A 112,252-nucleotide genomic window follows, 5' to 3' on the forward strand; every position below is an offset into this window, starting at 1 on the left:
AAGCTGGAGGTCGGCCGAGCTCGCCCCCTCCGACCCTCCGGGCCACCTCCCCCGCGAGGCGGGGGAGGAACTAGCCGCCCTACCCCTTCGCCAGTTTCGCCAGCTGGGTCAGGATCTTCTCGGCCGCGTCCAGGCGCTGCGCCGGGGTTTCCCATTCGCCCTTCACGACGACTTTCTGGTCGGGACGCACCTTCCAGACCAGGCTGTTCTTGGCGACGAACTGGACCAGCGCCAGCGGGTTGGCGAACTCGTCGTTGCGGAAGCTGGCGACCGCGCCCTTGGGGCCGACATCGATCTTGGCGACATTGGCCTCGCGGCACAGACCCTTGATGGCGACGACCTTAAGCAAGCTGTCGGTCTCGGGTGGCAGCGGGCCGAAGCGGTCGATCATCTCTGCGGCCAGGGCTTCGCGATCGTTGGCCTTCTCGGCTTCGGACAGGCGCCGATAGAGCGACAGGCGCACATTGAGGTCCGGCACGTAGTCGTCCGGGATCATCACGGCCGCGCCGGTGTTGATCTGCGGCGACCACCCCCGGTCTTCGATCAGCGCTTCCTGACCCTGCCGCTGCTTCAGCTCGGCCACCGCGTCCTCCAGCATCTGCTGGTAGAGCTCGACGCCGATCTCCTTGATGTGGCCGCTCTGCTCGTCGCCCAGCAGATTGCCGCCGCCGCGCTGGTCCAGGTCGTGACTGGCCAGCTGGAAGCCGGCGCCCAGACTGTCCAGCGACTGCAGCACCTGCAGGCGCTTCTCGGCCGACAGGGTCAGCGACTTTTCGACCGGCGTCGTCAGATAGGCGTAGGCGCGGGCCTTGGAGCGGCCGACGCGCCCCCGGATCTGGTAGAGCTGGGCCAGGCCGAACATGTCGGCGCGGTGAACGATCAGGGTGTTGGCCGAGGGGATATCGAGCCCACTCTCCACGATAGTGGTAGCAAGAAGCACGTCGTACTGGCCCTCGTAGAAGGCCGTCATCACGTCTTCCAGCTGGGTGGCCGACATCTGGCCGTGGCCGACGACGTACTTCACCTCGGGGACCTGGGTGCGGAGGAACTTCTCGATGTCCTCCAGGTCCTTGATGCGCGGCACGACGTAATAGGACTGGCCGCCGCGATACTTCTCGCGCAGCAGGGCCTCGCGCAGGGTCACCGGATCGAACGGGCTGATGTAGGTGCGCACCGCCAGGCGATCGACCGGCGGGGTGGCGATGATCGACATCTCCCGAATGCCGCTGAGCGCCATTTGCAAGGTGCGCGGGATCGGCGTGGCGGTCAGGGTCAGCATGTGCACGTCGGCGCGAAGCTCTTTCAGCTTCTCCTTGTGCTTGACCCCGAAGTGCTGCTCCTCGTCGACGATGACCAGGCCCAGGTCCTTGAACGAGACCTGCTTGGACAGGATGGCGTGGGTGCCGACCACGATCTCGAACTGACCGTTGGCGAGGCCCTCGCGGGTCTCGGCGGCTTCCTTGCCGGTGACCAGGCGCGACAGACGCGTGACCTTGACCGGCCAGCCCTGGAAGCGGTCTTTGAAGGTCTTGTAGTGCTGGCGGGCCAGCAGCGTCGTCGGGCAGACGATCGCCACCTGCTTGCCGCTCATCGCCACCACGAAGGCCGCGCGCAGGGCCACCTCGGTCTTGCCAAAGCCCACGTCGCCGCAGATCAGGCGGTCCATCGGCTTGCCGGAGGACAGGTCCTCCAAGACGTCGTGGATGGCGCTGAGCTGGTCGTCCGTCTCTTCATACGGGAAGCGGGCGCAGAACTCGTCGAACACGCCGTGCGGCGGATCGGTCTCTTCGACGTGCTTGAGCTGGCGGGCGGCGGCGATCTGGATCAGGCCCTCGGCCATGACCCGCAGACGCTCCTTGGCTTTCGCCTTGCGGCCTTGCCACGCCGCGCCGCCCAGCTTGTCCAGCTGGACGTTGTCGGCGTCGGCGGCGCCGTAGCGCGTCAGCAGGTCGATGTTCTCGACCGGCAGATAGAGCTTGGCCTCGCCGCCATAGAGCAGGTCCAGGCAGTCGTGGGGCGCGCCCTGGACGTCGAGGGTCTTGAGGCCCTCGTAGCGGCCGATGCCATGGTCGATGTGGACGACGAGGTCTCCCGGCGTCAGCGCCGAGGCCTCGGCCAGGAAGTTGGCGGCGCGGCGCTTCTTGCGCGGACGCGCCAGGCGATCCCCAAGAATGTCGGTCTCGGAGATGACCGCCAGGGCTTCCGTTTCGAACCCGTGATCCAGCGGCAGCACGACGCGCTGCGGGACTTTGGGGTCATTGGCCTTGGCGGCCTGCCAGTAGCCGGCGAACGGGATCTTCTTCAGGCCATGATCGGCCAGCATGGTCCCCAGGCGCTCGGACGAGCCCTCCGACCATGAGGCGAACAGCACGCGTTTTCCTTTGCCCGCGAGATCGCGGGCGTGGGCTGCAGTGGCCTCGAACAGGTTGACGCTGTCCTGGGCCCGCTCGGCGGCGAAGGTTCGGCCGAGCTTGGCTCCCAGGTCGACGACATCCAGGCCCTGAGGCTGGAACGGCGTGAACTGGCGGTGCGTGCGGTCGGACAGTTCGCGGTCCCATTCGTCGGCGGTCAGGTAGAGCGCCTCGGGCGGCAGCGGACGATAGGCCGACTTGCGGTCGGCGCTGGCGCGGGCCTCATAGGCGTCGTGGATCATCGCCAGCCGCTCGTCGCGAGCCTCGGCGGCCTGGTGGTCGACGCCGATCAGGGCGCCAGCCGGCAGGTAGTCGAACAGCGTCGCCATGCGCTCGTACAGCAGCGGCAGCCAGTGCTCGAGACCGGCGCGGCGGCCGCCCTCGCTGACCGTGGCGTACAGGGGATCATCGCCCGGCGCGCCGAACGCGGCGACATAGCCCTTGCGGAATCGCGAGACGGCGTCGGCGTCCAGCAGCGCCTCGCTGACCGGCAGGAGGTCGATCTCCTTCAGCTGCTTGGTCGAGCGCTGGGTCTCGGGATCGAAGGCGCGGATGCTCTCCAGCGTGTCGCCGAACAGGTCGAGACGCACCGGCTCCTCGGCGGCGGGCGGATAGACGTCGATGACGCCGCCGCGGATCGCGAATTCGCCGCGCTCGGACACGGTCGAGGCGCGCGCATAGCCGTTGACGGCGAAATAGGTCTCGAGGTCCTTGATGTCGACGACGCCGCCGACCTTGGCGCTGTAGCTGGCGCGCAGAAGCACGTCCTTGGTCGGCACGCGCTGCAGCAGGGCGTGGGCGGCGATCACCAGGATGGCCGGCTTGCTCTCGCCCAGACCCCGCGCCAGGCGCGACAGGGTCGACATCCGGGTGGCGGAGACGCTGGCCGACGGGCCGATGCGGTCGTACGGCAGGCAGTCCCACGAGGGCAGGATCACCGCCTCGATCTCGGGGGCGAAGAACTTCAGGCTGTCGACGAAGGCGCCGGCGCGGGCGGTGTCGCGGGCGACGAAGGCGGTCAGGCCGCCGCGCGCCCGGGCGATATCGGCCATCACCAGCGCGTCGAAGCCTTCCGGCGCGCCGGCGAGAGTCAGGCCGCCGGCGGCCTTGGCGATCTGTTTGGCGTCGTAGGCCATCGGGTCTCTTGATCTAGAAAGGGGTCAGGCGCCATCGCCGGCGGGGCGCGACGCATGCGCCTCGAACCTGAACGCGCGGATCATCGCCATGACGTCGGTCTCGAACCTTTCCGGCGTCGGCTCCTGGCCGACGATCCAGGCGTAGATCTCGCGATCGGACTGTTCGAGCAGGGTTTCCAGCGTATCGAACTGCTCGGGAGTCAGGTTCGGGCCATGGATGTCCGCGAACGGCCCCAGAATGAGGTCCGCTTCCCGGAAACCGCGATGCCAGGCGCGGAAACGAAGGCGCCGAAGGCGGGAGTCGTGGTCGATGGTCATGCGCCGCCGGATATAGAGCGGCGGTCGATCGGGCGCCAGCATCATGCCCGCCCGACGGCCTCAAAATACCCCTTCGCGCCTTGTGGCGATTGACTTTGGCGACTTTCGGCCTATTTATCCCCAGCTTCGGAGCAGGTCTGGCGAATCCGCGCCGCCCGCTCGCCCAAGCACGGGCGGCTCCGAGCAGACCAGCGTGTAATGACTGAATTTTCCGACCTAGGGCTCTCGCCCACGACCCTGCAGGCGGTCGCCGACACCGGCTATACCACTGCGACCCCCATCCAGGCCCAGGCCATTCCCGTCGCCCTCGCGGGCCAGGACGTCCTCGGCATCGCCCAGACGGGCACCGGCAAGACCGCCGCCTTCACCCTGCCGCTGATCGACAAGCTGCAGTCGGGCCGAGCCAAGGCCCGCATGCCGCGCGCCCTGGTCATCGCCCCGACCCGCGAGCTGGCCGACCAGGTCGCCTCCAGCTTCGAGAAGTACGCCAAGGGCACCAAGCTCTCTTGGGCGCTGCTGATCGGCGGCGTCTCGTTCGGCGACCAGGAAAAGAAGCTGGATCGCGGCGTCGACGTCCTGATCGCCACGCCGGGTCGCCTGCTCGACCACTTCGAGCGCGGCAAGCTGCTGATGACCGGCGTCCAGTTTCTGGTCGTCGACGAAGCCGACCGCATGCTGGACATGGGCTTCATTCCGGACATCGAGCGCATCTTCAAGATGACGCCGCCCAAGAAGCAGACCCTGTTCTTCTCGGCGACCATGCCGCCGGAAATCACCCGCCTGACCAAGCAGTTCCTGCGCGATCCGGTGCGGATCGAGGTGGCCCGTCCGGCGACGACCAACGCCAACATCACCCAGCTGCTGGTCAAGGTCCCCTCCTCCGATCCCAAGGCCAAGCGCCTGGCGCTGCGCGCTCTGATCGAGAAGGCCCAGATCGAGACCGGCATCGTCTTCTGCAATCGCAAGACCGAGGTCGACATCGTCGCCAAGTCGCTGAAGGTGCACGGCTACGACGCCGCCCCGATCCACGGCGACCTGGACCAGACGCAGCGGATGAAGACCCTGGCGGACTTCCGCTCGGGCGCGCTGAAGATCCTGGTGGCCTCGGACGTCGCCGCCCGCGGCCTCGACATCCCCGCCGTCAGCCACGTCTTCAACTACGACGTCCCGCACCACGCCGACGACTATGTCCACCGCATCGGCCGCACCGGCCGCGCCGGCCGGACGGGCATCACCTACATGCTGGTCACCCCGGCCGACGACAAGGGTTTCGACAAGGTCGTCAAGCTGATCGGCTCGACGCCGGACGAAGAGAAGCTCGACCTCGACTATTCGAACGCCGTCACCGTCAAGCGCGAGGGCGACCGCGACCGCAAGCGCGGCGGCCGTGATCGCGGCGAACGCGGCGACCGTCCGGGTCGCGGCCGCGGCCGCAGCCGCTCGGAGGAAACCGCCGCCGAGGCGCCGGCCGAAGCCGTCGTCACCGACGCGCCGGAAGTCGTCGCCGAGGAGCGTCCCGCTCGCGAACGCAAGCCGCGCCGCGAGCGCGAGCCGCGCGAACCCAAGGCGGCTCCCGCGCCAGTGGTCGAGACCGAACGTCCCGCGCGCGCCGAGCGTCCGGAACGTCCCGAGCGCCCGGTGCGCGGCGTCCAGCCCGTCCGCGACCGCGACGACGACGACCGTCGCGTGGTCGGCTTCGGCAATGACATTCCCGCCTTCCTGGCCAAGCCGCCGCGCGCCAAGTAAGCCAGCCTGAGCAACAGACCTTGAGGGGCGTCGGACGGCATCGTCCGGCGCCCTTCTGCTTTCGGGCTACGGGATCAGGCGCGACTGCAGCCACAGGATCGCCGGATAGACCGACAGCCAGGTCCAGAAGAACCGGTTCAGGCCGAACAGGCAGGCGTTGGCGAGGTGGAAGGTCCCGGCGACGACCAGAGCCGCGATCAGAGTCGGCTTGGTCAGCATGGCCAGCGGGAACGCCAGCTCGAACCCCATGACCGCCCACGACATCACGGTCAGCAGCCTGGGTTGCTCAGCCAAGGCGCGCAGGGACTCCGCGACCGGATAGGCCGAGAACTGGAAGACGTCGCGCAGCGCCCGCCCCGACCGCCACTCGGGGTTCACGACCTTCACCCAGCCCGAGATGAAGTAGGACAGGACGAGCTGCGCGCCCAGATAGCCGAAGAACAGCTCCTTCAGCGGCGTGCTGGGCGCCAGGCTGGCCAGGGTCAGACACCACAGGGACAGAAGGCCCATGCGGTCGCTGCCGCCGTTGTAAGGTCCCTGGAACCGGTGAAGGATCAGCAGCGACAGCGCCGCCATCGCCGTCAGCGGCCAGGGCGAGGCCACGCCCAGCAGCACTAGCACGCACAGGATCGCGCGCGCCAGGAACAGGGCGCGCTCGTCGCGAAAGCCGCGCAGATGCTCCAGGCTCTGCTGCAATAGCGCGAGGGCCAGCAGCATCTGCGTCAGGCGCATGGCGTCCGGCAGCGTCATCGGACGTCGATCTCGGCCAGAGCGCGCGGCGAAGCCTCGAACAGCACCTCGCGCAAGATCGCCTGGTCCTCGCGGGCGACGAACACCAACCGGAAGGCCAGCCAGCCTTCAACCGTCTCGGGCTGCCGCGCCAGATCGGCGGCGATGCGCTTGAAGATCTCGTCCTCGCTGTGCGCGGTCGGATTGTCGATCAGGCGCTCGGCGCAGCTGACCAGGAACAGGCTCTCGTTCCAGCGCGGGTTCCACAGCATCCGGGCGGCCATCGTCCCAGGCGTCAGGCGATGCGGCCTAGGCCGGAATTCGCGCCACGCCTCGGGCGCCGCCTCCGCTGAGGAGGTCACGGCGAACTCCACCCGCGGCGACGGGGCGATGACGTCGAAGAAGTTCCAGGACGGGATCAGGGCCGGCAGCAAAAGCTGCAGCGGGTTGGGCATGGTCCCTGCTCCAGGGCGGCCGAGGAATCGCACGATGCTAAGCTTAACCCGCGCGCCGTTCGATAGCGCGCTTGGCGGAACACAGGTATTCTGGCGGACGTTTTCGACGCACGGCGCTTAACAGCCGCGAACCAGCACAGGGAGGACCGCGCCATGGCCGCCACCCAGCCTGACGCCTTCGAACACGACACCGCCGAACGCGAGGCGATCCTCATCGCCCACGAACGCACTTACCACGCCTTCGCCGTCCTGGTGCGATGGGCGATGCTGCACACGGCGGTGCTGATCAGCGCCCTGACGGTGTGGTTCGCCACGCCGGCCGGCTTCTTCGGCGGCCTCGCCACCGCAGTGGTGGTGTTCGCGGTCGGCTACTACGGCATGGTCCGCCGCGAGGAGAAGCAACCGCTGGATTTGTGGGTCGAAGGCCGCAAGGGCCTGCTATAGCGCCGCGTCGACGAAGCGCAGAAGGTCGTCCAGCGGCGGCTTGAACGCGAACTTGAAGCCGCGCCGAAGCCTGGCGGTCAGCGGCGCCGCGCGGGCGGGACAGGGCGAGGCGCAGACATAGCCGCGCCAGTCCGCGCCCACCTGGCGGCAGGCCGCCCTCACCCACTGGCTGGTGAAGTTCAACGGCTGGATCTCGACGACCCGCGCGCCTCGCGACAGGAAGACGGCGTTGGCCAGGGCCGCGCCACTGGCGCCGACCACGACCTCGGCGTCCCTCATCAGGGCGACCTGCTCGGCCGCATCGAGCGTCTCCGGCCGCACGATCGTGAAGCCTCGCGCCGCGAGCGCCTGCTCGAACGCCGCCTCCCCCACCATGACCCGCATCGACTGGCCCCGACGCGAAAGATAGACGCGACGATGTCCCGCGCCGGCCGGCGCGCGCGCCAGGACCCGCGCCGCCAGGTCCGCGAGCAGCCCGTTGGGGTGGTGCAGGAAGTGATCGATGCTGGTGGCGAAGGTCGCGCGCTTCAACCGGACGACCGGGGCCTCGATCTCGGTCACGACGCGGCCGGGAAAGGCCAAGGCGATCAGGTCGCGCTGCCAGGCGGCTAGCTTGGGCGCCAGGATCGGCATGGTCTCGAGCAGGCCAGCCTGTTCCAGCGCCAGCAGCGATGGCAGGGCGTCGATGACGAAATGACCGTAGTTGAAGGTCGCGCCCCAGGGCAGGAACACCGCTCCGCCCTCCAGGATCGGCGCCGAAACGGGCGGCGTGAAGCGCGAAGCCTTGTCCCGCAAACCCGGGATCGCCGACAGGTCCTGCGAGCCGTGTCGCGCCTCGCCGATCGTGGCGTTGTAGAGCGCGCCGTCCGTTCCGATCAGGGCGCCGAATCGCGGCGCCCACCACGTTTCTCCCACCACGCAGAGGGCCGGAACATTGACCGGCGGCGGAGCGGCGATGGCGAAGGGCCAGGCGGCGGCTTCGGGCCCGCCCAACTGGCCCAGCGGCGCGCCCATGGAGGCGTCATGCTCGGGCGCCCAAGCCACGCCCGGTTCGCCGCGCGCCAGGCAACCTGGCAGGTCGACGCTCTGCAGGCGCGGCATGTCCTGGGCTTCGACGATGGAGCGCACGGGCAGCGACGCGGTCATGCCCGCTTGGAGCATGCCGCGCGCCGCGAGGAAACCCTCCGTCGCCCCCCCTAGCGCTTGATCTGGCCGGCCAGATACTTGCGGATCGCCTCGCCGTACGGCGGGCGCAGGCCCAGCATCGGCGCGATGTCCTTCTTCAACTGCTGGAAGACCGCCTTCTTGTGGCTGAACTCCAGGAAGCCGTCGTGGCCGTGATAGGCGCCCATGCCGGCGGGGCCGACCCCGCCGAACGGCAGTTCTTCCTGGGCGACGTGGAAGATCACGTCATTGACCGTGACGCCGCCGCTGGTGGTGCGGGCCAGCACGCGGTCCTTTTCGGCCTCGTCGGTCCCGAACCAGTAGAGCGCCAGCGGCCGGTCGTGGGCGTTCACATAGTCCACGGCCTCGTCGATCGTCCGATAGCTCTTCACCGGCAGGACCGGACCGAAGATCTCCTCTTGCATCACTTTCATGTCGTCGGTGGGGTCGATGATCAGGGTCGGGGCGATCTTGCGGTGCTCCTGCTGCGACAGGTCCTCGCCGCCGGGATTGATCTCGACCACCCGCGCGCCCTTGGCCCTGGCGTCTTCGACATAGCCCTTCACCCGATCATAGTGCCGCTGGGCGACCAGGGCCGTGTAGTCGGGATTGTCCTTCAGCGTCGGGAAGTAGCGGCCGACCGAGGCCTTGGCCTCGGCGACGAAGGTCTCGAGATCCTCCTGCGGCGCCAGCACGTAGTCGGGCGCCAGGCAGATCTGGCCAGCGTTCAGCGTCTTGCCGTTCATGATCCGTGCGGCCGCGGTGGCGATGTCGGCGCCGCGCGACAGGATCACCGGGCTCTTGCCGCCCAGCTCCAAGGTGACCGGAACCAGGTTCTCGGCGGCGGCGCGCATCACGTGTCGCGCCACCGAGGTCGCGCCCGTGAACACCAGGTGATCGAAGGCCAGGCCCGAGAACGCCTGCCCAACCTCGGGCCCGCCGACGAACACCGCGACTTCTTCTTCGTCGAAGGCCTTGGCGAACATCGTCTTGAGCAGGTCGGAGGTGGCGGGCGTATATTCCGACGGCTTGATCATCGCGCGATTGCCGGCGGCGAAGATCCCGGCCAGCGGCGCGAAGGTCAGGTTGACCGGGAAGTTCCACGGGCTGATCACCCCAACCACGCCCTTGGGCTGATACTGCACCGTCGCCTTGGCGCCGAACAGGCCCAGGATCGCCGGCGTGGTCTTGCGCTTCTGCGGTCGCATCCACTTGGCGACATGCTCGCGGGCGAACTTCAAGGGACCAATGGAGCCGGCCACGTCGGTCAGGGCCGTGGCCTCCGGCGAGCGCGAGCCGAAGTCCGCGTTCACCGCCTTGGCGATCTCGGCCTGGTGGCCGATCAGCAGGTCGATCGAGCGGTTCAGCCAGTCGATCCGCTTCTCGACGCTGGGCGGCCCGTCGCGCAGATGCGCGGCCTTCTGGCGGTTCAGCACATCGTTCATGGTCGCCTTGTGAGCGTCCAGAGAATTCATTGGAGCGTTCATGTCTCGCCTCCCGTGGCTGGCGCGGCGCCCGTGGCCCGTCGCTCATCTTATCATCGTTCACCATGCGCGAGCGTGCGTTCGCGCGCAAGCGAACCTTGTTCGTTCTTAACGGGTCGTAAGAACTCTGCCGTCTAGTCTCCCTGTCCATGCGATCGTCCTTTCCCCAACGGAAAGGACGGACGGGGGATGAGAGATATGTCGGACGTCGAAACCACGCTGCGGGGCCCGGAAGCCTATAAGATCGCGTCTCGCGCGCTGGAGCTGATGGAGCGCCACCAGGTGTGGCCGACCGCGCTGAATTTCGAGCTCTGGACGCATTATGTCGCCGATCCGGACGGCGCCCTCGCGCGCGAACTGACCCGTCTGATTTCGATCGGCGAGCCGATGACCGAGCTGGTCAGCGAGGAGCTGGCCGCGACCTATCTGCCCAAGGCGCGCCTGAACGACCAGATCCGCGACGCCGGCGACATCCTGTCCAAGGAACTGGAAGCCGTCGCCAAGGCCATCCAGAACGCCCAGAAGTCGAACGCCGCCTTCGGCAAGGAACTGGCCGGCGCGACCAAGAACCTCGACAAGTCGACCGATGTCGAGGCCATCAAGGTGGTCGTCTCGAGTCTGGCCGACGCCACCCGCCGAGTGCACCGCGAGAACCAGTCGCTGGAGGCGCGCCTGGCGGAGTCGACTTCGGAGGTCGAGCGCCTGCGCGAGCATCTCGAGCAGGTCCGCCGCGAAGCCACCACGGACGGCCTGACGAATCTCGCCAACCGCAAGGCCTTCGACGAGGAACTGGACCGCGCCTGCGCCGAGGCCGACCATCAGGGCACGCCGCTGTGCCTGGCCGTGATCGACATCGACCATTTCAAGGGCTTCAACGACACCTGGGGCCACCAGACCGGCGACCAGGTCATCCGCTATGTCGCCTCGGTGATCGGCCGCGTCGCCGCCCCGCCGCGCTTCGCCGCTCGCTACGGCGGCGAGGAGTTCGCGATGATCTTCCCGCGCGAAAATTCGGCGGTCATCGCCGCCTCGCTGGAAGAAATCCGAGTCGAGGTGTCGTCGCGCATGCTCAAGCGCCGCTCGACCAACGAGGACCTGGGCGCGATCACCATCTCGTCGGGCTTCGCCGAACGCCGTCCGGGCGAAAGCGGCCACTCGATCATGGAGCGCGCCGACGCGGCGCTCTACGCCTCCAAGCGTGGCGGTCGCAACCGGGTGACAGCGGCCGAAGGCATGCCGGCCTCGGCCAACGCGGCCTGATCCCCTCCAGCCTGATTTCGACAAAACGCCGCCGATCCCGCATCGGCGGCGTTTTTCGTTGAAGATTCCGCTAGCCTTCCCAAGGGGCAAAGGCGCCTAGACTCCGCCCCAAAGAGACCAAGGGAGGTTCAAGGCCGTGGACTATCAGAAGATCCGTGTCTCGACGCAGGACGGCGTCGCCACCGTCACGATCGCCGATCCGGCCACGCTGAACGCCGCCAGCCTGGAAGTCGCCCGCGAGCTGACCCACGCCTTCTCATCGATCGCCGCCGGCAAGGTCGAGGCGCGCGCGGTGATCCTGACCGGCGAAGGCCGCGGTTTCTGCTCGGGCGCCAACCTCTCCGGCGGCGGCGCGGCGGGTCGTGAGCTGGACGTCGACGGCAAGCCGGACGCAGGCTCGGCGCTGGAGACGATCTACAACCCGCTGATGACCCTGCTGAAGGACTTCCCGCTGCCGATCGTGACGGCGGTGAACGGCCCTGCGGCGGGCGTGGGCTGCTCGATCGCCCTGATGGGCGACATCATCGTGGCGGCCGAGAGCGCCTACTTCCTGCAGGCCTTCCGCCGCATCGGCCTGGCGCCCGACGGCGGCTCGACCTACCTGCTGCCGCGCCTGGTCGGCAAGGCGCGGGCCATGGAGATGATGCTGCTGGGCGACAAGGTCTCGGCGGCGACCGCGCTGCAGTGGGGGCTGGTCAATCGCTGCGTGCCGGACGACGAACTGATCGGCGCGGCCACCGCGATCGCTCAGGAGCTGGCGCGCGGTCCGGCGGCCCTGGGGCTGATCCGCAAGCTCGTCTGGGACAGCCTCGACGCCGACTGGACCGGCCAGCTGCACGCCGAACGCAAGGCCCAGAAGCTCGCTGGCAAGACCGAGGACTTCATCGAGGGCGTCAGCGCCTTCCTTCAGAAGCGCGCGGCGGCGTTCAAGGGGCGCTAGCGGCGGCCTGCAGGGCCTTGAGGATTTCGAGCGCCTCCTCGGCGCGATCGGCCGGCACGAAGGCATGGTCGTGGTTCAGCGCCGCGACCATGTTGCAGGCGATCCCGGCCTCGGCCAGCGCGGTCGCCACGGCGGCGGTCAGGCCGACGCCGTCGAGGGCCGAGTAGACGTTCAGCGTGATCAAGGCCATCGGCGCCTCGACCGGAAAGCCGGCGGCGCGCGCCGCCTCGCGTTCCAGGATCAGGCTGACCCCCTCGACCTCGCGGAACATCGCCAGCGGCTCGAGGGCTCGCCAATCGCGATCTCCCGCCGCGCAGAAGACGTAGACGCCGCTCTTCAGCTCCGGCGTCATGCCGGCGATCATTTCGCGAGCGCCGTGAACGGCTTGCATCAGTCTTTGGACGCCTGGAGATAGGGCTTGTAGCTCTTCTCCTCGACGATCTCCGATCCGGCGGCCTCGTTGATCGCCCGCTTGATGGCGGCGCGGCGGTCGTTGTCGATATAGACGCGTCGCGCCAGGGTCACGAAGTCCGGGCCAAAGTCCTGGCGGCGCTCGCAGTCGCGCTTGCCGTCCTCGATGTCCCAGAGCGCGGCGTTGACGGCGGTGAGCTCCTCGGTCAGTCGGGCGATCTCCGCCGTGTCGGGCAGGTGCTCGCGCGCCGTGGCCTCCAGCAGGTCCAGTTCCTTGCGGACATTGGCCTCCTTGGCCGGATCGCCGATGCGCTCGGCCTTCACGCGCAGGATGGTGATCTTGTCGACCAGTTCGCCCGCCGAGATCGGCGCGAGGATGGACATTCAGGAAACTCCGGACACCAGCTTTTCAAGGGCCGCCCAGGCCGCGTCGACCGGCAGGGCGCCCATGCCGCTTCCGTAGTCCTCCGCGACCAGCATCTCAAGCCGCGCGGCGGCGGGGCGGAACTTCACGGCCTTGCGACGGTCCTGTTGCAGCGACAGCAAAGGCGCGCCGCCGGCCGCCAGCATGTGGCCCGGCCCGGCGTCATTGGCGACTCCCGCCGCCAGCCGACCGGCCAGGGCGATGACCAGCAGCGGACCTTTGACCGGCAAGTCGTCGACACGGTTGCGCTCGGGCTGGAGCGCTTGCGGGATTTCGCGGGCCGCGACCGCCGCGTCGTCAGCCTCGTCGGGCCCGAAGAAGAACACCGGCGTCCAGCCCTTCGCGACGATCCGGCGGGCCAGGTCCAGATAGTTCTCCAGCGGCCAGCGCTTGTCCTGGCCGCCCGCGCCGGGCGCGAGGCCGACATAGGTCGGGCCGGACGGCAGCAGGCGCTCGGCGGCCTTGAGTGCGTCGGGATGGGTCAGGGCCAAGGGCTTCGGCGCGCCCAGCCCGTCCGTCGCCAGCGCCAGCAGCCGCGCCAGGCGGTCGGTCACCGCCACCGGCCAATCCTGGCTCCGCGCCTCCCGAGCGGCGGAAACGAAGCGGCCCGCCGCCCCGCGCCGGGCGACGCCGCTGCGCCGCAGGTTCTCCTGGGTGTCGATGACGAGGTCGAACTTGCGACCGCCAAACGGTTTGGACCACGGCAGGCTGTCGAGCGCCTTGGCCCCGTTAGCCCCGTTCAGGATCACCTCGTCGACGTAGCCCGCGACCACGGCCTTCAGCGGCCCGGCGTAGACGGTCTCGCCCTTGGCGGCGCACCAGCTGATCCGGGCGTCCGGGAACGCCGCGCGCAGGCCGGCGATGAAGGGCAGCTTGATCAGCCCGTCGCCGATCACCTCGCCCATCGAATAGATCAGAACCGTCTGGACCATGGCCGGGCTTAGATCGCGCCGCGGTCGGCGGTCAATGCGCGATCAGACCTCGACCGGACACTCCGCCGGGATCGCCACGAAAGTCCCCTCGGCGCGGCGCTTCTCGAAATGCTTCTGGGCGCAGCCGCCCGAGCACAGCAGGCCCGTGTCGGACCAGTAGAGCGGCGCATCGTCCTCATGGCGGAAAGCCGGCGCGCCCCACGGCAGGCCGCATTCGACGCAGGACGGGGTCTTGGCCAGCATTACTCGTGAACCTCGGCGGCGGGCTGGATCGTGACGCTCTCGCCGCAGCCGCAGGCGTCGGTTTCGTTCGGATTGTGGAACACGAACTTCGAGGACAGCTTGCTGACCTCGTAGTCGATTTCCGTGCCGATCAGGAACAGCACCGCCTTGGGCTCGATCAGGATCGTGACACCCTTGTCCTCGACAACCTCGTCGATCGGGCCCTTCGTCTCGGCATATTCGAAGACGTATTCCTGGCCGGCGCAGCCGCCGTTCTTCACGCCGACGCGCAGGCCGACATAGGGCTTGTCGGCCTTGTCCATGATCTCCTTCACGCGCGCGGCCGCGGCGTCGGTCAGGGTGACGACCTTCGGGCGCGGACGGCGGGGACGTATGGCGACTGTCGGTTCCATGGGCTCGAACACTCCCTTTTTCCGACCTCCCCGGCGAATGCCGGGGTCCAGATTCATCCGGAACGGCTCTCGGTTTCATCTGGGTCCCGGCATTCGCCGGGAAGATCGGAAGAAAGATACTAGAACATATTCAACTGCAGCTTGGCCTCGTCGCTCATGCGCGAGGAGTCCCACGGCGGCTCGAAGACGAGGTCGACCGCGCACGATTTCAGGCCCGGAATCTCCATGACCGCGTCCTTGACCCAGCCCGGCATCTCGCCAGCCACCGGGCAGCCCGGGGCGGTCAGGGTCATCTCGATGGCCACGTCCTTGTCGTCCGAGACGTCGACCTTGTAGATCAGGCCCAGCTCATAGATGTCGACCGGGATTTCCGGATCATAGACCGTCTTCAGCTTCTCGATCAGCTGGTCGGTCAGCCGGTTCAGCTCGTCCTGCGAGAGAGCGGAAGCGGGTTCGGGAACGGCGGCGGCGTCGGTCATGAAGCGGCTCAACTGAAGAAACTGCGGGCCTTGGCCAGCGCGTCCACGAACGCGTCGGCCTCGGCCTCGGTGTTATATAGGGCGAAGGAGGCCCGAGCGCTCGACGTGACGCCGAAACGGCGCATCAAGGGCTCGGCGCAATGCGTGCCGGCGCGGACGGCGACGCCGTAACGGTCCAGCACCTGGGCGATATCGTGGGCGTGGGCGCCCTCGACCGTGAAGGACAGCACCGCGCCCTTGCCGGGCGCCTCGCCCAGAATCCGCACGCCATTGACGCCGCGCAGCCGCTCGGCGACCCGCTCATAGAGCGCGTGCTCGTGGGCGAAGACGGCGTCGCGATCCAGGCCGTTCAGCCATTCGATCGCCGCGCCCAGACCCACGGCCTCCAGGATCGCCGGCGTGCCGGCCTCGAAGCGGTGCGGCGGATCGGCGTAGGTGATCCGATCCAGCGCCACCGAGCCGATCATCTCGCCGCCGCCCTGGTATGGCGGCAGGGCCGCCAGGCGCTCGGCCTTGCCGTACAGCACGCCGATCCCGGTCGGGCCGTACAGCTTGTGGCCGGAGAAGACATAGAAGTCGACGTCCAGGGCCTTCATGTCGACCCGCGTGTGAACCGCGCCCTGGCAGCCGTCCAGCAGCACCGGCGCGCCGGCCGCGTGAGCCAGGCGGACGATCTCGGCCACGTCGTTGACCGTGCCCAGCACGTTCGACATGTGGGTGACGGCGACCATCCTGGTCTTTTCGGACAGCAGGCCCTTGTAGGCCTCCATGTCCAGGCGCCCGTCATCCAGCACCGGGATGAACTTCAAAACGACGCCCTTGCGCTCGCGCAGGAAGTGCCACGGCACGATGTTGGCGTGGTGTTCCATCTCCGAGAGCACGATCTCGTCGCCGGCGTTCAACGACAGGCCGAGCGAGCTGGCGACCAGGTTCACCGCCTCGGTCGCGCTCTTGGTCCAGACGATTTCGTCGCGGTCGGCGTTGATGAAGCGCGCCACGGTTTCCCGCGCCTTTTCATAGGCTTCGGTCGTTTCGTTGGCCAGCGTGTGCAGGCCGCGATGGACGTTGGCGTACGAGGTGCGGGCCAGGCCCATCATCGCGTCCAGCACCGCGTCCGGCTTTTGGGCGCTGGCGGCGCTGTCGAGATAAATCAACGGTTTGCCGTGAACTTCTCGCGCCAAGATCGGGAACTGGGCGCGGATCGCGTCGACATCCAAGCCCCTTCCCCCATGCGGGGAAGGGGTTGGGGATGGGGGTGTCAGCACGGCGCTGGTCATGCCTCGCTCCCCAGCTTGCGGGCGACCCAGGCGGCGGCGACCGCGCGCGCGCCCTCGTGCTCGATCCGCTCGATCACCTCGCCGACGAAGGCGACGGTCAGCATGGCCTTGGCGTCCGCCTCGGGGATGCCGCGCTGCTTGGCGTAGAACAGCACCTCGTCATCCAGCGCGCCGATCGTGTTGCCGTGGGCGCAGGAGACGTCGTCGGCGAAGATCAGCAGCTCGGGCTTGGCGTCGATCTCGGCCTTGTCCGACAGGATCAGGGCATGGTGGCCCATCCGCGCGTCGGTCTGGTCGGCGCCCTTCTCGACGACGATCCGGCCCTGGAAGACGCCGCGCGCCTGGTCCGTCACCATGCCCTTGGTCAGCTGGCTGGTGACACCGTCGAGGCCGCCATGGGTGACGACGCTGGTCAGGTCGGCATGGCGCTGGGCGTCCAGCAGATAGGCGCCGTCGAGGCGGACCTCGGCATGAGCGCCGGGGTGGCGGACGCGGGTCTCGATCCGCTGGCGACGCGCGCCAGAGGTCAGGACGGTCTGGGCGAACTTGGCGCCGGGGGCCAGGGCGACCTCGGCGGTGACGACGTTGATCGCTTCAGCCTCGTCGTCGACCAGCACGATCCGCTCCAGCGAAGCGCCCTCGCCCACGGCGATGTCGAGCGCGACGTCGGAGACGTAGGCCCCTGCGCGGCCTTCGTGGCTTTCCAGCAGGACGAGGCTTTCGCCCGGCTTGACGACCAAGGCGTGGCTGGCGCCCTGCGAGGCCTTGTCGGCCAGGGCGACGAACCGCAGGGCCACGACGCCCGAGGCGGCGTCGGAGACGCCTGCGCGGCGGCCGTTGACGAACACGGTCTCGGCGTCCGCCAGGCCCGCGAACGGACCGGCCGGAACATCACCGTCATGCGCCGGCGCGACCGGCGGCAGGACCTTCAGCAAGCCCCGCAGGTCGGTCCAGCGCCAGTCCTCGTCGCGCCGCGAGGGCAGCGCCGAGAGGTCGCCAGTCTTGAGGGCGGTCGAAAGGGTCAAGCCGCGGCCCCCACGATGCGGTCATAGCCCTCGGCTTCCAGCTGCAGGGCCAGCTCCGGACCGCCCGAGGCGACGATGCGGCCGGCGGCCAGCACGTGCACCTTGTCGGGTTTGATGTGGTCCAGCAGGCGCTGGTAGTGGGTGATGACCAGCATGCCGCGCTCGGGCGAGCGCAGGGCGTTGACGCCTTCCGACACGATCTTCAGGGCGTCGATATCGAGGCCGCTGTCGGTCTCGTCGAGGATGAGGAACTTCGGCGAAAGCATGGACATCTGGAAGATTTCCATCCGCTTCTTCTCACCACCCGAGAAGCCGACGTTCAGGCCGCGCTTGAGCATCTCGAAGTCGATCTTCAGCGCCGCGGCCTTCTCCTTGGCCAGCTTCAGGAAAGCCGGGGCGGCGACCTCGTCCTCGCCCCGCGCGCGGCGCTGGGCGTTGAGGGCGGTGCGGATGAAGGTCAGGGCCGGAACGCCCGGAATTTCCAGCGGATATTGGAACGACAGGAACAGGCCCTTGGCCGCCCGCTCGTTCGGCTCCAGCGCCAGCAGGTCCTCGCCATTGAGCGTCGCAGCGCCCTCGGTGACCTCATAGCCGTCGCGGCCGGTCAGCACGTAGGACAGGGTCGACTTGCCGGCCCCGTTCGGACCCATGATCGCATGGACCTCGCCGGCCGGCACGTCCAGCGTGACGCCCTTCAGGATCGGCTTGTCCTCGACGCGGGCGTGAAGGTTCTGGATCTTAAGCATGGGTCTCGTTGAGTTTTCTGTATTCCGCGTCGTGGCCCGCGAAGGTTCCGGCGACGGTGATCTGGCCCTGGATGGCGGCGTTTAACAGCGAAAGATCCTCTGGCGGGATCCAGTATTCCTCGTGCCCCGGCGTCCCGGAGACCTTGTTCTCATAGGCGTCGAGAAAGACCTTCGAGACCTCGAACCGTACGATGTAGCCCCGCCGATAGCTCGTATGGGCGGCGTTCCAGGTCTGGGCCAGCTCGGCCGCGAAGGCCTCGCTCGTGACCGGACGGAAGATCGGCCGCTCGCTGTCGTGAGGCGGAAAGGCTCGCCAGTCGGCCGCCTTGATGTCGTGCAGCTCCTCCATGCCCACCGGCTGGTAGAGCGTGACGGTCATCATCCCACGCTCCCTTCCAGGCTGATCGCCACGAGCTTCTGAGCCTCGACGGCGAATTCCATGGGCAGTTGCTGCAGCACGTCCTTGACGAAGCCGTTGACCAGCAGGGCCACGGCCTCCTCCTGGTTCAGGCCGCGCTGCTGGCAGTAGAACAGCTGGTCGTCCGACAGCCGGGTGGTGGTGGCCTCGTGCTCGAACACCGTCTGGCCATTGCGGGCCTCGATGTAAGGCACGGTGTGGGCCGCGCAGTCCTTGCCGATCAGCAGGCTGTCGCACTGGGTGAAGTTGCGCGCGCCCTTGGCCTTGGGGTGGGCCGAGACGAGGCCGCGATAGGTCGAGGTCGACTTGCCGGCGCTGATGCCCTTGGCGACGATCCGCGAGCGGGTGTTGGCGCCCAGATGGATCATCTTGGTGCCGGTGTCGGCTTGCTGATGGCCGTTGGTGACGGCGATCGAGTAGAACTCGCCCGAGCTCCCCTCGCCGCGCAGCACGCAGGACGGATACTTCCAGGTGATGGCCGAACCGGTCTCGACCTGGGTCCACGAGACCTTGCTGCGATCGCCGCGGCAGTCGGCGCGCTTGGTCACGAAGTTGTAGATGCCGCCCTTGCCGGTCTCGGGATCGCCCGGGTACCAGTTCTGGACGGTCGAGTACTTGATCTCGGCGTCGTCCAGCAAAACGAGCTCTACCACCGCCGCGTGCAGCTGGTTCTCGTCGCGCATCGGGGCCGTGCAGCCTTCCAGGTACGAGACGTACGCGGCCTTGTCGGCGATGATCAGGGTGCGCTCGAACTGGCCGGAGTCCTTGGCGTTGATCCGGAAATAGGTCGACAGCTCCATCGGGCAGCGCACGCCCGGCGGGACGTAGACGAAACTGCCGTCCGAGAAGACCGCGCTGTTGAGGCAGGCGAAGTAGTTGTCCGAGGTCGGCACCACGCTGCCCAGGTACTGGCGGACCAGCTCCGGGTGCTCGCGGATCGCCTCGCTCATCGAGCAGAAGATGACGCCGGCCTGGGCCAGCTCCTTCTTGAAGGTGGTCACGACGCTGACGCTGTCAAACACGGCGTCCACGGCGTAGCGCGGCGCGCCTTCGACGCCGGCCAGAACCGCCTGTTCTTTCAGAGGGATGCCCAGCTTTTCGTAGACGGCCAGCAGCTCCGGATCGACCTCGTCCAGGCTCTTGGGGCCCTCCTTGGTCTTCGGCGCGGCGTAGTAATACGCATCCTGGTAGTCGATCGGCGGATAGCTGACCTTGGCCCAATCGGGCTCGTCCATCGCCAACCAGCGGCGATAGGCGTCAAGCCGCCACTCCAGCATCCACTCCGGCTCGTCCTTCTTGGCCGAGATGAAGCGCACGATGTCCTCGGAGAGGCCCTTGGGGGCGAACTCCTGGTCGATTTCGGTCGTGAAGCCGTGCTCGTACTTCTCGAGCGCGGCGACGGTATCAATAGTCTGCTTGACCGCGGCCACTAAGCCACCTCCCGGCGCCGGGCGCCGATACGCTTCCAGGCGGCGAGCCAGGCGTCGCCGCATTTGATCCAATCGTCTTCCGTGCTCGCCCAGCCGCCACTGATACGCAGGGCGAACGCGGCGAGATCAGCGCGGCCCATGGCTTCCACCACGCGGCTGGCCTTGACCTTGCCCGACGAGCAGGCGCTGCCGGCGCTGACCATGATCCCGGCCAGGTCCATGTTCATGACCTGGACCTCGGAGCCAAAGCCCTCGCCCGCAATACACAACGTCTGGGGAAGGCGATCAGCGCCCTCGCCCAGCACGATCGCGCCATCCGCCTTGAGCCGCTGGGCCAGGGCGTCGCGCCATTGGGCCTGTTCGGCCATCGAGGCAAGGCCTTCCTGGGCCGCCTTGGCCGCCGCGCCGAAGGCGGCGATCCCGGCGACATTCTCGGTGCCCGCCCGGCGGCCGCGCTCCTGACCGCCGCCGTGCAGGCGACGGGTGACGGTCGCGCGGGTCCCGGCCACGAGAGCGCCGACGCCTTGCGGCCCACCCAGCTTGTGGGCCGACAGCGCCATGGTGTCGACGCCGAGGCCGGAGAAGTCGATGGCGATCTTGCCGGCGGCCTGAACGGCGTCGACATGCAGCCAGCCGTCGTGGGCGCGCACCAGGGCGGAGGCCTTATCCACAGGCTGGATGACGCCCGTCTCGTTGTTGGCCAGCATCAGACCGACCAGGGTCTTGCCCGGCTTTTCAAGCGCTTGCGCCAACCAATCGAGATCGGCGACGCCATTGTTATCCACAGGCAGGACTTCGACCGGCAGGCCGGAGGCCTTGGCGGTCTCGGTGACGGCGTCATGCTCGATCGCGGAGATGATGATCCGCTCGACACCCGCGGCCTTGGCGCTTTCAATGGCCAGAGCGTTGGCCTCGGTGCCGCCGCTGACGAAGGTGACCGAGCCGGCGGGGACGCCGACCAGGGCGGCGACCTCGGCCCGGGCGCGCTCGACGACGTCGCGGGCGGCGCGGCCGGCGGCGTGGACCGATGAGGGATTGGCTGGGCTCTCCAGCGCGCGCAGCAGCGCTTCCTTCGCCTCCGGCCGCAGGGGCGCCGTGGCGTTGTAGTCGAGATAGACCGATGTGCGGGAAATGCTCACTCGGCCGCGATCTCCAGCGGGCGAGCCGGACGAAGTTCGCCCTTCAGCACGTCGGCGACCGAGACGCTGGCCAGGTAGCCGTGGATCTGCCGGCCCATCTCTTCCCAGAGATCATGCGTCATGCAGCGTTCGCCGCCGGCCATACAGCCCTTGGCCTGGCCCTTGGTGAAGTTGCAGCGGGTGGCGCGCAGCGGCTCGTCCACCGCCAGCACGATGTCGGCGATGAAGGTCTCGGTCGCGGCCTTGGACAGGCGATAGCCGCCACCAGGGCCGCGCGCGCTGATCACCAGCCCCTTGCGGCGCAGGCGCGCGAAGAGCTGTTCCAGATAAGAGAGCGAGATCTGTTGGCGCGCGGCGATCTCGGCCAGGGCCACGGCGCGGCCCTCGCCTTCGTCCTGACGCTTGGCCAGGTCGGTCATCGCCATGACCGCGTATCGCCCTTTCGTGCTCAGGCGCATCAGCCTTACCCCTTGCAGATTCCGCGCGCATCGGCTTTTGCGTGTGCTACAAGCCGCGACTTCGCGCGCGGACCTCGGTCCGCTTGCTGGCTGCGATTTAGGAAGACCAAGCGCAGTGGTCAAGTATTCTGGCGATCAAATCGTCGGGACTTTGGCCGCTGACCAGCTGAAGGGGACGACATGCCTGATGTGATTTTGACCGGCGCGTCTGGACGGATCGAGGGTCGCTATTCTCCGGGCAAGACCGAGACGGCGCCGATCGCCCTGATCCTGCACCCGCACCCCAAGGCCGGCGGTCACATGAACCATCCGGTTTCGGTGCAGCTGTATCACCTGTTCATGAAGCGCGGTTTCGCGACCCTGCGCTTCAACTTCCGCGGCGTGGGCCGCAGCCAGGGCGAGTTCGACAGCGGCATCGGCGAGCTGGCCGACGCGGCGACGGCGCTGGACTGGCTGCAGACCAGCAATCCGGCCGCCAGCCAGACCTGGGTCGCCGGCTTCGACTTCGGCGCCTATATCGGCATGCAGCTTTTGATGCGCCGGCCCGAGACGGACGGCTTCATCTCGGTCTCGCCGCCGACCAACATGTACGATTTCAGCTTCCTGGCCCCCTGCCCGGCCTCGGGCCTGTTCCTGACGGGCTCGGCCGACACCATCACCCCTCCAGTCGAGGTGGAGCGCGTGGTCACCAAGCTGCGCACCCAGAAGGGCATCACGATCGACTACGAGGTCATCGACAAGGCCAGCCACTTCTGGACCGAGCACCTGCCCAGCGTCGAGAAGAGCGTCAGCGACTATCTCGACAAGCGCCTGGCGGAAAATCCGATCTAGGGCGTCAGAAAGGCCTCCCTCCCGGGAGGCCTTTTTCGTTGGCGATCAATTGCAGGGCGGATACTTGGCGAACGCCGCTTCATATTCAGCGAGCGGCGTAAGAAAGCCCATGGCTTTTCGGCGTTCGTCCACTGCCTCCGGCGCTTCTAGCGTGTCGACTACATACTTGCCGTCCTTGCAGACCATCTGACTGCCATAGCGCTGGGGTCGTCCCTCATTAAGCGCCAGCCGGTCATACATCAGGCCGTAGCTCTGGCCATCGACCTCGCCACTAGCCACGAGCGGCTCGAGCACGGGCACGAATCGCCGCCAGAGCTCGAGGTTCGAATGCTGGACGATATTGAACGCCGCTTTCGCGGCTCTGTCCCCATAGCGGCTCTTTAGAAACCAGCCTTCCGGCGGCACCATGGCCAGCAAGGCCTTCTCATTCTCGGCGTCAGCTTCCTCGATCGGCGCCCACATAGCCTTTTCAGCGGCCTTCAGCTCCTCGGCCGGCAGCACGGACAGGTCGATCTGGATCAGGACGCGCCGTCCGACCTGATCCAACCGTCCCATACGCTCCAGCCTTTCCGAGTCGTTCGCCGGCGGCGGCAGGGCGGCTTGAGCTTTGCGCTCGGTGTCTAAAGCTTGGCGGACGGGCGCGATCAACTCGGCGGCGCGCGGACTAAGGGACGGCGCGTCGCTCGTGACCAGCAACACAGCCAACAGAATCCCGATCATGCTCGCCCTCGACTTCAACGCCGCGCAAGCTCAATCCAAAATTGTGACCAAGTCTGGGCGCATCAGGGCTCGACGATCCGCCCGCCAGTCATCGGCGCCGCCACGCCCGTCGTGCCCGGGAAGCTGATCGGCAGCCCCTTGGCCGTGCGGGCCGCCAGGTAAGCGAAGGCCTCGGCCTCGATGCTGTCGCCGCGCCAGCCATAGGCCTCGGCGGTCTGAACCGGCACGGGAGCGCGCCTGGCCAGGGTCTGCATGATCGCCGGATTGTGTCGGCCGCCGCCGCAGACGATCAGGGCGCTGGGCGTCTCGCCGGTCTGGGCGAAGGCCTTGAACACCGCCTCGGCGGTGAAGGCCACCAGGGTCGCCGCCGCGTCCTCCGCCGAGAGATGCTGGACCGGCGCCAGCGAGAAGTCGTAGCGATCCAGCGACTTGGGCGCCGGCGCGTCGAAATAGGCGCTGTCGAGCAGGCTCGCCAAGGCGGTCTCGTCGATGCGGCCGGCCAAGGCCAGGCGGCCGTCCTCGTCGAAGCGGCCCAGGCCCCGCTCCTGCAGCATCAGGTCGATCATGCCGTTTCCGGGCCCGGTGTCGAAGGCCAGCAGAGCGCCGTCCGCGCCGATCAGGGTGATGTTAGCGACGCCGCCGACGTTGAGCGCCGCCACCGGCGCAGCTAGACCCGAGGCCCGCGCGCGAGCGGCGTGATAGATCGGCGCCAGCGGCGCACCCTCCCCGCCGGCGGCGACATCGGCGGTGCGGAAGTCGAACGCGACTGGACGTCCGGCCAAGCCGGCCAGGCCCTGCGCGTCCAGCAGTTGCACCGTGCGACCGACCCGCTCGGCCGTCGGACGCTCGTGAAGAACGGTCTGGCCGTGCACGCCCAGCAGGTCGAAGTCGCTCCACGAGAGGCCGTGCTCGTCCAGGAAGCTCGTCGCGGCCTGGAAATGCTCGTCAGCCACGGCGCGGCGGGCGTCGTCAAAGATCGCGGGCTCGGGCTCACCGCGCGGCCAGGCCCGGGCGATGTCTGTGGTCTTGAGCAGGAGATCGCGGGTCACTTCCCGCAGCTTGCGCTCCCCCGCCGGCCCGAAGGCTTGGATCTCGACGCCGTCGGTCTCCAGCACCGCCATGTCGACCGCGTCCAGCGAGGTGCCGGTCATGAATCCCAGGATCTTCATGGGAGCGTTGACTGCCACGGCCGCGAAACGGTAGCTAGGCCCATGATCGACGCTTTCGTCCTGGCCCGCCCCTATTACCGCCCGCTGCCATAGCGGGAGGCCGACCAGACACGTCGCTTAGCCCCCGCCTCGCCGGGGTCGCTCTCTCAACAGTCGATCATGCGCTCCGGCCCCTCCCCGGAGTCTGAAATGAAAGCCTCACAATCCAATCCCGCCGTGCTAGACGGCCCGCCAAGTCAAATAGAGAGTCGATCCATGTCCGCCGCCTCGTCCTTCAAGTCAGAGTTCCTGCGAACCCTGGAGGCGCGCGGCTATATCCACCAGATCACCCATCCGGAGGAACTGGACGCGGCCGCCTCGGCCGGGATCGTCACCGCCTACATCGGCTTTGACGCCACCGCGCCGTCCCTGCACGTCGGCAGCCTGATTCAGATCATGCTGCTGCGCCGCCTGCAGCAGGCCGGCCACAAGCCGATCGTCCTGATGGGCGGCGGCACGACCAAGGTCGGCGATCCCACCGGCAAGGACGAGAGCCGCAAGCTGCTGTCGGACGCCGACATCCAGGCCAATATCGCCGGCATCAAGCAGGTCTTCGCCAAGTTCCTGACCTTCGGCGACGGGCCGACCGACGCAATCATGGTCGACAACGACACCTGGCTGTCCAAGTTCGGCTATGTGCAGTTCCTGCGCGAGTACGGCGTGCACTTCACCGTCAACCGGATGCTGGCCTTCGACTCGGTCAAGCTGCGCCTGGAGCGCGAGCAGCCGATGACGTTCCTCGAGTTCAACTACATGCTGATGCAGGCGGTGGACTTCCTGGAGCTGAACCGCGCCCACGGCTGCGTGCTGCAGATGGGCGGCTCGGACCAGTGGGGCAACATCCTGAACGGCGTCGAACTGACCCGCCGCGTCGACCAGAAGAGCGCCTTTGGCCTGACCACGCCGCTGCTGGCCACCGCGTCGGGCGCCAAGATGGGCAAGACGGCCGCCGGCGCCGTGTGGCTGAACGCCGAGCAGCTGAGCCCCTACGACTACTGGCAGTTCTGGCGCAACACCGAGGACGCTGACGTTGGTCGCTTCCTGAAGCTGTTCACCGACCTGCCGCTGGACCGCATCGCCGAGCTGGAAGCCCTCGAAGGCGCCCAGATCAACGAGGCCAAGAAGGTGCTGGCCGACGAGGCCACCCGCATGGCCCACGGCGAGGAAGAGGCCCGCAAGGCGCGCGACGCCGCCGAGAAGGCGTTCGAGCAAGGGACGCTTTCGGCTGACCTGCCGACCTTCGAGGTTCCGTCCGCGGACTTGGAAGCAGGCATCGTGCTGGCGGCCCTGTTCGCCGATGCGGGCTTGGCCGGCTCCCGAGGCGAGGCCCGCCGCCTGGCCCAGGGCGGCGGCCTGAAGGTCAATGACAAGGCCGAGGCCGACGCCAACCGGACGATCACCTCGGCCGATCTCGTCGAAGGCGTGGTCAAGCTCGCCGCCGGCAAGAAGAAGATCGTGTTGGTGAAGCCCGTTTAGTTATCGTATGCCCGGACTGACTTGACCGGCCCGTCCGGGCCCCTCACCTGTTCCGAGTGATCGAGGAAGCGACCGATGCTGCAACCCGGCGACAAGGCCCCTGATTTCGACCTCCCGACCGACACCGGTCGCGTCAGCCTGTCGGCGCTGAAGGGCAAGAACGTCGTCCTCTATTTCTATCCGAAGGACGACACCGCCGGCTGCACCTCCGAAGCGCTGCAGTTCTCGTCGGAAGTCGAGGAGTTCCAGAAGCTGGGCGCGGTGATCATCGGCGTCTCCAAGGACAGCGTCGCCTCGCACGCCAAGTTCCGCGCCAAGCACGACCTGACCATCGAGCTGGCCGCCGACCCGATGGGCGACATCGTCGAGGCCTATGGCGCATGGGTCGAGAAAAGCATGTACGGCCGCAAGTACATGGGCATCGACCGCTCGACCTTCCTGATCGACCGCGAAGGCGTCGTTCGCGAGGTCTGGCGCAAGGTGAAGGTGCCGGGTCACATCAAAGCGGTCATGAACGCGGCCAAGGCTATTAAGTAAGTCCGCCCCAGTCGGGAACGCTTCCGCCGAGCGAGTGTTGTATCTAGGTCGCAACCTGTGGCGTTTCTGAGCCTTACGCGGTTAACGTGTAGTCCTGTTGGTCAGGAAACGTTAAGGATCGAAGCGCAAAATGATTTTTCGCGAGTCACGTCCTTTAGGGGGCGCGAAGAGTCTTGCACGTTAGCGTTTTATCGTTCCATATCCCCCGGACCTGAAACGGGGGGTTTCCTGGGACGATGGCGATCAAGCGCTTTAGGCGGCTGCGGCACTCTCTCGAAGGTCTGTTCCCTGAACGGCATGTCTACGTCCGCTCCGGCGGCGAGATGCGCGGCTATGTTCTGTCCACGAACAAACAACTGATCGGCGCGGGCTGCGTTGCGGTGGGCGCGCTCTGGATGGGCGTCTGCACCGCCGCCATGCTGATCAACGCGTTGTCGGTCAGCTCGACCGACCAGCAGGTCATCAAGCAGAAGGCCTATTACGAGCGCCTGAACGCCGACCGCCAGGCGCGCCTCAACAGCGCCGTGGCCCAGCTGTCGGCCACCAACGGCTCCCTGGACGAGCTAGCCACCTCGGTCGAGAAGCGTCACGCCGCCCTCGCCTTGCTGGTCTCCGACTTCCGCGGCGTGCCCGGCGCCGCCGACGCCCTGAAGGTCGCCAAGCCGCGCCTGCTGGCCGCCAGCCCGGTTGAACGCATCCAGGCCACCCGGATGGATCAGGAACGCCTGATCGACGCCGCCGAGGGCTTCGCCAAGAGCCGCGCCGAGCGCCTGCGCCTGGCGATGCGCATGGCCGGCCTGGACGCCAGCTCGTTCACCGGCCGCGGCGTCTCGCTGGGCGGCCCGCTGATCGAGGCCAAGGACCCGCGCGCCCTGGCCGCCGTCCTCGACGTCGATGAGGAATTCGCCAGCCGTATCCAGCACGCCGCCAACGACATGTCGGACATGCGCAGCCTGGGCGCGGCGGTAAAGAAGCTGCCGCTCTACAAGCCGACCAGCAATCCGGCGCTGTCCTCCAGCTACGGCGTCCGCTTCGATCCGTTCACGCACCGTCCCGCCTTCCACTCGGGGCTCGATTTCCCCGGCGCGATGCGCACGCCGATCATGGCCACCGCGCCGGGCGTCGTGTCGTTCACAGGCGTCCGCGCCGGCTACGGCAACACCGTCGAGATCGATCACGGCGGCGGCTTCAAGACTCGCTACGCGCACCTGTCCTCGATCGGCGTCCGCGTCGGCCAGCGGGTGGCGATCGGCTCGCGCGTCGGCGCGATGGGTTCGACGGGCCGCTCCACCGGTCCGCACCTGCATTACGAAGTCTGGGTCAATGGCAAGGCCCAGAACCCCAACCGCTTCTTGAGGGCTGGTGAGTATGTTCAGCAAACAAGCTAAGTCGGGCCCCAAGGCCGCCGGCCGCGTCGAGGCGCCGGCGGCCCTGCCGTCCAGCAACCCCGCCGACCCCACGCGTCGCGCGACGCCGAAGGTGGCTTCGCTGCTGTCCGCCGATCTGACGATCGAAGGCTCGATCGAGGGCGAAGGCGAGCTGCAACTGGATGGCATCCTGCGCGGCGACATCCGCGTGGCGCGCCTCAGCGTCGGCGAGACCGGCCATGTCGAGGGCGCCGTCCAGGCCGACCTCGTCGAGGTGCGCGGCCGCATCGTCGGCTCGATCACCGCCAAGCAGGTCCGCCTCTATGGCACCGCCTATGTCGATGGCGACATCACCCACGAGCAGCTGTCGATGGAATCGGGCGCCTACTTCCAGGGCCGCAGCCTGAAGTTCCAGCGCCCGCCCGCCCCGATCCAGCCGACGCCCGAGCCGGAAGTCCTGGCCATCACGGCCACTCCGGTCGAGGCCTGACAAGGAAAAACGCCCCGGATCGCTCCGGGGCGTTTGGCTTTTCAGAGGCCTTTAGCCGTAGGTCCTAGGCCTCGGCCGCGTCGCGCGTGGCGCCGACCCGCTGGGCCAGGGCCGCGCCCATGAAGGCGTCGAGGTCGCCGTCCAGCACCCCTTGGGTGTCGGAGGTCTCGACGTTGGTCCGCAGGTCCTTGACCATCTGGTAGGGCTGCAGGACGTAGCTGCGGATCTGGTGGCCCCAGCCGATGTCGGTCTTCTGGTCTTCCAGCGCCTGCTGCGCGGCCTCGCGTTTCTGCAGCTCGGCCTCGTAGAGGCGCGCGCGCAGCATCTTCCAGGCCTCTTCGCGGTTCTGGTGCTGCGAGCGGCCGGCCTGGCAGGCCACGGCGATGCCGGTCGGAATGTGCGTCAGGCGCACGGCCGAGTCGGTCTTGTTGATGTGCTGACCGCCGGCGCCCGAGGCGCGATAGGTGTCGGTCCGCACGTCGGCGGGATTGATCTCGATCTCGATGGTGTCGTCGACCACCGGATAGACCCAGGCCGAGGCGAACGAGGTGTGGCGGCGGGCGCTGCTGTCATAGGGGCTGATGCGCACCAGGCGGTGCACCCCGGCCTCGGTCTTCAGCCAGCCATAGGCGTTCGGACCCTTGACCAGCAGCGTGGCCGACTTGATGCCGGCCTGGTCGCCGTCGGTCTCTTCGATCAGCTCGGTCGTCATGCCGTGGGCGTTGGCCCAGCGGGTGTACATGCGCAGCAGGATGCCGGCCCAGTCGCAGGACTCGGTGCCGCCGGCGCCGGAGTTGATTTCGATATAGGCGTCATTACCGTCGGCCTCGCCCGACAGCAGAGCCTCGAGCTCGGCGCGGCCGGCGCGGCCCTTCAGGGCCTTCAGCTGGGCGCGGGCGTCGTTCAGCGACTCCTCATCGCCTTCCATGTCCGCCAGTTCGGCGTACTCGACGGCGTCCTTGAGGTCGCGCTCGATCGACTGCACGGCCTCGACCTTGGCGGCGAGGTTGGCGCGCTCGCGCGAGACGGCTTGCGCCTCGGACGGACGGTCCCACAGGGTCGGGTCCTCGACCCGAGCGTTCAGCTCATCGAGCTTGCGGAGAGCGACGTCCCAGTCAAAGACGCCTCCTGAGCAGTCCCACGGACTGCTCGATGTCGGCCGCGGCGGCCTCGACATCCGGTCGCATCACGTAACTCCGTGACAGTGTTGAAGGGCGCGGGAGGAGAGCGCGCCAGGGTTAAGTGTGCGCGTTTAACCCGCTCGGGCGCGCTCTAAACTTTTGAATCTAGAGCCCGCTGATCCGGTTCAGATGGAATCTGAACCGGGCAGGCTCTAGCGCGCGTCGCTCCCCCGCGCAATGACATCAATAGAGGCCGCTGAGCGGATCGACCTTTTGCGGCGGCTTGCCGGGCTGGGCCTGGGGCTGCGGAACCGGCGGCAGGCCCGGCGTCAGCTCGTTGTACGGGATTGGCCCCGTGGGCATGACCTCGACCTTGGGCTCGGTGCCCGGCCGGAAAGCCTCGCGGACGCCGCGCACCAGAGCGAACTTGGCGTTCTTGGGCGGCTTGAAGTCGGCCACCGGCTGGCCTTCCAGGGCGACCTTCATGAAGTCCATGAACACCGGCACCGGGCCGGCCGCGCCGGTTTCCCCCTCGCCCAGCGAGCGGTTGTCGTCGAAGCCGAAGAAGACGCCGACGATCAGATTGGGCGAATAGCCGACGAACCAGGCGCTGCGGTACTCGTTGGTGGTGCCGGTCTTGCCGGCCAGCGGACGGCCCAGCGAGCTGACGGCGGCGGCGGTGCCGCGCTGGACCACGCCCTGCAGCATCGAGGTGATCTGGTAGGCGGTGACCGGATCCATGATCTGTTCGCCCGGCGCGGCGAAGCGCGGGCTCTCGTCGCCGTTGAAGCCGGCGTTGCAGCGCTCGCAGTCGCGCTTGTCGGCGCGGAAGATGACCTTGCCCTCCCGATCGTGGACCACCTCGATCAGGTGCGGCTCGACCCGGCGGCCGCCATTGACGAACGGCGCGTAGGCGGCGGTCAGCTTGAACGGCGTGGTCTCTCCCGCCCCCAGCGCCATGGCCAGCACCGGGTCCATGTCCTTCACCACGCCGGCGCGCTTGGCGAAGTCGACGATCTTCTTCATGCCGACGCTTTGGGCCAGGCGCACGGTCATCGCATTGATCGACTGCTCCAGGCCCTTGCGCAACGGCTGAGCCCCGTAGAACTCCTTGTGATAGTTCTCCGGGCTCCAGTCCTGGCCGTTGGCGCCCTTCAGGGTGATCGGGGCGTCGACCACCACACTGGCGGGCGTGTAGCCGTTCTCCAGGGCCGTGGCGTAGACGAACGGCTTGAACGATGAGCCCGGCTGGCGCTTGGCCTGGGTGGCGCGGTTGAAGTTCGACAGCGAGTAGCTGTAGCCGCCCACCAGGGCCACGATCCGGCCGGTATAGGGCTCCATCGCCACCAGGGCGCCGTTGACCGCCGGCACCTGCCGCAGGCGATAGCCGCCGCTCGCGGCCTTCTCGACGAAGACGAGGTCCCCCGCCTTCAGGCCCTTGCCGGCCTTGGCCCACGTCATGTCCTCGCCGACGATCTGCCCCTCGCCCTCGCCCTTCACCAGGCGCACCTGGCCACCGTTGGAGGTCACCAGAGCCGGACGCCAGGCGCCGCGTTCAGACGGGATCGGCTTGGCCAGGGCGGTCTTTTCCCAGTTGAGATCCGTGGACTCCACATGGCCCCACGCGCCTCGCCAGCCGTGGCGGCGGTCGTAGCGCTCCAGGCCGTCCATCAGCGACATGCGCGCGGCCGTCTGCAGGCGCGGATCCAGGGTCGTGCGCATGTAGTAGCCGCCCTCGTTGAGCCGCGGGCCGAGCGTCGCCATACCGCGCTGGCGCACTTCCTCGACGAAGTAGTCGGCGTCGCGATAGGCGGCGCGCTTGGGCGCGGCCTGCACCACGAGGTCTTCGGCCATTGCCTGTTGGGCTTGCGCCTTGGTGATCCAGCCCTGCTCGGCCATCTGGCCCAGCACCCAGTTGCGGCGGGCCATCGCCTTGGCCTTGTTCCGGATTGGGTGGTAGTTGTCCGGCCCCTTCGGCAGCGACGCCAGATAAGCGCACTGGGCCAAGGTCAGGTCGGGCAGCGACTTGCCGAAATAGTTGTAGGCCGCCGCGCCGACGCCGAACGAGCGATAGCCCAGCCAGATTTCATTGAGATAGAGCTCAAGGATCTGCTGCTTGGTCAGCGATTGTTCGAGCCGGCTGGCGAGGATCGCTTCCTTGAACTTGCGGCCGACCGTGGCGTCGCTGGTCAGCAGAACGTTCTTGGCCACCTGCTGGGTGATCGTCGAGCCGCCCTCGAGCCGCTTGCCGCGGATGGCGTTGCCGACATTGTTGATCATCGCGCGCGAGAGGCCGCCGACGTCCACCCCGCCGTGGGTGAAGAAGTTCCGATCCTCGGCCGCCAGGAAGGCCTGGGCCAGTTGAGGCGGAATCTGGTCGTAGGGAATGAAGATCCGGCGCTCCTTGGAGTACTCGCCGATCAGGGTGCCGTCCCAGGCGTAGACGCGCGTGGCCGTGGGCGGCCGATAGTCCTGCAGCTCGCCAGCGTCGGGCATATCGTGGAACAGCCAGGCGGCGTAGATCGCGATCGCGAATCCCGCGACGGCGATGAGCGACAGCACCGCCACGCCCGCGATGGCCATCCATCGTTCGCTGGGTTTCAGATCCACGCGACCTCCGTCGAGGCGGACGCCCTCGCCCGCCGCACACCTTCACCAGATCGTCCGGCGCACGGCGCGAACGATCGCTCCAGTGATTAGAGCGCGGCGCGCGAAAGGGGAAGCGGACCTTTCGGTCAGGACTTGCGGACGTCCGCCGAGAAATAGGCCTCGATGGAGTCGCCGACGGCGTCGACCAGGCGGGCGCGGCTGGCCTTGTTGGTCAGGAACGCCTCGTCCTCGGGATTGGTGATGAAGCCCATCTCGAGCAGAACAGCGGGCACGTCCGGCGCCAGCAGCACGAAGAAACCGGCGTCGCGGTGGCTGCGGCGCAGCAGAGCCGTCTCCTCACCGACATTGGCCAACAGCAGCTGGGCGAAGGTGGCCGAGCGATTCTTGGTCGCGCGCTGCGACAGGTCGAGCAGGATCTGGCTGACCGCGCGATCGCGGCCCGGCAGGTTGGCCTTCATCAGCCAGTCGTTCTTGTCGAGCACCAGGCCCACGCGTTCCGCGCCCTTTTCGGACACGGTGTAGACGGAGGCGCCGCGCGTGGCGGTGTCCGGTCCGGAATCGGCGTGCAGCGAGATGAAGAGGTCGGCGTCCGCGCGGCGGGCGATCTGCACGCGGCCTTCCAGCGGCACGAAGGTGTCGGTCTCGCGGGTCAGGACAACCTGATAGCGGCCCGTCTTCTCCAGCCGCGTCTTCAGGGCCTTGGCCGCGGCCAGGGTGACGTCCTTCTCGAAGGCGTTGGCGCCCACGGCGCCGGAATCCTTGCCGCCGTGGCCGGCGTCGATGACGATGACCTTCTTCAGGCGAAGCGGCGCGGCCTTGACCGGCGCGCTGGCGAACGTGAGACGCGGTGCGGTCTGGGTCGCGGCCGGCATGGCGGCGCCGTCCACGGCCTTGAGGTCGATGACATAGCGATACGCGGTGGCCCCGTCGCCGGGCGGCAGGAGGAAGCGGCGGCGGACCTCGACCTTGCCCGCCAGTTCCAGGCGCAGACGCGCGCCGCCGGCGGCCTCGTCGATCAGCCAATGCTTGACCAGACCTTGGCCGGAGCCCTGCAGGTCGCCGGAAATGGTGACGTTCGGGAGCGCGAACACCAGGCGCTGATCGCTCGCGCCATCGGAAATCAGCTTGCCAGCCGCGGCGCGGTCCAGGTCGATCACGACGCGGGTCTCGGTCCGGTCGCCGCCGAAGCGGACTTTCTGCACGCCCGAGGGCGCGGCGGGACCTTGGGCGGTCGCGACGGCGACGCCGGCGACGGTCATGCCGCCGACGATCAGAGCCGCCCGGAACCAGCCCATGCGAGCCAAACTGATGAGAACCTTACGCATACCCGTCCGCGCTAGCCGGATTTGGTGAACCGTTCGTCAATATCCGCCCGAGGGGGTAGCCAAAGGGTTAAGTCCTGATCGGCGTGGAAAGCTTTTCTTTTCCGCGCCGATGTGGCTACAGTCCCGCCGCGTGCGAAGTTCCGTGATCGTCACGACTGCGTGCGGGCTGTCCTTGGTGACGAAAGAGGTCCTGAACCCCTTCCGACGCCGAGGCGGCAGACTAGATAGTTCGCGATACGACCGACGGAGCGGGCAAGACGCCTACCGAGACGCCGTATCGCGGGGCCCGCGTCGGGCTCAAACGCCGTCCTGGCGACGACGCGCCATCCGATCCGCGCCATCTGGCGCGACATACGAAACATCCAATCCGCGCCTCGCGCGGTAGGGACAAAACGAAACCCCAATGGGCTGCGCCGCACCCGACCGCCTTTGGCACCTGACCCTTCGCAACCGCGCTGGCGGGGCGACGGTCGGCGACGCGCGCGTCCTTCATTCATATCGGCGACCGGGCCTCGCGCCCGCCGCGCGCCGTGGAGACTTCCTTAATGTCGAAGAAGATGCTGATCGACGCAGCACACGCCGAAGAGACGCGTGTGGTCGTCGTGGACGGAACCCGGGTTGAAGAGTTCGATTTCGAGAGCCAGACCCGCAAACAGCTTCGCGGAAATATCTATCTCGCCAAGGTGACCCGCGTCGAACCCAGCCTCCAGGCTGCGTTCATCGAGTACGGCGGCAATCGTCACGGCTTCCTGGCGTTCAACGAAATCCACCCCGACTACTACCAGATCCCGGTCGCCGACCGCGAAGCGCTGATGCGCGACGATTCCGGCGATGACGAGGACGACACCCCGATCTCGCGTCGCGCCACCGGCGGCGACGATGAAGACGACGTCAACGGTGAAGACACCGCGATCGACGACGATGAAGACGACGTCGAGGAAGAGCTGGCGCGCCGCAAGCGCCGGCTGATGCGCAAGTACAAGATCCAGGAAGTGATCCGCCGCCGGCAGATCATGCTGGTTCAGGTCGTCAAGGAAGAGCGCGGCAACAAGGGCGCGGCCCTGACCACCTACCTCTCGCTGGCCGGCCGCTACGGCGTCCTGATGCCCAACACCGCGCGCGGCGGCGGCATCAGCCGCAAGATCACGGCGGTCACCGACCGCAAGCGCCTGAAGAGCGTCGTCCAGAGCCTGGACGTGCCGCAGGGCATGGGCCTGATCGTTCGCACGGCCGGCGCCAAGCGCACCAAGGCCGAGATCAAGCGCGACTACGAATATCTGCTGCGTCTCTGGGAAAACATCCGCGACAACACGCTGCACTCGGTCGCGCCTGCGCTGATCTACGAGGAGGAAGACCTCGTCAAGCGCGCCATTCGCGACATGTACGACAAGGACCTGGACGGCATCTGGGTCGAGGGCGACGCCGGCTACAAGGAAGCGCGCGACTTCATGCGCATGCTGATGCCGAGCCAGGCCAAGAAGGTCTTCAACTACCGCGACCCGACCCCGCTGTTCGTCAAGAACAAGATCGAGGACCATCTGGCCCAGATCTATTCGCCGGTCGTGCCGCTGAAGTCCGGCGGCTATCTGGTGATCAACCAGACCGAGGCTCTCGTCGCCATCGACGTCAACTCGGGCAAGGCCACGCGCGAGCGCAACATCGAGGCCACCGCCCTCAAGACCAACTGCGAAGCCGCCGAGGAAGCCGCGCGCCAACTGCGCCTGCGCGACCTGGCCGGTCTGATCGTCATCGACTTCATCGACATGGATGAAGCCAAGAACAACCGCACGGTCGAGAAGGTCCTGAAGGACGCTCTGAAGGACGACCGCGCGCGCATCCAGATGGGCAAGATCTCGGGCTTCGGCCTGATGGAGATCAGCCGCCAGCGCCGCCGCACCGGCGTGCTGGAAGGCACCACCCACGTCTGCGAACACTGCGAAGGCACCGGCCGCGTCCGCTCGGTCGAGTCCAGCGCCCTGGCCGCCCTGCGCGCGGTCGAGGTCGAGGCCCTGAAGGGTTCGGGCAGCGTGATCCTGAAGGTCTCGCGCTCGGTTGGCCTCTACATCCTGAACGAAAAGCGCGCCTACCTGCAGCGACTGCTGGAGACGCACGGCCTGTTCGTGACCGTGGTGGTCGACGACAGCCTGCACGCCGGCGACCAGGAGATCGAGCGCACCGAACTCGGCGAGCGCATCGCCGTCGCCCCAGCCCCCTATGTCGACGAGGACGACTTCGACGACGCGGCCTATGACGACGAGGCCGAAGAGGAAGACGAGGAAATCCTCGAGGACGAGGAGGATATCGAGCGCGAGGACACCGACGACGACGAGGCCTCGGCCCGCAAGCAGGCCCGCGACGACGAGCGCGGCGACCGCAAGGGCCGCCGCCGTCGCGACCGTCGCCGCGGTCGTCGCGACGACCGCGAGACCGAAGTCGACGCCGAGGCTGAAGGCGACGAGGAAGACGCCGACGCCGACGCCGACGAGCGCGCCGAATTCGGCGACGAGGACGAGGACGCCCGTCGTCGCCGTCGCCGTCGCGGTCGCCGTGGCGGCCGTCGCGGCGGTCGCGAGGACGGCGATCGTCAGACCGACGCCTATGTCTGGATCCGTCCGCGCGTCCCGTTCGGCGAAAACGTCTTCACCTGGCACGACCCGGCCGCCCTGGTCGGCGGCAATGGCGGGGAAAGCCGACGCCCCGCTCAGGAAGCGCGCGCCGAGGCTCCGGCCGAGCGTCCGGAGCGCCCCGAGCGCGCCGAGCGCGAAGAGCGTCCCGCTCGTGAACGCGGCCGCCGCGGTCGCGACCGCGGTCGTCGCAGCCGCGACGAGGCGCCGGTCGCCGAGGCCGCCGTGGCCGAAGCCGCCTCGCCCGTCGAGTCGGTGTCCGCCGTCGAGCCCGCCGAGCCGTTCGAAGCGCCGATCCTGGCCCCGCCGGTGATCTCCGCCCCGCCGGCCGACGTCTGGGTCGAGTTGCCGGAAACCGAGGAAGCGCCGAAGAAGCCCAAGCGCACCCGCTCGCGCAGCAAGAAGGCGACCGCCGAGGTCGCCGAGGCGGCCGAAGCCGTGGCTGAAGTCGTCACCGAATCGGTGGCGGTCGCCCCGCCCGAGCCGGAAGCCGCGCCGGTGGTCGAAGCCGCCCCCGCGCCGGCTCCGGAACCCGAGGTCGTGGCTGACGTCGAGCCGGCCGCTCCGGCCGAGCCCGATCCGGCCGAGATCACCACGCCCCCGGAAAAGCCGCGCCGCGGCTGGTGGCGCCGGTAATCGACCGATCACGGCCCGCGCTTCTTGACCGAGGCGCGGGCCGAAATCGTCTTGGGACAGACGCGCATCCCTTGTTCCCTCGCGCGGACCATCCAAGTTAGACTGATTGGGTTCGCGGGGGCGCGATCTGGAGATCATTCGATGACCTCGCGTCGAGGGCATGCCGGAAAACGCCAGTTGGGGCGAAGGGTCAGCGCGGCGCTGTCGGCGCTGTCGATCATCGCGTCTGGCGCCTCGGTTCCCCAGGTCGCCCTGGCCCAGGACGGTGGTCCGTCCCTGATCCGCGACACCGAAATCGAGGAAATCCTGCATCACGACGCCGATCCGATTTTCGCGGCGGCGGGTCTGGATCCGAGGAACGTGCGGATTCTGATCGTCGGTGACAAGAGCCTGAACGCCTTCGCCACCCAAGGCCTGCAGATGGGCCTGAACACCGGCCTGATCCTGCAGACCGAGAATCCGAACCAGCTGCGCGGCGTCATCGCTCACGAGACCGGACACTTGGCCGGCGGCCACCCGATCCGCTCCGACGAGATGATGCGCGCCGGGCTCAAGCCCATGATCCTGACCATGGGCCTGGGGATTCTGGCGGCGCTGGCCGGCTCGCCCGACGGCGGCGCGGCCTTGATCGCCAATTCGCAATACGCCGGCGCGCTGGGCGCGCTTGGCTATAGCCGTGAACAAGAGTCCCGCGCCGACCAGGCCGGCGCCGGTTTCCTGGAGGCGACGGGCCAGTCCGGCCGCGGCCTCGTCGAGTTCTTCGACAACTTCCGCTACCAGGAAGTCTTCGACCAAGCCCGCCGCTTCGCCTATTTCCGCAGCCACCCGCTGTCGTCGGAACGCATCGAGGTGCTGCGCAGCCGCGTCGAGCGCCAGCCGCACTATAGCGCCGTCGACACGCCCGAGGACATCGCCCAGCACGAGGTGATGAAGGCCAAGCTGGAGGGCTTCATCAATCCGCAGGTCGCCTTGATGAAGTACAAGGAGACCGACGCCAGCTTCCCGGCCCGCTACGCGCGCGCCATCGCCTACTATCAGATGAAGGACCCCGACCGGTCCCTGAAGCTGATCGACGGCCTGATCGCCGATAACCCGGACAATCCCTACTTGTGGGAGCTGAAGGGCCAGGTGCTGTTCGAGTTCAACCGCATCGCCCAGGCCGAGGAGCCGCAGCGCAAATCCGTGCAGCTCAAGCCCGACGCCGCCCTCCTGCGGGTCAACCTGGGCCAGACCCTGATCAACCTGAACGACCCCGCCAAGGTCGAGGAAGGCGTCAAGGAGCTGAAGCGCAGCCTGCTGAACGAGCCCGACAACACCGTCGCCTGGCGTCTGCTGGCCCAGGCCTACGACAAGCAGAAGAAGGACGGCGAGGCCCGCCTGGCCACCGCTGAGCAGTACTTCTCGCTCGGCGCCGTCCGAGAAGCCCGCGTGTTCGCCATGCGGGCCCGTGAGCTGCTGCCCAAGGACACCCCGGACTGGCGCCGCGCCACCGACATCGTCCTGGCCTCTCGTCCCTCCAACCAGGACCTGAAGGATCTGGCCAAGGACGGGGCCATGCAGTCTAACCTGGGCCGCTAGAGCCCCCTTCCCTGTCAGAGACTTCGATGACCCTCCTTCGTCGCGCCGCGACCCTCGCTATCCCGCTGGCCATCGCCGGCCTGACCCTCGCCAGCTGCGAGCGGCCCGACGCCAAGCCGAGCCAACGGTTCGGCGAGAAGGTCCGGGCCTATCTGCTCGAGCACCCCGAGGTGTTGATGGAGGTCAGCCAGAAGCTGCAGGAAAAGCAGGCCGGCCAGCAGGCCGCCTCGGCCCAGAAGGCGATCGGCCAGTATCGCCAGGCGATCGAGCGCGATCCGCGCGACGTGGTGATCAATCCGGCGGGGACGATCACCGTCACCGAGTTCTTCGACTATCGCTGCGGCTATTGTCGGCACGCCGCGCCCGAGATCGTCGATCTGGTCCAGAAGAACCCGGACATCCGCCTGGTGCTGAAGGACTTCGTGATCTTCGGCCGCGACAGCGAGGCCGCCGCGCGCCTGATGCTGGGCGCCAAGGATCAGGGCAAGAGCCTGGAGCTCTACAAGGCCCTGATGGCCGAGAACGCCCTCGACGCCTCGAGCGCCCTGCGCATCGCCAAGGGCCTGGGGATCGACCTCGCCAAGGCCAAGGCCGCCGGCGAAAGCGAGGCCGTGAGCCAGCATCTGGCCGACACCGAAGCCCTGGCCAAGACCCTGGCCCTGCAAGGCACCCCGGCCTTCGTCGTCGGCGACACCTTGATCCCCGGCGCCGACATCAACGCCCTGAAGCTGGCGATCGAGCAGACCCGGGCCAGCAAGGCGAAGGCGGGGTGACGATCACCTTCCGCCCCCTCTGGGGGCGGACGACCGCGCATCGCGCGGTCAGGTGGGGGCAAGTAAGGTGACTTCTCACTGACTCGCCCCCTCCGCGCCTAAGGCGCTCCTCCCCCGGAGGGGGAAGAAGGTTCTTTGCTAGATCAGCCCCGCCAGCGGCGAGCTGGGATCGGCGTAGAGCCGCTTCTGCATCCGGCCGGCGAGATAGGCCTCGCGGCCGGCGATGACGGCGTGCTTCATGGCCTTGGCCATGCGGATCGGATCCTTGGCCTCGGCGATGGCGGTGTTCATCAGGATGGCGTCGCAGCCCAGCTCCATGCCGATCGCCGCGTCCGAGGCCGTGCCGACGCCGGCGTCGACCAGCACCGGCACCTTGGCGTTCTCGACGATGATCCGCAGGTTCACGCGATTCTGGATGCCCAGGCCCGAGCCGATCGGCGCGCCCAGCGGCATGATCGCCACCGCGCCGGCCTCTTCCAGCTTCTTGGCGTAGACCGGGTCGTCCGAGCAGTAGACCATCACCTGGAAGCCGTCGGCGACGAGCAGCTTCAGCGAGCGCAGGGTCTCTTCCATGTCGGGGAACAGGGTCTTGGGATCGCTGAGGACCTCGAGCTTGACGAGGTCCCAGCCGCCGGCCTCGCGGGCCAGACGCAGGGTGCGCACGGCGTCCTCGCCGGTGAAACAACCGGCGGTGTTGGGCAGATAGGTGAACTCGCTGGGTTTGACGTAGTCGACCAGCAGCGGCTGGCTCGGATCGGTCAGGTTCACGCGGCGCACGGCCACCGTGACGATTTCGGCCCCGGCCGCGCGGGCGGCGGCGGCGTTGGTCGCATAGTCCTTGTACTTGCCCGTGCCGACGATCAGGCGCGAGCGGAAGGTGCGGCCGGCGACGGTCCAGGTTTCTTCTGTATCCGGCGTGGCGACGGTGTCGGGGGAAACATGCGCGTTCATGCGGCTGGTTTACGCCCCGTCAGCCGGCGTTTCAAATACGCAGCATCAACCGCCGCCGATAAAAGTGACGATCTCGATGCGGTCGCCGTCGGCCAGGGCCGTGTCGGCATAGGTCGAGCGCGGCGCGATCTCGAGGTTGCGCTCGACGGCCACCTTGCGAGCGTCCAGGCCCAGCGACGCCACCAGATCCGCGATCGTGCGCACCTCGCCCACGTCCCGTTCTTCGCCGTTCAATAGAAGTCTCATATCGCCTCCGAAGCGAGCCGTGCTTGTGACCCGAGGGAACCGGCTATACAAGACCTCCCGGAATCGACGGCGGAGCCGCATGGTAAAACCGATCCACGTGCTGAGCGGCCCCAATCTCAACCTGTTGGGAACCCGCGAGCCCGAGATTTACGGCAAGGACACGCTCGAGGATGTCCGGACGCGCTGCGAGGCGCGGGCGGCTTCGCGCGGCGTTTCGGTGGTCTTCCGCCAGTCCAACCACGAGGGCGTGCTGATCGATTGGGTGCAGGAGGCGCGTTTGTCGGCCTCGGCGCTCATTCTCAATCCGGCTGGCTACGGCCACACCTCGATCGCGTTGCTGGACGCGCTCAAGACCTTGAGCATCCCGGTGATCGAGTGCCATCTGTCCAACCCGGCGGCGAGAGAGGACTTCCGCCGTCACACCTATGTGTCGCTGGCGGCCACGGGGATCGTCTCCGGGTTTGGCGCGGCCAGCTACGAATTGGCGATCGAGGCCGCTTTCGGCCTGATCGGCGTTTAACGAGGACCTCGCCCCAGCGCTTTTCCGCGGCGCGCGGCGTTTCAGAACAACAAGGTAAGCTTCCATGTCGAACCCCAAGGCCCCCGCCGATCCGGTCGAAGCTCCGGCGATCGACGCCCGTCTGGTCCGCAAGATCGCGGACATCCTGAAGGACACGGGCCTCTCGGAGATCGAGGTCGAGCACGCCGGCCTGAAGATCCGCGTGGCGCGCGAACTGACCGCCGCGCCTGTCAATTACGTCCAGGCCGCCGCGCCGGCCTACGCTCCGGCGCCCGCCGCCGCGCCGGCTGCGGCCGCCGCACCCGCCGCTGAAGCCGCTCCGGCCCCGGTCGCCGCGCGCGGCGACGCGGTGAAGTCGCCGATGGTGGGCACCGCCTATCTGTCGCCGCAGCCCGGCGCCGATCCGTTCGTGAAGGTCGGCGACACCGTTTCGGCCGGCCAGACCCTGCTGATCGTCGAAGCCATGAAGACCATGAACCCGATCGCCGCCCCCAAGGCCGGCAAGATCGTCGAGATCCTGGTCGCCGACGCCCAGCCCGTCGAGTTCGGCGAGCCGCTCGTCGTCATCGAGTAACGCTCATGTTCGACAAGATCCTCATCGCGAACCGGGGCGAGATCGCGCTCCGGGTTCACCGCGCCTGCAAGGAAATGGGCATCTCGACGGTGGCCGTACATTCCGAGGCCGACCGCAACTCCATGTGGGTGCGCCTGGCCGACGAAAGCGTCTGCATCGGCCCGGCTCCGGCCGCCAAGAGCTACCTGAATATCCCGTCGATCATCGCGGCCGCCGAGATCACCGGCGCCCAGGCGATCCACCCGGGCTATGGCTTCCTGTCCGAGAACGCCCGCTTCGCCGAGATCGTCGGCGCGCACGGCTTCACCTTCATCGGTCCGAAGCCCGAGCACATCCGGATGATGGGCGACAAGATCACCGCCAAGCAGGCCGTGAAGGACGCCGGCATCCCGGTCGTTCCCGGCTCGGACGGCGGCGTCTCGACCGAGGAAGAGGCCTTCGAGGCCGCCGAGAAGATCGGCTTCCCCGTGCTGATCAAGGCCGCCGCCGGCGGTGGTGGTCGCGGCATGAAGGTCGCTCAGACGCGTGAAGACCTGGCCGAAGCGGTCTCGACCGCCCGCGCCGAGGCCCGCGCCGCCTTCGGCGACGATACGGTCTATATGGAGCGCTACCTCCAGAAGCCGCGTCACATCGAGCTGCAGGTCATCGCCGACAGCCACGGCAATGTGGTGCACCTGGGCGAACGCGACTGCTCGCTGCAGCGCCGTCACCAGAAGGTGCTGGAAGAGGCCCCCTCGCCCGCCCTGTCGGCGGAAGGCCGCGCCAAGATCGGCAAGGTCGTCGTCGATGCGGTCAAGGCCATCGGTTATCTCGGCGTCGGGACCATCGAGTTCCTGTGGGAGAACGACGAGTTCTTCTTCATCGAGATGAACACGCGCCTGCAGGTCGAGCATCCGGTCACCGAAGCCATCACCGGCATCGACCTGGTGCGCGAGCAGATCCGCATCGCCGCCGGCCTGCCCCTGTCGTTCACCCAGGAAGACGTCGTCTTCGAGGGCCACGCCATCGAGTGCCGGATCAACGCCGAGAACGCGCGGACCTTCACGCCCTCGCCAGGCACCATCACCGATTTCCACGCCCCTGGCGGCCTGGGCGTCCGCTTGGATTCGGCGATCTACACCGGCTATGCGATCCCGCCCTACTACGACAGCCTGATCGGCAAGCTGATCGTCCACGGCCGCGACCGCGCCGAGTGCATCGCGCGCCTGAAGCGCTGCCTGGGCGAGATGGTGGTCGGCGGCGTCGAAACGACGATCCCGCTGTTCCAGGACCTCCTGGTGCAGCCCGACATCCTGGCCGGCGACTACGACATCCACTGGCTGGAGCGCTGGATCAAAGCCCAGGAAGCCTAGTTCAGGCTGAGATATGGAAGACGCCTTCACGGTCGATGACCTGATCGCCTGCTACGCGCGTGGCGTCTTCCCCATGGCCGACGCCCGCGAGGACGAAAGCCTCTTCCTGATCGATCCCGAGCGGCGGGGCGTCCTGCCGCTCGGGACCTTCCATATCCCAAAGCGCCTGGCCCGCACGGTCCGCAATGGACGCTACGAGGTCCGTATCGACACCGCCTTCGACGCGGTGATCGAGGGCTGCGCGGCGTCGCGGCCAGGCCGCCAGGACACCTGGATCAATCACCCCATCCAACGGCTCTACGGGCAGCTCTACGCCCGGGGCCTGGCCCACAGCGTCGAGACCTGGCTGGAGGGCGAGCTTGTCGGCGGGCTCTACGGCGTGTCGCTGGGCGGCGCGTTCTTCGGTGAGAGCATGTTCTCCACCGCGCGCGACGCCAGCAAGGTGGCGCTGGTGCATCTGGTCGCGCGCCTGATCGCCGGCGGCTACCAACTTTTGGACACCCAGTTCCTGACCGATCACCTGACGCAGTTCGGGACGATCGAGATCAGCCGCGCCGACTACCGCAAGCGCCTGGCCAAGGCCCTGGCGGTCGAGGGCGACTTCTACGGCTTGGCGGGCGGCGCGACCGGGATCGACTGCTTGCAGGCGATCAGCCAGGCGTCATAGACCGGGTGCTGCAGCGGGTTCAGGCCCGGCGAGCTGGCGTACATCCACCCCTTGTAGATCTGGCGTCCGGCGGGCGCGGGGCGACCGGCCTGGGCCTTAGGCTGGGTGTCGACGATGACGTAGGCGGCGGTTTCCGGCGCGACCTCGTCAGCCGCGGCGGTCTCGCAGGCGCGGACCGTGAAGACCAGGGTCTTGTAACGGATCGGCTGACCAACCGGGACCTCAAAGCGCATGGTCTCGGTCGTGACCTTGTCCAGCGCCTGCATGATGGCGATGGCGTAGCGCTGGCGCTTGGTCGGCTCCGGCGGCTTGACCGGCGCGGCGGGCGTTTCGGGCTTGGCTCGCGCCTCGGGCGGCGCGGCCTGGGGCGACGGCGTCACGGCGACCGGCGCGCCTTGCATAGGCTGCGGGGACGGCCGAAGCTCAGGCGTCGGGGTCGTGGCGGGCTTAGCCGCCGGCGCGATCGGCGCCTGAGGCGCGGCCTGTGGAGTCTGAGCCTGTTGCGGAGCGGCCTGACGCGCGAACGCCGCGCTCCCGGCCAGACCGGCCAGCACCGCGGCGGCGGCGATCCAGGACGTCCGGCGGGACATCCGTCCTATTCCGGCGACCAGGCTTGGTAGTCGCTGGTGGCGGCCGCGCGCTCGCCGCCGCGGGCCAGCGAGCCCTTCGGACGCCAGGCGTGAACCGTGCCGCTGAGGTTCGGAAGGTGATCCTTCTCCCACTCGCGGCGCTTCAGCGGCGCTTGGGTCGGCGGTTCGTCGAGCGTGTAGTGCAGCCAGCCGAACCAGTCCGGCGGAACCTTCGAGGCCTCGGCGTAACCGTTATAGATCACCCAGCGGCGCTTGCGCTCATCGTAGCTGTCGCTGTTGTCGCGCGCTTCGAAGTAGCGGTTGCCCTGCTCGTCCTGGCCCACGAAGACGCCGCGGCGGCCGATATGGAAACGCTGACCCAGGGTCGCGCCGTTCCACCAGGTGAAGATCGCTTTCAGCACTAGGTTCGCACCCGAAACTTAAGAGGACAGGCCGCGACCAGCGCGGCGAAGCGGCGGCGACTATAGGGCCCCGGGGCGCCAGCGTCCAGCGGGGCGCCGCACCCGCGAATTTCAACATCTTGTGGATTAGAGCCCCAAGACCCTCAACATCTATTGAGGGCAATCGATTGAGGCTCTAGCGTAGGTGCGACCTTACGCGCATCCCGACCGCGTGGAATCACGCGTTAAGGATTTGGTAAGCCTATAAGCTGGCAGACGGAACCAGGAAACGTCCCATGCGCACGCCCGCCAAAGCCGCCGGAACGGTCCCCGCGATGGAATGGCGCGACCTCGAGCGCGCCGACAGCATCATCGTGGTCGCCGCGCCGGCCGCCTGGACGGACGCCCGCGTGGAAGCCTGGCTCGACTGGGCCGGAACCATCGAGCCCAAGGCGCCGCTGGGCGGCGGCCCGGCCCGCTACGCCGAACGCATCGCCAAGATCGGCCTGGCGCGCGGCCTCTTTGGCGACAAGGCCGACGCGGCCGGGTTCAAGGATGCGCTGCTGGCGACCATGTTAGGCGGCTACGCCACGCCGGCGGGCGGCCAGGCCGGACAGCTGCAGTTGCCCGACGTGGGCGAGATCGAGTTCGAGACGCTGGCGCGGGAAAACCTGGCTCGCCGCCGCGCCGCCACCCTGGCGGCCCAGGCCGCCAGCCGGCTGGACGCGGCCCTGGCCCAGGTCACCGACGCCGTTCGTCGCTGCCAGGGCGATGCGCGCGCCTGCGCCGACGTCCGCAAGAACCCCGCCTTGGCCCGCGCCGCGCGCAAGGCTCGCGAACTGGGCGCCGACGACCGCACGATCCTTGAGGCGATCGCCACGGCCGACACGCCGCGTTCGCCAATGACGGACCTGAGCCCGCCGCCCGAGACCGACATGATCGCGGCGGCCTCGCGCCAGGGCGTCGCCGCCGGCGACGAGAGCGCGGCCCTGGCCGCCCACGTGGCCTGGGAAACGGGCGCCCTCACCCTCGCCTTCTCGCCGCAGGACGCCGAGATCCTGGCGCGCGGCGTGGGCGTCGGCGCGGCGATCGACGCCAGCGCCTTCCTCGACGACGAAGGCTTCGACGTCGAACGCTTCACCGAGGTTTGCCATCTCTGGGGCACGGCGCTGGAACTGGACCGTGGCGACCAGCAAGCCCGTCTGTCTCTCGCCGGTGTCGGCGACTGCCTGCTCAGCCAGGGTCTGGCCCAGACCAGCCCGGAAGGCCGCGACGCCGCCGCCGCGCTCTGGGCGCTGGCCGTCGGCGCCGCCCTGTCGGCCAGCGCCGAGGCCGCTTCGGCCCTCGGCCAGGATCCCGCCTACGCCCAGGATCGCCAAGGCGCGCTGAAGACCCTGGCCGAGCGCCGGGTGCGCGCCGCCGCCCTCCGCTCCGAACTCGCCACCGAGGCCGCCACGGCCCTGGCCACCGCGCACGGGCTTGCGAAGAAGCATGGCCTGCGTTCGATCGCTCTGGTCGGACCGTTCGAGGACGCCGAGGCCACCCTGCGCCTGGGCGGCGCGCCTGTCGGGCCGGCCGGCGCCATGTCGCCAGTGTCGGTGGCCCAGACCGCCGATGGCCTGCTGCTGCCGACCTTCAGCCCCGCCGCCATGGAGGCGCTGTCGGCCGAAGGCGCGGATCTGGACGCCGCCCGCCGCCACGCCCTGGGTCACGGCACGCTGCTGGAAAGCCCGGCGATCGACCACATGGTGCTGCAAGCGCGCGGCTTTACCGCCCACGAGATCGAGAAGGCCGAGAACGCCTTGCGCGAATGCCGCGGCCTGCGCGCCGCCTTCGCCCCCGCGGTCATGGGGCCGGGCTTCCTGCGCGACGTGCTGGGCGCGTCCGCCGAGGACGTCGCGCGCCGAGACTTCGACACCCTGGCCTTCGCCGACTTCACCGAGGACGAAATCGAGGCCGCCGAACGCCATGCGCTGGGCGCGGGGCGGCTGGGCGACTGCGCCGCCCTCAATCTGGATCTCCGCGAGGCTTTCCAGTCGGTGGAGGCTCCGAGCTTCGCCGACCGCCTGGCCATGCTGACGGCCGTCGAGGGCTTCGCCTGCCTGCCCACGACCGTGCCGTTGCCCATTCCCTTCGACGCCCGCCCCGCCGACGCGGTTCGGGCCCAGGCCGCCGCCGCCCGCGCCGGGGTCCGCGCCCTGCGGCTGCAGCGGGCCGCGCCGCCGGCCGAGTTCAAGCTCGAGCTGCCAGAGGAGCCGGCCGCCGAGGCGCCGCGCCCCGCGCCCCTTCGCGAGCAGATGGCGCGCGAACCGATCGTCACCGAGCGCGTGGTCGAGAAGATCGTCGAGCGCGACCGCTCGCGCCGGCGCCTGCCTGATCGCCGCAAGGGCTATATCCAGAAGGCGGCCGTGGGCGGCCACAAGGTCTATCTGCACACCGGCGAGTACGAGGACGGCGAGCTGGGCGAGCTGTTCATCGACATGCACAAGGAAGGCGCGGCCTTCCGCAGCCTGATGAACAACTTCGCGATCGCGGTGTCCCTGGGCCTGCAGCACGGCGTGCCGCTGGACGAATTCGTCGACGCCTTCGTCTACACCAAGTTCGAGCCGGCGGGCCCGGTGACGGGTAACGACTCGATCAAGTCGGCGACCTCGATCCTGGACTACGTGTTCCGCGAGCTGGGCGTCTCGTACCTGGGCCGCGACGACCTGGCCAACGCCGATCCCAGCGAGTTCAACGCCGACGGTCTGGGCGCGGGCAAGCGCCTCATCGACGCCGACGAGAACGGCGAGCTCGATCCCGTGCCCGCAAGCCGCTTCATCTCGAAGGGCTTCTCGCGCGGCGCCACCCCCGACAATCTGGTCTTCGCCGCCTTTGGCCGTCGCCGGGTGGAAGGCGTCGAGCGTCCCGGCGTGGAGGGCGAGATGTGCCCATCCTGCGGCGACCTCTCGCTGGTCCGCCGGGGCGCGATCACGGTCTGCGACACCTGCGGCGCTCAGTCCGACCAGACGGGGCCGTTGGCGTCCTCCTGACGCCCGACCGCTCCAACGACCGATCGTTGAGCAGGGCGCGCGGCTCTACCCGCGCGCCGTTAAATCCCCGTCATTACCGCGATTTAAGTGGCTTCTGGCGCCTGCCCGGTTCAAACCGTAACTCACACAGTCGCGTTATGGACTGCACGGAGAAATTGATGTTCCGTCTTGGCGCTCCCATCGCCGCCCTGTCGCTGAGCCTGCTGGCCCTCGCCGGCCAGGCCCATGCCGCGAGCGAGGACCGCGACGTCGCCAAGCTGACCTCCTTCGGCGGCATGTGCGCCAGCTGCGACCTGGCCGGGCGCAAGCTGATGAACGCCAAGTTCGCCGGCGCCAATTTCGCCAAGGCCGTGCTGATCGGCGCCGACCTGCGCGGCGCGATGTTCTACGGCAGCAACTTCTTCTCGGCCGATCTCAGCCGCGCCGACCTGCGCGGCGCCGAGATGCGCGGCGCGAACTTCAACAACGCCAACTTCACCGACGCCCGCATGTCGGGCGTGGAAAGCAGCGGCGCCAATTTCCAACTGGCGGTGCTCGTGCGGGTCGACCTGTCGTCGGCCGAGCTGCACGGCGTCCAGATGAACGGCGCCAACCTGCAGAAGGCCCGCTTCTCGAATGGCGAGCTGATCGCGGCCAACCTTTCGGGCGTCAACGCCCGCGACGCCGACTTCTCGAACGCCGACATCAACCACGCCAACTTCCAGGGCGGTCGCTTCGAAGGCGCAAATTTCCGCAACGCGGACATGACCGGCTCGAACCTGCGCGGCGGCGCCTTCGCCGGCGCGGACTTCCGCAACGCCGACCTCTCGCTGGTGGTGCTGAGCGGGGCGGACCTTTCCGGCGCCAAGGGCCTGGACCAGGATCAGCTGGACGAAGCCTGCGGCGACAGCGCCACCCGCCTGCCCTCTGGCCTGAGCGTGCGGCCGTGCAGCGGCGTTCGCGGCGGCCACCAGTTCATGCTGTGGCGGGAGATGCCCAAGACGCCGCCGGCCCCGCCGGCTCCCCCCGCTGCGCCCAAGCCGCCGAAACCGCCGAAGTGGTGACCGGCTGAGGCGGAAGAGCCTCCGACCAAGAAAAAGCCCTCCGATCGCAAGACCGGAGGGCTTTTCTTTTTGCGCTTGGCGTCGGGCCTTAGACCTTGATCGCCTACACCTTGATGGGGGGTGCGGTGCGGATGTGCAGCTCCTTCAGCTGCTTGTCCAGCACGTTGGCCGGGGCGTTCATCAAGAGGTCCTGGCCCTGCTGGTTCAGCGGGAAGGCGATGACCTCGCGGATGGCCACCTGGTCGGCCAACAGCATGACGATGCGGTCGATGCCGGGCGCCAGACCACCGTGCGGCGGCGCGCCGTAGCGGAACGCGTTCAGCATGCCGCCGAACTGCTCCTCCACCACCTCGGGGCCGTAGCCGGCGATCTCGAAGGCCTTGAGCATGATCTCGGGCTTGTGGTTCCGGATCGCGCCCGAGCACAGCTCATAGCCGTTGCAGACGATGTCGTACTGGAAGGCGCGGATGGTCAGCGGATCCTGGGTCTCCAGGGCCTCCAGACCACCCTGCGGCATCGAGAACGGGTTGTGCGAGAAGTCGACCTTCTTCTCGTCCTCGTTCCACTCGAACATCGGGAAGTCGACGATCCAGCAGAACTTGAACTGGTTCTCGTCGACCAGCTTCAGCTCCGTGCCGACGCGCGTGCGGGCCAGGCCCGCGAACTTGGCGAACACGGCCGGGTCGCCGGCCACGAAGAAGGCCGCGTCGCCTGCGCCCAGACCCAGCGACTCCATCAAGGCCTGGGTCGGCTCGCCCAGGTTCTTGGCGATCGGGCCGCCCCAGCCGCCCTGGTCTTCCGACCAGAAGACGTAGCCCAGGCCCGGCTGGCCTTCGCCTTGGGCCCAGCTGTTCATGCGGTCGCAGAAGGCGCGGCTGCCGCCGGTCGGCGCCGGGATCGCCCACACCTGGTTCTTGGCGTCGGCGCCCAGGATCTTGGCGAACAAGCCAAAGCCCCCGTCACGGAAGTGCTCCGAGACGTTCTGCATCTTGATCGGGTTGCGCAGGTCCGGCTTGTCGCTGCCGTACCAGGCCATCGACTGGGCGTAGGTCAGGCGCTCGAAGCCCTTGTGCTCGAACGTCGCGCCGAAGTCGTTGGTGAAGGTGTGGGTCTCGCTGATCGGCGAAACGCGGCGGCCATTGCCGAACTCTTCGAACACGCCGTGCATCACCGGCTCGATCGCGGCGAACACGTCTTCCTGGGTGACGAAGCTCATCTCGACGTCGAGCTGGTAGAACTCGAGGCTGCGGTCGGCGCGCAGGTCCTCGTCGCGGAAGCACGGGGCGATCTGGAAGTAGCGGTCGAAACCCGAGACCATCAGCAGTTGCTTGAACTGCTGGGGCGCCTGCGGCAGGGCGTAGAACTTCTCCGGATGCATCCGCGAGGGCACCAGGAAGTCGCGCGCGCCTTCGGGCGAGCTGGCCGTCAGGATCGGCGTCTGGAACTCGTTGAAGCCCTGGGCGAACATGCGGTTGCGGATCGACTGGATCACGCGCGAGCGCAGGACGATGTTCTTGTGCAGCGTCTCGCGACGCAGGTCGAGATAACGGTGCTTGAGGCGGATCTCTTCCGGATAGTCCGGCTCGCCGAAGACCGGCAGCGGCAGCTCGGCGGCCTCGGACAGCACCTCGACGGCGGAAACGCGGATCTCGATCTCGCCGGTCGGGAGGTTCGGGTTCACCACGCTGTCGTCGCGGGCGATGACTTCGCCGTCCACGCGGATCACGCTCTCGGCGCGCAGGCGCTCGACCACGTTGAAGCCCGGGGTTTCCGGGTGCAGGACCAGCTGGGTCAGACCGTAGTGGTCGCGCAGGTCGATGAAGACCAGACCGCCGTGGTCGCGCTTGCGATGGATCCAGCCCGACAGACGCACGGCCGCGCCGGTGTCGGAAGCGCGAAGAGCGCCGCAGTTATGGGTGCGATAGGCGTGCATCGAGGTCATGAAAGTCTTGAATACGCGGTGATTTGCAAGGCGCGGTAAGGCGCACGTGGGCGCCGCGATGTCAAGGATTCTGGCCCAAGGCGCGGGACGAACCGCGCGCTTACGCGGCTCGTCCCGGCATGGCCAAGCCCTCAGGCGGCTTCGATGATCGCCAGAAAATCCTTGGCCTTGAGCGAAGCCCCGCCGACCAGGGCCCCACCCACCTCGGCCGCGGCCAGGATTTCGCGGGCGTTCTCCGGCTTCACCGAGCCGCCGTAGAGGATCGGGACGCTAGCGCCCTGCTCCCCAAACAGCGCCACCAGCTCGGCGCGAATGGCCGCGTGCATCTCGACGATGTTGTCCACGGAGGCGACGTGACCGGTGCCGATCGCCCAGATCGGCTCGTAGGCCACGCTGAAGGCTTTTCCCCGCAGGCTCGACGGCAGGGAGTTTCGGAGTTGGCCAATGACGAAGCTCACCGCCTCGCCCGCTTGCCGCTGCGCCAGGCTCTCGCCAACGCAAATGATGGGCTCGAGGCCGGCGGCGAGCGCCGCCTCGGCCTTGGCGGCCACCTGCTGACAGGCTTCGCCATGATCCGTGCGCCGCTCGGAGTGGCCGAGGATGACCATTGTCCCACCGGCGTCGCCGATCATCTCGGCCGAGATGTCGCCCGTGTGGGCGCCGCTGGCCTTGGCGTGGCAGTCCTGACCGCCGACCAGGACGGACGAGCCGGCCACGGCCTCAGCCAGACGATGCAACAGGGTGGCTGGCGGGAAGATCGCCACGCGCGCGGCGGCGGGACGCTGGTCCAGCGCCGCCGCGACGGCGCGGGCCTCGTCGAGCGCGGCCGAAAGGCCGTTCATTTTCCAGTTTCCGGCGATCAACGGCCGGGGCGTCGTGCTTGAAAGGGTCATGAGCGCCTTCTTGGGGACACGCTCCCTTGGGAAGTCAAGCCCGCACCGCTTGCCCCCGCGCATGTGGCTCTACTATACCCGCTGCTCTCGACCGCTTTGCTCGTTGCTTCAGCGGTCCGACTGGAAGGTTCTCGCCCTCATGCTCGCCGGTTTCCGCTCCTTCGCCAAATCGCCCTTCGCGGTCGTGCTATTTGGCCTGCTGATCGTCAGCTTCGCCATCTTTGGCATCAGCGACGTCTTCAAGGGGCCCCGCGGCTCGGGCGTCATCGACGCCGGCTCGCGCGAGATGTCCGCCCAGGACTTCAAGCTGCGCTTCGACAACTACCGCAAGGAGATCGAGCGTCGGAACGGCGAAGCCCTGACCCCTGACCAGGCTGTCGAGCGCGGCTTGGACAAGCAGATCGTGCAGGAGCTGGCGCTGCAGGAATCGATCGCCGCCGCCATCGCCAAGATGGGCGTCGTTCCCTCGGACAAGCTGATCGCCAAGACCGTTCACGAGCAGATGAGCCAGCTGGCGCCGGGCCAGCGCCCGTTCGACCCGATCACCGGCAAGTTCGACCCGAAGCTGTACGCCGCCCTCCTGGCGCAGAACAATCTGACGCCGCAGTCCTACGAGGCCTCGCTGCGCGATGAAATCGCGCAAGGCCACTTCTTCTCGGCGATCGCCGATGGCCTCAAGGCCCCGCGCATCTACGCCGCCCTGCAAGCCGCCTATGGCCTGGAGACCCGCGACATCGCCGCCTTCGCGGTCAATCCAGCCTCGGTCGAAAAGCCCGCGCCGCCGACCGACGCGCAGCTGATCGCCTTCATGAAGGAAAACGCCGATCGTCTGACGCGTCCGGAAACCCGCGTCCTGTCGATCATGCGCGTCAGCGCCCAAGCGTTGGAGCCGACCGTGGCCATCGATCCGGCCGCGGTCCAGAAGGCCTTCGACTTCCGCAAGGACAGCCTGGCGAAGCCCGAAACCCGCTCGCTGATCCAGATCGTCGCGCCGGACGCCAAGGCCGCCGCGACGATCTCGCAGCGCCTGGCCAAGGGCGAAGACCCCGCCACGGTCGCCAAGGCCTATGGCAAGTCGCCGGTCGCCCTGATCGACAAGCCCAAGTCCGCCCTGCCCGACCGCAAGGTCGCCGACGCGGCCTTCAGCCTGACCGCCGGCCAGGTCAGCGGTCCGATCAATGGCGAGCTGGGCGTTTCGGTCGTGAAGGTCACCAAGGTCACGCCGGGCGTGGTCGCCACGCTGGACGGCGTCCGCCCGCAGATCGAGGCCGAGGTCCGCGCGCAAGCCGCTCAGGCCAAGGCCTACGACCAGACCCAGGCCTACCAGGATGCTCATGACGCCGGCGCCGATCTCGTCGCCGCCGCCAGCAAGGCCGGCGCGATGGTCGTGACGACCGCGCCGATCAACGCCCAGGGCGCCGACCAGATGGGTCAGCCCGTGGCGGGCCTCACGCCCGACATGATCAAGACCGCCTTTAGCCTGTCGCAAGGCGGCGAAAGCGACCTGATCGAGCTTGGCAAGGGCGAATACTACGCCGTGAAGGTCGAGAAGGTCGTGCCGGCCGCCATGCCGCCCCTGGCCGAGATCAAGCCGCAACTGACCGCCGTCTGGATGGGTCAGGAGATGGGCAAGCGCCTGAAGGCCAAGGCCGACGAGCTGGCCGCGCGCGTCAAGAAGGGCGAGTCGTTCGAGGCCGTCGCCGCCGCCGCGCAGTCCGCCATCCAGCGCGTTCCGGGCCTGTCGCGCCAGAACGCTCAGCAATTCATGAGCCTTGGTCCCGCGTTCCTCGGCGCCGCTTTCGACGCCAAGCCGAACGCGGTGTTCACCGCGCGCGCCGGCCAGCAGGGCGAGGCCTATGTCGTCGCCAAGCTGGAAGCCGTTCGCGCCGCGCCGACCAACGACGTCGCCCGCTACGCCGTGCTCGCCCAGGCCCAGGCCGCCAACGGCCTGATGCGCGACCTTGGCGAAGCCTCGCGCGCGGCCGCCAAGGCGCAGCTGAAGACCAAGACCAACCTGACCCTGGCGCGCCAGGCCATCGGCGTCGACACCGACGCCCTGGCCAAGGCGGAAGCCGCAAAGGGCGGAAAGAAAGCCGAGTAATGAGCCTGGAACCCGCCTTCGACGCCTTTTCGGAAGCTTATGACTCCGGGCGGCGGCAGGTTGTCTGGACGCGTCTGATCGACGATCTGGAGACGCCGGTCTCGGCCTATCTGAAGATCGCCCAGACGCGTCCCTACAGCTTCCTGTTCGAAAGCGTCGAGGGCGGCGCCTGGCGCGGTCGCTATTCGATCGTGACCATGAACCCGGACCTCGTCTGGCGCTGCCGCGGCGACCAGGCCGAGATCGCCGAGGGCGCCGACATCGCCGCGGGCCGCTACACGCTCCAGCCGGGCGGCGCGCTGGACAGCCTGCGCGACCTGGTCGCCCAATCGCGCATGGAGCTGCCCAAGGGTCTGCCGCCCATGGCCGCCGGCGTGTTCGGCGCGCTAGGCTATGATCTGGTGCGCCTGGTCGAGCGCCTGCCGGACATCAATGAGGACACGCTGGGCCTGCCGGACGGGATCATGACCCGCCCGCAGATCGTGGCGATCTTCGACGCCATCGCTCAGGAGATCATCCTGACCACGGCCGTGCGCCCCAAGAGCGGCGTCTCGGCCAAGGAGGCCTACGAGGCGGCCCGCTCGCGGATCGAGACCGTGATGGCCGATCTTCAACGTCCGCTCGCCCACGACGCGCCGCGCGCGCCGCGCGGTCCGATGGAGTTCACCACGCCGGTCAGCCGCGCCGACTATCACCAGGTGGTGGCCAAGGCGAAGGACTACATCGCCGCCGGCGACATCTTCCAGGTCGTGGCCAGCCATCGCTTCCGCGCGCCCTTCGACCTGCCGCCGTTCGCCCTCTATCGCTCGCTGCGGCGGACCAATCCCTCGCCGTTCCTGTTCTTCCTGAACCTGGACGGTTTCAATCTCGTTGGCTCCAGCCCCGAGATCCTGGTCCGCCTGCGCGACGGCAAGATCACCATCCGTCCCATCGCCGGCACCCGTCCGCGTGGCGCCACGCCAGAGCAGGACGCCGCCCTGGAGGCCGAGCTGCTGGCCGATCCCAAGGAGCGCGCCGAGCACCTGATGCTGCTGGACCTGGGCCGTAACGACGTCGGCCGGGTGGCGATGCTGAACCACCACGGTCGCAACGCTCCTGCCGAACGCGCCAAGGGCCCGAACGTCCGCGTGACCGAGAGCTTCAAGATCGAGCGCTACAGCCACGTGATGCATATCGTCTCGAACGTCGAGGGCACGGCGCCCGAAGGCGTCGATCCCGTCGACGTGCTGATGGCCGCCCTGCCCGCCGGCACGCTCTCGGGCGCGCCCAAGGTGCGGGCCATGGAGATCATCGACGAACTGGAAGTCGAAAAGCGCGGCATCGGCTATGCCGGCGCCGTTGGCTATTTCGGCGCGGACGGCTCGGTCGACACCTGCATCGTGCTGCGCACGGCGCTGGTCAAGGACGGCATGATGTACGTCCAGGCCGGTGGCGGCATCGTCGCCGACAGCGATCCCGACGGCGAATACGACGAGACCCTGCACAAGTCCCGCGCCCTCAAGCGCGCGGCCGAGGAAGCCTGGCGATTCAGCTGAGCCTTAGGGCTGCTCGAACCCCGGACCTAGGGACCGCCTAGCCGATCCTCGGGAAGGTGCTGAGTGACCACCGGCGGCGCCAGCACCATCACCGTGGCGAAGCTGATCGCGCAGAACGCGGCGAAGGCCGCCGCGGCCAGCACCGGCGCCAGCTTCTGGACGCGCGTTTTGGGCCGCAGCAGAGCGCGGACATAGGCGACAGCGACAGGGTCCAGGGCGGAATCACGCGGGTTCATCCTCATATGATGCTCAAGACCGCGTCCGCTGTAACCGTAACTGAAAGCCGCAGGCGAAATTGGCGCTACACAATGGCTTCGCTCAGGCTAGAACCGACCTCCGAAAGGCGGCGTCATGATCCTCGTCATCGATAACTACGACAGCTTCACCTACAACCTCGTCCACTATCTGAACGAGCTGGGCGCGGAGACCGAGGTTTTCCGCAACGACGCCCTGACGGTGCAGGAGGCCCTGGGCCTGAAGCCCGCCGCCGTGCTGCTGTCGCCGGGGCCCAAGGCGCCGGATCAGGCCGGCATCTGCCTGCCGCTGCTGCGCGGCGCGCCGGAGGACCTGCCGATCCTCGGGGTTTGCCTCGGCCACCAGGCCATTGGTCAGGCGTACGGCGGCGAGGTGATCCGCGCCAAGCAGGTCATGCACGGCAAGGTCAGCAAGGTCCGCCACAACGACAAGGGCATCTTCAAGGGCCTGCCCAACCCGTTCACCGCCACGCGCTATCACAGCCTGGCGGTCCGCAAGGAAGACCTGCCGCCCGAGCTGGAGGTCACCGCCTGGACCGACGACGGCGAGATCATGGGCGTGCAACACAAGACGCGGCCGGTGTTCGGCGTCCAATTCCACCCCGAATCCATCGCCACCGAAGGCGGCCATCAGATGCTGGCCAACTTCATGGACCTGGCGGGCGTGAAGCGCGACACGGCGGTCTGGGTCTAGGGCCGCCGCCATGTCCGACGCTTTCAAGCCCCTGCTGGCCAAGCTGGCCGATGGTCAGACGCTGGGCGACGAGGACGCCGAGGTGTTCTTCGCCGCCTGCCTGCGCGGCGAGCCGACCCCGGCCCAGGTCGCCGCCGCCGTGACCGCCATGCGCCTGCGCGGCGAGACTGTTGGAGAAATCGCGGCTTGCGCCCGCGCCATGCGCCGCGCGGCCGTGCACCTTGATCACCCGTACGAGGTGATCGACGTCTGCGGCACCGGCGGAGACGGCCTCCACACCTTGAACATCTCGACGGCCGTGGGTTTCGTCGCCGCCGGCGGCGGCCTGAAGGTCGCCAAGCACGGCAACCGCGCCATCACCTCCAAGTCCGGCACCGCCGACGTGCTGACCGCCCTGGGCGTCAACATCGACGCCACGCGCGCGCAGCAGCGCCGGGCGCTGGACGAGGCGGGCATCTGCTTCCTGTTCGCCCAGGCCCACCACGGCGCCATGCGGCACGTTTCGCCGATCCGCCAGGAGCTGGGCTTCCGCACCATCTTCAACCTCTTGGGCCCGCTGACCAATCCGGCCGGCGCCAAGCGGCAGGTGGTCGGCGTCTCGGCGCCGCGCTTCGTCGAACCGATCGCCAAGGCGCTGGGCGCCCTGGGGGCCGAGCGCGCCTGGTCGGTGCATGGCTCGGGCCTGGACGAGCTGACGACCACGGGCGAGACCGAGGTCGCCGAGTGGCGCGATGGTCGCATGCATCTCTTCACGATCACGCCGGAAGCCGTCGGCCTGCCGCGCGCGGCGCTGTCGGACATCACCGGCGGCGATCCGGCCTTCAACGCCGCCGCCCTGACCCGGCTATTCGACGGCGAGAAGGGCCCTTACCGCGACATCGTGCTGCTGAACGCCGCGGCCGCCTTCCTGGTCGCCGACAAGGTCGAGACCCTGGTCGAGGGCATCGAGCTGGCCGCCGACGTCATCGACGAGGGCCGCGCCCGCGCCGCCCTGGACGGCCTGGTGGCCGCTACAAACACGGAAGTCCCCGCGTGACCGATATCCTGGCCAAGATCGCCGCCTACAAGCGCGAGGACGTCGCCGGCCGCAAGGCGGCGCGCTCGCAAGCCGATGTCGACGCCGCCGCCAAGGCCGCTTCCGCGCCGCGCGGCTTCAAGGCGGCGCTGGAAGCCAAGCACGCGCCCGGCAAGCTGTCGCTGATCGCCGAGATCAAGAAGGCCTCGCCGTCCAAGGGCCTGATCCGCGAGGATTTCGATCCGCCGCTCCTGGCCACGGCCTATGAGTCTGGCGGCGCGGCCTGTCTGTCGGTGCTGACCGATGGTCCCAGCTTCCAGGGCGCGGACGAATACCTGGTGGCCGCCCACGCGGCGACCGGCCTGCCCTGCATCCGCAAGGATTTCCTGGTGGACCCCTGGCAGGTCGCCGAAAGCCGCGCCCTCGGCGCCGACGCGATCCTGGTGATCCTGGCGATGATCGACAACGTCCTGGCGGGCGAGCTGATGTCGGAAGCCAAGCGCCTGGGCATGGACGCCCTGGTCGAGGTCCACGACGAGGCCGAGATGGCCCGCGCCGGCGCGCTGGGCTCGGATCTGGTCGGGATCAACAACCGCGACTTGAAGAGCTTCGTCGTCGACTTGGCCGTCACCGAACGCCTGTCGGCCCAGGCGCCGAAAGACGCGCTGCTGGTCACCGAGAGCGGCGTCTTCACCCATGCCGACGTCGTGCGGATGGAGGCCACCGGCGCCAAGGCCATGCTGGTCGGCGAAAGCCTCATGCGACACCCTGACGTTACGGCCGCCACGCGAACCCTGATAGGCTGAGCTTGAGCTCAACCTCGGCTCGGCCCGGAAAAGACCGCATGAACTGGCTCGCCCGCGTGGTGAAATGGGCTCTCTCGGCGCATTTCAAGCTCCGCGGCTGGCGTATCGAAGGCGCGCCGCCGGAGACGCGGAAGTTCGTCATCATCGCCGCCCCGCACACCAGCAACTGGGACTTCGTCTACTTCGTCGGCGCGGCGGACGCGCTGAATCTGAAGCTGAGCTTCATCGGCAAGGCGACGCTGTTCAAGCCGCCGTTCGACCAGATGATGCGCGATCTGGGCGGCATCCCGCTGGATCGCGAGCGCTCCAAGGACATGGTCAAGGCCATGGTCGAGGAGTTCGCGCGCCGCGACGAATTCATGCTGACGATCGCGCCCGAGGGCACGCGCGGCAAGGCGCGCGAGTGGAAGACCGGCTTCTACCACATCGCCCAGGGCGCGGGCGTGCCGATGGTGCTGGGCATGATGGACTATCGCCGCAAGGTCGTGGGCTTGGGTCCGGCGATCTATCCGACGGGGGACTACCACGGCGACATGCGGCGGATCATGAGCTTCTACGAGAACTGCACGCCCAAGTTCCCAGAGCTTGCGACGCGCTTCGAAGACCTGGTTGATTCGGCCGCGACGCCGCCTCAAGACCGCTGAGAAACCCCGCAATTCCTGGCCTGAACACAGGGGGAACAGCGTCAACTTGACATTAAGGAAGAACGCCTAGAGAACATCTTCCAAGGTTTGCGGTTTGTTCCGCGCTCCAGCCGAGGTCGACATGCTCACCCGCAAGCAGCACGAACTGCTGATGTTCATCCACGAGCGGATCAAGGAGACTGGCGTCTCCCCGTCCTTCGACGAGATGAAGGAGGCGCTCGACCTGGCGTCCAAGTCCGGCATCCACCGCCTGATCACGGCGCTGGAGGAACGCGGCTTCATTCGCCGCCTGGCCCACCGGGCCCGGGCGCTGGAAGTGGTGAAGCTGCCGCAACAGGCCACGACCGCCGCCCCGCCCAAGGGCCGGAGCGCTTTCCGTCCGCAAGTGTTCGAAGGCGGCGGCGCCCCGCCCGCCGCTGCGCCCGCTCCGGCCGCCAACGACAGCCGCGAACTTCCGATCCTGGGCCGTATCGCCGCCGGTACGCCGATCGACGCCATCCAGCATGAGCGCGAGCGCCTGCCGGTGCCCGAAGCCATGCTGGGCAATGGCGAGCACTATGTCCTCGAGGTCCAAGGGGACTCGATGATCGAGGCCGGCATCCTCGACGGCGACTATGTGATCATCAAGAAGGGCGACACCGCCACCTCCGGCGAAATCGTCGTCGCCCTGGTCGGCGAGGAAGCCACCCTCAAGCGCCTGCGCAAGAAGGGCGGCTCGATCGCCCTGGAGGCAGCCAACCCGAAATATGAGACCCGAATCTTCGGCCCGGACCAGGTCGAGGTGCAGGGCAAGCTGGTGGGTCTGATCCGCCGGTACCACTAGGGCCAGCGAGAGCTGGGTCGCCGAGACCTCCGGAATTTGGCCCAGACCTCAAGCGAGGATCGGGGCCTTTTCGTATCAACGCGCAGGCTGGAGACGCCCCTCCTCCGCCAGCCGTTTGGCGGCGGCGTCGAAGCCCTTCCAGGCGGCCGCGGCGAGAGCGCCGCCCGTGCTGACCCGGCGAACGCCCATTGCGGCCAGGCTCTCGACCGTCATCTCCGGCCCCCACAGCAGGACGTTCACCGGCTTGGGCGCCACGGCTTGGACGACAGCCTTGATCTCCTCCGGATCGGTCACAGCGGGCGCATAGAGGCAATCCGCGCCCGCCTCGGCGTAGGCCTTCAGGCGCTCGAGGATCTGGCCCAAGTCGCGCACGCCGCGCAGATAGCCTTCGGCGCGCCCCACGAGCATCACGTCCTGCTCCGAGGCGTCGATCGCCCGTCGCGCCGCCTTGAGCCGCTCCACGGCCGTCGGCAGGTCGTAGAGGGCCGAACCCGACCAGTCCTCGATCGACAGACCCGCGACGCCAGCGTCGATCGCAAGGGTCACGCTCTGGGCGACGCCTTCAACGGAGTCGGAAAAGCCGTTCTCGAAGTCGGCGTTTACGGGCAGGTCGGTCGCGGCGCACAGCATGCGAAGGTGGCGGATGACCTCATCGCGAGTGATCTGTCCGTCGTCCTTGCCCAGGGACCAGGCCGCGCCGGCGCTGGTCGAGGCCAGGGCCTTGAAGCCCAGTTTCTCCAGCCGACGCGCGCTGCCCGCGTCCCAAGGATTGGGCAGGGCGAAGCAGCCCGCGGCGTGAAGGGCGCGAAAGGCGGCGCGACGGGCGGCGAACAGGTTGGACATGGCGAGACCTCCAGACTTTCCGCCGACACCTAGCGGCCTTCGACGTCATCCGCTGTCAGCAGTCGGCTCCATGGACGCTCGCCGCGCAAGGGCTGCGCCCAGACGATCCGCCAGCCATCGGCCCGATGATAGAGTTCGGCGGCCCCGCCACGGGCGAAGTCCTCCGCCGTCAACAGGACGGTGTCGGCGCAGAGCGGCGGAATGCGGTCTGGCGCCGTGGCGCGGATCACCACGACCTCGCTGTTGACGCACAGGCCCGACAGGGTCTCGGCGTCGGGAGTCTTGCGGCTCCAAGCCAGAGACAGCCGCACTGGCGCGCCCAAGGCCGGCGCGCAGACGCGCTTGTCGCAGGCGTAGAGGTTCCAGGTCGCCGGCGTCAGGCCCCGTCGGCGGGCCCACAGCTCCGCCCCGAACCGCTTGGCGTCGGTGCGCAGCAGAACCGCCGCGTCGCCAGAGCGCACGGCGGCTGTCGCTCCGTCGGCGGCGATCCAGGCATCCGGAGGCGCGGGTCGTGGCCATAGCGCGATGGCCAGAGCCATTGGGACGCCGATCCAGCGCAAACGCCCCTTCCACAGGCACAGCAGCATCAACCCCAGGAAGGCGATGACCAGCACCTGGGGCGGCGCGCTGGCGACGATCTGCTGCGCGCCATGGGCGTCGGCGAAGCCGCTCGCAATCGCGACCATGGCGTCGACGCCCCAGCCGGCCACCGCCAGGAACGGCGCGCCCAGGCCGAACGCCTCCAGAAGCGTCCCGATCGCCAGAAACGGCATGATCACGAACGAGGACAGCGGCGCGACCGCCAGATTGGCCGGCAGGCCCCAGACGGCCACGCGGTTGAAGTGCTGCATGGCGAACGGCGCTGTGGCGAGTCCCGCCACGAGGCTGGCGGCGACGCTGGCGGCCAGCCATGTGATCCCCGCCTGCGGCCAGCGGATCCACCAGGGCGTCGAAATCTCCTTGACCGGTCGTGGCCAGCTCTCGGCCAGGGCGACCAGGGCCGCGGTGGCGGCGAACGACATCTGGAAGCCCGGCTCGCCCGCCGTCTCCGGCTTCAAGGCCAGGATCAGCAGCGCCGCCACCGCCAAGCCGTGCAGGGTGATAGCGCGTCGATCGAACAGGATGGCCAGGAAGGCGACGCTGGCCGTGATCGCGGCTCGCTCGGCGGGCGGCGGCGCGCCGGAAATTACGAGATAGCCCAGCACGGCGACGAGCCCGGCGACGGCGGCGATCTTCTTGCCCGGCGCCCTGAGCGCGAGCCAGGGCCACGCAGCCACGCCCAAACGCACCGCGCCGAACACGAAGCCGCCGACGATCGCCATGTGCAGTCCGGAGATCGACAGGATATGCGCCAGGCCCGAGGCGCGCATGGCGTCGGTCTGCTCCTGCGTGATCCAGGCCTCGTGGCCGGTCACCATGGCCGCGCCGATCCCGCCGCTGGTCGGTCCCATCCGCGCTAGGATCCGCTGCGCGAGGCTCCACCGAAAGGCGTTGATCGCCATGACGATGCGGAGTCGAAGCGGCGGCGGGTCGAGACGGTCGGCATTCAGATCTCCGATCGTGAAGCCGACGCCGCCGATCGAGTCGAACCACGCGTCACGGGCGAAGTCGTAAGACCCCGGCGCGGCCGGCGGCGGAGGCTGGCCCAGCATGGCCTTGAAGCTGATCGCGTCGCCCGGCGCCGGCGTCTCATTCTCGCCGATCGTCACGCGAATGCGTCTTGGCGTCCCCTCGAACGGCAATCCCGAGATCGAGACCGGCGCGATCAGCAGGCGCGGCCCGCCCGCGCCCGGACTGACCACATCGACGACAAAGCCGTCGATGCGCCGCACCGTGCGCTCGCCCGTCATGATCGGCGCCGCCACGCGGTCACTCCGCACCTTCGCGGCGAAGGCGCCCGCCGCGCCAAAGGCTGTCAGGCTCGCCAAGGCGACGATCAAAGCCGTCGCGCCTCGCGCGCGGAGCGTCCACCAGGCGCCGGTGAGCGCCGCGGCGATGGCGGCCAGCAGTATCAAGGAGGGCTCGCGACCAGCCTCCAGATAGGCGGCCGCGCCCAGCCCAAAGGCGACCGGGGCCCAGAGAAAGGCTCGGACCTCATTGGCCCGCAGTTCCGCGAGCGCGAGGACCGCCAACGCGCCAAAGGAGAGCCGCTTGACCGCGACCCGAGGCGGAAGATCGACAGCTTCCGCCCCTAACACGCGGAAACCACGGGATTTTTGACAGCTTGGCCAACTTCGCCGCAGCGCGCGAAACCGCTAGGCCTCGCGGGAACCGCCATGCTAAGACGCCCCGCCCAAGCCGCGTCGCGGCTCGCGTTTTTCGACGCCGCCCTGGCGTCCAGCCTTGCAGCCTTGAAGTCCATGTCGAACCCCTCACCTACTGGCCCAAATCCCACGGGCGTCGTCACGCGCTTCGCCCCCTCGCCCACCGGTTTCCTGCATATCGGCGGCGCTCGCACGGCGCTGTTCAACTGGTTATATGCACGCCATACGAGAGGGAAGTTTCTTATTCGCGTCGAGGACACCGATCGCGAGCGCTCGACCGAAGCCGCCGTGGCGGCGATCTTCGAAGGCCTCGACTGGCTGGGCCTGAAGTCCGACGAGGACGTGATCTTCCAGCACACCCGCGCGCCGCGCCACGTCGAGGTGGTGCACGAGCTGCTGGCCAAGGGCCGAGCCTATCGCTGCTGGATGACGGTCGAAGAGCTGGAAGTCGCCCGCGAGAAGGCCCGCGCCGAGGGCAAGGCGATCCGCTCGCCGTGGCGCGACGCGCCGGAAGGCGACCTGTCCGTCCCGCACGTGATCCGCTTCAAGGGCCCGCTGGACGGCGAGACCCTGGTCGACGACATGGTCAAGGGTCCGGTGACCTTCCGCAACATCGAGCTGGACGATCTGGTGCTGCTGCGCGCCGATGGCGCTCCGACCTATAACCTCGCCGTCGTCGTGGACGACCACGACATGGGCGTCACCCACGTGATCCGGGGCGACGACCACCTGAACAACGCCGCCCGGCAGACCCTGATCTATCAGGCCATGGATTGGGCCGTGCCGGCCTTCGCCCATATCCCGCTGATCCACGGTCCGGATGGCGCCAAGCTCTCAAAGCGCCACGGCGCTCAGGCCGTCGGCGAGTTCGCGGATCTGGGCTACATCCCGGAAGGCATGCGCAACTACCTGGCGCGCCTGGGCTGGGGCCACGGCGACGACGAGGTGTTCAACGACGAGCAGGCGATCAGCTGGTTTGACGTAGCCGACGTGGTCAAGGCGCCCGCGCGCCTGGACTGGGCCAAGCTGAACCACATCAACGCCCAGCACCTGCGCAAGGCCGACGACGCGCGTCTGACGGCGCTGGCCCTGGCTGCCGCCGAGAAGCGCGACGAGCCCCTGCCCGCCGACGCCCGCGAGCGCATCGCCCGCACCGTCCCGGAAGTGAAGGAAGGCGCCAAGACCATCCTGGAGCTGGTGGATCACTGTGCGTTCGCACTGAAGACCCGCCCACTGACCCTGGACGAAAAGACGCAGAAGCAGCTGACGGATGAAACCGTCGAGCGCCTCAAGCGCTTGCGTGAACAGCTGGCCGCCGCCCCGGCCTTCGACGCTGGCACGCTGGAGACCGTATTGAAATCATTCGCGGAATCGGAAGGCGTCGGTTTCGGCAAGTTCGGCCCAGCCCTGCGTGGCGTCCTGACCGGGGGCGCGCCGGCGCCGGATCTGAACAAGACGATGGCCGCTCTCTCTCGCGAAGAGAGTTTGGGGCGACTTGACGACGCCCTGGCGCCGCGCGCATGAGGCGCTATAACGCACCCGCGAAAACGAAAGTTGGACTGCTCGTTCCAATTTATGAAGGGGTCTAAGTATGACCGATAAAGCCACGCTGACGATCGGCGACAAGAGCTACGACCTGCCGATCCTCAAGGGCAGCACGGGTCCGGACGTCCTCGACGTCCGCAAGATCTACGGCGAAAGCGACCACTTCACCTTCGATCCTGGCTTCACCTCGACGGCGTCTTGCGAGAGCAAGATCACCTATATCGACGGCGACGCCGGTGTTTTGCTGCACCGCGGCTATCCGATCGACCAGCTGGCCGAGAACTCGTCGTTCCTCGAGGTCTGCTATCTGCTGCTGAACGGCGAACTGCCCAAGGCCGACGAGTTCGCCAAGTTCGAGCACAACATCACCTATCATACGATGCTGCACGCGCAGTTCGACCGGTTCTTCGAGGGCTTCCGCCGCGACGCCCACCCGATGGCCGTCATGACCGGCGCCGTCGGCGCCCTGTCGGCCTTCTACGCCGACAGCATGAACGTCGACGACGCCCGTGAGCGCGAGATCAGCGCTCACCGCCTGATCGCCAAGATGCCGACGATCGCCGCCCGCGCTTACAAGTACACGGTCGGCCAGCCGTTCGTGTCGCCGCGCAACGACCTGTCGTACTCGGAAAACTTCCTGCGCATGTGCTTCGCCGTGCCGGCCGAGGACTGGAAGCCGAACCCGGTGCTGACCCGCGCCATGGATCGGATCTTCATTCTGCACGCCGACCACGAGCAGAACGCCTCGACCTCGACCGTCCGCCTGGCCGGTTCGTCGGGCGCGCACCCGTTCGCCTGCATCGCCGCCGGCATCGCCTGCCTGTGGGGCCCGTCGCACGGCGGCGCGAACCAGGAAGCCCTGGAAATGCTGGAGACCATCGGTTCGGTCGACAACATCAAGGACTACGTCCAGGGCGTGAAGGACCGGAAGTACAAGCTGATGGGCTTCGGCCACCGCGTGTACAAGAACTTCGACCCGCGCGCGAAGGTCATGCAGAAGACCGCGCACGAAGTCCTGGGCCAGCTGGGCCACAACAACGACCCGCTGTTGAACGTCGCCCAGGAGCTGGAAAAGGTCGCCCTGAACGACCCGTACTTCGTCGATCGCAAGCTGTACCCGAACATCGACTTCTATTCGGGCATCACCCTGCGCGCGATGGGCTTCCCGACCAACATGTTCACCGTACTGTTCGCCCTGGCCCGCACCGTGGGCTGGATCAGCCAGTGGAAGGAAATGTTCGAGGATCCGACCCGCAAGATCGGTCGTCCGCGTCAGCTCTACACCGGCGCCACGCAGCGCGATTACGTTCCGGTCGAAAAGCGCTAAGCGCCACGGCGAGGACCAAGGATCAGGCCCCGCTTCGGCGGGGCCTTTTTCGTTTCAGGGCTTGAGCAGGAAACCCAGAACCTCGGCGACGGCGCGATAAAGGTTCTCCGGGATTTCCTCGTCGATCTCGATCGTCGAGAGCGCCTGAGCCAGCACCGGATCTTCCTCGATCGGCACCCCATGCTCGCGCGCGGTCTCGATGATCTTGTCGCCCACCCAGCCCTGGCCGGAGGCGACGACGCGGGGCGCGCTGGTCTCGTCGTGCAGCAGAGCAACCGCGATGCGCGGCCGCGCCGTGGGGCCCGAGATCCCGCTCATGAGGCCTGGTCCACGAAATGGCCCAGCGCCCGCGCATCCTTGACCGGCGGCGGGCCGGAGTGGACGGCGACCTCCGGCGTCAGCTCGGCCTGGCGTAGCGCCGCGCTCAGCGCCTCTTCGCCGGCGCGCAGACGCGCGATGGTCTCGGCGCGCTCGGCCCACAGCGAGACCCGCGCCCGGGCGCCGGTCAGGGTGATCAAGGCGTGCACGGCCCCCAGCGGCTCGACATCGATCGAGAAGCGCACGCGATAGGTCCGTTCGACCGGTCCGACCATGGCGCCGCCTCCGCCGCCGTCACGGGTGATCTCGAACTGCGCCACCGCCACGCCCTGCGGCGTCACGAACGGCGCGTCCAGGTTCAGACGCGCAGGCTGCGGGCGAGTCTCGCCGGTCTCCGGATCGTGGTGGACCTCTCGCAGCGACGCGATCTGCATCAGGTCCTGCCGCGCCAGGGCGGCGGCGGCGCCTTTCAGCAGGCGGCGAACGATCTCGTCAGGCGCGGCCTGGGAAGGCAAGGCGGAGACCGCAGGGCGCTGTCCGGCCATCGGCCCGTCCGCGAACGGCGGCGGAGGCGTTCCCGGCTTTCTGGAGTCGGCGACCAACCCGCCATAGCCCCGCGCGGCGAGCGGCGCGGCCGCCGTCGGCGGCGGAGGATGACCTTCCTTCGTCGCGATCGAAGCGTCGGCCAGGTCCAGCAGCCCAAGAACCGTCGGCGTGGGCTTGGCCGACTGCGCCGGAGGCGTCGCCTTCGAGGGCGCAAGGAAGGCGGCGAAACGCGGCTCGACGGCGTCGTCCGGAGACTCCTGCGACCGGCCGGCTGCGGCCGGAGCCGAGGACGCGGCCTCCTCATCCGTCGCCACGGGCGGTTGCGGCTTCGACGCACCCGGCGCAAGCGCTGCGTGCTGCGGCCCATCCTCTTGGGCGTCCAAACCCTGTGGCGGCGAGAACGGCGCTTCCGCGACCGCTTCCTGTTCCGGCAAGGACGGCGCCCCGGACGCTGGTGTCCTGACGCGATAATCGACCTCGGCCGCCTCCGGCGACTCATGGGCCGTGCTGTCCGTGTCCAGCCGGTGTTCCAGCTCCTCCATCTGAGCGGGCGTCGTCCGCGCGAGCCAGGCGCTCAGAGCGCCCTTGAAGACCAGCAAGGCCGCCTTCAAATCGGTGTCGGGGAATGCAAGGGGAGCCGCGCCTCCCGTCGTGGACGCCCCGCTCCGAGCCAGCCGAGCCTCCAGAAAGACGCCGGACTGCGCGACCGCCTTTCTCAAGCCCCGGGGCGTGGACATCTCGAAGACGCGCGGCAGGCGGGCCATCAGGGCCTCGGCCGCGCTTCGCACCTCCGGCGGCGTGTCCAGGCGCTCCAGGACCGCGGCGACGTCCGCCATCAGCGGCGCAAGCCCCGCCTGACGCGGGACCGCGTCCGCAGCGGCGAGACGCACCGCGCGCATCAGCCGGGTTTCCTGCGGCGGCGGGCGCGGCGCCGGCGCGCTGGACGCCCCGCCGCCCGATGAGGACACCGCCGCGCGTCCGGCGTCCTGGGTCGAGGCCTTGTCGGCCTGCTCCACATTGTGGTGCGGCTTGGCCGCGTCGGCCGATGGCTTTCCGACGAGCTCGCCCAGCGTATTCGTGACATTGGCCAAGGCGGCGCGCGCCATGGCTTGCAGAACGACCGAATTCGGCTGGCTCCCGGCCGGCGCGGCGGGATTGATCGGAGTCAGGGGCGCGGTCGGGTCTATGGCCACGACGACGGCTCCGCGAGGGACGTTATCCAGAGATTAAGACTCGGATGTAAACCGCCAGTTAACCTTGAAGTGCGCCGCGCGCCGTCAGGAAATCGATCATCGCGGTCGCCGCCGCCTCGGACGGGTCGGGCATGCCCCGGCCCATCTTGTCGAGCGCCGCGTACTGGTCGGCCGTCTGCCGCGCTCGGCGTTCGGGATCGTCGAGCAGTTCGCCGACCGCCCGCGCGAGGGCCTCACCCTCGCACGCATGCTGAATGAACTCGGGCGCGACAGCGCGGCCGGCGGCGATGTTGAACAGGGTGATCCAGCGCGGTTTCATCAGGCGCTTGAGGATGGCGTAGGTGATGGCGCCGGTCTTGTAGCCAACCACCATCGGACGCCCCGCCAGGGCCAGCTCGGTCGTCACGGTGCCGCTGCAGGCCAGGGCCACATCGCCGGCGACGAAGGCGTCGTCCTTGAGCTGTTCGTCCTCGATGACATGCGCCCGGAAGGGCCAGCCAGCGACCCTGGCTTTGACGGCTTCGACGACGGTGTAGGCGGCGGGCACAACCACCACCAATTCCGGACGATCGGCCTTCAGTCGGAGCACCGCATCTTCGAAGGCCGGCATCACCCGCTCGATCTCCGAGGGACGGCTGCCGGGCAGGACCAGCAGCATCGGCTCGTCGGCGCTTACACCGATGGCGGCGCGGAGGCGCTGGGAGTCGGCTCGATCGAACCGCTTGGCCAAGGCCGAATTGCCAACGAAGACGTTCTCCAGCCCGGCGGCGTCGAAATAGGCCTTGTCCATGGGCTGGATCGACAGCAGCAGATCGACCGCCTTGGCCAGGGTTTGGGCGCGGGCCGGATGATAAGCCCACACCTGAGGGGCCACGTACTTCACCAGCGCGATGTCGGGATTGGCCTTCCGCAGGGCCTTGGCCAGTCGGATGTTGAAGCCCCAGCTGTCGATCAGCACGGCGACGTCCGGCTTCTCGCGAACCGCCAGCGCCACGGTGTCGGCCAAGCGCGCCTTGACCGTGGGATAGGCTTTCAGCCCCTCCCAGATGCCCAGAATGGACAGCTGGGCGATGTCGAAGGGGCTCTGGACGCCCTGCTCGGCCATCTTCACACCGCCAACGCCCACGAAGGTCACGCGATCGCCGAGCCTGACTCGCAACGCCTTGGCCAGGGACGCGCCAAGCGCGTCGCCCGAGGCCTCGGCGGCGACCAACATGACCTTCAGGGGCGCGCTCAACCGTCGCCTCGCGGATCGACCCCCAGCACGAAGAGACCTAGTTCGTCGGCGGCCGCGATCACCGCCTCGCGGTCGACCACCAGCAGTCGACCAGCCTCGCCGACGACACCGGCCAGACCGGCGCGCGCGGCGCGATGCAGGGTGGCGACGCCGATGGTCGGCAGGTCCACCTTGGTTTCCTGGATCGGCTTGGGCGCCTTGGCCAGCACGCCGCGCGGGCGTTCGGCCGAGCCTCGGATAGCCTGTGGCAGGTCCGCGACCCGACGGAGCATGGCGTCGGTGCCCTCCTGGGCCTCCACGGCCAGCACCAAGCCATCGCAGACCACGGCGCCCTGCCCCACGTCCAGCCGGCCGATCTCGCGCGCCACCATCAGCGCCTTGTCGATGTCGGCCATGTGCTCGGCGGCCGGATAGAAGCGGCCCAGGCGGCCCAGAGGCAGGGTCATCTCGCCGACGACCTCATGGGCGCCCTCGATCTCGAAGCCTTCCTTCTCGAACTCGTCCAGCACGCGGCGCAGCAAGGCGTCGTCGCCCTGGCGCGCGGCCATGATCAGGCCTGGCACGACCTTCAGCCCCCGCGCGTCGGGCATCAGGGCGGCGAAGTCCGGACGCTTCACATTGCCGGCGAAGCAGACCACCTCACAGCCCTCGGCCTTCAGCGCCTTGAACACCTTGCCGAACTCGCCAAGCCCCACGTCGACGCCCGGATAGCGCGCCAAGGCGGGGTCGGCGAAGCTCTTCAGCCGCATGACCGCGAACGACCGTCCCGCCGCCTCGCAACGGGCGGCGAGTTCGACGGGCAACGCCCCGCCGCCAGCGATCAGACCCAGCTTACGCATGTCTAGAGCCTAGACTTCCCGCTCGGGCAGGCACAGGGGGCGGTTGGCGTCGGCGCGGATGAAGTCGACGATTTCCATGACCTCGGGATTGCCCGCGTGGATCTCGGCCACGTCGTCGAGACGCTCCTGGAACGTGCCTTCGTCGGCGAACATCAGGCGGTAGGCCGCGCGCAGGGCGTTGATCGTCTCGCGCGAGAAGCCTCGGCGCTTGAGGCCGACCAGGTTCAGGCCCTCGAGGTGGGCGTGGTTGCCCCAGACCGAGCCATAGGGGATGACGTCCTTGGTCACGGCCGCGAGACCGCCGATGAAGCTGTAGCGGCCGATGCGCGAGAACTGGTGCGCGGCCGCCAGACCGCCCATGAAGACATAGTCGCCGATCGCGACATGGCCGCCCAGGGTCGCGCCCTTGGCCAGCACCACGAAGTCGCCGACCGTGCAGTCGTGGGCGACGTGCGATCCGACCATGTAGAGGCCGTCCGAACCGATGGTGGTCACGCCCTTCCCCGAGGCCGTGCCGGTATGCATCGTCACGTGCTCGCGGATGATGTTGCGGGGACCGATGATCAGCTCGGTGCGCTCGCCCTTGTGCCCCAGGTGCTGAGGCGGTCCGCCGAGATTGGCGAACGGGTGGACGACGCAGCCCTCGCCGATCGTCGTGGCGCCTTCCACGACCACGTGCGACAGCAGCCGCACGCCGGCGCTCAGCGTCACATCGGGGCCGACGATGCTGTAGGGACCGATCTCGACGTCCGAGGCGATCTTGGCCTCGGGCGCGACCAGGGCGGTGGGATGGATCGTCATGCCTTGGGCCCCGTCTCGACCACCATGGCGGCGAACTCGACCTCGGCGGCGACCTTGTCGCCGACCTTGGCGACGCCTTTGAACTTGAAGATCGACGAACGCGCCCGCAGCACCTCGACCTCCATGCGCAGCACGTCGCCGGGACGGACGGGCGTGCGGAAGCGGGCGTTGTCGACCGACATGAAGAAGATGGTCTTGCCCTCGGTGTCGACCTCCAGCGACTTGCTCATCAGCACCGCGCCGGTCTGGGCCAAGGCCTCGATGATCAGCACGCCGGGCATCACCGGGTTGCCCGGGAAGTGCCCCTGGAAGAAGGGCTCGTTGACCGTCACGCACTTGATGCCGACGATCGACTTGTGCGCGTTGTAGTCCTCGGCGCGGTCGACCAGCAGGAACGGATAGCGGTGCGGAATGCGCGCCAGGATCTCGGCGATGTCGATATCGGTCGACGCCGCTTGTTCGGTGGTTTGGCTCATTCGTCGCCCCTCGTCACTCGGCCGCCCGCTCTTCGCGACAGCCAGGCGGTCTCCCGGAGCCACCGCTTCAGCGGCCTCGCCGGGAATCCCGTCCATGTTTCACCTTTCGGAACGTCCTTGAACACGGAGGCGGCCGCCCCGATGCTCGCGCCCGAACCGATATTCAAATGGTCGGCCACCCCGGCCTTGCCGCCGAAGGCGACGCCGTCGCCCACCGTCGTGCTGCCGGAAATGCCGGTAAACGCAGCCAATACGCAATTACGCCCGATACGGACGTTGTGGGCGACGTGCACAAGATTGTCGATCTTGGTGTTCTCGCCGATCGTGGTGTCGGCGAAGGCGCCGCGATCCACGCAGCTGTTGGCGCCGATCGTCACGTTGTCCTGGATCACCACCCGCCCCAGCTGCGGCAGGTCGACCATGCCGCGCGGCCCCGCGGCGGCGCCAAAGCCGGCCTCGCCGATCACCGCGCCCGCCGAGATGGAAACGCGGTCGCCAATCAGCGCGAAGCCGATCACGGCGTTGGGTCCGATCAGGCAATCGCGGCCGATGATGACGCCGGGACCAATCACGGCGCCTGGCCCGATCCGCGTCCCGCGGCCGACCCGAGCGCCCGGCCCGATCGCCGCGGATGGGGACAGCAGGACGCCCTCCTCGAGACCCGCATCGGCGTGGACGGCGCTGGACGCCGGCTCGTGGCGACGCGGCGCGTGGAGACGTGCGGCGGCGGCGGCCCAGGCCGCCTGAGGGTGCCTGGTGATCAGGGCGGCGCAGGTCGGCGGCAGAAAGTCACGGTGTTCCGGGCGCACAAAGCATGCGCCGGCGCGCGTGGCGGCGGCGGCGTCCTTGCGCTTGACGTCCGAGAAGAAGGTGATCGCCTCGACGTCGGCGGCGTCCAGCGGCGCGACATGGGCGATCTGGCGGTCGCCCAAGGCCGCGTCCGCCAATTCGGCGGCGCCGGCCCGGGCCAACTCGGAAAGCGATGCCGGACCCAGGCTATCGAAGAAACGCGGGTCCGGCATGGCTCCTCACGGCGAATACAATTCCCTTAGGTAACCCCAAAGGAGCCGATTCGCTTACTTATTGGTCGGCTGCAGAGCTTGAGCGCCCGGGACCTGCTGGTCCAGACGTTCGCGATCGAAGGTCAGCGTCTTGATGCGAGCGTCCAGAGCGGCGACCACGGCGTCGGTGATGTCCATCGCCGGGTTGGCCAGCATCACGGAATCGCGGTCGAACAGGATGCTGCACTTCTGAGCCTGGTAGACTTGGCGGATCGGCGTATCCAGCTCTTGGTAGACGCGCGACAGCGCCTTTTGCTCGGTCGCCTCGACTTCGCGCTGACGCAGCTGCGCCTTACGCTGCCAGGCATTGGCCTTGACCTGCAGGGCGGCGGCTTGCTGCTCCTGGGCGTCCTGAGCCAGGGTGGCCTTCTTGGCGTCGAGACCCTTGGCTTCGTTCTCAAGCGCCGTGCGCTCGCTGGTCAGCTCGGCGTTCACCTGCTGGGCGATGGTCTTCAGACGGGCGTCGACGGCCTTGCCAACCAGAGACTGACCGACCGCGCGCTTGTCGGAGAAGATGCAGACGCCCGGCAGGGCCGGACCATGCGTGACGGTCGGAGCCGCGGGAGCGGCGGCCGGCGCGGCCGGAGCCGTCTGGGCCGAAGCGCTGGTCGCGATAGCGAGAGCGACAACGCTGGAAGCGGCCGCGGACAGGAACTTGGACATGTTTATTGGAACCTTGTGGAGGTGGAGAACCGGAACGTTTCGGTTCGGTCGTAGCTTTCCTTGGCCAAAATGCGGCTGATATCGAACCGAATGGGGCCCATGGGGGATTTCCAGTCGATCGAGATACCCGCCGAGGCACGCAGGCCGAGGTTATCCTTGATGTTCGGATCGAAGACGCCAGGCGACTTCTGACGATCCACATCGTCCAGCAGACCGGCCGTACCCACGTCGCTGAACAGGGCGGCCTTGATGCCGTACTGTTCGGGCAGGAAGGTCGGAACGGTGAGCTCGAAGGTGCTGATGGCGTAAAGCTTCGCGCCCATCGAGTTGTTCGTGCTCGAGATGTCGCGCGGACCGATACCGGCGATCTCGAAGCCGCGGAAAGAGGTGCCGCCGCGATAGAAGCGGTCGTTGATCCGGACGTTATCGCCGCCCCAGCCCTGGATGTAGCCGAACGAGCCCGTGGCGCTGAACACGAGGTCCTTGGTGAAGCCCCAGTACCAGCCGGCGTCGGCTTCGGTCTTCAGGTACTTCACGTCGCCGCCCAGGCCGGCCAGGTCCTGGTTCAGGTCCGCGAACCAACCGCGGGTCGGGTTGATCGGGTCGTTACGCTTATCGATCCGCAGGCCATAGCCAATCATCGAGGTGATGTAGGCGCCGCGCTGCAGGCAGAGGATCTGCGAGACCGAGCCGCTGGTGCAGAGGCTGTCGGCGACGCTGACGTCGTCCTGGCGAACCGTGTAGCGCAGGCTCATCGACGCGTCGTTGGTCAACGGGAAGCCGAAGCGCACGTCGCCGCCGACCGACTTGGTGTCGTACGCGGCGTAGTCCGACAGGTTGTAGCGGAACGTATAGAGGTTCACGCCCGCCACGAGGTTGCGGCCCAGGAAGCGCGGCTCGGAGAAGCCGAAATCGATCTGCTGGCGCAGCGAGCCGACCGACGCGCGGGCGCGGAAGTTCTGGCCACGGCCGCGGAAGTTCCGCTCTGTAATGCCGACGTCCAGAACCAGCTTGTCGACCGAGCTATAGCCGGCGCTGAACGACAGCTCGCCGGTGGGCTGCTCCTCGACCTTGACCCGCAGGCTCGTGCGGTCCGGCGCAGATCCGGGGGTGTCGTCGATATCGACTTCCTTGAAGAAGCCCAGGCGGCGGATGTTGTTCTTCGACCGATCGACCAGCACGCGGTTGTAGGCGTCGCCCTCGGCGACCTCCAGCTCGCGGCGCAAGACATAGTCGAGCGTGCGCGTGTTGCCCACGATGTCGATGCGATCGACATAGACGCGCGGCCCTTCGCGAACCGAGAACACGACGTCCACGGTCCTGGTCTCGCGGTTCGGCACGTAGCGCGGGCGCACGTCCACGAAGGCGAAGCCGGCCGCGCCCGCCGCGAAGGTCAGGGCGTCGGTCGCCTGCTCGATGCGCTCGTCCTCGTAGAGCTGACCGGCGCGGATCGGCAGGATCTGGGCCAGCAGATTGCCGTCCAGCTTCTTGAGCTCAGTCTCGACCGTGACCTTGCCGAACTTGTACTTCGGACCTTCGTCCAGCGTGTAGGTGACGGCAAAGCCGTTCTTGTCCGGCGCCAGTTCGGCCACCGACGAGATGACGCGGAAATCAAAATAGCCGCGGTTACGGTAGAACTTCCGCAGTTGCTCGCGGTCGTACTCGATCCGGTCGGGATCGTAGTTGTCGTTGCTGGTGAGGAACTTGTACCAGCGGCTTTCCTTGGTCACGATGACATCGCGCAGGTCGTTGTCCGAGAACTCGGAATTGCCCAGGAAGTTGATGCCAAGAACCCCGCTCTTGGGGCCTTCGCTGATCTCGAACACCAGGTCGACCCGCTTCTGCGGCAGCTCGACGACCTTCGGCGTCACGGTCGCCGAAATGCGGCCCGAACGGCGATAGAGCTCGATGATGCGCTGGACGTCGGCCTGCACCTTGGCGCGGGTGAAGATGCCGCGCGGGCGGATCTGCACTTCGTCCTTCAGCTTGTCTTCCTTGAGGGACGAATTCCCTTCGAAGACGACCTGGTTGATGATCGGGTTCTCGACGACCTTCACGACGAGGTCGCCGCCCTGCATCTCGATCTTCACGTCCGCAAACAGGTCGGTGCGCGCCAGGGTCTTCAGCGCCAAGTCGAGGCGCTGGGAGTCGACCGTATCGCCCGGTTGGATCGGTAGGTAGGACAGGACGGTGCCCTGCTCGATCCGCTCGTTGCCCTGCACGACGATGCGCTGCACCACCCCGGTCTGGGCGGCCTGTGCGAAGGCTTGATGCGGAGCCACCAAGGCCGTCGAACCGAGGAGCAGCGCCATACCCGTGGCGAACGCGGCGCTTTGGGCGCGGAATCTGTTCATGTGACCAATCATGGACGGAGGGCGGGCGTTCACGTGAACAGGCCGCCGATGAATTTGAACACGTCGTAGCGGTTGAGGTCGTTCCACGCCGCGAACAGCATGAAACCCAGGATCAAGGCAAGCCCCGCACGGAAACCGGCCGCCTGAAAGTCCGCTCGCAGCGGCCGCCGGGCCACGGCTTCATAGGCGTACATCAGCAGGTGGCCGCCATCCAGGACGGGGATCGGCAACAGGTTCATGAAGCCGATGCTGACCGACAGGCTGGCGATCAGCAGCATGGACGAGACGAAGACGCGCAGCGCCATGGTCGCCATGTCCGGCGCGCCGGCGGCGCTGGCCTTGGTCACCGCGCCGGCGGTGTGGCCGATGCCGATGATGCCGCTGATCTGGTCGGCGGGCAGCTGCCCGGTCACCAGGCGGCCGAGATAGAAGCCGATCGTCTTGATCATGCCCCAGACCTCGACCGTGGCGTCGGGAATGGCGGTCAGGACACTGGACTTCTCAAGGCGCGAGACGCTGCCCAGCACCACGCCCATACGGCCTTCCTTGATCCGGCCGCGGATGTCGTCGCGGCTTTCAGCCAGGGCGGGAACGACCGTGACGTGCTGCACGCGCCCTGCCCGCTCGATCGTCAGGTCGACCGGCATCTTGGCGCGCAAGGAGATGTAAGCGCTGACGTCGCCCGCGCCGCGGATCGGCGTCTTGTCCGCCTTCAGCAGAATGTCGCCCGGCAGCAGGCCCGCCTGGGCGGCCGGAGAGTTCGGCTGCACCTCGCGCACGGTCGCTTGGCCGCGCGGATTGCCGATGACGACCAGGAAGGCGGCCATGATCAGGATGGCCAGGATGAAATTGGCCATGGGACCGGCGACGGCGATCAGCGCTCGTTGCCAGACCGGCTTGAAATGGAAGTAGCGCTTGACCGCCGCCTCGCCCTCGCGGACGACAATGGCGCGCTTCATCGCCGCGAGGTCGTTCTGGTCGGGCACGCTGGCGGCGTTCTCGTCGCCCGAGAAGCGGACGTAGCCGCCCAGCGGAATGGCGGCGATACGCCACTCGACGCCCTGCTTGTCGCGCCAAGAGAACAGAGCTCGACCGAAACCGATCGAGAAGCAGTCGATCGCGACCCCACAGGCGCGCGCCACCCAGAAATGGCCCAGCTCGTGGATCGTCACCACGATGGACAGCACGAAGATCGTGGGAACGATGTAGAACAGCACGTCGGTCATGAAATGGCCGGGTCTCCCGATCAGCGCCGATGCTTTTGCGCGACAACCTCGGCCGCAATGCGGCGAGCGCTGGCGTCGATCATCATCGCATTATCGACGGCGTCACCTTCCGCCACGGAGAGCCCACCCAGACTGTTCATACGCTCAAGGGTTCCCGCCACCGCGGCGGCAATATCGAGAAAGCCAATCTTCCGGTCAAGGAAAGCGGCGACCGCGATCTCATTGGCCGCGTTCATGGCTGTCGGCGCGCCGCCGCCGAGGCGCAGCGCCTCACGGGCGATGCCGATCGACGGGAAGCGGTCGAGGTCGGGCGATTCGAAGGTCAGCTGGCCGTAGGCGGCCAGATCCAGGCGCGGCGCCGGCCACGGCAGCCGGTCGGGCCAGGAAAAGGCGCAGGCGATCGGGCTGCGCATGTCCGGCGGCCCCAATTGGGCCAAGGTGGAGCCGTCGGCATACTCGACCAGGCTGTGGATCACGGACTGCGGGTGGATCACGACGTCGACGCGGTCTTCCGGGGTTCCGAACAGGTAGGAGGCTTCGATCATCTCGAGCCCCTTGTTCATCATCGTGGCGGAATCGACCGAAATCTTGGCGCCCATCGACCAGTTGGGATGGGCCACGGCCTGCTCGGGCGTCGCGACCGCCATGGCGGCCTTGTCCCAGGTGCGGAACGGGCCGCCCGAGGCGGTAAGGATCAGCCTGGCGACGCGGTGGGCGCAATCCGGCTGAAGCACCTGGAAGATCGCCGAATGCTCCGAATCAACCGGGATGACGGAGCCGCCGGCCGCCTTGGCGATGGCGAGAAGCGCCGGTCCGGCGCAGACGAGGCTCTCCTTGTTCGCCAAGGCGATGACCGCCCCGGTCCGCGCGGCGGCCAGGGTCGGCGCCAGGCCGGCGGCCCCGACGATCGCCGACATCACCCAGTCCGCGCCCATGGCCGCGGCTTCGATGATCGCGGCCGAACCGGCGGCGGCGCGGACGCCGCTTCCGGCAAGGCCCGCTCGAAGCGCTTCAAGCTTGGCTTCGTCCTGGATCACCGCGACCTGCGGTCGCCAGCGCAGCGCCTGCTTGATCAGGCGATCGACATTGCCCCCGGCCGTCAGCGCCAGGATTTCGACCGGCGCGCCGGATTCTTCGAAAAGGCTCAAGGTCGAAAGGCCGATCGATCCGGTCGAGCCTAAAACCACCACCTTGCGTGGCGAGGTCAATGCGCCCATCCCCAGTGATCGACGAGACGCACGGCGGCGATGACGATGGCCGCGAACATCAGGCCATCGACGCGGTCCAGCAGACCGCCGTGGCCCGGAATGATGTCGCCGCTGTCCTTCACGCCGAAACGGCGCTTCAGCATCGACTCCCAGAGGTCGCCGGCCATGGTCGCCAGGCCTCCCAGAAAACCCACTAACGCCGCCGCCGGCCAGATGAGCTTCAGCTGGGCGAAATAGGCGACCAATACGGCGCCGATCGTCGCCGCCACCAGCCCGCCGACGAAACCCGACCAGGTCTTGTTGGGCGAAATCTGAGGCCACAGCTTGGGCCCCTTCAGGATGCTGCCGGCCACATAGGCGAAGATGTCGGCGAACCAGGTGACCACGAACAGCAGCAGCGTCCACCACAGGCCGTCCGGCAGCGAGCGCACCCAGACCAGGGCGATGACGGCGGGCGCGATGTAGACCACGCCGTAAGCCGCGTCCGCGCGACGCTCGACAGCGCCTCGCGCGATCAGTCCGGCCAGAAACGCGCCGACCGCCACGACCGCCCAGGCGATGAAGAACTGATGCAGGAAAGCGGCGATCACCGCGACGGCGCAGAAGACGCCGACCACGGCTCCCACCGCGCGGGGCGCCTTGGGTGCGCTGATCTTGCCCCATTCCCGGGCCAACAGCGCCACGCAGATCAGGGCCAAGGCCAGGATCCACGGGCCGCCCAGCCATACGGCCGCCACGACCGTAGGCACGAGCACGGTGGCCGAGACCACGCGCATTCGAAGATTGCCCCAGTTGAAGCGCTTAGCCGGCGACGGCGACGTCATCGGCCGCGATCCCTCCATAGCGTCGATCCCGACGGCGATACTCAGCGATGGCGGCCGCCAGGGCTTCAGGCCCGTAGTCGGGCCACAGCACGTCCTGGAACACGAGTTCGGCGTAGGCGCAGTCCCAGAGCAGGAAGTTGGAGATGCGGCGTTCGCCGCTAGTGCGAACGATCAGATCCGGCGGGGGGGCGGCCGCCGTCGACAACAGGTGACCAAAGGTTTCCTCGGTCAGGTCCTCGGGCTTGGCCTCGCCACGCGCCACCTTCTCGGCGAAGGCGCGCGCCGCGTCGGTGATGTCGGCCTGGCCGCCATAGTTGAAGGCGACCTGGAGCACGAACTCGGTGTTGTTCGCGGTGCGCTTCTCGGCTCGCTCGATAACCTCGGCGATGTCGGCGGACAGACCGGCCCGACGACCGATGATGCGGACCCGGACCCCCGCGCGCGCGAGCCGTTCGAGGTCCGATTCCACATAGGCCTTCAGCAGGCCCATCAGCTCGGACACTTCCTGGGCGGGGCGACGCCAGTTCTCGGTCGAGAAGCCAAAAACCGTCAGCACGCCGACGTTCTGCTCCTGAGCGCCCTCAACGGTGCGCTTCAGGGCGTTGACCCCGGCCCGATGGCCGAGGACGCGCGGCATGCCCCGCTGCTTCGCCCAGCGGCCATTGCCATCCATGATAATGGCCACGTGCAGGCGTTCCTCGGGCGCGCCGCCCCCGGCGCGCGCCGAAACGTCCTGCAAGCCGGTGGTCGGCGACATCCGCTTCAACCTTCCCTCGTCCTCTCCCTACGCGATGGGAAGGGCGATCAGACCTGCATGATCTCTTGTTCTTTGATTTTCAAGGCCTCGTCGATGCGCTTGATGGCCTCGTCAGTCAGCTTCTGGACCTCGGTTTCCATCTTCTTGCGCTCGTCCTCGGCGATCGCGCCGTCCTTCTCGGCCTTCTTCAGGTCGTCGTTGGCGTCGCGGCGGACGTTGCGGACGGCGATCTTCTGCTGCTCGGCGTACTTGCCGGCGATCTTCTGGAGATCCTTGCGACGCTCCTCGGTCAGCGGCGGGATCGGGATGCGTAGGTTCTGACCTTCGACGACCGGGTTCAGGCCCAGACCCGAGGCGCGGATCGCCTTCTCCACCGAGACCACGACGCCGCGATCCCAGACGCTGACATTGATCTGGCGCGGCTCGGGCACGCTGACCGAAGCCACGGCGTTCAGCGGCGTCGTCGAGCCATAGGCCTCGACCATCACCTGGTCCAGAATGCTGGCCGAGGCGCGGCCGGTGCGCAGGCTGCCGAACTCTTCCTTCAGAGCGGCGACGGCCTTGTCCATGCGATCGCGATAGCGCGACAGGACGGGTTTTTCGGCGGCGGCCATGAGGCTCTCCTCGCTTTTTCGAAATCTAGGCGGCGGCGCGGTCGCTGGCGACCACGGTGTGGGTGCCCTCGCCTCGCAGGACGTTCAGCAAGTTGCCGCGTCCCTTGATCGAGAAGACCACGATCGGAATGTTGCTGTCGCGCATGAGCGCCACGGCCGAGGCGTCCATGACCCGCAGGTCCTTGGCCAGGACGTCCATATAGGTCAGGCGGTCATAGCGTTCGGCCTTCGGATCCTTCTTGGGATCGGCCGTATAGACGCCGTCGACGCTGGTGCCCTTGAACAGGGCGTCGCACTGCATCTCGGCCGCGCGGAGGGCCGCGGCGGTGTCGGTGGTGAAGAACGGGTTGCCGGTGCCGGCGGCGAAGATCACCACGCGGCCCTTCTCAAGGTGGCGCTGGGCGCGGCGGCGAATATAGGGCTCGCAGACGGTAGCCATCGGAATAGCCGACTGGACCCGGGTCTGGACGCCGATCCGCTCAAGAGCGTCCTGCATGGCCAGGGCGTTCATCACCGTGGCCAGCATGCCCATGTAGTCGGCGCTGGAGCGCTCCATGCCCTTGGCCGCGCCGGCCATGCCGCGGAAAATGTTGCCGCCGCCAATCACCAGGCACAGCTCGACGCCCGACTTAACGATCTCGGCGACATCATCGGCCACGGACTGCACGGTCTTGGTGTCGATGCCGTACGGCGTCTCGCCCATCAGGACCTCGCCCGACACTTTCAGCAGGATGCGGCGATATTTCTGGGGCGCGCTGGTATCGGACATGGACCGCTATTCCTGAGTCGTCGGCACGCACATTACGTGCGTTGTACAGAACTGAGATGTGTTTTGCCAACCGGCCTGGCGAGCCAGATCGGCGGGCGCAAAAAGGGCGCGGCGCGCGTCTACACGCGCCGCGCCCTGAATGTCTGTCGGGCGCCGAGCGGCGTCCGACGGCGGGCCTTAGCCTTGGCCGGTCATCGAAGCGACTTCGGCGGCGAAGTCGTCTTGCTTCTTTTCGACGCCTTCGCCCAGGGCGAGGCGCGTGAAGCCCTTCACGGTGATCGGCGCGCCGAGGGTCTTGCCGGTTTCGGCGACCAGCTGCTCGACCGTCTGGTCCGGGTTCATGACGAAGGCCTGCTTCAGCAGCACGACTTCTTCCAGGAACTTGCGGATGCGGCCTTCGATCATCTTCTCAACGACCGCCGGCGGCTTGCCCGACTCGAGCGCCTGCTCGGTGAACACGGCCTTTTCACGCTCGATGGCGGCCGGGTCCAGGTCGTCCGGCGACAGCGACAGCGGCGAGGTCGCAGCGACGTGCATCGCGATCTTGCGGCCCAGCTCGCGCAGGGCGGCCTTGTCGCCGGTCGACTCGATGGCGACCAGCACGCCGATGCGGCCGAGGTCCGGCGCGGTGGCGTTGTGGATGTACGAGGCGACGACGCCGCTCTCGACGGTCCACTTGGCGGCGCGACGCACCATCATGTTCTCGCCGATCGTGGCGATCAGGTTGGTCAGGTGGTCCTGCACGGTCTCGCCGCCGGCCAGCTTGGCGGCGGTGATCGCGTCGACCGAACCGTCGGTGCCAATGGCCGCGCCGGCGATCTGACGCGCCGCGCCTTGGAACAGGTCGTTACGCGACACGAAGTCGGTTTCGGCGTTCACTTCGACGGCCGTGGCGGTTTCGCCAGCGCCTTGCTCGGCGGTCGCGATGGCCACCAGACCTTCAGCGGCGGCGCGGTCGGCCTTCTTGGCGGCCTTGGACAGGCCCTTGGCGCGCAGCCAGTCGATGGAAGCTTCGATGTCGCCGTTGTTCTCAGCCAGCGCCTTCTTGCAGTCCATCATGCCGACGCCGGACTTTTCGCGCAGTTCCTTGACGAGGGCGGCGGTGATCTCAGCCATCGAAAATCTCCAGATTCAAACGGTTGGCGACTGGGCTTGTTAGCCCGCCAAATCGATAAAGAGTTGGGACCGGGCTATTTAGCCCGGTCCCATGTCAGGGTCGCGACGGTCCCCGCGCCGGACGATCGCCCGGCCGGGAACACGTTGGAAATCAGCCTTCGGCCGATTCCGGAGCCGCTTCGGCGGCCGGAGCTTCCGGAGCCAGTTCGCGGGCCAGGGCCGGCTCGACCGGAGCGACGGAGGCGCCCAGGTCCACGCCAGCGGCGGCTTGACCAGCGGCCAGACCGTCCAGGACGGCGTCGGCGATCAGGTCGCAGTACAGTTGCAGAGCGCGGGCGGCGTCGTCGTTCCCCGGGATCGGGTAGGTGATGCCGTCCGGATCGCAGTTGGTGTCGAGGATGGCGACGACCGGGATGTTCAGCTTACGGGCTTCCAGGATCGCGATCGCTTCCTTGTTGGTGTCGATCACGAACATGATGTCGGGGATGCCGCCCATGTCCTTGATGCCGCCCAGCGACAGCTCCAGCTTGTCGCGCTCGCGGGTCAGCTGCAGCAGCTCCTTCTTGGAACGACCTTGGGCTTCGCCGGCCAGGACGCCTTCCAGCTCGCGCAGACGAGCGATCGAGCCCGAGACGGTGCGCCAGTTGGTCAGGGTGCCGCCGAGCCAGCGGTGGTTCACGTAGTACTGGGCGCAGCGCTTGGCGGCCGTGGCGACCGGGTCGCTGGCCTGGCGCTTGGTGCCGACGAACAGCACGCGGCCGCCGGCGGCGGCGACTTCACGGACCTTCACCAGGGCTTGGTGCAGCAGCGGGATCGTCTGCGACAGGTCGATGATGTGGATGTTCGAGCGCGAACCGAAGATGTAGCGGTCCATCTTCGGGTTCCAGCGGTGCGTCTGGTGACCAAAGTGAGCGCCGGCTTCCAGGAGCTGACGCATGGAGAATTCGGGAAGAGCCATCGGGCCTTTAATCCTTCTTCCGGTTGAACCTCCGTGGACACCCCCGCTTCAGACCATTCTGAAGGCGGGACCGGAACGGCGTCGTCGGGATGTCTCCCCGATGCAGCCGAACGTCCACGTGTGGAATGGCCGCGCAAATAGTCGCTACGGAGCGAAAAAGCAAGCCCGCGCATCACCTCGGTCCAGGTGAAATATGATCGCCTAGCGCTTGAGGCGGTCGCACGGTGACGTCGTCCTAAGGACAAGGAGCCCACGGCGCGGGCGTTCTTGTCCACAGGGACCTAGGACGCTGTCGCAAATCTTCCACGTCGCCGTGGCTCACTGACGGAGGTGAGACGGGGATGGCGATGCTCGCGGTGTTCGACATGGACGGCACGCTGCTGAACGGCGACTCCACGGCCCTGTGGCTATGGGAGCGCGCCAAGCGATCGCCGCTGCGCCTGATCGCGACGCTCGCCGTCGCTCCGGTGGCGGTTCCGATGGTGGCGCTACCCTTCACCCGCCGCGCCGGCGCTTCGATCCTGCTCTGGATCGCCACGGCGGGCCTGTCGGAACAACAACTGCTGGCCTCTTGCGACGATTTCGCCCGCGCCTTCGTTGAAAAACGCTGCAGCCTGGCCTGGAAGCCGCAGGCCCTGGCGGCGCTGGATGGCCACGTGGCGGCCGGCGACCGGGTGGTCGTCGTCACGGCCGCGCCGACCTGTCTCGCCAACGCGCTGCTGCGCACGCTGGATCAACGCGTGGACGTGCTGGGCACTTCGCTGAAACCCGGTCTCGGGGGCTGGATCGCCAACATTCACTGCCGCAACCAACGCAAGTGCCAGGCTTTGGCCGAGGCCGGCCATGGCGCCCGCTGGGCCTATGCCTATACCGACAGCCTGGACGACCTGCCCATCCTGCGCGCCGCCGACAAGCCCGTGATCGTCAAGGGCGGCAAGGCGGCCGAGCGGCGGCTGTTCCGGGCTGGGCTGATGAACGGACGCGCCGCGGCGTGGTAATCGCTGGTCCTCAGCCAGGCCGACGCGCCGTGACAGCCAGCCACGGCCGCTGTCCGCCCAGGTAGTCGCCGCCAGCATAGCGCCGAATGGACAAGATCTCCCAATCCGCCGAGGCGCTGTAGGCGGCCTCGAGCGCCTCGGCCGATGGATAGTTGAAGTAGCGGCCCAAGCCGTCACGCCCGTCCGTATCGCCGGCCTTATAGGTCCCAACGTGAAGTCCGCCCGGTTTCAGGGCCCGGAAGATTCGCGACAGGATATCGGGAAGCGCCGATCCGGGCACATGCAGCAGGCTCGCATTGGCCCACACACCATCATAGGCGCCCAGATCAACCAACTGATCGAAGCGCATCACGCGCACGGGACGCCCGAGCCTGGCCTCGGCCTGTCTGGCCATGGCCTCTACGCCGTCTGTGGGGTCCACGCGGAAGCCGAGCGCCAGCATGGCCTCACTGTCGCGACCGTCCCCGCAACCGAGCTCCAGAATGCGCGCGCCAGGGTGAAGTCGCTTCAGAAACCCTTCCAGGAGCCGACTTGGACCATCGCGCGCGGTGGCGGCGTAGATCTGAGCCTGCTCGGCATAGAACAGCAAGGTCGCGTCGTCATAACCGACCACTTGCTCCGCAGGGCTGGCGGGCGGCTTCATGATCAGACAAACACATCGGCGCGGTCACCCGCGCGATCCAAAGCCGGACTTTCTTGGCCCGAGTCGCTGACAAGAATCTCAAGCGCCCAGCTCATCGCCATAACCCTGTTTTTCCGATCCCACGGCCGCCATCGCCAACCGTGAGAAATAGGAATATTTTCCTAAACATCCTCCAGCAGCGCCACGCCCGGCGCGGTCTTCAAGGCTCCGCGCAGGGCGGCGTCGAGGCTGTAGCGCCCGGGCAACCGAAGCTCGATCTCACGACCGCCGCTGATCGCCGCCACGAAGGTGACCTCGCCGCCTTTCTGGGACTGGGCGGCCTCCAGCCGGCGCTTGAGCGCATCGATCTCGGCGGCGGAGGGCGACAGGTGTACGCGCAGCCCCGCCACCACATTCTCGATGGCCTTCTCGATCGGCTCGGCGTCGTCGCCGAAGAAACGAACCTCACCATCCCGAGCCTTGGCGCGGACCTTGATCGCCACGGCCTTGCCTGGCTCCAGCACATCACGACACTTGCGCAGGGACTCCGGCGGGAACAGCACCTCGTATTCGCCGGTCGGATCCGACAGGGAGACGAAGGCGAACTTCTCACCGCTCTGCGAAGCGCGCTCCTGTCGGCGGCGGACCATGCCGCACATCCGGAAGGCTTCCATGCCGGCTTCCGCCTGGACCATGGCCTCGGCCAGCATGGCGGTGCGCCGACGGCGTAGCATGCCGACCATGTCCTCTAGCGGATGGCCGGTCAGGTAGAAGCCGACCGCCGACAGCTCTTCGTCCAGCAGGTCGACCTGATTCCAGTTCTCGGTCTTGGCGAGGCGCGGGCGGTTAGCTCCCGAATCCGAACCGAACAGGCCACCCTGCCCGCCCTGACGGTCGGCATGGCAGCTCTGCGCGTGGGCGATCAGAACATCGGCCGAGGCGACGATCTGGGCCCGGTTCTTGTGGATCGAGTCGAAGGCCCCCGCGCGGGCTAGGTTTTCGATCGCCCGCTTGTTGACCTGACGCGGATCGATCCGCTCGACAAAGTCGAAGATGTCGCGGAAGGGCCCGCCTTCCTCGCGCACGGCCACCAGATGCTTCATGGCGTCGAGACCGACGTTGCGGATCGCGCCCAGGGCGTACAGCACTTCGCCGTTCTCGACCTCGAAGTCGGCGCCCGAGCGGTTCACGTCCGGCGCGCGCACCGTGATCCCAAAGCGACGGGCGTCCTGGTGGAAGACGGCCAGCTTGTCGGTGTTCGACAGATCAAGGCTCATCGACGCGGCGAAGAACTCGACCGGCGTGTTCGCCTTCAGCCAGGCTGTCTGATACGAAATGAAGGCGTAGGCGGCGGCGTGCGACTTGTTGAAGCCATAGCCGGCGAACTTGGCCACCAGTTCGAAGATCGAGCCCGACTGTTCCTCGGGAACGTTCTTCTCCTTGGCGCCGGAGACGAAACGGATCTTCTGGAGATCCATCTCCTCCTTCTTCTTCTTACCCATGGCCCGGCGCAGAAGGTCGGCTTCGCCCAGGCTGTAACCCGCCAGGATCTGGGCGATCTGCATCACCTGTTCCTGATAGACGATGACGCCGTAGGTCTCCTTCAGCACCGTCTCCAGCGACGGGTGTAGGGTGTCGACGGGTTTGCGGCCGAACTTGCAGTCGACGAAGGTGTCGATGTTGTCCATCGGGCCCGGGCGATACAGCGAGATCAGCGCGGTGATCTCCTCGATCGAGCCGCAGCGCATCTTGCGCAGGGTGTCGCGCATGCCCTGACTTTCGAGCTGGAACACGCCGACCGTCTGGCCGGAGGCGAGCAACTCGTAGGTCTTGGCGTCATCGAAGGGCAGCTTGCCGAGATCGATCTCGAAGCCGCGCTTCTTCAGGTGCTTTACCGCCCGATCCAGCACCGTCAGGGTCTTCAGGCCCAGGAAGTCGAACTTCACCAGGCCCGCGCTCTCGACCCATTTCATGTTGAACTGGGTGGCGGGCAGGTCCGAGCGCGGATCCTTGTAGAGTGGAGTCAGCTGGGTCAGCGGCCGGTCGCCGATCACCACGCCGGCGGCGTGCGTCGAGGCGTTGCGGAACAGGCCTTCCAGCTGCAGGGCGACGTTCAAGCAGTTGGCGACGTTCGGGTCTTCGTCGCGGGCCTGTTTCAGGCGCGGCTCGATGTCGATCGCCTGGGCCAGGGTGACCGGCGCGGCCGGGTTGTTCGGCACCATCTTGCAGAGGCGGTCGACCAGACCCAGCGGCAGCTGCATCACGCGGCCGACGTCGCGCAGCACGGCGCGAGCCTGCAGCGAGCCGAAAGTGATGATCTGGGCCACGCGGTCGCGGCCATACTTCTCCTGCACATAGGAGATCACCTCTTCGCGTCGCTCCTGACAGAAGTCGACGTCGAAGTCGGGCATGGAGACACGCTCGGGATTGAGGAAGCGCTCGAACAGCAGGCCAAAGCGCAGAGGGTCGAGGTCGGTGATGGTCAACACCCAGGCGACCAGCGAACCGGCGCCCGATCCCCGTCCCGGCCCCACCGGAATGCCGTGCGCCTTACCCCACTTGATGAAGTCCGACACGATCAGGAAGTAGCCGGGGAAGCCCATCTTCTCGATGATGTCGAGCTCGAACTCGAGGCGCTTCCAATAATCCTCCTCGGGCGCTGACAGCGTCAGCCCGTCGAGGCGCATCTTGAGACCCTCGCGCGCCTGGTGACGAAGCTCCTCGGCCTCGTTGCGACCGTCGCCGGTCGGGAAGCTGGGCAGGATCGGCGCGCGCTTGTGCACCATGAAGGCGCAGCGGCGGGCGATGTCGAGGGTGTTATCGCAGGCTTCCGGCAGGTCGGCGAACAGCTTGCGCATGTCGGCCGGCGGCTTGAACCAGTGCTCGGGCGTGACCCGCCGCCGCTCGTCCTGGCCGACGAAGGCGCCATCGGCGATGCAGAGCAGCGCGTCGTGCGCCTCGTAGAATTGCGGCTTGGCGAAGTAGACGTCGTTGGTGGCGACCAGCGGCACGTCGTTCTCGTAGGCCCAGTTGACCAGGCCTGGTTCGGCGGCCGCCTGCTTGGGCAGGCCATGACGTTGCAGTTCGACATAGAAGCGATCGCCGAAGACGCGGTGCATCTCGGCCAAGGCGGCCGACGCTTCAGCCGCTTTGCCCGCCGCGAAAAGCGCGTCGACGGGCCCATCCGTGCCGCCCGACAGCAGGATCAGACCGTCGCTGTACTCCGCCACCTTGGCCCAGGGCACGACAGGCTCGGGCAATTCCGCGCTGTCGAGATAGGCGATCGACGAGAGCTCGGAGAGATTGAGGTAGCCCTGCTCGTTCTGGGCCAAAAGCATTACGGTCGGCGCCCGCGCCCAACGCTCGGTCGGGCCGCCGCCAATACCCGTCACGGGGATGGCGCAGCCGATGATCGGCTGAACGCCGGCGTCCTTGGCGTAGGACGAGTATTCGAGCGCCCCGAACAGATTGGCCCGGTCGGCCAGACCCGCCGCGGGCATCCCCGCCGCCGCCGCCAACTTGCCGATCTGATCGGCCTTGATCGCGCCTTCAAGCAGCGAATAGGCCGAGCGGACCCGCAGGTGGACAAAACCGTCTGCCTCCCCGTCCGCCATGACCGATCCTCCGCCTACACGACTCAGGCCACCAGTTGGGCGACCGAGCACATCATCCAGACGAAGCCGGCGACGGAAACAAGGGCCAAAGACTCACGCGCCACACGGATCATCGGAACCTCCACAGATTTCTTGTTTTGTTCCATATTCCGGTTTTGTTCTGTTCACAAGATGTTCCTGTAGCGGTTCGTGCATTTTCTGCCGAACGGAGCGCATGGAACGTCGCCCTATGGTCAAGCCGCGCGGATCACGGCAAATCGTCGCCATGCGCCTGATCATCGACACCGACACCGCCGGCGACGACGTCTTCTCGCTGATGCTCGCCCTCAGCCGCCCCGGCGTGGAGGTCGAGGCGATCACCATCGCCCACGGCAATGTCGGCTTCGTGCAGCACGCCGAGAACGCCCTGGTGACCTTGGAGCGTTGCGGCAAGGCGGGCGTGCCCGTCTATCTCGGCGCCGAGCGCCCCTTCACCCGCGCCCCGCTCGACGCAGCCTATGTCTTCGGCCGCGACGGCATGAGCGACAGCGGCTTCGCCAAGACCGCGCAGCGGCCGGCCGACGGCCATGCGGTCGACGAGCTGGTCCGCCGCATCATGGCCGCGCCCGGCGAGATCACCCTGATCGCCCAGGCGCCGCTGACCAACATCGCCCTCGCGTTTTTGCGCGAACCGCGGATCGCCAAGGCGCTGAAGCATCTCTGGATCATGGGCGGGACCGACAACGGCGTCGGCAATGTCACGCCGGCGGCCGAGTACAATTTCTATGTCGACCCAGAGGCGGCCAAGATCGTCGTCAACGCCGGCTTCGAGATGTCGATCGTGACCTGGACCGAGACCCTACAGGACGGGCTCTTCACCAGCGCGCAGCTCTCCGAGCTCGAGGCGCTGGGTACGCCGGGGGCTAGGTTCTTCACGGACGTGAACCGCGCCTCGCTGGCCTTCGCGCGCGAGACCGAAGGCCTGGACGGCAGCCTGCACCCCGACGCCCTGACCTGCGCCGTCGCCCTGGACGAAAGCCTGATCCTGGAAAGCGAGCACTGCGTGGTCGACGTCGAAACCCTGGGCGAGCTGACGCGGGGCTATTTGAGCGTCTCGCACGCGATCCTGCCGGACATCGAGGTCGCCGACCCGGCGCTGAAGCGCCGACCGCCGAACGCCCGCGTCATCAAGCGCATCGACCAGGCGGGCTTCTTCGCGGCGATGAAGCAGGCGCTGCTTTAGACCTCTTGGCGACTGCGCGCTTCGAGGTGGCCGTCCTTCAGCGCCAGGACGCGATCCATATAGCGGGCCAGTTCCATGTTGTGGGTGGCGATCAGGGCGGCGACACCCTCTTGGCGCGCGACCTCGTACAGCGACTGGAACACGGCGGCCGAGGTCGCCGGGTCGAGATTGCCGGTCGGCTCATCCGCCAGCAGCAGCTTCGGGCGATTGGCGAGCGCCCGGGCGATGGCGACGCGCTGCTGCTCGCCGCCGGACATTTGGGCCGGCTGGTGGTCGAGGCGATGACCCAAGCCCAGCCCTTCCAGAAGCTCCTTCGCCCGCGTCTCGGCTTCACGTTGCCCCTTGCCGGCGATCGAGAGCGGCAGGGCCACATTCTCCAGAGCCGTAAACTCGGGCAGCAGGTGGTGAAACTGGTAGACGAAGCCCACCGTGCCCAGGCGGATGCGTGTACGGATCCGCTCCGAGAGCTTGGTGCAGTCACGCCCTTCCAGCGTCACCGCGCCGGCGTCCGGATGCTCCAGCAGGCCCGCCGAGTGCAGCAGCGACGACTTGCCCGAGCCCGAGGGCCCGATCAGGCCGACGACCTCGCCCGGATAAACGTCGAGATCGACACCGCGCAGAACCGGCAGCGAGCCCGCCTCGGTCTTGTAGACGCGCTCGACCCCGCGCAGGGACAAGATCGGACTACTCATAGCGAAGCGCCTCCACCGGATCGAGGCGCGAGGCCCGCCAGGCGGGCGGCAGCGTCGCCAGCAGGCTCATCAGGGCCGAGGCCGTGACGATGCCGCCAACCTCCACCCAGTCGATCTTCGCGGGGATGTGCGAGAGCATATAGACGTCGGCGCTGAACACGGCCGTGCCCGTCGCCCACTCGACAAAATTCTGGATGGGCGTGATGTAGGTGCAGAACAGCGCGCCCAAGGCCAGGCCACAAAGCGTGCCCGCCACGCCGATCGAGGCGCCGGCCATCAGGAAGATGCGCAGGATCGCGCCCTGCCCCGCGCCCATGGTGCGCAGGATGGCGATGTCCTTGCCCTTGTTCTTCACCAGCATGACGAGGCTGGAGATGATGTTCAGCGTGGCGATGGCGACGATGCAGAACAGGATCAGCCGCATTACCTTGCGCTCGACTTGGAGGGCGTTGAAGTAGCTTTGGTTCTTCTCCTGCCAGTCACTGACAAGCGCGCCCGGACCGCTGGCGACCTCGACGGCGTGCTTGTACGCGATAGCCTTGTCGGGATCGTCGACCTTGATCTCCACATAGTCGACAGAGGTGTCGCGGCCGAAGAACAGCTGGGCCTGCTCAAGCGGCATATAGACGAAGGCCTCGTCGAACTGGCTCATGCCGACGCTGAAGACGCCGCCGACGATGTAGTTCTTTTCGCGTGTCGAGCTGCCAAACGCCGTGGCGGGGCCCGACGGAGAGATCAGGGTGATGGCGTCGCCGGGGCGCACCCCCAGGCTCTGGGCCATGCGATCGCCGATCAGCACGGTGTCGCCGCCGTACTCGCCCTGGCCGAAACCCGCCAGCGAGCCCTGCTTGATGTTGCCGGCGATCAGCGACATGTGCCGCAGGTCCGAGGTCGTCACGCCACGCACGATCGCGCCCGTCACCTGGGTCGGGCCGATGACCATGGCCTGGGCCTCGACCATCGGCGCGGCCTGGATCACGCCCGGCGCGGCCTTGATCCGGCGGATGATTGTGTCGCGGTCAGGTCCGTTGATCAGCGGCGACTGGGCGTAGAGATGCCCGTTGAAGCCCAGGATCCGGCCCAGCAGTTCGGCCCGGAAACCGTTCATCACGCTCATCACGGTGATGAGGGCGAAGACCGCCAGCATCACCGCGCAGAACGAGATGATCGAGATCAGCGCCACGCCGCCGTTCTTGCGCTTGGCGAACAGATACCGGCGAGCGACCGAGCGCTCCCAGCGGCTGAAGGGACCGGCGGCGCGGGCGTCCGGCATCAGGCGGTCTTGCTCTTGGTCAGGCCGTCGAGGACGGAGTCCAGCGAGGCGGTGTGACGCTCGCCGGTCTTGCGATTCTTGATCTCGACCACGCCCTCGGCGATGCCCTTCGGGCCCACGATCAGCTGCCAGGGCAGGCCGATCAGGTCCATGGTGGCGAACTTGGCGCCGCCGCGGGCGTCGGTGTCGTCGTAGAGCACGTCACGGCCGGCGGCCTTGAGCGCGTTATAGGCGGTCTCGCAGGCCGCGTCACAGGCCGCGTCGCCCTGGCGCATGTTGACGATACCGACGTCGAACGGCGCGACGCTCTCCGGCCAGATGATGCCGCCTTCGTCATGGCTGGCCTCGATGATCGCGCCCAGCAGACGGGAAACCCCGACGCCGTAGCTGCCCATCTGCACCGGAACCTGCTGCCCGTCGGGTCCTTGGACCGTGGCTTTCATCGGCTCGGAGTACTTCGTGCCGAACGAGAAGATGTGGCCGACCTCGATGCCGCGCGCCGACAGGCGGTCGCCTTCCGGCAGGGCATTGAAGGCGGCTTCGTCGTGCATTTCCTCGGTCGCGGCGTAAAGCGCCGTGCGCTGGTTCACGATCGGATGCAGGTCGCCGTTGATCCAGTCGAGGTCCGGACCGGGGGCCGGCATCTCGACCAGATCCTTATGGCAGAAGACGGCGCTTTCGCCGGTCTCGGCCAGAACGATGAACTCGTGGCTGAGGTCGCCGCCGATCGGACCGGTGTCGGCGCGCATGGGTACGGCCTTTAGGCCCATCCGCGCGAACAGGTTCAGATAAGCCACGAACATGCGGTTGTAGGACTTGCGCGCGCCGTCGGCGTCGAGGTCGAAGCTGTAGGCGTCCTTCATAAAGAACTCGCGGCCGCGCATCACGCCAAAGCGCGGACGGCGCTCGTCCCGGAACTTCCACTGGATGTTGTAGAGGTTCTTCGGGAGGTCCTTGTAGCTCTTGATCGAGGCGCGGAAGATGTCGGTGACGACTTCCTCGGCCGTGGGGCCGAACAGCAGCTCGCGCTTGTGGCGGTCGGTGATGCGCAGCATCTCGTCGCCATAGTCGTCGTAGCGACCGCTTTCGCGCCACAGATCGGCCAACTGAATGGTCGGCATCAGCAGCTCGATGGCGCCGGCGCGATCCATTTCCTCGCGGACGATCTGCTCGATCTTGTTCAGGACGCGCAGGCCCAGCGGCAGCCAGGCATAGATGCCCGCCGCTTCCTGGCGGATCATGCCGGCGCGGAGCATCAGCTGGTGCGAAACGATCTGGGCGTCGGACGGCGCTTCCTTCAGCACCGGCAGGAAATAGCGCGACAAGCGCATCAGCTTGGAAACTCCGGGAATTCGAGAGGGGCTTGAGATAGCCCCTCCCCCGACAGCTTGGCAACGCGATAGAGCCCGGCCGGTTCAGATCTTTGATCCGAACCGGATCGGCGAGCCGCCCTTCCAAGATGGAGGCGCGACGATCGCAGAAACCGGCCGCCACTTTCTGCGGTCGCGCTTCGGGCTAAAGTATGGCTCCGCCCTGGAAAAAAGAGAGGCCGCGCGGATCGCCGCGCGGCCTGTCGAAGTCATCGTCGGGGAAGACGCCACAGAGCGAGACCGGCAAGGCCGATCTCCTGAAGTCACCTTACCGCTCGAACATCTGTTGGGGCACAGCCATCCATGGGAAGCGCTAACAATGAGCCCATTCGCCCAAGGCTTGGGCGTTTGACGGCAAATCGATCGCAGCTCGCCCAAGGCTTGTGCAATCGCACGTCACGCGCCAGCCGGCAGGTCCGGAAGCGTCACCAGTTTGAAATGCACGGTGAGGAAAAACAGGGCGAAGACGACCGCTGACACCCAGGTGGTGGTGATGAACTTGCGCTTCAGATTCGGATTGATCGGCGCGCCCGGATCGACGCCGGGCGGCGGCGCGACGCCCGCTTCGTGGAAGCTGCGGGAACCGAGCGGCAGAACGGCGAACAGCACCGTCCACCAGATGGTCAGGTAGATCGCAAACCAGGTGATCGGGCTCATCAGTGATGCGCCTCCTTGGGTGTCTCCATGAGCTCGACCAGCAGGCCGCCCATGTCCTTGGGGTGAACGAAGATGATCAGGGTGCCGTGCGCGCCGATGCGGGGCTCGCCCAGCACGGTGGCGCCCTTGGCGACCAGGGCGTCGCGCGCCTCGTAGATGTTCTCGACCTCGAAGCAGATGTGGTGCTGGCCGCCCTTGGGATTCTTCGCGAGGAAGCCGTGGATCGGCGACTTCTCACCATAAGGCTCGATCAGTTCGATCTGGCTGTTGGGCAGGTTGACGAAGCAAACCCAGACCCCCTGCTCCGGCATCGCCCACTTCTCGGTGAACGAGGTGGCGCCCAGCAGGTCGCGATACATCTTCACCGACTCGTCGATGGAGGGCGTGGCGACGCCGACGTGATTGAGCTTGCCGATCATCGTAGAGAACTCCCGCTGCTTTTCTGGTTGTTGGCGAATGGCCTAGCACCAGTGCTGCAGCGCGAAAAGAGCGCGCCGCCGCGGCGTTTTCGCGGCGGCGCTCTTGCTCAGATCCGCAGGACGGTCGTCTCGACGACCGGCTTGCGCTCCCAAATGCGGAACGCGGCCTTCTTGACCGCCCGCGAGATGGCGCTCTCGATCGTCTCGTCGATCTCGCGAGCGTCGCCGTCCAGGCGCTTGTAGGCGGTCTCGGCCTCTTCGCAGAGGTCGTCGAGCGCGTCGTCCAGCGAATATTCGTCGTCGCCCGTCAGGCCGATGCCACGCACTTGAGGCCCGGAGACGATCTTGTTGCGGCCATCCAGGACGATCGACACGGCCAGCATGCCGTTGAAGGCGGCGTGGCGGCGCTCGCGCAGCGCCTCGCCGTTCTCGGGCGTGACGACCCCGCCATCGACATAGAGACGCCCAGCCGGCACCTCGTCGATGATCTCCGGCTTGCCGGGCGCCAGGCGCACCATGTCGCCGTTACGCGGGCTGACGGCCTGCGGAACCTGAAGGTCCTTGGCGAAGGCGGCGTGCTCGATCAGGTGGCGGCGTTCGCCGTGGGTCGGCACGGCGATCTGCGGACGCACCCACTGGTACATCTGGCGCAGCTCCTCGCGGCACGGGTGGCCCGAGACGTGAATGCCGGGCGTGTCGCGCTCGGTGTGCAGGCGCACGCCGCGGTCGGCCAGCTTGTTCTGCAGGTTGCGGATCGGGATCTCGTTGCCCGGGATCACCCGCGAACTGAAGATCACGTGGTCGCCCTGCCCCAGCTTCACGTGCGGGTGGCTGCCGTCCGCGATCCGCGACAACGCCGCGCGGGCTTCGCCCTGGCTGCCGGTGCAGAGGAAGAGGACCTGGTCTTCCGGCAGATGCTTGGCCTGGTCGTCGTTGATAAAGGGCTCGATGCCTTCCAGAAGCCCGACCGATCGCGCGGCGGCGGCCATGCGGTGCATCGATCGACCGGCCAGACAGACCTTGCGGCCGCAAGCCTGGGCCGCGCGGATCACCGTGTCCATGCGCGCGACGTTCGAGGCGAAGCAGGCGACGGCGATCTTGCCTTTCAGGCTTTTGATCAGACCGCCCAGCGCTTCGCGGACATCGGCCTCCGAACCCGCCGTGCCTTCGACGAACACATTGGTGCTGTCGCAGACCATGGCCAGCACGCCCTCGTCGCCGAGGCGCCGGATGGCGGCCTCGTCGGTCGGCGCGCCCAGCTGAGGCTCGGGATCGATCTTCCAGTCGCCCGTGTGCAGGATCGTGCCCAGCGGGGTCTTGATCGCCAGGCCGTTCGGCTCGGGGATCGAGTGCGTCAGGGTGATCAGCTCCAGCGAGAACGGGCCCAGCTCGAAGGTTCCGCCTAGCGGGATCTCGGTGATCGGCACCTCGTCCAGCAGGCCGGCGTCGCGCAGCTTCTCGCGAAGCAGGAAGGCGGTGAACGGCGTGGCGAACACCGGCGCCTTCAGGCGCGGCCACAGCCAGTGCACCGCGCCCAGATGGTCTTCGTGCGCGTGGGTGAGGACGATGCCGAGGATGTCGTCGGCATAGGGCTCGATGAACTCGGGGTCCGGCAGGATGATCTCGACGCCCGGCGTCGTCTGGTCGCCGAACGTCACGCCCAGGTCGACGACGATCCACTTGCGATCGTGCGCCGGCCCGAAGCCGTACAGGTTGAAATTCATGCCGATCTCGTTCGACCCGCCAAGCGGCAGGAAGACGAGTTCGTCGTCTTTGGATTTTTTCATCAGGTCTCGGAAATGGTGTTTCGTCGGTAGATTTCTAGGAGGCCCCGGATGGTCAGATCCGGGTCGAAGTGGTCGATGCTGTCGGTGGCGCCCTCGAACAGGGAGGCCACGCCGCCGGTGGCGATTACGGTCATGGGCTCGCCGCGCTCGGCCTTGATGCGCGAGACAAGACCCTCGATCAGCGAAATATAGCCCCAGAACACGCCCGATTGCATGGCGGACACGGTGTCGGTGCCCACGATCCTGTTACCGGCCGGACGCTGGATGGCGATCCGAGGCAGCTTCGCCGCTGCTTCGTGCAACGCTTGCATCGACAGATTGATGCCGGGCGAAATAATGCCGCCCTCGAAGGCCCCGTCGGCCGCCACGATGTCGAAGGTCGTGGCCGTGCCGCTGTCGATCACGATCAGCGGCCCCGGATAGATCATGGCCGCGCCAATGGCGTTGACCAGACGGTCTGCCCCGGCCTCGGACGGCTTCTCGATCCGGACGTCGATGCCCAGCCTCGCGTTCTCGCCGATGACCAGGGGCTCGACGTTGAAATAGCGCCGCGACAGGTTGCGCAGATTGAAGATCGACTGCGGCACGACGCTGGAGATGATCACCGCGTCGATGGCGCGGAACCCCAGGCCCTGCATCGACAGCAACTGCGACAGCCACACGACATACTCGTCGGCGGTGCGCGTGCTCTCGGTGGCCGAGCGCCACTGAGCCACCCACGTCTCCCCGTCGTGGATCGCGAACATGGTGTTGGTGTTGCCCTGTTCGATCGCGAGCAGCATCAAGCGCCTCCGAAAAACACGTCACCGGCGGTGATCCGCCGCAACTGGCCGTCGGGCAGACGGAGCCTCAGCGCGCCGTCGCCGTCCAGTCCCTCGGCAACGCCCTCGACCGTTTCAGCCCCAAGGCGAGCGACGCAAGGCTCGCCCAGGCCGTGGGCGCGGGCCGTCCAGGCGTCGGCGATGGCGGGAAAGCCCTGGGTGTTCCAGACGCCGAACCAGCGATCGAACGTCTCGGCCAGCACCTCGATCGCTTCCGTCGGGGCCGGCGGCAGGGTCTCGCTGTAGGTGGCGATCGAGGTCGCGGGACGCTCGGAGTCGATCGGCTTACGCTTCAGGTTCACACCGATCCCGACGGCGAGCCACAGGCCGCCCAGCGGCGAGGCGCCGGACTCGATAAGGATGCCGCTGACCTTCAGCCCGCCCAGAAGCGGATCATTGGGCCATTTGAGGCTGATGCGGGAAGCTGGCACATACTTGGCCAGCATGTCCGCGACCGCCAACGCCGCGACGAACGAGACTTGCGCGGCCTCGGCCGGCGGCTTGTTGGTGCGGAAAAGCAGAGTTGCGGCGAGGTTTCCCTCGCCGGTTTCCCAGGCCCGGCCACGACGTCCGCGGCCGGCGGTCTGGCGGAGGCCGACCAGCCACACGGGGCCGGTCTCGCCCGCCTCGGCCCGCCGACGGGCCTCGGCGTTGGTGGAGTCGATCTCGTCGAGAACGATGACGGGCGCGGCGCCCGTCACGTCACGCGTGACCAAAGGCGGCCGCGGCGGCCTTGGCGGCCGGATCCAGCCACACCAGGGCCACAAGCACGATCGGGAACGAGAAGATCGCGGCGGCGTAACCCACGGCGCGGGCCGAAGGCGACGGGACGTCGACCGCGCCGGCGGGCGCATCGAACCACATCGACTTGATCAAGCGCAGGTAATAGAACGCCGCGACGACCGAGCCGACCAGGCCAAGCACGGCGGCCCACTGCATCATCACGTCACCCGTGCCCAGGGCGGCCTTGAAGACATAGTACTTCGACCAGAAACCCGAGAACGGCGGCAGACCCAGGGCCGACAGCGAGAACGCGGTCATGGCGATGGCCACGCCCGGACGTTCCTTGATCAGACCGGCCATGTCCTCGATCGTCTCCATGGGCTTACCGTCACGGTTCAGAGCCTGCAGGCAGGCGAAGAAGCCGGTGACGTCGACCATGTAGAGGACCATGAAGACCAGCATGGATTGAAGGCCGATCTCGCCGCCGGTCGCGACACCCAGCAGGGCGTAGCCGACATTGGCGATCGAGGAATAGGCCCACAGGCGCTTGAGGTTGGTCTGGGCCAGGCCCGCGAAGGCGCCGACGAAGACCGATAGCAGAGCCGCGATCACCAGGATCTGGCGCCATTGCTCGACCGCGCCCGGGAAGGCGTCGCCCAGTACGCGGGCGAACATCATCATGGCGGCCAGCTTCGGGGCGGCGGCGAAGAAGCCGACAACCGGGGTCGGGGCGCCTTCGTAGACGTCCGGCGTCCACATGTGGAACGGCGCGGCCGAAACCTTGAACGCCAGGCCGCAGATCAGGAACACCAGGCCGAACAGCAGGCCGACGCCGTGCGAACCACCATGGGCGGCGGCCAGGGCGATCTGGCTGAAGTGGGTCGAGCCGGTGAAGCCATAGATCAACGAGCTGCCATACAGCAGCAGGCCCGACGACAGCGCGCCCAGCACGAAGTACTTCAAGCCCGCTTCCGACGACTTGGCGTCGTCGCGGCGCATGGCGGCCAGAACGTACAGGGCCAGCGATTGCAGCTCGACGCCGACATAGAGGCTGATCAGGTCGCCGGCCGAGGCGGTGACGCCCATGCCGACGGCGGCCAGGATCACGAGGACGGCGTATTCGAACTTCTGGTCGCCGCGCTGGGCCAGCCAGCGGTCGCCGAGCACGACGGCCACGGCGCTCGACAGATAGATGGCCACCTTGGCGTAGGTCGCCGCGGCGTCGGCCGCATAGACGCCGCCGAAGGCGCGGCCGTGAGGCCCAAGGACCGCCGTGGCGGCGGCCGCAACCAGCGCGGCCACGGCCGCGAGGGTGAAGATCGCGCCGACCTTGCCCCGGAAGGCGCCGGCGACCAGCAGGACAAGCGCCGCGATCGCGAGGACGATCTCAGGCAGCACGAGCGAGAAGTTGGCGAAAAACGTCATAGGCCCCTCACCCGCCCAGGGCGGCGCGCCAGGCGCCGACCAACGCGTCGACGGAAGACGCGGTCAGGTTGAACACAAGATTGGGATAGATGCCCAGCACCAGGGTCATGATGATGAGCGGAACGAACAGCAGGATCTCGCGAGCATCCAGATCCGTGATGGTCTTGAGCTCGGGATTGGTGATCTCGCCGTACATGACCCGGCGATACAGCGTCAGGGCGTACATGGCCGACAGGATCACGCCGGTGGCGGCGACCACAGCCGTCCAGGTCGAGGCCTTGTAGACGCCGGTCATGGTCAGGATTTCACCGACGAAGCCCGAGGTGCCCGGCAGGCCGACATTGCCCATCGTGAACAGCAGGAACACGAAGGCGTAGTGCGGCATCCGGTTGGTCAGGCCGCCGTAGAAGGCGATCTCGCGGGTGTGCATGCGGTCATAGACGACGCCGACGCAGAGGAAGAGCGCCCCGGAGATCACGCCGTGGCTCAGCATCTGGAACAGGGCGCCCTGCTCGCCGGCCGCGTTGCCCGAGAAGATGCCCATGGTCACGAAGCCCATGTGGGCCACCGACGAATAGGCAATCAGCTTCTTGATGTCGGTCTGACGGAAGGCCACCAGCGAGGTGTAGACGATGGCGATGGCCGACATGGCGAACACCAGCGGCTGGAACATCTCCGAGGCGTTCGGGAACATCGGCAGGCTGAAGCGCATGAAGCCGTAGCCGCCCATCTTCAGCAGGATGCCCGCCAGGATGACCGAACCGGCCGTCGGGGCTTCCACGTGGGCGTCGGGCAGCCAGGTGTGCACCGGCCACATCGGCATCTTCACCGCGAACGAGGCGAAGAAGGCCAGCCACAGCCAGGTCTGCAACCACGGCGCGAACTTGAAGGTCATCAGCGCTGGGATCGACGAGGTGCCCGAGATGCTGATCATCGCCAGGATAGCGGCCAGCATCAGCACCGAGCCGAGCAGCGTGTAGAGGAAGAACTTGTAGGCCGCGTAGACGCGACGCTTGCCGCCCCAGATGCCGATGATCAGGAACATCGGGACCAGGCCGAACTCGAAGAACAGGTAGAACAGCACGAGATCCAGCGCGGCGAACACGCCGATCACCAGGGTCTCGAGGACCAGGAAGGCGATCAGGTACTCGACGACGCGCTTCTCGACCGACTTCCAGCTGGCGATGATGCAGATCGGCAGCAGGAACGCCGTCAGCAGGACGAACAGCACCGAGATGCCGTCGACGCCCATGCGGTAGTGCAGGCCGGCGAACCAGGCGAAGTCTTCCACGAACTGGAAGCCAGGGTTCTTCGGATCGAATTGGACGGTCAGGATGATCGACAGGCCGAACGTGACCAGGGTGGTCACGAGCGCGATCCACTTGGCCAGGGTGTCGGTCTTTTCACCCGCGCCGTGCAGGGCGCGCGCGGCGAGGATCACCGCGACGCCGACGATGGGCGCGAAGGTCGTAAGGCTGAGAAGGCCGCTCATGAACTCCGTCCCCCTCAACGGAAGGCGTACAGGGCGAAGGTCAGCAGGCCGGCGACGCCGAGCAGCATGACAAACGCGTAGTGGTAGAGATAGCCGGTCTGCAGCTTGCCGGTGCGCTTGCCCACCTCATACGAGACGTGGCTGACGCCGTCCGGGCCCAGGCCGTCGATGATCTTCTGGTCGCCGCCCTTCCAGAACAGGTCGCCGAGGAACTTGGCCGCGCGCACGAAGGTGGCTTGGTACAGTTCGTCGAAGAACCACTTGTTGTAGAAGAAGACGTACAGCGGGCCCTTGCGCTCGGCCAGCTTCAGGCCCAGGCGCTCGTCCCCCTTGATCAGGTAGACATAGACCGCGATCAGCAAGCCGACCAGCGAAGCGATCAGCGGGCTCCACTTCACCCACTCGGCCACCTCGTGCGCGTGGTGCAGCACTTGGTTGCTCGGAGCCGTGAAGATCGCGCCGCGCCAGAACTCTTCCTGGTGGTGGCCGACGAAGTAGCCGTTGAACACGAAGCCGGCGGCGATGGCGCCGATCGACAGCACGATCAGCGGGAACAGCATCACAGCGGGGCTCTCGTGCGGCTTGTGATCGTGGCCATGGCCGTGATCGTCGTGCGCATGGTCGTCATGGGCATGAGCGTCGTGCCCGTGGGCGTCATGAGCATGGTCGTCATGACCCCAGCGCGCCTTGCCGTTGAAGGTGAAGAACGCCAGGCGCCACGAGTAGAACGAGGTCAAGCCGGCCACCAGCACGCCGATCACCCAGGCGAACATGGCGATGGAGTTGTGCCCCCCCGCGGCGAACGCCGCCTCGATGATGGTGTCCTTCGAGTAGAAGCCGGCGAAGCCCAGGTGCAGCGGCGGGAAGCCCAGGCCCGTAATCGCGATCGTGCCGATCGTCATGGCGATGAAGGTGATCGGCAGCAGCTTGGCCAGGGCGCCGTACTTCCGCATGTCCTGCTCATGGTGCATGCCGTGGATCACCGAACCGGCGCCCAGGAACAGCAGCGCCTTGAAGAAGGCGTGCGTGAACAGGTGGAACATGGCCGCCTGATAGGCGCCGACGCCGGCCGCGAAGAACATGTAGCCCAGCTGCGAGCAGGTCGAGTAGGCGATCACGCGCTTGATGTCGTTCTGGGTCAGGCCGACCGTGGCGGCGAACAGGGCCGTCACCGCGCCGATCACCGTCACGATGTTCTTGGCGACGGGCGCGTATTCGAACATCGGCGACAGCAGGCACAGCATGTAGACGCCGGCGGTCACCATGGTGGCCGCGTGGATCAGGGCCGACACCGGGGTCGGGCCTTCCATGGCGTCCGGCAGCCAGGTGTGCAGGAAGAACTGCGCCGACTTACCCATCGCGCCGATGAACAGCAGGAAGCAGGCGATATCCATCAGCGGCCAGACGTGACCGGCGAACTCCCAGGTCTTGCCGGCGTTGGCCTGGATCATCGGGAACAGCTCGGCGAACTGGATCGTGCCGAACGCCCAGTAGGTCGTCATGATGCCGAGGGCGAAACCGAAGTCGCCGACGCGGTTGACGACGAAGGCCTTGATGGCCGCGGCGCTGGCCGAGGGCTTCTTGTACCAGAAGCCGATCAGCAGGTACGAGGCCAGCCCCACGCCTTCCCAGCCGAAGAACAGCTGCATGAAGTCGGCGGCGGTGACCAGCGACAGCATGGCGAAGGTGAACAGCGACAGGTACGCGAAGAAGCGCGGCTTGCTGTCGTCCTCGGCCATGTAGCCCCAGGAATAGATGTGCACGAGGGCCGAGACCGTCGTGACCACGATCAGCATGGTCGCCGACAGGGCGTCGATGCGGATCGACCAGTTCGCCTGGAAGTCGCCGATGTGGATGAACGGCAGCAGGTTGACCGTGAAGGCCTCCATGTGCCCCCAGGTCCACTGGCTGAACGTATACCAGGACAGCGCGCAGGACAGGATCAGCGCGCCGGTGGTGACCGACTGCGAAGCCACGTCGCCGATGCGGCGGCCGAACAGGCCCGCGATGGCCGCGGCGATGATCGGCGCGAAAACGAGAATGGTGACAAGCGTCTGCATGACGTCGCTTAGCCCTTCATCATGCTGGCGTCGTCAACCGCGATATCGCCGCGGTTGCGGAAGAAGGTGACAAGGATGGCCAGACCCACGGCCGCCTCGGCGGCGGCCACGGTCAGCACGAACATCGCGAAGATCTGGCCCGCCACGTCGTGCAGATAGGCCGAGAACGCCACGAGATTGATGTTCACCGCCAGCAGGATCAGCTCGATCGACATCAGGATGACGATGATGTTCTTGCGGTTCACGAAGATGCCGAAGACGCCGATCGTGAACAGGATCGCGGCGACGACGAGATAGTGCGGAAGGCCGATCATTCGGAGATCCCCTCACCCGGCTTGATCTGGACCAGCGTCATGCCGGTCTTGGGCGAGCGGGCGACCTGCTTGCCGATGTCCTGGCGTTTGACGCCCGGCTTGTGGCGCAGGGTCAGCACGATGGCGCCGATCATGGCGACCAGCAGCACCAGGCCCGCCAGTTGGAAGAAGAAGATGTAGTCGGTGTAGAGCACGCGACCGATCGCTTCGGTGTTCGGGACGCCGCCCGGCGAGGCGTTCGGCAGGCCGTTCTTGGCGGCCGCGCCGTTGGTCGCCACCGTCGCGGCGACGAACACCATCTCCAGCGTCAGGACCCCGCCGACCAGCCCGCCAATCGGCAGGTACTGGGCGAAGCCCTGGCGAAGCTCGGCGAAGTCCACGTCCAGCATCATGACGACGAACAGGAACAGCACCGCGACCGCGCCCACATAGACGACGATCAGCAGCATCGCGAGGAACTCCGCGCCCAGGAGGACGAAGAGGCCGGCGGCCGAGAAGAAGGCGGTGATCAGGAAGAGCACCGAGTGCACCGGGTTTCGAGCCGACACGACGAGAAGACCCGCCGCGATGGTCACGAAAGCCAGCAGATAGAAAGCGATCGCCTGCAAGGCCATTGGCCCAGGTGCTCCCCTGAAAACTTAAAGTCCAATGGCGCGACGCCTTACGGCGCAACGCCCCGTGGAATTTTCCGGCTCTAGGAGCCGGTAAATTCCGGTTTGTCTAGCTGGAGCTTGATGGCCGCCGAAACCGCGAACCACTTTCGGCTATCAAGCTCCCCCGGATTCGCCCCGTCTTTAGCGGTAGGGCGCGTCCAACTCCAGATTCTTCGCGATCAGGCGCTCCCAGCGGTCGCCGTTATCGAGAAGACGTTCCTTGTCGTAGTAGAGCTCTTCGCGGGTTTCGGTCGCGAACTCGATGTTCGGCCCTTCCACGATGGCGTCGACCGGGCAGGCCTCCTGGCACAGGCCGCAGTAGATGCACTTGACCATGTCGATGTCGTAGCGGGTCGTGCGGCGGCTGCCGTCCTCGCGAGGCTCGGCCTCGATCGTGATGGCCTGGGCCGGACAAACGGCTTCGCACAGCTTGCAGGCGATGCAGCGCTCCTCGCCCGACGGATAGCGACGCAGGGCGTGCTCGCCGCGGAAGCGGGGCGACTGCGGGTTGCGCTCGTTCGGGTAGATCACGGTCTTCTTCGGCGCGACCATGTACTTCATGGCCAGGCCGAAAGCGCCCGCGAAGTCCAGAAGGGCCGCGCCCTTGACCGCCTGAGTGATGCGCTGGAACACCAGAGCTCTCCTAACACTTTTCCTTGGGGAAGGGACGGACGTCCCTGCCCTGCTCTTTCTGCTGCCGTCGCAGGGTCTGCTCGAGGACGCACTTCTTGGTCTTGGCGTCTTCCTTGCGGCGCGCCTCGACCTTGTCCTCCAGCGTCCGCTGCGGCGGTCGCGGAATATTCGGCCCCCAGGTCGCACAGCCGGCCAGAAGGCCAACCATCGCGATCCCGAGGAGACCCCGCCTCATTTCCCCGCCCGGGGAATGACGCAGGTGTAGTTCGACAACTGGGCCGGATCACCGCCGTCCTGCTTGGACTGGATGACCCCGCCGTCAGCCTTGCACTTCTCGCCCGCGCGCCGCAGGTCGTCATAGCTGACGACCCCGTCGCCCAGGGAATATGAGCGGTCCGGCGCCGAAACGGCCTGGCAGGCCGCCAAGGTCAGGCCGCTAAGGCCCAGGGCGATCAGCGCGCTCCGGCGCATCAGGCCCCCGGACCGAAAACGCGCCAGGCGGCGACCGCGGCCACCAGCACCAGCGAGGTCGGCAGGAACACCTTCCACCCCAGGCGCATCAGCTGGTCGTAGCGGTAGCGAGGGACGATGGCCTTCGCCATGGCGAACATGAAGAACCAGAAGACGATCTTGGCGTAGAACACCAAGGCCAGCAGCAGGTTGACCAGGAACGGCGGCCAGCCAGCCGTGAAGTCGATCGGGAAGCCCGGGTTCCAGCCGCCGAAGAACAGCACGCTGATCATGGCGCACATCAAGACGATGTTCGAATACTCGGCCACCATGAACAGCAGGTACGGCGTCGAGCTGTACTCGACCTGGTAACCGGCCACGAGTTCGGATTCGGCTTCGGGAAGGTCGAACGGCGGGCGGTTCGTCTCGGCGAGGCCCGAGATGTAGAACATGCCCATGGCCACGACCATGACCGGCAGCAGGATGATGTTCTTGAGGCCGCCGCCGCCGAACACGTTCCAGTTCCAGATCCAGCCCGACTGCTTCTCGACGATGGTCGACAGGTTCATCGAACCGGCCAGCAGGATCACCGTGATGATGATCAGGCCGATCGAAACTTCGTAGGACACCATCTGCGCCGCCGAGCGCAGCGCGCCCAGAAACGGGTACTTCGAGTTCGAAGCCCAGCCGCCCATGATGATGCCGTAGACGCCCAGCGAGCTCATCGCCAGCAGGTACAGGATGCCGACGTTGAGGTTCGAGACGACCCAGCCCGGCGCAAACGGCACGACGGCCCAGCCGACGAAGGCCAGGATCAGGCTGATCAGCGGCGCCAGCAGGAAGACGACCTTGTCGGCGCCGGCCGGGACCACGATTTCCTTCAGCACGAACTTGAAGAAGTCGGCGAAGGACTGCAGCAGGCCGAAGGGACCCACGACGTTGGGGCCTTTGCGCATCTGGACGCCGGCCCAGATCTTGCGGTCAGCCAACAGCAGGAAGGCCAGGCTCAAGAGAACCCAGATCACGACCAGCAGGATCCCGCCGGTCGTCAGGCCAAACCAGAGAAGCGGATTGGTCGAGTCCACGATTTACTCCGCGGCGATCTTGGCGGCGCCGGAAGCCACGGCCGCGCATTCGGCCATGGTCACGCTGGCGCGCGCGATGGGGTTGGTCAGGTGAAAGGCCTTGATCGGGCTCTCGAACGGCGCGTCAGACGCTTCGCCCGCGCCGCCCAAAGCGCCCACGTCGAAGACGGTGGGAATGCTGCCCGGCGCATAGTCGATCTGGCCGAAAGTCGGATGGTCGGCGAACAGCTTGGCGCGCAGCTGGTCAAGGCTGTCATAGGGCAGCTTGTGACCGAGCACTTCGGACAGCGCTCGCAGGATCGACCAGTCTTCCTTGGCCTCGCCCTTCGGGAACACGGCGCGCTTGCCTTGCTGCACGCGGCCTTCGAGGTTCACGTAGAGGCCGTTCTTCTCGGTGTAGGCCGCGCCCGGCAGGATCACATCGGCCTTGTGCGCGCCGGCGTCGCCGTGCGTGCCGAGATAAATCTTGAAGGCGCCGGTGGCCGAGGTTTCGCACTCGTCGGCGCCCAGCAGGAACAGGACGTCCAGAGCGCCCGGCTTCAGCATGTCGGCCGTCGACAGACCACCCTCGGCCGGGACGAAGCCCATGTCGAGGCCGGCGACGCGCGCGGCGGCGGTGTGCAGGACGTTCCAGCCGTTCCAGCCCTCGCGGACGACCTTCATGGTCTTGGCGAGACCGGCGGCGGCCTTGAGGATCGCCGCGCCGTCGGCGCGGGCCAGAGCGCCCTGGCCGATGATGATGGCGGGACGCTCGGCGGCCTTCAGGGCGGCGACGAAGTCGCTCTTGCTCTTGGCCAGGCCCGACAGCGTCTGAGCGCCCGCGCCCAGGTAGTCGTAGCCGAAGGTCAGATCGGTCTGCTCGCCAATCACGCCGAAGCGGGTCTTGCCAGCCAGCCACTGCTTGCGGAAGCGGGCGTTCAGGACCGGAGCCTCAAGGCGCGGATTGGCGCCGACGAACAGCACCACGTCGGCGTTCTCGATGCCGGCGATGGTCGAGTTGAACAGCCAGCCCTCGCGCGGACCGACGCCCAGGGCCGAACCGTCCTGGCGGCTGTCGAGGTTCTTCACGCCCAGAGCGGTGAACAGGTCCTTGGTCGCCTTCAGGCTTTCAGCGTCCTGCAGGTCGCCGGCGATGACGCCGATGCGTTCCGGCTTGGCCGCCTTGATCTTGCCGGCGACGGCCGCGAAGGCCTCGGCCCAGGTGGCCGGCTTCAGCTTGCCGTCGACGCCGCGAACATACGGACGATCCAGACGCTGACGCTGCAGGCCGTCGACCGCGTAGCGGGTCTTGTCCGAGATCCACTCTTCGTTGACGTCGTCATTGACGCGCGGCAGCACGCGAAGGACAGCGTTACCGCGGGCGTCGACCCGAATGGCCGAGCCCAAGGCGTCCATGACGTCGACGCTTTCGGTCTTCTTCAGCTCCCACGGACGCGCCTCGAACGCGTAGGGCTTCGAGGTCAGGGCGCCGACCGGGCACAGGTCGATCACGTTGGCGCTGAGCTCCGACGTCACCGCCGCGCCCAGATAGGTCGTGATTTCAACGTCTTCGCCGCGCGAGATCAGGCCGATCTCCGGGGAACCGGCGACTTCGGTGATGAAGCGGACGCAGCGCGTGCACTGGATGCAGCGCGTCATCACGGTCTTGATCAACGGGCCCATCGACTTCTCTTCGACGGCGCGCTTGTTCTCTTCGTAGCGGCTGTCGTCGCGACCATAGCCCATGGCCTGATCCTGCAGATCGCACTCGCCGCCCTGGTCGCAGATCGGGCAATCCAGCGGGTGGTTGATGAGCAGGAACTCCATCACCCCTTCGCGGGCCTTCTTGACCATCGGGGTCTTGGTGAAGATCTCCTGGCCTTCGGCGGCCGGCAGGGCGCACGAAGCCTGCGGCTTCGGCGGGCCGGGCTTCACCTCGACCAGGCACATCCGGCAGTTGCCGGCGATGGACAGGCGTTCGTGGTAGCAGAAGCGCGGGATCTCCTCGCCGGCCAGCTCCGCGACCTGCAGAACCGTCATGCCGGGTTCGAACTCGACTTCGACGCCGTTGACCTTGGCGATTGCCATTCTCGTTACTCCGCCGCGATCAGCTTGGCGCCCTGCACGTGCAGGCGACCGCTACGATAGGAAGCGATCCGCTCCTCCACCTCGTGGCGGAAGTGGCGGAACAGGCCCTGGATCGGCCAGGCGGCCGCGTCGCCCAGGGCGCAGATGGTGTGACCCTCGACCTGGGTCGTGACGTCCAGCAGGGTGTCGATCTCTTTCGGATCGGCCTCGCCGGTCGCCATGCGCTCCATGACGCGCCACATCCAGCCGGTGCCTTCGCGGCACGGCGTGCACTGGCCGCAGCTCTCGTGCTTGTAGAAGTACGACAGGCGGGCGATGGCGCGGACGAGGTCGGTCGACTTGTCCATGACGATGACGGCGGCGGTGCCAAGGCCCGAGCGCAGGTTGCGCAGGGCGTCGAAATCCATGGGCAGGTCTTCGCACTGCTCGGCCGGGATCATCGGCACGGATGAGCCGCCCGGGATGACGGCCTTCAGGTTGCCCCAGCCGCCGCGGATGCCGCCGCAGTGATCCTCGATCAGCTGGCGGAACGGGATGCTCATCGCCTCTTCGACGTTACAGGGCAGGTTCACATGGCCAGAGACGCAGAAGAGCTTGGTGCCGGCGTTGTTCGGACGGCCAAAGCCCGCGAACCAGGCCGCGCCCCGGCGCAGGATCGTGCCGGCGACGGCGATGCTCTCGACGTTATTGACCGTGGTCGGCATGCCGTAGAGCCCAGCGCCGGCCGGGAACGGCGGCTTCAGGCGCGGCTGGCCCTTCTTGCCTTCCAGGCTTTCCAGCAGGGCCGTCTCTTCGCCGCAGATATAGGCGCCGGCGCCGTGGTGGACGTAGAGATCGAAATCCCAGCCGTGGACGTTGTCCTTGCCGATCAGCTTGGCCTCGTAGGCTTGCTTGATCGCCGCCTCCAGACGCTCGCGCTCGAAGACGTATTCGCCGCGGATGTAGATGTAGCAGGCGTGGGCCAGCATGGCGCGCGAGGCGATCAGGCAGCCCTCGATCAGGAGGTGCGGGTCATGCCGCATGATCTCCCGGTCCTTGCAGGTGCCCGGCTCGGACTCATCGGCGTTGACGACCAGGTAGTGAGGACGACCTTCCTTCACTTCCTTGGGCATGAACGACCACTTGAGGCCGGTCGAGAAACCGGCGCCGCCCCGGCCGCGCAGGCCGGAGTTCTTCATGTTGTCGATGATCCAGTCGCGCCCGGCGTCCAGGATGTCCTTGGTGCCATTCCAGCAGCCGCGCTTCTTCGCGCCCTCGAGGCCCCAATCCTGGAGACCGTAGAGGTTCGTGAAGATGCGGTCCTTGTCTTCGAGGATACCGACCATGACTCAGCTTTGCGGATCGAATGGATGGGCGCGCACATAGCGCGTCCGACGGAGGATGACATAGGCGAAAAGCGACCAACCCACGCCAATCGTGACGAGGCCGGCCCAAACCGCCCAAACGGGAGCGCCTTGCCCGGCGCGGCCCCAGATCAGGAGCAGCGCGCCGACGAGGCAGGCCACGAGACCCAGGCCGCGCTCGCGGCGGCCCACGCTCTTGACCGTGTTGAAGTAAGCCGAGCGGCGGGCGTCGAGAGCATTGTCGGTCACGACGAACTCCCCTCGCCCTTCGAACCGCGCATCCAGCCTAGAATGAACCAGACGTGCGAGCCCAAGCCGGCGACGATCGCGCCTAGGAAGACAAGCCGCAGCCAGTCGATCCGCAGCGACACCGCGCCATAGATCGAGACGCCGGCCAGCACGAAGCAGACCACGTTGATGACGAGCATCGTGGTCAGGCGCTTCTTCTGGAGGGCGGCGTCAGCGGTCATCTTAGGCGGCAGGCTCCGACTTGGCCTTCGAAGCCTTGGGCTTCTCAGGCAGGTTCGGGATCTTGATCTTCTTGGCGGCCGAGCCGTCGTACAGCTTCGGGTCCGTCAGGGTCTGGATCTTACCCTTCGGCTCCGACGCGCCGCGGCCGTCGTAACTGCCGGGCTTCGGCGCCTTGCCGGCGGCAAAGTCGTCCAGGATCTGGGCCAGGCTCTCCGGCGTCAGGTCCTCGTAGTAGTAGTCGTTGATGGCGGCCATCGGCGCGTTGCAGCACGCGCCCAGGCACTCGACCTCTTCCCAGCTGAACTTGCCGTCGGCCGAGACGTGGTTGGCTTCGCCGATCTTGTCCTTCAGCACCGCCTTGAGGTCCAGCGCGCCGCGCAGCTGGCACGGCGTGGTGCCGCATAGCTGCACGAAGGCGACCTTGCCGACCGGCTGCAGCTGGAACATCACGTAGAAGGTGGCGACTTCCAGCACGCGGATGACCGGCATCTCGAGCTGCTTGGCGATCTCCTGGATCGCGGGCTCGGACACCCAGCCCTCCTGCTTCTGGGCCAGCCACAGCATCGGGATCACCGCCGACTGTTTGCGGGCGGCGGGATACTTGGCTTTCCACCAGTCTGCCTTGGCCTGGCTTTCCTTCGAGAAGGCGAAGCTGGCGGGCTGTTCCTTGGCGAGACGACGTACGCTCATCGGGCGAAATCCACGCGGGCGATCTTGTCGCCCTTGAAGGTGTAGATGGCGGCGACCTCGAAGACGGGATCGCCATTGCCGCGGTCGACGCGCTCGTGATCGATCACGTTCGAGCCGACCACGATGCGGTTCAGCAGGTGGGCCTTATTGTTCGGAAAGTCCGAAAAAACCTTTTCGTACCAGGCGCGATAGGCCTCGATCCCGGTGCGCGCCACTTCGCCGTTCAGACCGCCCACGACGACGTCGGCGGCGAAATGGGCGCAGTGCGCGTCCAGGTCCTGAGCGTTGTAGGCGTCGAGCTGCGCCTGGGCGATCGCTTCCAGGCTCAACGGTCGATCTCCCCGAACACGATGTCCAGCGAGCCCAGGATGGCCGAGACGTCGGCCAGCTGGTGGCCGCGGTTCATCCAGTCCATGGCCGCTAGGTGCGGGAAGCCCGGCGCGCGGATCTTGCAGCGGTACGGCTTGTTGGTGCCGTCCGAGACCACGAACACGCCGAACTCGCCCTTCGGGGCCTCGACGCAGGCGTAGACCTCGCCTTCCGGAGTCTTGAAGCCTTCGGTGTAGAGCTTGAAGTGGTGGATCAGCGCTTCCATCGAGCGCTTCATCTCGGCGCGGCGCGGCGGCGAGACCTTGTTGTCTTCCGACAGCACCGGACCGTGCGTCTTGCGCAGCATCTCGCAGGCCTGGCGGATGATCTTGGTGGACTCGCGCATCTCCTGCATGCGGCAGAGATAGCGGTCGTAGCAATCGCCGTTCTTGCCCAGCGGGATGTCGAACTCGAAGTCGTTGTAGTTCTCGTAGGGCTGGCTGCGGCGCAGGTCCCAGGCGATGCCCGAACCGCGCACCATCACACCCGAGAAGCCCCAGAGGATCGCCTCTTCCTTGGTCACGACGCCGATGTCGACGTTGCGCTGCTTGAAGATGCGGTTGTCGGTGATCAGACCCTCGATGTCGTCGCAGATCTTGGGGAAGGCCTTGGCCCAGGCGTCGATGTCCTCGACCAGCTCCGGCGGCAGGTCCTGGTGGACGCCGCCCGGACGGAAGTAGTTCGAGTGCAGGCGAGCGCCGCAAGCGCGCTCGTAGAACACCATCAGCTTCTCGCGCTCCTCGAAGCCCCAGAGCGGCGGCGTCAGGGCGCCGACGTCCATGGCCTGGGTCGTCACGTTCAGCAGGTGGTTCAGGATCCGTCCGATTTCCGAGTAAAGCACGCGGATGATCTGGCCGCGGATCGGCACCTCGACGCCGAGCAGCTTTTCAACGGCCAGGCAGAAGGCGTGCTCCTGGTTCATCGGCGCCACGTAGTCGAGGCGGTCGAAGTACGGCACGTTCTGCAGGTAGGTGCGCGCTTCCATCAGCTTTTCGGTGCCGCGGTGCAGCAGGCCGATGTGCGGATCGACGCGTTCGACGATTTCGCCGTCCAGCTCCAGCACCAGGCGCAGCACGCCGTGCGCGGCCGGGTGCTGCGGGCCGAAGTTGATGTTGAACTTGCGGACAGGCGTCTCCGGAATGGCCGGAGCCGTCGCCTCGTCTCGGAAGTAGTCGGTCGCCGCGGCGGGCGAGTTCGTGCCGGTCATGGCTACGGACCTTCGTTACACTGTTCCATGCCGTGACCAGGCCGTCGGCCTTCTCCCGGCAAGTGATCATGGAGCCTGGCGCTTAAGCGCCGGCCCCAGCCCTACGCGTCTCCCGCCCGCTTTTCGGCCTTCTCGTCGCCGGGCAGCGCGTATTTCGCGCCTTCCCACGGGGAGAGGAAATCGAACGCACGGAACTCGGTGATCTTCACGGGTTCGTACACGACACGCTTAAGCTCGTCGTCGTAGCGCACTTCCACATAACCCGTCATGGGGAAGTCCTTCCGCAGCGGGTGGCCGTGGAAGCCGTAGTCCGTGAGGATGCGGCGCAGGTCCGGGTGTCCTTCGAAGAACACGCCGTACATGTCGAAGGCCTCGCGTTCGAACCAGTCGGCCACCGGGAAGACCGGAGTCACGCTGGGAACGGCGGTGTCCTCGTCGGTCTGCACCTTGAAGCGGATGCGATGGTTCTTCACCAGCGACAGCAGGTGATAGACGACGTCGAAGCGACGCTCACGCTGCGGATAGTCGACGGCCGTCAGGTCCACCAGCTGATGGAAGCGGCAGTCGGGATGGTCGCGCAGGAACTCCAGCGCCTGAACGACCCGATTGGCCGGGCCCAGCACCGTCAGCTCGCCGAACGCCACGTGATAGGCGGTGATCGCGCCGGCGCTGTTGGCGACGATGGCCTGGCCCAGCGTTTCCAGCGGCGAGATCGCCGTTTCGGTCGCAACCACGTCGGTCATCGCTCGATCGTCCCCGTGCGGCGGATCTTCTTCTGCAGCTGCAGAACGCCATACACCAGCGCCTCGGCCGTGGGCGGGCAGCCCGGGACATAGATGTCCACCGGCACGACGCGGTCACAACCGCGCACGACGCTGTAGCTGTAATAGTAGTAGCCGCCGCCATTGGCGCAGCTGCCCATCGAGATGACGTAGCGCGGCTCGGGCATCTGGTCGTAGACCTTGCGCAGGGCCGGAGCCATCTTGTTGGTCAGGGTGCCGGCGACGATCATCACGTCCGACTGGCGCGGACTGGCGCGCGGCGCGAAGCCGTAGCGCTCCAGGTCGTAGCGCGGCATCGACGCCTGCATCATCTCCACGGCGCAGCAGGCCAGGCCGAACGTCATCCACATCAGCGAGCCGGTGCGGGCCCAGGTGATCAGGTCGTCGGCGGCGGCCGTGATGAAGCCCTTGTCGGCCAGTTGCTGCGACACGCCATCGAAGAACGGGTCGTGCAGCTTCGGGTCATAGCCCTCGACCGCCGCGCGGCCAGCCGAGTTGGCGGGAACGATCACTCCCATTCGAGGGCGCCCTTCTTCCATTCGTAGATAAAGCCAACGGTCAGGACGCCGAGGAAGGCCATCATCGACCAAAAGGCGAACTGGGCCACGTCATGCGGCAGCTTCATCAGCGTGACCGCCCACGGGAACAGGAACGCGACTTCCAGGTCGAAGATGATGAACAGGATCGACACCAGGTAGAACCGGACATCGAACTTCATGCGCGCGTCGTCGAAGGCGTTGAAGCCGCATTCGTACGCGGAGAGCTTTTCCGGGTCGGGCGCCTTTGGCGCGAGCACGGCCGCGGCCAGGATGAAGACGATCCCGATAGCCGCCGCGATCCCTAGGAAGATCACGATCGGCAGGTACTGAAGAAGGAAGGCGGTCATGACGGGCCTTGGCTTGAATCGAGCGGGTTGTAGCCCACTGTCGCAACCGCTTCAAACACCCCGGAACACATTGAGAAACGATCGCAACTAGAGCTGGTTTACCTAACGGTGGTTCACCAATGTCTGGACGCCCATTCCTTGCCCGCAAAGGCCGGCGCGAGCGCCCTGCCCTCTATTTAAACCAGCGAAACACAAACCTCTCCACACGCCATTTGTCGCTTCTTCGATATGGCCGTTGACACGAGTCTTCGAGCGACATATCAGACGCGCCTCGCCGATCGGCGGGTCGCACTTTCGCTTCGGCGAAGGGATATGCGGATGTAGCTCAGTTGGTTAGAGCGCCGGCCTGTCACGCCGGAGGTCGCGGGT

Annotated in this window: 111 protein-coding genes and 1 pseudogene; 31 read left to right on the plus strand and 81 right to left on the minus strand. The window is 67.3% G+C overall.

Features of this window, described 5'->3' with window-relative positions:
• Positions 1-79: 79 nt before the first annotated feature.
• Together mfd and AX690_RS04555 are read right to left on the minus strand one after the other, a co-directional pair.
• Positions 80-3,547, minus strand: coding sequence for a transcription-repair coupling factor (gene mfd / locus AX690_RS04550; protein ID WP_066684214.1), 3,468 nt, complete (start codon positions 3,545-3,547; stop codon positions 80-82).
• A gap of 24 nt (positions 3,548-3,571) precedes the next feature.
• Entirely contained in the window at positions 3,572-3,865 is a 294-nt protein-coding gene (locus AX690_RS04555) for a succinate dehydrogenase assembly factor 2 (RefSeq protein ID WP_066684298.1), read from the minus strand.
• Positions 3,866-4,063: 198 nt separating this feature from the next.
• Here AX690_RS04555 and AX690_RS04560 point away from each other — a divergent pair, with 198 nt between their 5' ends.
• Complete coding sequence (locus AX690_RS04560) at positions 4,064-5,611, plus strand: DEAD/DEAH box helicase (protein WP_066684217.1); 1,548 nt, start codon at positions 4,064-4,066, stop codon at positions 5,609-5,611.
• 66 nt (positions 5,612-5,677) lie between these two features.
• Here AX690_RS04560 and AX690_RS04565 read toward each other — a convergent pair whose 3' ends face one another.
• Together AX690_RS04565 and AX690_RS04570 are read right to left on the minus strand one after the other, a co-directional pair.
• Positions 5,678-6,361: an HTTM domain-containing protein gene (locus AX690_RS04565; protein WP_066684218.1), complete on the minus strand. Its 684-nt coding sequence runs from the start codon at positions 6,359-6,361 to the stop codon at positions 5,678-5,680.
• Positions 6,358-6,795, minus strand: coding sequence for a hypothetical protein (locus tag AX690_RS04570; protein ID WP_066684219.1), 438 nt, complete (start codon positions 6,793-6,795; stop codon positions 6,358-6,360). Before AX690_RS04570 ends, AX690_RS04565 begins: the two co-directional genes overlap by 4 nt.
• A 153-nt stretch (positions 6,796-6,948) precedes the next feature.
• On the opposite strand from AX690_RS04570, the gene AX690_RS04575 reads away from it, so the two are divergent.
• Positions 6,949-7,239, plus strand: a complete 291-nt coding sequence (locus AX690_RS04575) for an aa3-type cytochrome c oxidase subunit IV (RefSeq protein ID WP_066684221.1) — start codon at positions 6,949-6,951, stop codon at positions 7,237-7,239.
• Here AX690_RS04575 and AX690_RS04580 read toward each other — a convergent pair.
• Together AX690_RS04580 and AX690_RS04585 are read right to left on the minus strand one after the other, a co-directional pair.
• Entirely contained in the window at positions 7,234-8,385 is a 1,152-nt protein-coding gene (locus tag AX690_RS04580) for a DUF563 domain-containing protein (protein ID WP_066684300.1), read from the minus strand. The two genes, AX690_RS04575 and AX690_RS04580, sit on opposite strands and share 6 nt — an antisense overlap.
• A 50-nt stretch (positions 8,386-8,435) precedes the next feature.
• Positions 8,436-9,890: a coniferyl aldehyde dehydrogenase gene (locus AX690_RS04585; RefSeq protein WP_066684223.1), complete on the minus strand. Its 1,455-nt coding sequence runs from the start codon at positions 9,888-9,890 to the stop codon at positions 8,436-8,438.
• A 195-nt stretch (positions 9,891-10,085) separates the two neighbouring features.
• On the opposite strand from AX690_RS04585, the gene AX690_RS04590 reads away from it, so the two are divergent.
• Positions 10,086-11,147 (plus strand): GGDEF domain-containing protein, encoded by a 1,062-nt coding sequence (locus tag AX690_RS04590; RefSeq protein WP_066684224.1) that lies wholly within the window; start codon positions 10,086-10,088, stop codon positions 11,145-11,147.
• 136 nt (positions 11,148-11,283) lie between these two features.
• The gene (locus AX690_RS04595; RefSeq protein WP_066684226.1) at positions 11,284-12,087 is read left to right on the plus strand and encodes an enoyl-CoA hydratase/isomerase; all 804 of its coding nucleotides are present in this window, start codon (positions 11,284-11,286) and stop codon (positions 12,085-12,087) included.
• Here the strand turns inward: AX690_RS04595 and AX690_RS04600 are convergent.
• The 14 genes and pseudogenes from AX690_RS04600 to AX690_RS04660 form a co-directional block, all read right to left on the minus strand.
• Positions 12,074-12,478, minus strand: a complete 405-nt coding sequence (locus tag AX690_RS04600) for an ACT domain-containing protein (RefSeq protein WP_066684228.1) — start codon at positions 12,476-12,478, stop codon at positions 12,074-12,076. The genes AX690_RS04595 and AX690_RS04600 overlap by 14 nt on opposite strands.
• Positions 12,478-12,882 (minus strand): DUF6165 family protein, encoded by a 405-nt coding sequence (locus tag AX690_RS04605; protein WP_066684229.1) that lies wholly within the window; start codon positions 12,880-12,882, stop codon positions 12,478-12,480. Before AX690_RS04605 ends, AX690_RS04600 begins: the two co-directional genes overlap by 1 nt.
• Entirely contained in the window at positions 12,883-13,854 is a 972-nt protein-coding gene (locus tag AX690_RS04610) for a glycosyltransferase family 9 protein (RefSeq protein WP_066684232.1), read from the minus strand.
• 42 nt (positions 13,855-13,896) lie between these two features.
• A complete protein-coding gene (locus tag AX690_RS04615; RefSeq protein WP_066684234.1) occupies positions 13,897-14,097 on the minus strand; it encodes a hypothetical protein in 201 nt (66 codons plus the stop codon).
• The gene (locus AX690_RS04620) at positions 14,097-14,489 is read right to left on the minus strand and encodes an iron-sulfur cluster assembly accessory protein (protein WP_066684302.1); all 393 of its coding nucleotides are present in this window, start codon (positions 14,487-14,489) and stop codon (positions 14,097-14,099) included. Before AX690_RS04620 ends, AX690_RS04615 begins: the two co-directional genes overlap by 1 nt.
• A gap of 22 nt (positions 14,490-14,511) precedes the next feature.
• Positions 14,512-14,582, minus strand: a pseudogene (locus tag AX690_RS24190) (hypothetical protein); the annotation flags it as partial.
• A 26-nt stretch (positions 14,583-14,608) separates the two neighbouring features.
• On the minus strand, positions 14,609-14,968 hold the full coding sequence (locus AX690_RS04625; protein WP_066684236.1) for an SUF system Fe-S cluster assembly protein: 360 nt from the start codon (positions 14,966-14,968) through the stop codon (positions 14,609-14,611).
• Positions 14,969-14,976: 8 nt separating this feature from the next.
• Complete coding sequence (locus AX690_RS04630; protein WP_231732121.1) at positions 14,977-16,245, minus strand: aminotransferase class V-fold PLP-dependent enzyme; 1,269 nt, start codon at positions 16,243-16,245, stop codon at positions 14,977-14,979.
• Positions 16,242-17,270 carry a Fe-S cluster assembly protein SufD gene (gene sufD, locus AX690_RS04635; RefSeq protein WP_066684246.1) on the minus strand — a complete coding sequence of 343 codons (1,029 nt, stop codon included), beginning with the start codon at positions 17,268-17,270 and terminating at the stop codon, positions 16,242-16,244. Before sufD ends, AX690_RS04630 begins: the two co-directional genes overlap by 4 nt.
• Positions 17,267-18,016, minus strand: coding sequence for a Fe-S cluster assembly ATPase SufC (gene sufC / locus AX690_RS04640; protein ID WP_066684247.1), 750 nt, complete (start codon positions 18,014-18,016; stop codon positions 17,267-17,269). Before sufC ends, sufD begins: the two co-directional genes overlap by 4 nt.
• Positions 18,009-18,398, minus strand: a complete 390-nt coding sequence (locus tag AX690_RS04645) for a hypothetical protein (protein WP_066684251.1) — start codon at positions 18,396-18,398, stop codon at positions 18,009-18,011. Before AX690_RS04645 ends, sufC begins: the two co-directional genes overlap by 8 nt.
• Positions 18,395-19,864: a Fe-S cluster assembly protein SufB gene (gene sufB / locus AX690_RS04650; protein WP_066684253.1), complete on the minus strand. Its 1,470-nt coding sequence runs from the start codon at positions 19,862-19,864 to the stop codon at positions 18,395-18,397. Before sufB ends, AX690_RS04645 begins: the two co-directional genes overlap by 4 nt.
• Positions 19,864-21,003: a cysteine desulfurase family protein gene (locus AX690_RS04655; protein WP_066684254.1), complete on the minus strand. Its 1,140-nt coding sequence runs from the start codon at positions 21,001-21,003 to the stop codon at positions 19,864-19,866. The genes sufB and AX690_RS04655 overlap by 1 nt, the downstream gene beginning before the upstream one ends.
• Positions 21,000-21,461: an Rrf2 family transcriptional regulator gene (locus tag AX690_RS04660; RefSeq protein ID WP_066684256.1), complete on the minus strand. Its 462-nt coding sequence runs from the start codon at positions 21,459-21,461 to the stop codon at positions 21,000-21,002. The genes AX690_RS04655 and AX690_RS04660 overlap by 4 nt, the downstream gene beginning before the upstream one ends.
• Positions 21,462-21,641: 180 nt before the next feature.
• Between AX690_RS04660 and AX690_RS04665 the strand changes: the two genes are divergently transcribed.
• The gene (locus tag AX690_RS04665) at positions 21,642-22,292 is read left to right on the plus strand and encodes an alpha/beta hydrolase (RefSeq protein WP_062093300.1); all 651 of its coding nucleotides are present in this window, start codon (positions 21,642-21,644) and stop codon (positions 22,290-22,292) included.
• A 45-nt stretch (positions 22,293-22,337) separates the two neighbouring features.
• Here the strand turns inward: AX690_RS04665 and AX690_RS04670 are convergent, their stop codons facing one another.
• Both AX690_RS04670 and AX690_RS04675 read right to left on the minus strand, forming a co-directional pair.
• Complete coding sequence (locus AX690_RS04670; protein ID WP_066684258.1) at positions 22,338-23,012, minus strand: DUF6624 domain-containing protein; 675 nt, start codon at positions 23,010-23,012, stop codon at positions 22,338-22,340.
• Between the two features lie 62 nt (positions 23,013-23,074).
• Entirely contained in the window at positions 23,075-24,181 is a 1,107-nt protein-coding gene (locus AX690_RS04675; protein ID WP_066684264.1) for an anhydro-N-acetylmuramic acid kinase, read from the minus strand.
• A gap of 42 nt (positions 24,182-24,223) precedes the next feature.
• Here AX690_RS04675 and AX690_RS22705 point away from each other — a divergent pair, with 42 nt between their 5' ends.
• From AX690_RS22705 to AX690_RS04695, 5 genes are all read left to right on the plus strand, one after another.
• Positions 24,224-24,274, plus strand: a complete 51-nt coding sequence (locus tag AX690_RS22705) for a hypothetical protein (RefSeq protein WP_024265744.1) — start codon at positions 24,224-24,226, stop codon at positions 24,272-24,274.
• A 96-nt stretch (positions 24,275-24,370) separates the two neighbouring features.
• Positions 24,371-25,696 (plus strand): tyrosine--tRNA ligase, encoded by a 1,326-nt coding sequence (gene tyrS, locus AX690_RS04680; protein ID WP_197426782.1) that lies wholly within the window; start codon positions 24,371-24,373, stop codon positions 25,694-25,696.
• Positions 25,697-25,771: 75 nt separating this feature from the next.
• Complete coding sequence (locus AX690_RS04685) at positions 25,772-26,233, plus strand: peroxiredoxin (protein ID WP_066684267.1); 462 nt, start codon at positions 25,772-25,774, stop codon at positions 26,231-26,233.
• Positions 26,234-26,469: 236 nt separating this feature from the next.
• Entirely contained in the window at positions 26,470-27,621 is a 1,152-nt protein-coding gene (locus AX690_RS04690) for a peptidoglycan DD-metalloendopeptidase family protein (protein ID WP_066684271.1), read from the plus strand.
• The gene (locus AX690_RS04695) at positions 27,602-28,090 is read left to right on the plus strand and encodes a polymer-forming cytoskeletal protein (RefSeq protein WP_066684273.1); all 489 of its coding nucleotides are present in this window, start codon (positions 27,602-27,604) and stop codon (positions 28,088-28,090) included. The genes AX690_RS04690 and AX690_RS04695 overlap by 20 nt, the downstream gene beginning before the upstream one ends.
• Positions 28,091-28,154: 64 nt before the next feature.
• Here the strand turns inward: AX690_RS04695 and prfB are convergent.
• The 3 genes from prfB to AX690_RS04710 all read right to left on the minus strand — a co-directional run bounded on the left by prfB (position 28,155) and on the right by AX690_RS04710 (position 33,146).
• Positions 28,155-29,277, minus strand: a protein-coding gene (gene prfB / locus AX690_RS04700) for a peptide chain release factor 2 (RefSeq protein ID WP_156449566.1) whose coding sequence is annotated in 2 segments (ribosomal slippage) — positions 28,155-29,207 and positions 29,209-29,277 — 1,122 coding nt in all. Because the reading frame shifts where the segments join, the coding sequence is not laid out codon by codon here.
• A gap of 177 nt (positions 29,278-29,454) precedes the next feature.
• Entirely contained in the window at positions 29,455-31,821 is a 2,367-nt protein-coding gene (locus tag AX690_RS04705; protein WP_066684277.1) for a penicillin-binding protein 1A, read from the minus strand.
• Between the two features lie 125 nt (positions 31,822-31,946).
• Positions 31,947-33,146 carry an N-acetylmuramoyl-L-alanine amidase gene (locus tag AX690_RS04710; protein ID WP_066684280.1) on the minus strand — a complete coding sequence of 400 codons (1,200 nt, stop codon included), beginning with the start codon at positions 33,144-33,146 and terminating at the stop codon, positions 31,947-31,949.
• Between the two features lie 403 nt (positions 33,147-33,549).
• On the opposite strand from AX690_RS04710, the gene AX690_RS22050 reads away from it, so the two are divergent.
• The 4 genes from AX690_RS22050 to AX690_RS04725 all read left to right on the plus strand — a co-directional run bounded on the left by AX690_RS22050 (position 33,550) and on the right by AX690_RS04725 (position 38,757).
• Entirely contained in the window at positions 33,550-33,768 is a 219-nt protein-coding gene (locus AX690_RS22050) for a hypothetical protein (RefSeq protein ID WP_082769505.1), read from the plus strand.
• Positions 33,692-36,406 carry a ribonuclease E/G gene (locus tag AX690_RS04715; RefSeq protein WP_066684281.1) on the plus strand — a complete coding sequence of 905 codons (2,715 nt, stop codon included), beginning with the start codon at positions 33,692-33,694 and terminating at the stop codon, positions 36,404-36,406. Before AX690_RS22050 ends, AX690_RS04715 begins: the two co-directional genes overlap by 77 nt.
• A gap of 141 nt (positions 36,407-36,547) precedes the next feature.
• Positions 36,548-37,984 carry a M48 family metalloprotease gene (locus AX690_RS04720; protein WP_066684283.1) on the plus strand — a complete coding sequence of 479 codons (1,437 nt, stop codon included), beginning with the start codon at positions 36,548-36,550 and terminating at the stop codon, positions 37,982-37,984.
• A gap of 26 nt (positions 37,985-38,010) precedes the next feature.
• A complete protein-coding gene (locus AX690_RS04725; protein ID WP_066684284.1) occupies positions 38,011-38,757 on the plus strand; it encodes a DsbA family protein in 747 nt (248 codons plus the stop codon).
• Between the two features lie 138 nt (positions 38,758-38,895).
• Here AX690_RS04725 and AX690_RS04730 read toward each other — a convergent pair whose 3' ends face one another.
• Both AX690_RS04730 and thiS read right to left on the minus strand, forming a co-directional pair.
• The gene (locus AX690_RS04730; protein ID WP_066684285.1) at positions 38,896-39,708 is read right to left on the minus strand and encodes a thiazole synthase; all 813 of its coding nucleotides are present in this window, start codon (positions 39,706-39,708) and stop codon (positions 38,896-38,898) included.
• Positions 39,709-39,753: 45 nt separating this feature from the next.
• A complete protein-coding gene (thiS, locus tag AX690_RS23190) occupies positions 39,754-39,954 on the minus strand; it encodes a sulfur carrier protein ThiS (RefSeq protein ID WP_066684286.1) in 201 nt (66 codons plus the stop codon).
• A gap of 79 nt (positions 39,955-40,033) precedes the next feature.
• Here thiS and AX690_RS04740 point away from each other — a divergent pair, with 79 nt between their 5' ends.
• The 4 genes from AX690_RS04740 (at position 40,034) to aat (ending at position 43,067) form a co-directional block, all read left to right on the plus strand.
• Complete coding sequence (locus AX690_RS04740) at positions 40,034-40,474, plus strand: type II 3-dehydroquinate dehydratase (protein ID WP_066684287.1); 441 nt, start codon at positions 40,034-40,036, stop codon at positions 40,472-40,474.
• 64 nt (positions 40,475-40,538) lie between these two features.
• Positions 40,539-41,048: an acetyl-CoA carboxylase biotin carboxyl carrier protein gene (accB, locus tag AX690_RS04745; RefSeq protein ID WP_066684289.1), complete on the plus strand. Its 510-nt coding sequence runs from the start codon at positions 40,539-40,541 to the stop codon at positions 41,046-41,048.
• Between the two features lie 5 nt (positions 41,049-41,053).
• Positions 41,054-42,400, plus strand: coding sequence for an acetyl-CoA carboxylase biotin carboxylase subunit (gene accC / locus AX690_RS04750; RefSeq protein ID WP_066684290.1), 1,347 nt, complete (start codon positions 41,054-41,056; stop codon positions 42,398-42,400).
• Positions 42,401-42,413: 13 nt separating this feature from the next.
• Positions 42,414-43,067, plus strand: coding sequence for a leucyl/phenylalanyl-tRNA--protein transferase (gene aat, locus AX690_RS04755; RefSeq protein WP_066684292.1), 654 nt, complete (start codon positions 42,414-42,416; stop codon positions 43,065-43,067).
• Here the strand turns inward: aat and AX690_RS04760 are convergent.
• Entirely contained in the window at positions 43,004-43,657 is a 654-nt protein-coding gene (locus tag AX690_RS04760) for a DUF2155 domain-containing protein (protein ID WP_066684294.1), read from the minus strand. The genes aat and AX690_RS04760 overlap by 64 nt on opposite strands.
• Positions 43,658-43,662: 5 nt before the next feature.
• Positions 43,663-44,058: an NADH:ubiquinone oxidoreductase subunit NDUFA12 gene (locus tag AX690_RS04765; protein ID WP_066684296.1), complete on the minus strand. Its 396-nt coding sequence runs from the start codon at positions 44,056-44,058 to the stop codon at positions 43,663-43,665.
• 275 nt (positions 44,059-44,333) lie between these two features.
• On the opposite strand from AX690_RS04765, the gene AX690_RS04770 reads away from it, so the two are divergent.
• Together AX690_RS04770 and AX690_RS04775 are read left to right on the plus strand one after the other, a co-directional pair.
• Entirely contained in the window at positions 44,334-47,069 is a 2,736-nt protein-coding gene (locus AX690_RS04770) for a ribonucleotide reductase (RefSeq protein ID WP_066730296.1), read from the plus strand.
• A 158-nt stretch (positions 47,070-47,227) separates the two neighbouring features.
• The gene (locus tag AX690_RS04775) at positions 47,228-48,112 is read left to right on the plus strand and encodes a pentapeptide repeat-containing protein (RefSeq protein WP_066683368.1); all 885 of its coding nucleotides are present in this window, start codon (positions 47,228-47,230) and stop codon (positions 48,110-48,112) included.
• A 103-nt stretch (positions 48,113-48,215) separates the two neighbouring features.
• On the opposite strand, the gene aspS is transcribed toward AX690_RS04775, so the two are convergent.
• On the minus strand, positions 48,216-50,054 hold the full coding sequence (gene aspS / locus AX690_RS04780; RefSeq protein ID WP_197426783.1) for an aspartate--tRNA ligase: 1,839 nt from the start codon (positions 50,052-50,054) through the stop codon (positions 48,216-48,218).
• A 131-nt stretch (positions 50,055-50,185) separates the two neighbouring features.
• Positions 50,186-50,947 carry a triose-phosphate isomerase gene (gene tpiA, locus AX690_RS04785; RefSeq protein WP_066683369.1) on the minus strand — a complete coding sequence of 254 codons (762 nt, stop codon included), beginning with the start codon at positions 50,945-50,947 and terminating at the stop codon, positions 50,186-50,188.
• Positions 50,948-51,086: 139 nt separating this feature from the next.
• On the opposite strand from tpiA, the gene AX690_RS04790 reads away from it, so the two are divergent.
• Together AX690_RS04790 and trpE are read left to right on the plus strand one after the other, a co-directional pair.
• A complete protein-coding gene (locus AX690_RS04790) occupies positions 51,087-53,048 on the plus strand; it encodes a peptidylprolyl isomerase (protein ID WP_066683370.1) in 1,962 nt (653 codons plus the stop codon).
• Positions 53,048-54,583 carry an anthranilate synthase component I gene (gene trpE / locus AX690_RS04795; protein ID WP_066683371.1) on the plus strand — a complete coding sequence of 512 codons (1,536 nt, stop codon included), beginning with the start codon at positions 53,048-53,050 and terminating at the stop codon, positions 54,581-54,583. Before AX690_RS04790 ends, trpE begins: the two co-directional genes overlap by 1 nt.
• Before the next feature lie 26 nt (positions 54,584-54,609).
• On the opposite strand, the gene AX690_RS23195 is transcribed toward trpE, so the two are convergent.
• Positions 54,610-54,819 carry a hypothetical protein gene (locus AX690_RS23195; protein ID WP_066683373.1) on the minus strand — a complete coding sequence of 70 codons (210 nt, stop codon included), beginning with the start codon at positions 54,817-54,819 and terminating at the stop codon, positions 54,610-54,612.
• A gap of 115 nt (positions 54,820-54,934) precedes the next feature.
• Between AX690_RS23195 and AX690_RS04805 the strand changes: the two genes are divergently transcribed.
• The 5 genes from AX690_RS04805 (at position 54,935) to lexA (ending at position 58,819) form a co-directional block, all read left to right on the plus strand.
• A complete protein-coding gene (locus AX690_RS04805; RefSeq protein ID WP_066683376.1) occupies positions 54,935-55,531 on the plus strand; it encodes an aminodeoxychorismate/anthranilate synthase component II in 597 nt (198 codons plus the stop codon).
• Between the two features lie 10 nt (positions 55,532-55,541).
• On the plus strand, positions 55,542-56,567 hold the full coding sequence (gene trpD, locus AX690_RS04810) for an anthranilate phosphoribosyltransferase (RefSeq protein ID WP_066683377.1): 1,026 nt from the start codon (positions 55,542-55,544) through the stop codon (positions 56,565-56,567).
• Positions 56,564-57,352, plus strand: coding sequence for an indole-3-glycerol phosphate synthase TrpC (gene trpC / locus AX690_RS04815; protein WP_066683379.1), 789 nt, complete (start codon positions 56,564-56,566; stop codon positions 57,350-57,352). Before trpD ends, trpC begins: the two co-directional genes overlap by 4 nt.
• Positions 57,353-57,390: 38 nt before the next feature.
• Positions 57,391-57,996, plus strand: a complete 606-nt coding sequence (locus AX690_RS04820; protein WP_066683380.1) for a lysophospholipid acyltransferase family protein — start codon at positions 57,391-57,393, stop codon at positions 57,994-57,996.
• A 121-nt stretch (positions 57,997-58,117) separates the two neighbouring features.
• Positions 58,118-58,819, plus strand: coding sequence for a transcriptional repressor LexA (lexA, locus tag AX690_RS04825; RefSeq protein ID WP_066683491.1), 702 nt, complete (start codon positions 58,118-58,120; stop codon positions 58,817-58,819).
• 75 nt (positions 58,820-58,894) lie between these two features.
• On the opposite strand, the gene AX690_RS04830 is transcribed toward lexA, so the two are convergent.
• Positions 58,895-59,662, minus strand: a complete 768-nt coding sequence (locus AX690_RS04830; protein WP_066683382.1) for an oxaloacetate decarboxylase — start codon at positions 59,660-59,662, stop codon at positions 58,895-58,897.
• A 29-nt stretch (positions 59,663-59,691) separates the two neighbouring features.
• Positions 59,692-61,860, minus strand: a complete 2,169-nt coding sequence (locus AX690_RS04835) for a ComEC/Rec2 family competence protein (protein WP_066683384.1) — start codon at positions 61,858-61,860, stop codon at positions 59,692-59,694.
• A gap of 162 nt (positions 61,861-62,022) precedes the next feature.
• On the opposite strand from AX690_RS04835, the gene gltX reads away from it, so the two are divergent.
• Positions 62,023-63,450, plus strand: a complete 1,428-nt coding sequence (gene gltX / locus AX690_RS04840) for a glutamate--tRNA ligase (protein WP_066683492.1) — start codon at positions 62,023-62,025, stop codon at positions 63,448-63,450.
• A 67-nt stretch (positions 63,451-63,517) separates the two neighbouring features.
• Positions 63,518-64,798 (plus strand): citrate synthase, encoded by a 1,281-nt coding sequence (gltA, locus tag AX690_RS04845; protein WP_066683386.1) that lies wholly within the window; start codon positions 63,518-63,520, stop codon positions 64,796-64,798.
• Positions 64,799-64,852: 54 nt separating this feature from the next.
• Here the strand turns inward: gltA and AX690_RS04850 are convergent, their stop codons facing one another.
• From AX690_RS04850 to rpsB, 17 genes are all read right to left on the minus strand, one after another.
• Positions 64,853-65,116 carry an EscU/YscU/HrcU family type III secretion system export apparatus switch protein gene (locus tag AX690_RS04850; protein WP_066683390.1) on the minus strand — a complete coding sequence of 88 codons (264 nt, stop codon included), beginning with the start codon at positions 65,114-65,116 and terminating at the stop codon, positions 64,853-64,855.
• Positions 65,113-66,855 carry a flagellar hook-length control protein FliK gene (locus AX690_RS04855; RefSeq protein ID WP_066730297.1) on the minus strand — a complete coding sequence of 581 codons (1,743 nt, stop codon included), beginning with the start codon at positions 66,853-66,855 and terminating at the stop codon, positions 65,113-65,115. The genes AX690_RS04850 and AX690_RS04855 overlap by 4 nt, the downstream gene beginning before the upstream one ends.
• 58 nt (positions 66,856-66,913) lie before the next feature.
• Positions 66,914-68,092 carry a lipid-A-disaccharide synthase gene (lpxB, locus tag AX690_RS04860; RefSeq protein ID WP_255357052.1) on the minus strand — a complete coding sequence of 393 codons (1,179 nt, stop codon included), beginning with the start codon at positions 68,090-68,092 and terminating at the stop codon, positions 66,914-66,916.
• Complete coding sequence (locus AX690_RS04865; RefSeq protein ID WP_066683393.1) at positions 68,089-68,931, minus strand: LpxI family protein; 843 nt, start codon at positions 68,929-68,931, stop codon at positions 68,089-68,091. The genes lpxB and AX690_RS04865 overlap by 4 nt, the downstream gene beginning before the upstream one ends.
• Before the next feature lie 9 nt (positions 68,932-68,940).
• On the minus strand, positions 68,941-69,732 hold the full coding sequence (lpxA, locus tag AX690_RS04870) for an acyl-ACP--UDP-N-acetylglucosamine O-acyltransferase (RefSeq protein WP_066683395.1): 792 nt from the start codon (positions 69,730-69,732) through the stop codon (positions 68,941-68,943).
• The gene (gene fabZ / locus AX690_RS04875) at positions 69,729-70,208 is read right to left on the minus strand and encodes a 3-hydroxyacyl-ACP dehydratase FabZ (RefSeq protein WP_066683397.1); all 480 of its coding nucleotides are present in this window, start codon (positions 70,206-70,208) and stop codon (positions 69,729-69,731) included. The genes lpxA and fabZ overlap by 4 nt, the downstream gene beginning before the upstream one ends.
• Positions 70,205-71,230, minus strand: coding sequence for a UDP-3-O-(3-hydroxymyristoyl)glucosamine N-acyltransferase (gene lpxD / locus AX690_RS04880; RefSeq protein WP_066683399.1), 1,026 nt, complete (start codon positions 71,228-71,230; stop codon positions 70,205-70,207). Before lpxD ends, fabZ begins: the two co-directional genes overlap by 4 nt.
• Positions 71,231-71,284: 54 nt before the next feature.
• Positions 71,285-71,932, minus strand: coding sequence for an OmpH family outer membrane protein (locus tag AX690_RS04885; protein ID WP_066683401.1), 648 nt, complete (start codon positions 71,930-71,932; stop codon positions 71,285-71,287).
• Between the two features lie 2 nt (positions 71,933-71,934).
• Entirely contained in the window at positions 71,935-74,298 is a 2,364-nt protein-coding gene (gene bamA / locus AX690_RS04890) for an outer membrane protein assembly factor BamA (RefSeq protein WP_066683402.1), read from the minus strand.
• A 17-nt stretch (positions 74,299-74,315) separates the two neighbouring features.
• Positions 74,316-75,512 carry an RIP metalloprotease gene (locus tag AX690_RS04895; protein ID WP_066683404.1) on the minus strand — a complete coding sequence of 399 codons (1,197 nt, stop codon included), beginning with the start codon at positions 75,510-75,512 and terminating at the stop codon, positions 74,316-74,318.
• A 20-nt stretch (positions 75,513-75,532) separates the two neighbouring features.
• On the minus strand, positions 75,533-76,729 hold the full coding sequence (gene dxr / locus AX690_RS04900; RefSeq protein WP_066683405.1) for a 1-deoxy-D-xylulose-5-phosphate reductoisomerase: 1,197 nt from the start codon (positions 76,727-76,729) through the stop codon (positions 75,533-75,535).
• Positions 76,717-77,562, minus strand: coding sequence for a phosphatidate cytidylyltransferase (locus tag AX690_RS04905; protein ID WP_082769506.1), 846 nt, complete (start codon positions 77,560-77,562; stop codon positions 76,717-76,719). Before AX690_RS04905 ends, dxr begins: the two co-directional genes overlap by 13 nt.
• Positions 77,522-78,301 (minus strand): polyprenyl diphosphate synthase, encoded by a 780-nt coding sequence (gene uppS, locus AX690_RS04910; RefSeq protein WP_066683408.1) that lies wholly within the window; start codon positions 78,299-78,301, stop codon positions 77,522-77,524. Before uppS ends, AX690_RS04905 begins: the two co-directional genes overlap by 41 nt.
• A gap of 47 nt (positions 78,302-78,348) precedes the next feature.
• Positions 78,349-78,915, minus strand: coding sequence for a ribosome recycling factor (gene frr, locus AX690_RS04915; RefSeq protein WP_066683410.1), 567 nt, complete (start codon positions 78,913-78,915; stop codon positions 78,349-78,351).
• Between the two features lie 25 nt (positions 78,916-78,940).
• A complete protein-coding gene (pyrH, locus tag AX690_RS04920) occupies positions 78,941-79,684 on the minus strand; it encodes a UMP kinase (RefSeq protein WP_066683415.1) in 744 nt (247 codons plus the stop codon).
• 177 nt (positions 79,685-79,861) lie between these two features.
• Positions 79,862-80,800 (minus strand): translation elongation factor Ts, encoded by a 939-nt coding sequence (gene tsf / locus AX690_RS04925; RefSeq protein WP_066683417.1) that lies wholly within the window; start codon positions 80,798-80,800, stop codon positions 79,862-79,864.
• 151 nt (positions 80,801-80,951) lie between these two features.
• A complete protein-coding gene (gene rpsB, locus AX690_RS04930) occupies positions 80,952-81,758 on the minus strand; it encodes a 30S ribosomal protein S2 (RefSeq protein ID WP_066683419.1) in 807 nt (268 codons plus the stop codon).
• 347 nt (positions 81,759-82,105) lie between these two features.
• Between rpsB and AX690_RS04935 the strand changes: the two genes are divergently transcribed.
• Positions 82,106-82,756 carry an HAD family hydrolase gene (locus AX690_RS04935; protein WP_066683494.1) on the plus strand — a complete coding sequence of 217 codons (651 nt, stop codon included), beginning with the start codon at positions 82,106-82,108 and terminating at the stop codon, positions 82,754-82,756.
• 10 nt (positions 82,757-82,766) lie between these two features.
• On the opposite strand, the gene AX690_RS04940 is transcribed toward AX690_RS04935, so the two are convergent.
• The 3 genes from AX690_RS04940 to sidA form a co-directional block, all read right to left on the minus strand.
• Positions 82,767-83,399, minus strand: coding sequence for a class I SAM-dependent methyltransferase (locus tag AX690_RS04940; RefSeq protein WP_066683421.1), 633 nt, complete (start codon positions 83,397-83,399; stop codon positions 82,767-82,769).
• Positions 83,400-83,560: 161 nt separating this feature from the next.
• Positions 83,561-86,992: a DNA polymerase III subunit alpha gene (dnaE, locus tag AX690_RS04945; RefSeq protein WP_066683423.1), complete on the minus strand. Its 3,432-nt coding sequence runs from the start codon at positions 86,990-86,992 to the stop codon at positions 83,561-83,563.
• A gap of 23 nt (positions 86,993-87,015) precedes the next feature.
• Positions 87,016-87,105 (minus strand): cell division inhibitor SidA, encoded by a 90-nt coding sequence (sidA, locus tag AX690_RS04950; protein WP_156449567.1) that lies wholly within the window; start codon positions 87,103-87,105, stop codon positions 87,016-87,018.
• Between the two features lie 152 nt (positions 87,106-87,257).
• On the opposite strand from sidA, the gene AX690_RS04955 reads away from it, so the two are divergent.
• Positions 87,258-88,214 carry a nucleoside hydrolase gene (locus AX690_RS04955; protein ID WP_066683495.1) on the plus strand — a complete coding sequence of 319 codons (957 nt, stop codon included), beginning with the start codon at positions 87,258-87,260 and terminating at the stop codon, positions 88,212-88,214.
• Here AX690_RS04955 and AX690_RS04960 read toward each other — a convergent pair.
• From AX690_RS04960 to AX690_RS05090, 27 genes are all read right to left on the minus strand, one after another.
• Positions 88,211-88,906 (minus strand): ABC transporter ATP-binding protein, encoded by a 696-nt coding sequence (locus AX690_RS04960; protein WP_066683426.1) that lies wholly within the window; start codon positions 88,904-88,906, stop codon positions 88,211-88,213. The two genes, AX690_RS04955 and AX690_RS04960, sit on opposite strands and share 4 nt — an antisense overlap.
• On the minus strand, positions 88,899-90,179 hold the full coding sequence (locus AX690_RS04965; protein ID WP_066683427.1) for a lipoprotein-releasing ABC transporter permease subunit: 1,281 nt from the start codon (positions 90,177-90,179) through the stop codon (positions 88,899-88,901). Before AX690_RS04965 ends, AX690_RS04960 begins: the two co-directional genes overlap by 8 nt.
• Positions 90,179-91,510, minus strand: a complete 1,332-nt coding sequence (gene proS, locus AX690_RS04970) for a proline--tRNA ligase (RefSeq protein WP_066683428.1) — start codon at positions 91,508-91,510, stop codon at positions 90,179-90,181. The genes AX690_RS04965 and proS overlap by 1 nt, the downstream gene beginning before the upstream one ends.
• A 435-nt stretch (positions 91,511-91,945) precedes the next feature.
• Positions 91,946-92,206, minus strand: a complete 261-nt coding sequence (locus AX690_RS04975; RefSeq protein WP_066683430.1) for a DUF1467 family protein — start codon at positions 92,204-92,206, stop codon at positions 91,946-91,948.
• Entirely contained in the window at positions 92,206-92,625 is a 420-nt protein-coding gene (mce, locus tag AX690_RS04980; RefSeq protein ID WP_066683431.1) for a methylmalonyl-CoA epimerase, read from the minus strand. Before mce ends, AX690_RS04975 begins: the two co-directional genes overlap by 1 nt.
• A gap of 107 nt (positions 92,626-92,732) precedes the next feature.
• Entirely contained in the window at positions 92,733-94,412 is a 1,680-nt protein-coding gene (locus tag AX690_RS04985; protein ID WP_066683432.1) for a ribonuclease J, read from the minus strand.
• Positions 94,412-95,197 (minus strand): type III pantothenate kinase, encoded by a 786-nt coding sequence (locus AX690_RS04990; RefSeq protein WP_066683434.1) that lies wholly within the window; start codon positions 95,195-95,197, stop codon positions 94,412-94,414. Before AX690_RS04990 ends, AX690_RS04985 begins: the two co-directional genes overlap by 1 nt.
• On the minus strand, positions 95,194-95,949 hold the full coding sequence (locus tag AX690_RS04995) for a biotin--[acetyl-CoA-carboxylase] ligase (RefSeq protein ID WP_369798172.1): 756 nt from the start codon (positions 95,947-95,949) through the stop codon (positions 95,194-95,196). Before AX690_RS04995 ends, AX690_RS04990 begins: the two co-directional genes overlap by 4 nt.
• The gene (gene nuoN, locus AX690_RS05000; protein WP_066683436.1) at positions 95,936-97,381 is read right to left on the minus strand and encodes an NADH-quinone oxidoreductase subunit NuoN; all 1,446 of its coding nucleotides are present in this window, start codon (positions 97,379-97,381) and stop codon (positions 95,936-95,938) included. Before nuoN ends, AX690_RS04995 begins: the two co-directional genes overlap by 14 nt.
• A 7-nt stretch (positions 97,382-97,388) precedes the next feature.
• A complete protein-coding gene (locus AX690_RS05005; protein WP_197426784.1) occupies positions 97,389-98,891 on the minus strand; it encodes an NADH-quinone oxidoreductase subunit M in 1,503 nt (500 codons plus the stop codon).
• Positions 98,888-100,933: an NADH-quinone oxidoreductase subunit L gene (gene nuoL / locus AX690_RS05010; protein ID WP_066683439.1), complete on the minus strand. Its 2,046-nt coding sequence runs from the start codon at positions 100,931-100,933 to the stop codon at positions 98,888-98,890. Before nuoL ends, AX690_RS05005 begins: the two co-directional genes overlap by 4 nt.
• An 8-nt stretch (positions 100,934-100,941) precedes the next feature.
• Positions 100,942-101,247: an NADH-quinone oxidoreductase subunit NuoK gene (gene nuoK, locus AX690_RS05015; RefSeq protein ID WP_013079344.1), complete on the minus strand. Its 306-nt coding sequence runs from the start codon at positions 101,245-101,247 to the stop codon at positions 100,942-100,944.
• Positions 101,244-101,861, minus strand: coding sequence for an NADH-quinone oxidoreductase subunit J (locus AX690_RS05020; protein WP_066683441.1), 618 nt, complete (start codon positions 101,859-101,861; stop codon positions 101,244-101,246). Before AX690_RS05020 ends, nuoK begins: the two co-directional genes overlap by 4 nt.
• A gap of 180 nt (positions 101,862-102,041) precedes the next feature.
• On the minus strand, positions 102,042-102,533 hold the full coding sequence (gene nuoI, locus AX690_RS05025; protein ID WP_013079346.1) for an NADH-quinone oxidoreductase subunit NuoI: 492 nt from the start codon (positions 102,531-102,533) through the stop codon (positions 102,042-102,044).
• Positions 102,534-102,543: 10 nt separating this feature from the next.
• A complete protein-coding gene (locus AX690_RS05030; protein WP_082769507.1) occupies positions 102,544-102,768 on the minus strand; it encodes a hypothetical protein in 225 nt (74 codons plus the stop codon).
• Positions 102,765-103,004, minus strand: a complete 240-nt coding sequence (locus tag AX690_RS05035; protein ID WP_066683445.1) for a hypothetical protein — start codon at positions 103,002-103,004, stop codon at positions 102,765-102,767. The genes AX690_RS05030 and AX690_RS05035 overlap by 4 nt, the downstream gene beginning before the upstream one ends.
• Positions 103,004-104,068, minus strand: a complete 1,065-nt coding sequence (gene nuoH, locus AX690_RS05040; RefSeq protein WP_066683447.1) for an NADH-quinone oxidoreductase subunit NuoH — start codon at positions 104,066-104,068, stop codon at positions 103,004-103,006. Before nuoH ends, AX690_RS05035 begins: the two co-directional genes overlap by 1 nt.
• Positions 104,069-104,071: 3 nt before the next feature.
• Positions 104,072-106,135, minus strand: coding sequence for an NADH-quinone oxidoreductase subunit NuoG (gene nuoG / locus AX690_RS05045; RefSeq protein ID WP_066683451.1), 2,064 nt, complete (start codon positions 106,133-106,135; stop codon positions 104,072-104,074).
• 5 nt (positions 106,136-106,140) lie between these two features.
• A complete protein-coding gene (gene nuoF, locus AX690_RS05050; RefSeq protein WP_066683453.1) occupies positions 106,141-107,460 on the minus strand; it encodes an NADH-quinone oxidoreductase subunit NuoF in 1,320 nt (439 codons plus the stop codon).
• A 3-nt stretch (positions 107,461-107,463) separates the two neighbouring features.
• A complete protein-coding gene (locus tag AX690_RS05055; protein WP_082769509.1) occupies positions 107,464-107,727 on the minus strand; it encodes a hypothetical protein in 264 nt (87 codons plus the stop codon).
• Positions 107,724-107,948 carry a hypothetical protein gene (locus AX690_RS05060; protein ID WP_066683457.1) on the minus strand — a complete coding sequence of 75 codons (225 nt, stop codon included), beginning with the start codon at positions 107,946-107,948 and terminating at the stop codon, positions 107,724-107,726. Before AX690_RS05060 ends, AX690_RS05055 begins: the two co-directional genes overlap by 4 nt.
• Position 107,949: 1 nt before the next feature.
• Positions 107,950-108,639, minus strand: a complete 690-nt coding sequence (nuoE, locus tag AX690_RS05065; RefSeq protein ID WP_066683459.1) for an NADH-quinone oxidoreductase subunit NuoE — start codon at positions 108,637-108,639, stop codon at positions 107,950-107,952.
• Complete coding sequence (locus tag AX690_RS05070; RefSeq protein WP_066683461.1) at positions 108,636-108,968, minus strand: nuclear transport factor 2 family protein; 333 nt, start codon at positions 108,966-108,968, stop codon at positions 108,636-108,638. The genes nuoE and AX690_RS05070 overlap by 4 nt, the downstream gene beginning before the upstream one ends.
• A complete protein-coding gene (locus AX690_RS05075) occupies positions 108,965-110,215 on the minus strand; it encodes an NADH-quinone oxidoreductase subunit D (protein ID WP_066683463.1) in 1,251 nt (416 codons plus the stop codon). The genes AX690_RS05070 and AX690_RS05075 overlap by 4 nt, the downstream gene beginning before the upstream one ends.
• A gap of 101 nt (positions 110,216-110,316) precedes the next feature.
• Positions 110,317-110,958 (minus strand): NADH-quinone oxidoreductase subunit C, encoded by a 642-nt coding sequence (locus tag AX690_RS05080; RefSeq protein ID WP_066683464.1) that lies wholly within the window; start codon positions 110,956-110,958, stop codon positions 110,317-110,319.
• The gene (locus AX690_RS05085; protein ID WP_082769510.1) at positions 110,955-111,536 is read right to left on the minus strand and encodes an NADH-quinone oxidoreductase subunit B family protein; all 582 of its coding nucleotides are present in this window, start codon (positions 111,534-111,536) and stop codon (positions 110,955-110,957) included. The genes AX690_RS05080 and AX690_RS05085 overlap by 4 nt, the downstream gene beginning before the upstream one ends.
• Positions 111,506-111,883, minus strand: coding sequence for an NADH-quinone oxidoreductase subunit A (locus tag AX690_RS05090; RefSeq protein WP_066683466.1), 378 nt, complete (start codon positions 111,881-111,883; stop codon positions 111,506-111,508). Before AX690_RS05090 ends, AX690_RS05085 begins: the two co-directional genes overlap by 31 nt.
• Between the last annotated feature and the right edge of the window lie 369 nt (positions 111,884-112,252).

Origin of the sequence: Caulobacter sp. CCH9-E1 (assembly GCF_001556515.1) — a bacterium.
Lineage (GTDB): Bacteria > Pseudomonadota > Alphaproteobacteria > Caulobacterales > Caulobacteraceae > Caulobacter.

Bases quoted from the DNA above. Each gene is read 5' to 3' on its own strand.
- AX690_RS04555 (WP_066684298.1), bottom strand. From the start codon at position 3,865: ATGACCATCGACCACGACTCCCGCCTTCGGCGCCTTCGTTTCCGCGCC.
- AX690_RS05020 (WP_066683441.1), bottom strand. From the start codon at position 101,861: ATGGCCTTGCAGGCGATCGCTTTCTATCTGCTGGCTTTCGTGACCATC.
- AX690_RS04805 (WP_066683376.1), top strand. From the start codon at position 54,935: ATGATCCTCGTCATCGATAACTACGACAGCTTCACCTACAACCTCGTC.
- AX690_RS05090 (WP_066683466.1), bottom strand. From the start codon at position 111,883: ATGACCGCCTTCCTTCTTCAGTACCTGCCGATCGTGATCTTCCTAGGG.
- AX690_RS04960 (WP_066683426.1), bottom strand. From the start codon at position 88,906: ATGAGTAGTCCGATCTTGTCCCTGCGCGGGGTCGAGCGCGTCTACAAG.
- nuoL (WP_066683439.1), bottom strand. From the start codon at position 100,933: ATGCAGACGCTTGTCACCATTCTCGTTTTCGCGCCGATCATCGCCGCG.
- AX690_RS04935 (WP_066683494.1), top strand. From the start codon at position 82,106: ATGCTCGCGGTGTTCGACATGGACGGCACGCTGCTGAACGGCGACTCC.
- AX690_RS04630 (WP_231732121.1), bottom strand. From the start codon at position 16,245: ATGACCAGCGCCGTGCTGACACCCCCATCCCCAACCCCTTCCCCGCAT.
- AX690_RS04740 (WP_066684287.1), top strand. From the start codon at position 40,034: ATGGTAAAACCGATCCACGTGCTGAGCGGCCCCAATCTCAACCTGTTG.
- AX690_RS04775 (WP_066683368.1), top strand. From the start codon at position 47,228: ATGTTCCGTCTTGGCGCTCCCATCGCCGCCCTGTCGCTGAGCCTGCTG.
- AX690_RS04895 (WP_066683404.1), bottom strand. From the start codon at position 75,512: ATGACCGACGTGCTGTTCTACATCGTTCCCACGATCTTCGTGCTGTCC.
- sidA (WP_156449567.1), bottom strand. From the start codon at position 87,105: ATGATCCGTGTGGCGCGTGAGTCTTTGGCCCTTGTTTCCGTCGCCGGC.
- sufC (WP_066684247.1), bottom strand. From the start codon at position 18,016: ATGCTTAAGATCCAGAACCTTCACGCCCGCGTCGAGGACAAGCCGATC.
- accC (WP_066684290.1), top strand. From the start codon at position 41,054: ATGTTCGACAAGATCCTCATCGCGAACCGGGGCGAGATCGCGCTCCGG.
- tsf (WP_066683417.1), bottom strand. From the start codon at position 80,800: ATGGCTGAGATCACCGCCGCCCTCGTCAAGGAACTGCGCGAAAAGTCC.
- rpsB (WP_066683419.1), bottom strand. From the start codon at position 81,758: ATGGCTCTTCCCGAATTCTCCATGCGTCAGCTCCTGGAAGCCGGCGCT.
- AX690_RS05060 (WP_066683457.1), bottom strand. From the start codon at position 107,948: ATGACCGCTGACGCCGCCCTCCAGAAGAAGCGCCTGACCACGATGCTC.
- AX690_RS04585 (WP_066684223.1), bottom strand. From the start codon at position 9,890: ATGAACGCTCCAATGAATTCTCTGGACGCTCACAAGGCGACCATGAAC.
- AX690_RS04615 (WP_066684234.1), bottom strand. From the start codon at position 14,097: ATGCTGGCCAAGACCCCGTCCTGCGTCGAATGCGGCCTGCCGTGGGGC.
- AX690_RS04600 (WP_066684228.1), bottom strand. From the start codon at position 12,478: ATGCAAGCCGTTCACGGCGCTCGCGAAATGATCGCCGGCATGACGCCG.
- nuoK (WP_013079344.1), bottom strand. From the start codon at position 101,247: ATGATCGGCCTTCCGCACTATCTCGTCGTCGCCGCGATCCTGTTCACG.
- AX690_RS04760 (WP_066684294.1), bottom strand. From the start codon at position 43,657: ATGTCCCGCCGGACGTCCTGGATCGCCGCCGCCGCGGTGCTGGCCGGT.
- AX690_RS23195 (WP_066683373.1), bottom strand. From the start codon at position 54,819: ATGAACCCGCGTGATTCCGCCCTGGACCCTGTCGCTGTCGCCTATGTC.
- AX690_RS05030 (WP_082769507.1), bottom strand. From the start codon at position 102,768: ATGAGGCGGGGTCTCCTCGGGATCGCGATGGTTGGCCTTCTGGCCGGC.
- lpxD (WP_066683399.1), bottom strand. From the start codon at position 71,230: ATGCCGGACCCGCGTTTCTTCGATAGCCTGGGTCCGGCATCGCTTTCC.
- AX690_RS22050 (WP_082769505.1), top strand. From the start codon at position 33,550: ATGGGCTGCGCCGCACCCGACCGCCTTTGGCACCTGACCCTTCGCAAC.
- trpE (WP_066683371.1), top strand. From the start codon at position 53,048: ATGAGCCTGGAACCCGCCTTCGACGCCTTTTCGGAAGCTTATGACTCC.
- AX690_RS04865 (WP_066683393.1), bottom strand. From the start codon at position 68,931: ATGCGTAAGCTGGGTCTGATCGCTGGCGGCGGGGCGTTGCCCGTCGAA.
- AX690_RS04730 (WP_066684285.1), bottom strand. From the start codon at position 39,708: ATGAACGCGCATGTTTCCCCCGACACCGTCGCCACGCCGGATACAGAA.
- AX690_RS04560 (WP_066684217.1), top strand. From the start codon at position 4,064: ATGACTGAATTTTCCGACCTAGGGCTCTCGCCCACGACCCTGCAGGCG.
- AX690_RS04605 (WP_066684229.1), bottom strand. From the start codon at position 12,882: ATGTCCATCCTCGCGCCGATCTCGGCGGGCGAACTGGTCGACAAGATC.
- lexA (WP_066683491.1), top strand. From the start codon at position 58,118: ATGCTCACCCGCAAGCAGCACGAACTGCTGATGTTCATCCACGAGCGG.
- gltA (WP_066683386.1), top strand. From the start codon at position 63,518: ATGACCGATAAAGCCACGCTGACGATCGGCGACAAGAGCTACGACCTG.
- nuoN (WP_066683436.1), bottom strand. From the start codon at position 97,381: ATGACGTTTTTCGCCAACTTCTCGCTCGTGCTGCCTGAGATCGTCCTC.
- AX690_RS04850 (WP_066683390.1), bottom strand. From the start codon at position 65,116: ATGAGCGGGATCTCGGGCCCCACGGCGCGGCCGCGCATCGCGGTTGCT.
- AX690_RS04570 (WP_066684219.1), bottom strand. From the start codon at position 6,795: ATGCCCAACCCGCTGCAGCTTTTGCTGCCGGCCCTGATCCCGTCCTGG.
- AX690_RS05035 (WP_066683445.1), bottom strand. From the start codon at position 103,004: ATGCGCCGGAGCGCGCTGATCGCCCTGGGCCTTAGCGGCCTGACCTTG.
- nuoG (WP_066683451.1), bottom strand. From the start codon at position 106,135: ATGGCAATCGCCAAGGTCAACGGCGTCGAAGTCGAGTTCGAACCCGGC.
- AX690_RS04770 (WP_066730296.1), top strand. From the start codon at position 44,334: ATGCGCACGCCCGCCAAAGCCGCCGGAACGGTCCCCGCGATGGAATGG.
- AX690_RS04665 (WP_062093300.1), top strand. From the start codon at position 21,642: ATGCCTGATGTGATTTTGACCGGCGCGTCTGGACGGATCGAGGGTCGC.
- mce (WP_066683431.1), bottom strand. From the start codon at position 92,625: ATGATCGGCAAGCTCAATCACGTCGGCGTCGCCACGCCCTCCATCGAC.
- AX690_RS04820 (WP_066683380.1), top strand. From the start codon at position 57,391: ATGAACTGGCTCGCCCGCGTGGTGAAATGGGCTCTCTCGGCGCATTTC.
- AX690_RS04905 (WP_082769506.1), bottom strand. From the start codon at position 77,562: ATGGAGGGATCGCGGCCGATGACGTCGCCGTCGCCGGCTAAGCGCTTC.
- bamA (WP_066683402.1), bottom strand. From the start codon at position 74,298: ATGATTGGTCACATGAACAGATTCCGCGCCCAAAGCGCCGCGTTCGCC.
- AX690_RS04965 (WP_066683427.1), bottom strand. From the start codon at position 90,179: ATGCCGGACGCCCGCGCCGCCGGTCCCTTCAGCCGCTGGGAGCGCTCG.
- AX690_RS04830 (WP_066683382.1), bottom strand. From the start codon at position 59,662: ATGTCCAACCTGTTCGCCGCCCGTCGCGCCGCCTTTCGCGCCCTTCAC.
- AX690_RS04645 (WP_066684251.1), bottom strand. From the start codon at position 18,398: ATGATGACCGTCACGCTCTACCAGCCGGTGGGCATGGAGGAGCTGCAC.
- AX690_RS04685 (WP_066684267.1), top strand. From the start codon at position 25,772: ATGCTGCAACCCGGCGACAAGGCCCCTGATTTCGACCTCCCGACCGAC.
- tyrS (WP_197426782.1), top strand. From the start codon at position 24,371: ATGAAAGCCTCACAATCCAATCCCGCCGTGCTAGACGGCCCGCCAAGT.
- frr (WP_066683410.1), bottom strand. From the start codon at position 78,915: ATGGCCGCCGCCGAAAAACCCGTCCTGTCGCGCTATCGCGATCGCATG.
- AX690_RS04725 (WP_066684284.1), top strand. From the start codon at position 38,011: ATGACCCTCCTTCGTCGCGCCGCGACCCTCGCTATCCCGCTGGCCATC.
- nuoE (WP_066683459.1), bottom strand. From the start codon at position 108,639: ATGAGCGTACGTCGTCTCGCCAAGGAACAGCCCGCCAGCTTCGCCTTC.
- pyrH (WP_066683415.1), bottom strand. From the start codon at position 79,684: ATGTCCGATACCAGCGCGCCCCAGAAATATCGCCGCATCCTGCTGAAA.
- AX690_RS04695 (WP_066684273.1), top strand. From the start codon at position 27,602: ATGTTCAGCAAACAAGCTAAGTCGGGCCCCAAGGCCGCCGGCCGCGTC.
- dnaE (WP_066683423.1), bottom strand. From the start codon at position 86,992: ATGGCGGACGGGGAGGCAGACGGTTTTGTCCACCTGCGGGTCCGCTCG.
- nuoF (WP_066683453.1), bottom strand. From the start codon at position 107,460: ATGGTCGGTATCCTCGAAGACAAGGACCGCATCTTCACGAACCTCTAC.
- proS (WP_066683428.1), bottom strand. From the start codon at position 91,510: ATGCGCTTGTCGCGCTATTTCCTGCCGGTGCTGAAGGAAGCGCCGTCC.
- AX690_RS05075 (WP_066683463.1), bottom strand. From the start codon at position 110,215: ATGACCGGCACGAACTCGCCCGCCGCGGCGACCGACTACTTCCGAGAC.
- AX690_RS04590 (WP_066684224.1), top strand. From the start codon at position 10,086: ATGTCGGACGTCGAAACCACGCTGCGGGGCCCGGAAGCCTATAAGATC.
- AX690_RS04625 (WP_066684236.1), bottom strand. From the start codon at position 14,968: ATGACCGACGCCGCCGCCGTTCCCGAACCCGCTTCCGCTCTCTCGCAG.
- tpiA (WP_066683369.1), bottom strand. From the start codon at position 50,947: ATGACCCTTTCAAGCACGACGCCCCGGCCGTTGATCGCCGGAAACTGG.
- aat (WP_066684292.1), top strand. From the start codon at position 42,414: ATGGAAGACGCCTTCACGGTCGATGACCTGATCGCCTGCTACGCGCGT.
- AX690_RS04580 (WP_066684300.1), bottom strand. From the start codon at position 8,385: ATGACCGCGTCGCTGCCCGTGCGCTCCATCGTCGAAGCCCAGGACATG.
- mfd (WP_066684214.1), bottom strand. From the start codon at position 3,547: ATGGCCTACGACGCCAAACAGATCGCCAAGGCCGCCGGCGGCCTGACT.
- AX690_RS04975 (WP_066683430.1), bottom strand. From the start codon at position 92,206: ATGAGCCCGATCACCTGGTTTGCGATCTACCTGACCATCTGGTGGACG.
- fabZ (WP_066683397.1), bottom strand. From the start codon at position 70,208: ATGAGCCAAACCACCGAACAAGCGGCGTCGACCGATATCGACATCGCC.
- accB (WP_066684289.1), top strand. From the start codon at position 40,539: ATGTCGAACCCCAAGGCCCCCGCCGATCCGGTCGAAGCTCCGGCGATC.
- thiS (WP_066684286.1), bottom strand. From the start codon at position 39,954: ATGAGACTTCTATTGAACGGCGAAGAACGGGACGTGGGCGAGGTGCGC.
- AX690_RS04670 (WP_066684258.1), bottom strand. From the start codon at position 23,012: ATGATCGGGATTCTGTTGGCTGTGTTGCTGGTCACGAGCGACGCGCCG.
- AX690_RS04790 (WP_066683370.1), top strand. From the start codon at position 51,087: ATGCTCGCCGGTTTCCGCTCCTTCGCCAAATCGCCCTTCGCGGTCGTG.
- AX690_RS04885 (WP_066683401.1), bottom strand. From the start codon at position 71,932: ATGTCCAAGTTCCTGTCCGCGGCCGCTTCCAGCGTTGTCGCTCTCGCT.
- AX690_RS04940 (WP_066683421.1), bottom strand. From the start codon at position 83,399: ATGAAGCCGCCCGCCAGCCCTGCGGAGCAAGTGGTCGGTTATGACGAC.
- AX690_RS04690 (WP_066684271.1), top strand. From the start codon at position 26,470: ATGGCGATCAAGCGCTTTAGGCGGCTGCGGCACTCTCTCGAAGGTCTG.
- AX690_RS04985 (WP_066683432.1), bottom strand. From the start codon at position 94,412: ATGAAAAAATCCAAAGACGACGAACTCGTCTTCCTGCCGCTTGGCGGG.
- AX690_RS04575 (WP_066684221.1), top strand. From the start codon at position 6,949: ATGGCCGCCACCCAGCCTGACGCCTTCGAACACGACACCGCCGAACGC.
- AX690_RS04675 (WP_066684264.1), bottom strand. From the start codon at position 24,181: ATGAAGATCCTGGGATTCATGACCGGCACCTCGCTGGACGCGGTCGAC.
- aspS (WP_197426783.1), bottom strand. From the start codon at position 50,054: ATGACCTCGATGCACGCCTATCGCACCCATAACTGCGGCGCTCTTCGC.
- lpxA (WP_066683395.1), bottom strand. From the start codon at position 69,732: ATGACGATCCATCCCACCGCCCTGGTCGCGCCCGAGGCCAAGATCGCC.
- AX690_RS04710 (WP_066684280.1), bottom strand. From the start codon at position 33,146: ATGCGTAAGGTTCTCATCAGTTTGGCTCGCATGGGCTGGTTCCGGGCG.
- AX690_RS04715 (WP_066684281.1), top strand. From the start codon at position 33,692: ATGTCGAAGAAGATGCTGATCGACGCAGCACACGCCGAAGAGACGCGT.
- gltX (WP_066683492.1), top strand. From the start codon at position 62,023: ATGTCGAACCCCTCACCTACTGGCCCAAATCCCACGGGCGTCGTCACG.
- AX690_RS04955 (WP_066683495.1), top strand. From the start codon at position 87,258: ATGCGCCTGATCATCGACACCGACACCGCCGGCGACGACGTCTTCTCG.
- AX690_RS04610 (WP_066684232.1), bottom strand. From the start codon at position 13,854: ATGGTCCAGACGGTTCTGATCTATTCGATGGGCGAGGTGATCGGCGAC.
- trpD (WP_066683377.1), top strand. From the start codon at position 55,542: ATGTCCGACGCTTTCAAGCCCCTGCTGGCCAAGCTGGCCGATGGTCAG.
- dxr (WP_066683405.1), bottom strand. From the start codon at position 76,729: ATGGGCGCATTGACCTCGCCACGCAAGGTGGTGGTTTTAGGCTCGACC.
- uppS (WP_066683408.1), bottom strand. From the start codon at position 78,301: ATGTCGCCGACCACCGGCTTGCAGGACGTTTCGGCGCGCGCCGGGGGC.
- AX690_RS04565 (WP_066684218.1), bottom strand. From the start codon at position 6,361: ATGACGCTGCCGGACGCCATGCGCCTGACGCAGATGCTGCTGGCCCTC.
- AX690_RS05085 (WP_082769510.1), bottom strand. From the start codon at position 111,536: ATGGAAGAAGGGCGCCCTCGAATGGGAGTGATCGTTCCCGCCAACTCG.
- AX690_RS04620 (WP_066684302.1), bottom strand. From the start codon at position 14,489: ATGGAACCGACAGTCGCCATACGTCCCCGCCGTCCGCGCCCGAAGGTC.
- AX690_RS04660 (WP_066684256.1), bottom strand. From the start codon at position 21,461: ATGCGCCTGAGCACGAAAGGGCGATACGCGGTCATGGCGATGACCGAC.
- AX690_RS04720 (WP_066684283.1), top strand. From the start codon at position 36,548: ATGACCTCGCGTCGAGGGCATGCCGGAAAACGCCAGTTGGGGCGAAGG.
- AX690_RS05080 (WP_066683464.1), bottom strand. From the start codon at position 110,958: ATGACCGACGTGGTTGCGACCGAAACGGCGATCTCGCCGCTGGAAACG.